Origin of the sequence: Chelatococcus daeguensis (genome assembly GCF_001887265.1) — a bacterium.
GTDB lineage: Bacteria > Pseudomonadota > Alphaproteobacteria > Rhizobiales > Beijerinckiaceae > Chelatococcus_A > Chelatococcus_A sambhunathii.
Genome location: NZ_CP018095.1, coordinates 3306065 through 3419057, shown reverse-complemented (window position 1 = coordinate 3419057; position 112993 = coordinate 3306065). Strand labels below are relative to the sequence as shown.

The window sequence follows — 112993 nt, the reverse complement described above, 5'->3', positions numbered from 1 at the left end:
CGGTGGCGTCGTAAATGCTGGCCTACGCGCTGCGACGCATTCTCCTCATGGTGCCGACGCTGTTCGGCATCATGCTCGTCTCCTTCGTCATCGTGCAGTTCGCACCGGGCGGCCCGGTGGAGCGGGTGCTCGCACAGATCCAGGGCACCGACGCCGGCGCCACGGCCCGCTTCGCAGGCGGCGGCGCGGGGGATGCCGGCCAGTCGCGCTATCGCGGCGCGCAGGGGCTCGACCCGGCCTTCATCAAGGAGCTCGAGCGGCAGTTCGGCTTCGACAAGCCGGCGCCCGAGCGCTTCGCCAAGATGATGGTGGACTACGCCACCTTCGACTTCGGCCGCAGCTACTTCCGCGACATCGCCGTCGTCGACCTTATCGCCGAAAAGCTGCCCGTGTCGATCTCGCTCGGGCTGTGGATGATGCTGATCTCCTATGCCATTTCGATTCCGCTCGGCATCGCCAAGGCGGTGCGCGACGGCGAGCGCTTCGACACCTGGACCTCGGCCGTCGTCGTCGTCGGCTATGCCATCCCGAGCTTTCTCTTCGCCATCCTGCTCATCGTGCTCTTTGCCGGTGGCTCCTTCTGGCAGCTCTTCCCGCTCAGGGGGCTGACCTCGGACAACTGGCGCGACTTGTCGCTCATGGCCAAGGTCGGCGACTATCTGTGGCACATCGCGCTGCCAGTGCTGGCGCTCACGCTCGGCGCCTTCGCGACGACGACGCTGCTGACCAAGAACTCCTTTCTCGAGGAGATCCGCAAGCACTACGTGCTGACGGCGCGGATGAAGGGCCTGTCGGAGCGGCAAGTGCTCTACGGGCACGTCTTCCGCAACGCCATGCTGATCGTGGTCTCGGGCTTTCCGGGCGCTTTCATCGGTGCCTTCTTCACCGGCTCGCTGCTGATCGAGACCATCTTCTCGCTCGACGGACTGGGGCTCCTGTCCTTCGAGGCCATCGTCAACCGCGACTATCCCGTCGTCTTCGCCAATCTTTACATCTTTGCCCTCATCGGCCTTCTCGTGAATCTCCTCTCCGACCTCACCTACATGTGGATCGATCCGCGCATCGATTTCGAGACGCGCGAGGTGTGACGTGGCCGAGACCTCGACCCTCACGAAGCCCGAGAAGACGGCCAAGCTCGCCCCGCCGCTGCCGCGCCGAGGGGTTTTGCGCCTGTCGCCGATCAACGCCCGTCGTCTCGCCAATTTCCGGGCGAACCGGCGCGGCCACTGGTCGTTCTGGATCTTTCTGGCGCTCTTCGTTCTCAGCCTTTTCGCCGAGTTCATCGCCAATGACCGGCCGATTCTCGTCTCCTACAAGGGCGAGTTCCTGATGCCGGTGCTCATCGACTATCCGGAGGAGAAGTTCGGCGGCTTCCTCGCCGTCACCGACTACCGCGACCCTGCCATCGCCTCAGAGATTGCCGAGAACGGCTGGTCCCTGTGGCCGCCGATCCGCTTCTCCTACAACACGCACAACCGCAACCTGCCGGTGCCGGCGCCCTCGCCGCCGACGTGGCTGCTCAGCGACGCCGAGTGCCGCCCCTCCGCCGAGCGTGTCGGCGGCAGCACCTGCGCCGACATCGAATGGAATTGGCTCGGCACCGACGACCAGGGTCGCGACGTCGTGGCGCGGCTCATCTACGGCTTCCGCATCTCCGTCCTCTTCGGCCTGACCCTGACTGTCGTCTCCTCGCTGATCGGCGTCGCGGCGGGCGCGGTGCAGGGTTATTTCGGCGGCTGGATCGACCTCCTCTTCCAGCGGCTGATCGAAATCTGGACGGCGATCCCGGCGCTCTATCTCCTCATCATCATCTCGGCCGTCATCACGCCGGGCTTCTTCGTGCTGCTCGGCATCCTGCTGCTGTTCTCGTGGGTGGCGCTCGTCGGCGTGGTGCGGGCCGAATTCTTGCGTGCGCGCAATTTCGAATATGTGCGCGCCGCCCGGGCACTCGGCCTGCCGAACGGGACCATCATGCTGCGCCACCTCCTGCCGAATGCCATGGTGGCGACGCTGACCTTCCTGCCCTTCATCCTCAACGGCTCGATCACGACACTGACGTCGCTCGACTTCCTCGGCTTCGGCCTGCCGCCGGGCTCGCCGTCACTCGGGGAACTGCTGGCGCAGGGCAAGAACCACCTCGAGGCGCCGTGGCTCGGCCTCACCGGCTTCTTCGTCATCGCCATCATGCTGTCGCTGCTGATCTTCGTCGGCGAAGCGGTGCGCGATGCCTTCGACCCGCGAAAGACCTTCGGTTGAGCCATGACTGCCCCCCTCCTCTCCGTCCAGGACCTGTCCGTCGCCTTCCGCCAGGCGGAGCAGGAGACGCTTGCCGTCGACCGCGTGTCCTTCGACGTCGCGCCGGGCGAGACGGTGGCCATCGTCGGGGAATCCGGCTCGGGCAAGACGGTGACGGCCCTGTCGGTGCTGAAGCTGCTGCCCTATCCGGCCGCGCGTCATCCGTCCGGGCAGGTGCTGTTCAAGGGGCGGGACCTCATCGCGGCGAGCGAGGCGGAGATGCGGGCCGTGCGCGGCAATGACATCACCATGGTCTTCCAGGAGCCGATGACCTCGCTCAATCCGCTCCACACCATCGAGCGGCAGATCGGCGAGATCCTCAGGCTGCACCGCGGCATGAGCGGGCAAGCCGCCCGCGCCCGCACGCTCGAGCTGCTCGAGCTCGTCGGCATCGCGTCGGCCGGCGAGCGGCTCGAAGCCTATCCGCACCAGCTCTCGGGCGGCCAGCGCCAGCGCGTCATGATCGCCATGGCGCTCGCCAACGAGCCGGACCTGCTCATCGCCGACGAGCCGACGACGGCGCTCGATGTCACGGTGCAGGCGCAGATCCTCGCCCTGCTCGCCGAACTCAAGGCACGGCTCGGCATGGCGCTGCTCTTCATCACCCATGATCTCGGCATCGTGCGCCGTATCGCCGACCGGGTCTGCGTGATGACGGAGGGGCGTATCGTCGAGACCGGCCCGGTGGAAGCGGTCTTCACGCGGCCGCAGCACGCCTATACGCGCAAGTTGCTCGCAGCCGAGCCGAAGGGCGAGCCGCGGCCGGTGGCCAAGACGGCGCCCGTCGTCGTCGAGGCCGGGCCGCTCAGGGTGTGGTTTCCCATCAAGAAAGGGCTGCTCAGGCGAACGGTCGGCCACGTCAAGGCGGTCGACGGCATCTCGCTGTCCATCCGCGCCGGCGAGACGCTCGGCGTCGTCGGCGAATCGGGCTCCGGCAAGACGACGCTCGGGCTTGCGCTCCTCAGGCTCATCGCCAGCCAGGGGCCCGTGGTCTTCCTCGGCCGGAACATCGACGGCCTCAGGCAGAAGGAGATTCGACCGCTGCGCAAGGACCTGCAGGTGGTCTTCCAGGATCCCTACGGGTCGCTGAGCCCGCGTCTGTCCGTCGCCGAGATCGTGGGTGAGGGGCTCGACGTGCAGAAGCCGGGCCTGTCCTACGATGAGCGGCGCGAGATCGTTGCCCGTGCGCTCGCCGATGTCGGGCTCGACCCGGTGGCGATGGACCGCTACCCGCACGAGTTCTCCGGCGGCCAGCGCCAGCGCATCGCCATCGCGCGCACCATGGCGCTCGACCCGAAGTTCGTCGTGCTCGACGAGCCGACCTCGGCGCTCGACATGTCGGTGCAGGCGCAGATCGTCGATCTGCTGCGCAAGCTGCAGGCCGAGCGGGACCTCGCCTACATGTTCATCTCGCACGACCTCAAGGTGGTGCGGGCGCTCGCCAATGCGCTCATCGTGATGAAGGACGGTGTCGTCGTGGAAGAGGGGCCGGCGGAGACGATCTTCGCGGCTCCGAAGCACGAATACACGCGCAGGCTCTTCGCCGCGGCCTTCGCGCGAGCCGCAGAGGCGACCTGAAACAATCTGCAAAGTTAAATGACTTCGCAGGCTGCCGGGCGCACCTTACAACCGGCCTCCCACACATTCCTCTGAGACCCGACGCCATGCCACGCGCCCTGCTTATCGTGCTCGATTCGGTCGGCGCCGGCGGCGCCCCCGATGCCGCGGCCTTCGGCGACGAGGGGGCCAACACGCTCGGCCATATCGCCGCGGCCTGTGCCTCGGGCGAGGCGGACAGGCAGGGCCTGCGCCGGGGGCCGCTCGCGATCCCCAACCTCGCCCGCCTCGGGCTCTCGCAGGCCTGCGAATTGTCGACCGGGCGCCCGCTCGCCGGCGTGGCGCGGCCGGACGAGCCGGCGGGGCAGTGGGGCGTCGCGCGCGAGACCTCCATCGGCAAGGACACTCCCTCCGGCCACTGGGAGATCGCGGGGCGGCCGGTACCCTTCGCCTGGGGCTACTTCCCGAACACGCGCCCCGCCTTCCCGCCGGAGCTCGTGGCGAAGATCGTCGCGGCGGCGAAGCTGCCCGGTATCCTCGGCGACAGGCATGCTTCCGGCACCGCCATCATCGAGGAGCTCGGCGCCGAGCACGTAGCGAGCGGCAAGCCGATCCTCTACACCTCCGTCGATTCCGTGCTGCAGATCGCCGCGCATGAGGAGACCTTCGGCCTCGAGCGGCTCTACGAGCTGTGCCGCATCGTCCGCCCCTTGGTCGACCCGCTCAGGATCGGCCGCGTCATCGCTCGGCCGTTCGTCGGCACGCCGGACGGTGGCTTCACCCGCACTGGCAACCGCAAGGATTTTGCCATTCCCCCGCCGGAAGGAACAATTCTCGACCGGCTCGACGATGCCGGCCGCGCCGTCGTCACGGTGGGCAAGATCGGCGACATCTTTGCCCATCGGCACACGGGGCGGGAGATCAAGCCGCACGGCAACGACGCCGTGCTGACGGCGACCCTCGAAGCCTTCCGCACGCTGCCGGACGGTGGCCTCGTATTCTCCAATCTCGTCGATTTCGACACCGAGTACGGCCACCGCCGGGATGTGGCCGGCTATGCTGCCGCCATCGAGGCCTTCGACCGGCGCGTGCCGGAGATCGAGGCCCTGCTCGGACCTGCGGATATTGCCGTCGTCACCGCCGATCACGGCAACGACCCGACCTGGCGCGGCACCGATCATACCCGCGAGCAGGTGCCGGTGCTTGCCTTCGGTCCGGCCGTCGCGCCGGGGTCGATCGGCCTCAGGACAACCTTCGCCGATATCGGCGAGACGCTCGCCGCCCATCTCGGCTTGCCAGGTTCGGGGCCTGGCAGGCCGTGGTCCTTCATCTGATATCTGCCGCTAGCGGCCGTCGCGCCCGAGGCTCGCCATGCGCGCGAGCCAGAGCCGGCGCTTCTCCTCGTTGGCCGTGCCGACGCCGCCGAACAGGCTGCGGCGGATCGGCCCCAGGCCGACGAAGGAAAGGATGTTGCGCTCGAGGCCGCGCAGGCCGTGGGCACCGTACCACCAGCGGTAGACGAAGGCCGGCATGCCCATCGTCACGACGATGCGGACGGAACGGCCGGTGAGCAGCTTCTCGGGCACCCCGCCGTCGTTGTAGCGAAAGGCGGTGCCGGGGCGCAGCACCTGCTCGAGGAAAGCCTTGGCAAGGGCCGGCAATGTCCCGAGCCAGAGGGGGAAGACGAGGACGACGTGGTCCGCCCAGGCGAGTGCCTCGCCCGCCTCAGCAAGGCCTTCCGGCATCAGCCCGAGCTCGAAATCGTTCTGCGTGCGCAGGAACGGCACGTCGAGCCGGGCGATATCGACCTCCTTCACGCTATGGCCGCCGGCGCGGGCGCCTTCCGCATAGGCGGCCGCCAGGGCGCGGCACAGGCGGGCGGGATCATTGTCGGGGTGGCCCTGGAGAATGGTGATCTTACGCATGCACTCATCCCATCGAGAACAGGCGCTATGTTCGGCGCAGGCGACGCCGTTTGGTTTGATGCAGGTCACACGCGCACCATTTGCGCTGCGAGTTGACGCCATCGCCGCGGTGCAGCAAGCTCCCTCCGGTCGAGACCCTTCGAGCCCTCCAGCCTTTTCGGCGAGGGCTCGTTCTCTTCGGGGCACAGGCCATGACGACGCCGAATCGGTCGAGCCATATCCGTCTCACCTCCCATCCCGAGCCCGAGACGCCTGCGCGCTTTCCCATCCGCTGGGGCGCGGACACGCCCGCGGAGCGGGGGCCGGTGATCGGCACCGTCACCAATCCGGGCCTGCGCAATGTCATCGGCGCGCATGGTGGTGCCTATGCGCTCTACCGCGCGCTCGCTGTCTCGTCCGGCGCGCTCAACCCGCTGGTGCGGCCCGACCTCACCAACACCGATCCCGTTGTCGCCATCGGGCCGCATCCGCAATGGAGCGAGCCCGGCCGCATCGTCTCGCTCGATCCCTTCGGCCACATGGTGGCGAGCGCCTTTGCTCGCGATGTGGCGGAGGGGGCTGACATCCGGCCCTCCATCGCCGTCACCCGGGCGCGGCTCAACCTGCCCGAGATCCTCGCCGCCATCGCCGGCCACCGCCTCGCGGCCGACGGCACCATCCTGCACGCCTCCGGCGACATCGCCGTCACCAAGATTGCCATCGATCCGGTTTGGCACCTGCCGGGGGTCGCCGAGCGCTTCGGCACGAGCGAACAGAAGCTGCGGCGCACGCTGTTCGAGCAGACGGGTGGCATGTTCCCGGAGCTCGTGACGCGGCCGGACCTGCACGTCTTCCTGCCGCCCATCGGGGGTACCACGGTCTATATCGTCGGGGAGGTCGCGGCGCTGACCGACGAGAAGCGCACCATCGCTTGCCGGGTGCACGACGAGTGCAACGGCTCCGACGTCTTCGGCTCCGACATCTGCACCTGCCGCCCCTATCTGGTGCACGGCATCGAGGAATGCGTGCGCGAAGCGCAGAAGGGCGGCGCCGGCGTCATCGTCTACAACCGCAAGGAGGGGCGGGCGCTCGGCGAGGTCACGAAGTTCCTCGTCTACAACGCCCGCAAGCGCCAGGAGGGCGGCGACCAGGCGGCCACCTATTTCGAGCGCACGGAATGCGTTGCCGGCGTGCAGGACGCACGCTTCCAGCAGCTGATGCCGGATGTGCTGCACTGGCTCGGCATCCGCCGCATCGACCGGTTCGTCTCCATGTCCAACATGAAGTACGACGCCATCACCGGCTCGGGCATCGAGATCGGAGAGCGGGTGCCGATCCCGGACGAACTCGTGCCGCCCGATGCGCAGGTGGAACTCGCGGCCAAGAAGGCGGCCGGCTACTATACGCCGGAGACGCCGCCGGACGAGGCCGCGCTCAAGGCGACGGTCGGCCGCGACCTCGATCGCTATTGAGGGACTGGCGGGTGATGACGGAATTGTCGGTGCGTACGAGCGAGGCCGGGGGCGTTTCGCCCGATGCGGTCAGGGCGCTGCTGTCGGCGCGGGCGGTGCGCGAGCGGGCTCGCACCATGCTCGGCCTCGCTGAGGACGGACGCCTCCTCCACTGCGCCGTCGATATGGACCGGCTGCCCCTCGTGGCGGATTATGTCGTCGACACGATCCGGGCCAATTACCCGACGCTCGCCATCCCCTTCCACGCCCGCTGGCGGCATTTCGCGGCGGGCGGCCATGACCGCTGGGGGGCGCTCGCGGCGCGAACGCGCTGGCCGGATGCCGCCGGCAAGGCCCGGGCCGCCTTCGACCTCGCCATCCTCAGCGTACTCCTCGACGCCGGCGCGGGTCCCGTCTGGCGCTACCGGGAGGACGAGACGGGGGAGGCCTATGGCCGCTCCGAGGGCCTCGCGGTCGCCTCGCTGCGCATGTTCGAGGCGGGGCTCTTCTCCTTCTGCGCCGAAGATCCGCTGCGTGCCGACGCCAAGCGGCTGCGCGAGGTGACCGCGCGCGACCTCGCCACCGGCTTCAAGGCGAGCGAGCAGAACGCGCTCGTCGGGCTCGAGGGCCGGGCCGCGCTGCTCTACGGCCTCGGCACGGTGGCTGCGGCCAAGCCCGAGGTCTTCGCCCGCGCCGACGGGCCGCGCCCCGGCGGGCTGTTCGATGCCCTGGTGGCCGAGGGCGCTGGCGGCGAGGTGCCGGCGGAGCTGATCCTGCACATGCTGCTCGCCCATCTGTCCGCGGTCTGGCCGGCGCGGCTCACCATCGCCGGCATCGAACTCGGCGACACGTGGATGCACCCGCTGATGCCGGGCGAGGGGGGCACGGCCGGCCTCGTACCCTTCCACAAGCTGTCGCAATGGCTGGCCTATTCGCTCATCGAGCCGCTGGAGGAGGCGGGGCTTGTCGTCACCGGCATCGATGGGCTCACGGGCCTGCCGGAATATCGCAACGGCGGCCTCCTCATCGACCTCGGCGCGATTCGCCTGAAGGATCCGGAGGATCTGGCGCGCACCCACGAGGTGTCCTCGCCGCTGGTCGTCGAGTGGCGGGCGCTGACGGTGGCCCTGCTCGACGCGGTGGCTCGCCTCGTGCGCGAACGGCTCGGCTGCGACGAGCGGGCGATGCCGCTTGCCCGCGTGCTCGAGGGCGGCACCTGGGCGGCCGGCCGCCGCATCGCGCGCGAGACTCGCGGCGACGGTTCTCCACCGCTTTCCATCGCCAGCGACGGCACGGTGTTCTGATTCCGCCTTCCCGCGGTGGCGCGCCGGTGCTTATTGTCGGGCAAGCGGCGCAGAACCGCACGTGTCAACCATCCAGAGGCCGGGGCCGATCCATGGAAGGCGTTACCGTCGTCGACCATCCGCTGGTGCAGCACAAGCTGACGCTGATGCGCGACAAGTCGCGCTCCACCAAGGGCTTTCGCCAGCTGCTGAACGAGATCGGCATGCTGCTGTGCTACGAGGTAACGCGCGATCTGCCGCTCGAGGACGTCGACATCGAAACGCCACTGATGCCGATGCGCGCGCCGATGCTGGCGGGCAAGAAACTCGTCTTCGCGCCCATCCTGCGCGCCGGCGTCGGATTCCTCGACGGCATGCTCGATCTCGTGCCCTCCGCGCGTGTCGCTCACATTGGTCTCTACCGCGATCCCGAGACGCTGACGGCCGTCGAATATTACTTCAAGGCCCCGGCCAATCTCGCCGAGCGTCTCGTCATCGTCATGGACCCGATGCTGGCGACGGCCAATTCCGCCGTGGCCGCCATCGACCGGTTGAAGGAGCGCGGTGCCAAGGAGATGCGTTTCGTCTGTCTGCTGGCCGCTCCGGAGGGTATCGAGAAGCTGCGCGGCGAGCATCCCGACGTGCCGATCTGGACCGCGGCCATCGACGAGCATCTGAACGACCACGGCTACATCATGCCGGGCCTCGGCGACGCCGGTGACCGCATGTACGGCACCAAGTGACTGCAGCCATGATCGTCGTCTTCGGTTCGCTCAACGCCGATCTCGTCACGCGCGTAGGGCACATTCCGGCGCCGGGCGAGACCGTGATCGGTCCCGGTTATGCCGTGCACCCCGGGGGAAAGGGTGCCAACCAGGCGCTCGCCGCCGCCCGGGCGGGCGCGCGGGTGATCATGGCCGGGGCGGTCGGGCATGACGGGCTCGCCAAGGCGGCGCTCGGCCTCCTCTCCGCCGAGGGTGTCGATCTCTCCCTTGTCGCGCGTCTCGATGAGCCGACGGGCGCTGCCTTCATCACGGTGGATGCGGCGGGCGAGAACGCCATCGTCGTCGCGGCCGGCGCCAATGGCCATGCACGCGCCGAGACGCTCGCCGGGATTGCCTGGGAGGACGGAGCGATCCTGCTCCTGCAACGCGAGGTGCCGGAAGCCGAGTGCATCGCCGCCGCGCGCATCGCCAAGGCTCATGGCGCGCGCGTCATGCTCAACCTCGCCCCGGCAGGACGGCCGGACCCGGAACTCGTGGCCCTCCTCGACATCCTTGTCATGAACGAGCACGAGGCGCGGGTCATGGCCGACGCCCTTGGCATCGCGGAAGGCAACCCGGATGCCATCGCCCGCGTGATCGACGCCCGCCACGGCATCGCGGCCATCGTGACGCTCGGAGCCGAAGGGCTCGTCGCCTGGACGGGCGGGGTGCGCCGGGCCGTGCCGGCGCCGCCCGTCGCGGTGGTCGACACGACGGCGGCGGGCGATACGTTCTGCGGCGCTTTCGCCGCAGCGCTCGCCGGTGGCTACGGCTTCACCGGAGCCTTGCAACGTGGCGTTGCCGCCGGCAGCCTCGCCTGCACGAAGGCCGGCGCGCAGCCGAGCATTCCGGACAAGGCGGCGATCGAGGCGCTGGTGGCGGGGCAGTTCGTTTGAGGATGTGAGGCCGGCGGCTTCCATGGGCTGTCATGCCCCCGCTTGTCGCGGGCATCCGCGCCGCGCCGAACATCGCGCAACGCAAGGGCGTGGATGGCCGGGACGCGCCGGCCATGACGGAGCGGCGGAAACGCAAAGAGACCCCCGATGGGCCGGTGCACCGCTTATCGAACGGTGCCCTATTCCGCCGCCCTGACGGGGCTGGCAATGGCCGGGCGCGGCTGCTCGGCATCGTCGAACTCGAGGGCGTCGATGCGCTCGCCGCGCTTGACGATCTTGTCGGTCGAGATGCGGATCTGGCCCACATCCTCCTGGGCCTGGCGGAAGTGGGTATCGAGCCTTTCCACTCGGTCGCTCAGGCGCTTCACGTCGTCGAGCAGACGCCGCACCTCCACCTGGATCTTCTGCGCCTCCTCGCGCATGCGTGCGTCGCGCACCAACGTCTGCATCACTTGGATGGCGAGCGCCAGGAGCGAGGGAGAGACGACCACGACGCGCGCACGGTGTGCGCGCTGCACCACGTCGTCGAAATATTCGTGCAGGTCGGCATAGATGGCCTCGGACGGCACGAAGAGCAGCGCCATGTCCTGCGTCTCGCCGGGGATGAGGTATTTCTCGGCGATGTCGCGCACGTGGGTCGCGACATCCGCCTTCACGCGCTGGCCGGCCTGCCGACGCGCCTCCTCGCTTTTGGCTTCGCGAAAGGCCGAAAAGCCCTCGAGCGGGAACTTGGCGTCGATGACGAGCGGATGGTCGCCCGGCAGGTGCACGAGGCAGTCCGGCCGCGTACGGTTCGACAGCGTCGCCTGGAAGGTATAGGCACCCGCCGGCAGGCCGTCGCGGATGATCGCCTCCATCCGTCCCTGGCCGTAGGCGCCGCGCGCCTGCTTGTTGGCCAGGATGTCCTTGAGGCCGACCACCTCGCCGGTGAGATCGGTGAGGTTCTTCTGCGCGGCGTCGATGACGGCGAGGCGCTCGTTGAGGCGGGCGATGTTCTCGCTCGTCTGGCGGGCCGTCGTCTCCAGCCCCTGGCCGACCCGGTGCTGCAGGCCGTCGAGCCGCTCGCTCAAGAGGCGCGCGAGATCCGCCTGGCGGGTGCCGAAGATCTCGGCCATCGTCTGCATGCGACCCTGCATCTCCGCCTGCAGGCGCGTCATCTCCGCCACCTTGTCGTCGAACTCGCGCGCACGTTCCGCCGCGGCGGCCGCCTCCAGCGAGCGCTCGCGCCCCGCTCGGGCGGTGCTGCGGGCGAGCAGCGCGAGCAGCAGGATGACGGCGAGCGCGAAGCCGAGCGCCACCTGGGCATAGGTGAAGGCGTGAGCGCCGATGGTGAGGGCGATGTCGTTCATGCACCCAACGCTAGCCGATTCGTGCGCCCGATGCGAACGAAAGCGGAACACGTTGACCGGCGCGACGGGAATGATTATGTCGCCTGTGTTCCAACCCAGCGTGTGCCATGACCATCCGTCGCATCATCGTCATTCCCGATCCCCGCCTGAAGCAGCCGTCCGCACCCGTCGAGGCGGTCACGGACGAGATCCGCCAGTTGGCCGACGACATGCTGGAGACGATGTATGACGCGCCGGGTATCGGCCTCGCGGCCGTGCAGATCGGCGTCATGAAGCGCATCCTCGTGCTCGACGTCTCGCGCGAGGGCGAGGACAAGCGCCCGATGGTGTTCATCAACCCGCAGATCGTGTGGTCCTCGGAAGAGACGAGCACCTACGAGGAAGGCTGCCTTTCCATCCCCGAATATTATGAGGAGGTGGAGCGGCCGGCGCGCGTGCGGGTTCGCTATGTCGACCTGGACGGCAAGGCGCAGGAGATCGAGGCGGACGGGCTGCTCGCCACCTGCCTGCAGCACGAGATCGACCATCTCGACGGGATCCTCTTCCTCGATCACCTGTCGAAGCTCAAGCGCGACCGCGTGATGAAGAAGTTCTCCAAGGTGGCCCGGCGCGAGGCGGCAGGGTAATCAGCACCATTGCCCGTCATGCCCGCCCCAGCCGCGGGCATCGACGCCTCATTGCGCAACGTTGAGGGCGTGGATGGCCGAGACGCCACCGGCCATGACGGGTGGAAGGCGGGCCATCGCGTAGATCCTGTTTCTGTCGGCAACGGCGGCTTTCGGCTGTGAGCGGCAGCAGAGTGCGGCGGCCGCGGAGCATGGGGCTTGCCCTTGCCTGCCGCAGGCGTTTAGGGAAGGGCGCTTGCGGCGCCGCTCGCCGCCCCACATCCGGCAGGTGCCATGTCGCTGCGCATCGTTTTCATGGGCACGCCCGATTTCGCCGTGCCGACGCTCGCCGAAATCGTCGGCCAGGGCCACGAAGTCGTCGCCGTCTACACCCGCGCGCCGGCCAGGGCCGGGCGCGGCATGGGCGAGAAGCGCTCGCCGGTGCACGAGATGGCCGAGCGTTTCGCCATCCCCGTCTATACGCCCAGGAGTCTGCGCGGCCCGGAGGAACAGGAGACCTTGCGTTCGCTGGCGGCCGATGTCGCGGTGGTCGTCGCCTATGGCCTCATCCTGCCCGTGCCGGTGCTGGAGGCGCCGAGGCTCGGCTGCCTCAACCTGCATGCCTCGCTGCTACCGCGCTGGCGTGGCGCCGCTCCCATCCAGCGCGCCGTGATGGCAGGCGATGCCGAGACTGGTGTTGCCGTCATGAAGATGGAGGAGGGGCTCGATACCGGGCCTGTCGCGATGGTGGAGCGGATCGCCATCGCTCCGGACATGACGGCCGGTGAGCTGCACGACCGACTTGCCGTGCTCGGCGCCGACCTGATGGTGCGCGCGCTCGCGGCGCTTTCACGCGATGCGCTCTCCTTCGTGCCGCAGGCCGCTGAGGGTGTCGCCTATGCCGCCAAGATCACCAACGAGGAGGCGCGCATCGACTGGTCGCGTCCGGCCGGCGAGGTGCACAACCTGGTGCGCGGCCTGTCGCCCTTTCCCGGCGCCTTTCTCATGGTCGACCTCGGCAAGGGGGCCGAGCGCGTGAAGGTGCTGCGCACGCGCCGCGCTGACGGCGCCGGGCCGCCGGGCACATTGCTTGCGGGCGGGCTTGTCGTCGCCTGCGGCGAGGGCGCCGTCGAGCTTCTGCAGGTGCAGCGCGCCGGGCGCGACGTGACGAGCGGCGAGGAGTTTCTGCGTGGCGCCCGTCTCGCGCCAGGCACCGTACTGGCGTGATCATGCCGCGCTACAGGCTCATCGTCGAATATGACGGCAGTCCCTATGTCGGCTGGCAGTGGCAGGAGACGGGGCGCTCCGTGCAGCAGGCGCTGGAAGAGGCGCTCGCCCGCTTCTGCGGCGAAAGCCCGCGTGTGCAATGCGCCGGGCGCACCGATGCCGGCGTGCATGCCATCGGCCAGGTGGTGCATTTCGACCTCTCCCGGCCGTGGCGCACGGATACGCTGCGCGATGCGACGAATGCGCATCTGAAGCTCATGGGCGATGCGGCGGCGGTGCTCCTTGCCGCCGAGGTGCCGGCGGATTTCGATGCCCGCCGCTCCGCCGTGAAGCGGCACTATCTCTACCGCATCCTCAACCGACGGCCGCAGCCGGTGCTCGATGCGCGCCTCGTCTGGCATGTGCCCGGGCCGCTCGACGCTGCGGCGATGCACGAGGCGGCGCAGCACCTCGTCGGCCGACACGATTTCACGACCTTTCGTGCCGCGGAATGTCAGGCATCCGGTCCCGTGCGCACGCTTGACCGGCTCGATGTCAGCCGCCTCGGCGACGAGATCCGCATCGAGGCCTCGGCGCGCTCCTTTCTGCACCACCAGGTGCGCTCGATGGTCGGCACGCTGGAGCGCGTGGGTGCTGGCAAGTGGCGGCCGGAGGACGTGCGCCGCGCCCTTCAGGCGCGCAACCGCAAGGCGTGCGGGCCGATGGCGCCGGCGTGCGGGCTGTATCTCGTCGGCGTCGATTACTGATCGTCAGCCGACGAAAGTGCGCACCAGCACGAAGGTGGCGATGTCCATGGCGACGATGAAGCCGGCAAGGCCCGCGGAGATGCCGAGCGCGATCCGGGCGAGGACCCAGCGGAAATAGAAGACGATGAAGCCGAAGGCGAGGGCGTAGAACACGGCCAGGCCCGCCGTGGCGAGGCCCAGCACATGCAGCGCCGGCGGTAGGGCGAGCAGGAGAAGGGCCGCCACGTTCGACCAGTTGTAGGCGACGATATAGCCGACATAGCGCCGCTCGAGCCCCATGAGCCGCACGAAGCCGAGCATCAGCAGCGGAAAGAGCAGCCAGGCCGAGGCGATGACGAGCGCCTGGGCGAACAGGATGTCGGGCATGTCGAAGAGCCCGCCGTCGTGCATCCAGTCCGGGCCGGAGCGGGTGAAGCGGGCGGCGGCGACGCCGACGACGAAGGCTGGCGCGGCGAGCGCCATGGCGAGGAACGAATGCCAGAAGCCGGTGAAGCTGACGTCGAAGGTTTCGAGCGCGCCCTTGCTGCGGTTCAGGACCTGCCAGCAGCCGCGTAGCGAGCGGGCTACCTCGTCGGCCGTGATGAGCATGTCAGCCTCGGATGTTGCGTTGCATATAATACGAAAGTCGTAGGCCTTTTGTCTAGAGGTGGCGCGTCCCGCTCAGCCGTCATGCCCGCGACAGGCGCGGCCATGACAACAGGGAAGCGTCGCGCTTTGCCGCTTCACGTCTGGTGGCGAGCCGGGGCAAGAGCCAAGCGACAGGTGCCCGAATGTTGCTCGCGAAGGCTGCATGAGGCCTTTCTTAACCGCGCGCACGGGTCGTGCTTGCCCGCCGATCGCCCGGCCGAAATAATACGGAACCGAAACGATCCGGCCCCCTTGCGTTCCATGCCCGTCGAACTGCGGCCCCTCGAAGCTCTCACCCTCTGGCATCGCGTCACACTCGATCTCGTGCGCGAGGACGGGCAGGATCTGTCGCATGACCTCTCCGCGCGGCAGCTTGCCATTTTGCTCACGATCTATCTGGAGCCGCCGCCGCACACGGTGCGCGGGCTCGCCGGCAAGCTCGGCGTGACGAAGCCGGTCATCACACGCGCGCTCGACACAATGGGCCGGCTGGATCTCGTCGCCCGCCGCAGGGATGATGCGGACCGCCGCAATGTCGTGATACAGCGGACGGTGAAGGGCGCGCTCGCCGTGGAGCGGCTGGGCGACCTCATCGTCGCGCATGGCAGGGTGCTGCCGCGATAGAGGGATACACGGAAATGATGCTGACCGATCCGCGCACAACCCCCGCCCGACCCGACCTCGCGGCCGATTTCCTCGCGGGCACGGTGGTGGCCACGCGCTACGTCAGGGCGCGGGAGCAGCGCATCGTCGCGGCGAGCGCGCCGCTCCGGCGGGAGCCGCGGCCCGATGCGCTGCTCGACACCGAGGCGCTCGCCGGCGAGGCCGTGCGCGTCTTCGAGGAGGAGGAGGGCTGGGCCTGGGCGCAACTCGCCGGCGACGGCTATGTCGGCTACCTGCCGGTGTCGGCGCTCGGCGCCTTCGAGCCCGCGCCGACGCATCGGGTGGCCGTGCTGCGTACCTTCGTCTACCCCGGCCCGTCCATCAAGCTGCCGCCGGTTGGGGCGCTATCGCTCATGGCGGGCGTGACGGTGAGCGGTTTCGAGGGCGATTTCGCGCGGCTTGCCGATGGCAGCGCCATCTTCGCGCGGCACCTCGCCTTCGTCGGCCCGCCGCTTGCCGATGATTTCGTCACCATCGCCGAGCGCTTCGTCGGCGTGCCCTATCTGTGGGGCGGCAAGACCAGCCTGGGCATCGACTGTTCGGGCCTCGTGCAGCTCGCGCTCTCGGCTGCCGCCGTCGAGGCGCCGCGCGACAGCGACCTGCAGGAGCGGACGCTCGGCTCGCCACTGCCTATCACCGAGGAGTTCACGGGGCTCAGGCGCGGCGACCTCGTGTTCTGGAAGGGGCATGTCGGCATCATGGTCGACAGCGCCAACCTGCTGCACGCCAACGGCCATCACATGGCGACGGTGATCGAGCCGCTCGCCGTCGCAACGGCGCGGATCGAAGCCGCCGGCGCCGGGCCGGTGACCAGCATCAAGCGGCTCTAACGCTCAATATCCCCGCTGCCGGTCGACGAGGTGCTCGAGCGGCTCGCCGGCCTCGAAGCGCGCGATCTGGCGGGCGACGAGGCGGATGATGCTGTCCGGATCGCTCATGGCGGCGTTGTGCGGCGTCACGATCACGCTCGGGTGGTCCCAGAAGCGGGAGCTGTCGGGTAGCGGCTCGGTCTCGAACACGTCGAGCGAGGCCGCCATGAGCGTGCCGTCGTCGAGCGCCCGGAGGATGTCCTCCTCGACCTGCAGCCCGCCGCGACCGGCATTGACGAAGACCGGGCCACCGAGGCGCCCGCCGCGGGCGAGGCCCTTGAACAGGGCGTAGTTGGCGATGCCGTGCGTCTCCGGCGTGAGCGGCAGGAGAAGGACGAGGATGTCGGTGCGGGCGAGGAAGGCGGCGCGCTCCGCCTCGCCGGTGAAGACCTGGAGCCCCGGACAGTCCTTGGGCGTGCGGCTCCAGCCCGCGACGTCGAAGCCCATGACGGCGAGCTTGCGGGCGGCATCCTGCCCGAGGACGCCGAGCCCCATGACACCGACCCTGACGTCGCGCGCGGCCGGCTGGTGGCGGTCGTCCTCCCACATATGCGCGCGCTGCTGCGCGTCGTAGCGGCGCTGCTGGCGCAGGTGCATCAGGCAGTGCAGGACGACATATTCGCTCATGCGGTTGGTGAGGTCGTCGTCGACGACACGCGTGATCGGCACGTCCGGCAGGTCGGGATCGCCCATCAGGTGGTCGACGCCGGCGCCGAGGGAGAATATCGCCTCCAGGTTCGGCAGGCCGCGAAAGGCGCCGGGCGGGTGCTTCCAGGCCACGGCATAGGTAACCGCCGCGGGGTCGTAGGCATCGCCGAGGCGCACGACGCGCCGGCCCGGCAGCAGCCGCTCCAGCCGCTCGACCCAGGAATCGACGTGCCAGCCCGTGAGGGCGACGAGAATGGTCATGCCACACGCTCCGCCATGCGCTCGAGGATGATGCCGCGCCCGGCCGGCTTGTCCTGCCCGATCACGTAGGCCCGGCGCAGCGTGGCCTCGGCCGCATCGGCCGCGCCTTCGCCACGGGCGTGCACGATGGCGAGCGGCCGGCCGGGACCCACCTCGTCGCCGGGGCCGGCAAGGTCGGTGAGGCCAACGGCATGGTCGATCGCATCCTCGGCGCGGGTGCGGCCGCCGCCGAGCGCGATGACCGCGATGCCGACGGCGCGCGTGTCGACCGACGTGACGAAGCCGGTGCGATGCGCATGGACGGCGCGCACCACCGGCGCGCGGGCGAGGTGGCGCTCGCTCGCCTCGACGAAATCCGTCGGCCCGCCGAGCGCCGCGACCATCATGCCGAACCGTTCGGCCGCCCGGCCGCTGGCGATGGCCTCTTCCATGCGCACACGGCCGTCGCCAATGCTCGCCACGATGCGACCGAGGAAGAGCATCTCGGCACCGAGCCGCATGGTCACCTCGTGAAAGCGCGGTTCGCGCCGGCGGCCGGTGAGATAGTCGACCGCATAGGCGACCTCGACCGCATTGCCCGCCGCGCTCGCGAGCGGCGCGTCCATGTCTGTGAGAAGCGCGCTCGTCGGCAGGCCGGCGCGGTTCGCCACGGTCACGAGGCTTTTCGCCAGCGACTGCGCCTCCTCGAGGCTCGCCATGAAGGCGCCGGAGCCCACCTTGACGTCCATGACGAGGCCTTCGAGCCCGGCGGCGAGCTTCTTCGACAGGATCGAGGCGGTGATGAGCGGGATCGACTCGACCGTCGCCGTGACGTCGCGGATGGCGTAGAGCCGCTTGTCGGCGGGGGCGAGGTCGCCCGTCTGGCCGATGATGGCGCAGCCGACGTTGCGCGTGACGGCGCGGAAGGTGCCGGCATCGGGCTGCGAGACATAGCCGGGGATGGCATCGAGCTTGTCGAGCGTGCCGCCGGTATGGCCGAGGCCGCGGCCGGAGATCATCGGCACGTAGCCGCCGCAAGCGGCGACGGCGGGCGCGAGGGCGAGGCTCACCGTGTCGCCGACGCCGCCGGTCGAATGCTTGTCGAGCACCGGGCCGGGCAGGTCCCACTGCAGCACCTCGCCCGAGCGCATCATGGCCTCGGTCAGCGCCACCCGCTCGTCGAGGCCCATGCCGCGGAAGAAGACGGCCATGGCGAAGGCCGCCGCCTGGCCCTCGGTGACCCGCCCACGGGTCAGACCCTCGATGAGGAAGAAGATCTCCTCCTCGGTGAGCGCCGCTCCGTCGCGCTTCTTGCGGATGATTTCCTGCGGCAGAAAGCCCATGCGCGCCTCGTCGGGAATGCGCCGTGCCGGCGCCTGAATCGTGCCGCCGCAGGGTGCCCGCGCCGCGCCGGCTTGTCCATGCCGGTGGATCACGTCAGGACGGCATGAAATACCGGCTGAGCACCGTCTCGTAGATGGCGGTGAGCGCCTCGATGTCGCTGACGCGGGCGCATTCGTCGACCTGGTGCATGGTTTCGCCCACGAGGCCGTATTCGATCACCGGGCAATGGTCCTTAATGAAGCGCGCGTCGGACGTGCCGCCCGTGGTCGACAGCGCCGGCCGCCGGCCGGTATGGGCCTCGACCGCATCCTGCACGAGGGTGACGAAATCGCCGGGCTCGGTCACGAAGGCAGTGGCGTTGGTGGGCGCGAAAGCGACCTCGTAGCGCACGGCATTGCCGGCCGCCGCGGCGAGGCGGCGCTCGATCTCGGCGGCGAGCGTTGCGGGCAGCCACGTGTCGTTGAAGCGGATGTTGAAGGTCGCCCGCGCCTCGGCCGGGATGACGTTGGAGGCGGGATTGCCCACGTCGAAGGTCGTCATCTCGAGGTTCGACGGCGCGAAATGCGCGGTGCCGGCATCGAGCGGCTCGGCGAGCAGCGCCGAGATGAGGCGCACCATGCCGTGGACAGGGTTGTCGGCGAGGTGCGGATAGGCGACGTGGCCCTGCCGGCCGTGCACCGTCAGGTGGCCGGTCAGCGAGCCGCGCCGGCCGATCTTGATCATATCGCCGAGATGCTTCGGGTTCGTCGGTTCGCCGAGGATGCAGTGGTCGAAGCGCTCGCCCCTCGCCTTGGCCCATTCGAGCAGCTTGACGGTGCCGTTGACGGCCGGGCCTTCCTCGTCGCCCGTCAGCAGGAAGCCGATGGAGCCGCCGAAGCCGGGATTGGCCATCACGAAACGGATGGCGGCCGCGAGCATGGCGGCGACGCCGCCCTTCATGTCGCAGGCGCCGCGGCCGTAGAGGACACCGTCCTCGATGGTGCCGGAGAAGGGATCGTGGCGCCAGCGTCCGGCGTCGCCGGGCGGCACCACGTCGGTGTGGCCGGCGAAGAGGAGATAGGGCGCACCCGTGCCGCAGCGCGCATAGAGGTTCTCGACATCCGGCGTGCCGGGCGTCGAGAAGGTGACGCGCTCGGTCGCAAAGCCCGCCTCGGCGAGCACCTTCTCGCAGAAGGCGAGCGCCCCGGCCTCGTCAGGCGTGACGGAGGGGCAGCGGATCAGCGCCTCGGCGAGGGCGACGGGGTCGGCTGAGGTCATGGGGAGCCTCGGATAGGCGGCTTTACGGCGTCATGGCCGGGCTTGTCCCGGCCACGACGTCCAAATGACGATCGACGAGCCTCAGTCCCGGAGAAGCTCGTTGATGCTGGTCTTGGCCCGTGTCTGGGCGTCGACGCGCTTGACGATGACGGCGCAGTAGAGCGAGGGGCCGGGCGTGCCGTCGGGCAGCGGCTTGCCGGGCAGGTTGCCGGGCACGACGACGGAATAGGGCGGCACGCGGCCGACGAAGACCTCGCCCGTGGCGCGATCGATGATCTTGGTCGAGGCGCTGATGAAGACGCCCATGGACAGCACCGAACCCTCGCCCACGATGACGCCCTCGACGACCTCCGAGCGGGCGCCGATGAAGCAGTCATCCTCGATGATGACCGGATTCGCCTGCAGGGGCTCCAGGACGCCGCCGATGCCGACGCCGCCGGACAGGTGCACGTTCTTGCCGATCTGCGCACAGGAGCCGACCGTGACCCAGGTGTCGACCATGGTGCCCTCGTCTACATAGGCGCCGAGATTGACGAAGGAGGGCATCAGTACGACGCCCGGCGCGACATGGGCGCCGCGGCGCACCACGCAACCGGGCACGGCGCGGAAGCCGGCGGCCTTGAACGCGGTCTCATCCCAGCCGTCGAACTTCGAGGGCACCTTGTCCCACCAGGTGGCCTTGCCCGGCCCGCCAGGGATGACCGCCATGTCGTTGAGGCGGAAGGAGAGGAGCACCGCCTTCTTGAGCCACTGGTTGACCTGCCAGGCGCCGTCCACCTTCTCGGCGACGCGCGCCTTGCCGGAATCGAGCAGCGCGAGCGCCGTCTCCACCGCCTCGCGCACGGGGCCGCGCGTCGCGGGCGAGATGCCGGCCCGCTCTTCCCAGGCGGTGTCGATGGTGGTGGCGAGATCGGCGTGCGTCATGGCTGTTCCTTGGCTCTTCCTCAGCGGCATTCGTCGAGGCTTTGTGGCAGCGGTGCTGCCGGTGTCAAGTCGCGGGGGAGGGCCGCCCCGCGACGTGGCAGGTCGATCCTCCCCCGCCTATTCGGCAGGCACGTAGATCTCGGCGCCCTTGTCCTTGAACTCCTGCGCCTTCTGCTCGAGGCCGACCATGCGTTCGGCTTCGGCCCTCAGGTCCTGCGTGATCTTCATAGAGCAGAATTTCGGGCCGCACATGGAGCAGAAATGCGCCACCTTGTGCGCGTCCTTGGGCAGGGTCTCGTCGTGAAAGGCGCGCGCCGTGTCCGGGTCGAGCGAGAGGTTGAACTGGTCCTCCCAGCGGAACTCGAAGCGCGCTCGCGACAAGGCGTCGTCGCGCAGCTTGGCCGAGGGATGGCCCTTGGCGAGGTCGGCCGCATGCGCCGCGATGCGGTAGGTGATGACGCCGGTCTTCACGTCGTCGCGGTTGGGCAGGCCAAGATGCTCCTTGGGCGTGACGTAGCAGAGCATCGCTGTGCCGAACCAGCCGATCATCGCCGCGCCGATGGCCGAGGTGATGTGGTCGTAGCCGGGGGCAATGTCCGTCGTCAGCGGGCCGAGGGTGTAGAACGGCGCCTCGCCGCAATGGGCGAGCTGCTTGTCCATGTTCACTTTGATCTTGTGCATCGGCACGTGGCCGGGGCCCTCGATCATCACCTGGCAACCCTTGTCCCAGGCGATCTTGGTGAGTTCGCCGAGCGTCTCCAGCTCCGCGAACTGGGCCGCGTCGTTGGCGTCGGCGATGGAGCCGGGGCGCAGGCCGTCGCCGAGCGAGAAGGAGACGTCATACTTGCGCATGATGTCGCAGATCTCGTCGAAGCGCTCGTAGAGGAAGCTCTCCTTGTGGTGCGCGAGGCACCAGCGCGCCATGATCGAGCCGCCGCGCGAGACGATGCCGGTGACGCGCCTGGCCGTCAGCGGCACGTAGGCGAGGCGCACGCCGGCGTGAATGGTGAAATAGTCGACGCCCTGCTCCGCCTGCTCGATGAGCGTGTCCTTGAAGACCTCCCAGTCGAGCTTCTCGGGCTCGCCATTCACCTTCTCCAGCGCCTGGTAGATCGGCACGGTGCCGATCGGCACCGGCGCATTGCGCATGATCCAGGAGCGGATGTTGTGGATGTTGCGGCCGGTGGAAAGATCCATCACCGTGTCGGCGCCCCAGCGGATGGCCCAGACGAGTTTCTCCACCTCTTCCGCCGCCGAGGAGGTGACGGCCGAATTGCCGATGTTGGCGTTGATCTTCACCAGGAAGTTGCGGCCGATGATGGTCGGTTCGAGTTCCGGGTGGTTGATGTTGGCGGGGATGATGGCGCGCCCGCGCGCGATCTCCTGGCGCACGAATTCGGGCGTGATAAAGGGCGGAATCGCGGCGCCGAAAGCCTCGCCGTCGGCGCACCGCTCCTCGGCGCCGGCGAGCATGGCGGCGCGGCCAAGGTTCTCGCGGTGGGCGACGTAGACCATCTCCTCCGTGATGATGCCGGCGCGCGCGAATTCGAGCTGTGTCACCGGCTCGCCCGGCTTGCCCGCGAGCACCTCGCGGCGGGCGGGGCAGTGCGGCACAAGCTTGTCGGCCGAGACGTTGCCGTTGTCCTCCGGCTTGACGGCACGGGCCTCGACCCTGGCGAAGCCGCGCTTCGCAATCCAGTCGCCGCGCACCGGGGCGAGACCAGCGGCAAGATCAATCACCGCCTCGGGATCGGTGTAGGGGCCGGAGGTGTCGTAGGTGCGGAACGGTTCCTCGCCGGAGGTCGGCGCAAGCGCGATCTCGCGGAAGGGCACGCGGATGTCGGGGCGGCCTTCGGGACTGGTGTAGATCTTCCGCGAGCCGGCGATGGGGCCGGTGGTGACGGCGTCCGGAGTTGCAGCTGCCGTCTTGGCGGTCGCGGGCTTGGTATGCACTGTCATGTGGATCTCCTCCTCGCTCGACAAGGAGACCCGGGCATCAGCGATTTGTTTGGGATTGGCGTCGATCGCGCGTTTCCGTCCCTTCGCCGGCATGACCCGGATCAGGTCCTAAGGGTCACCGCGTTGTCTGGACGTTTCGCGCCCGTCGCCGGCGGTATCTCAGCCCCCTAGCGGGGCCCCCCTCGGAACATGGGGCGAGAGTCTTGGGCTTTTGGCGCTCTTTGTCAACGAGGCATCTGAGGGAAACAACGGCTACTCCTCGTCGGTGGTTCGACTTGCCATACGATGTAAAACGCGATTGAGAATCTGAGCGATTTCCTGCATTCCCATGCGCTGAGCTAGGGGGATAAGAATCAAAAGCTCAAGTACAAGTAATGCTATAGGCCCGCCAAAGTTCGGCATGACGGAGAAAAATACCACATTTAGCAGGAGTGCAAGGCAGACAATTCCAACAAACCGATCCTCGCGACGGGCGTCGCGTTCATATGCTAGCTGTTTCTGAAGTTCTTCAATTTGCTGATCTTGTTTTGTGGGTTCCGTCGAAGCGAGAACGTCGAAGCTCTTTTGCCTTGGGGTTCCCTCATCGGCTGCCATTATTCAGCTTCCGATATTCGTTCAGAATGTCGTCATTTGAGATAATTATATGTCGTACGCCGGGCACATAATTAGTATCCCACGCGCCTCCAGGGCGATGTGTGGCACTCACTAACCTTCCTGGGCCTGCTTTTCCGAGCTTTTCATAAGCTTCATCAAGTATTTCTCTTTCCGGTCCCGCGCCTAGGTCAGCAACGCCGTGGAAGATATTCTCCACCGGGTCAGCGCCAAATATCTTCGCCTTGTGGTAAAGATCTGGATGAACAGGACCATAATCCCAGGCCTCGAAGTGCCCTGGGACCAGAGGCTCTCCGCCCGTTCGCCCAAGGTAAAACATGTGGGCGAGATACAGGATTTTTTGTAGCTCTAGGCCGTAAACCCATAAACGGCTCTGGGTTCCCTGACGGTGGCAATTGTGATTCAAGCTCCTTTTCGGGAGCTTTGCGATGGGCCGCTACGATCTGACGGATTTCGAATGGGAGGCGATCCGGCCTCACCTTCCCAACAAGTCGCGGGGCGTGCCTCGCGTGGATGACCGGCGGGTGCTCAATGGCATCTTCTGGTGCCTGCGCTCCGGCGCGCCGTGGGCGGACATGCCGGCGCGCTACGGGCCGCCGACCACGATCTACAACCGCTTCAACCGATGGCGGAAGGCGGGCGTCTGGGATCGGCTCATGGACGCGATCACAAGGGCTTACGATGGTGACGTGCAGATGATCGACACCTCTGTCGTCCGCGTCCACCAGCACGGGGCGACGGCAAAAAGGGGGGTGTCGATCGATGTCTGGGTCGCTCCCGAGGCGGGCTCACGACCAAGCTCCACGCGCTCGTCGACAGCCGAGGCAGGCCGATCCTCCTCAAGCTCACGGCAGGCCAAGCCAGCGACCTCGCGAGTGCCAAAGACCTGATCGGGCATCTCGCGCCGGGCTCAATGCTGCTGGCCGACAAGGGATACGACGCCAACGACCTGCGCGCTGCCGTCGCCGAGCGGAACGCATGGGCGAACATCCCGCCCAAGCGCAACCGCAAGGACCCGATCTGCTTCTCCAGGCACCTCTACAAGGCGCGCAACCTCGTCGAGCGCTTCTTCAACAAGATCAAACACTTCCGCCGTATCGCCACCCGCTTCGACAAGACCGCGGAAAACTTCCTCGCCGCCGTGAAGCTCGCGTCCATCCGCATCTGGCTACGCGGTTATGAGTCTACGGCCTAAGTTTGATAACGTCCAGCTGGACTGTTGTGCTAGCCGCTTTGCGGCTGAGAGGACAGGCACTGTCATATCAACCTCTTGAAGCGGGTGTGAAAGCTTTGTTGAAAGCGAAAACACCGAAAGCTACTATAGCAGATCGTCCGGCTACTTCATTCTGCAGCTTTCTGTCCACGACCTACGGTCAATATAGTGTGCCATGAGATTGATTGCAAAAGGCCGGGGCCAGCCCGGCCTTTTTGGGGGGAATCGATTCCGCCCGCTCAGAGCCCGAGCTTCTTCTTGCGCTGTGCGAGCGTCCTCAGGCGCAGGGCGTTGAGCTTGATGAAGCCGGCGGCGTCGCGGTGGTCGTAGGCGACGGCGCCTTCCTCGAAGGTCACGAGCTCCTGGTCGTAGAGCGAATAGGGGCTGTCGCGGCCGACGAGGTGGACGCCGCCCTTGTAGAGCTTGAGGCGCACCTGACCCGTCACGAATTCCTGGCTCTTGTCGACGAGGGCCTGCAGCATCTCGCGCTCGGGCGAGAACCAGAAGCCGTTATAGACGAGCTCGGCATATTTCGGCATCAGCTCATCCTTGAGGTGTGCGGCGCCGCGGTCGAGCGTGATCGACTCGATGCCGCGGTGTGCGACGTAAAGGATCGTGCCGCCGGGCGTCTCGTACATGCCGCGGCTCTTCATGCCGACGAAGCGGTTCTCTACGAGGTCGAGGCGGCCGATGCCGTTGGCGCGACCGAGCTCATTGAGCTTCGCGAGCAGGGTCGCCGGCGACATCTTCACGCCGTCGACGGCGACGGGGTCGCCCTTTTCGAAATCGATGCTGATGTAAGTCGGCGTGTCGGGCGCGGCCTCGGGGTCGATGGTGCGCGAGTAGACATAGTCCGGCACCTCCTGCGCCGGGTCCTCCAGTACCTTGCCCTCGGAGGAGGCGTGCAGGAGGTTGGCGTCGACCGAGAAGGGCGCTTCGCCGCGCTTGTCCTTGGCGATCGGAATCTGGTTCTGCTCGGCGAATTCGAGGAGCTTGGTGCGCGAGGTCAGGTCCCACTCGCGCCAGGGGGCGATGACGGTGACGTCGGGCTTGAGGGCGTAGTAACCGAGTTCGAAGCGCACCTGGTCGTTGCCCTTGCCGGTGGCGCCGTGGGCGACCGCATCGGCGCCGACCTTCTCGGCGATCTCGATCTGTTTCTTGGCGATGAGCGGACGGGCGATCGAGGTGCCGAGGAGATAGAGGCCCTCGTACTGGGCATTGGCGCGGAACATCGGGAAGACGTAGTCGCGCACGAATTCCTCGCGCAGGTCCTCGATGAAGATGTTCTCCGGCTTGATGCCGAGGAGCAGGGCCTTCTGGCGCGCGGGCTCCAGCTCCTCGCCCTGGCCGAGGTCGGCCGTGAAGGTGACGACCTCGCAGCCGTAGGTCGTCTGCAGCCACTTGAGGATGATGGAGGTGTCGAGGCCGCCGGAATAGGCGAGGACGACCTTCTTCACGCGCTTGTCGGACATGATCGGGAACTCGTGAGGCTCGTGTGAGCGGCCGCTGCCGCCATGAAGCAGTGAAAGCGGGCGGACTATAGTGAGGCTGCGGCCGGGTGCAAGCCGTGGATAGCGGGGACGGAGAGCGGTGGCGCGTGCATGCCACGCGAAAGCCGCGATTATGGGTGAGGGAACGTCGCTTCCCCGCCCCGCCTCCTCCAGCGTTTCGAGTTCTCAGTGCCGCAACGTCCCGTCCTCGACTTCTGGTATGACTTCGCCTCGACCTATTCCTATCTCGCCGCCATGCGCATCGAGCCACTCGCCGAGGCGGCGGGCGTCGAGCTAAGGTGGCGGCCCTTCCTGCTCGGGCCGATCTTCGCCAGCCACGGCTGGACATCCTCGCCCTTCAACCTCTATCCGAGCAAGGGGCGCTACATGTGGCGGGACGTGGCGCGAGAGGCCGCTCAGCTCGGCCTGTCGCTGACGCGACCCGACCCCTTCCCGCAGAACAGCCTGATAGTGGCGCGGCTCGCCATCGCGCTGCGCGAGAAGGGGCTGGCGCCGGCCTTCACGCGCGCCGTCTTCGCCGCCCAGTTCGGCGAGGGGCGCTCGATCTCGGAAATGGCCGTCATCAGCGATATCCTGCGCGACCTCGACGTCGATGTCGCGTCTACCGTTTCGTCTGCGCAGGGCGATGCGGTGAAGGCACGGCTCAGGGCCGAGACGGAGGAGGCGCGCACGCGCGGCATCTTCGGTGCGCCGACCTTCCTCACCGCCGACGGCGAGATGTTCTGGGGCAACGACCGGCTGGAAAGGGCGCTTGCCTGGGCGGCGGGCGAGCGCCCCATGGGGCTTCTCTAGGGCGCGGCGACGCCGCTTTGCCGGCTGCGGGGGTTGCGTCGGCGCGGCGGCGCGATTATGTTGCGGCCATCCTGACATCCAGAATGGTTCGGATGGAACCGTGACGGAGTGGGCCCCGGCGGGTCCGCTCTTTTTCGTTCTGGACGTCGGCATCTTTTGCTGCGCGCCTCTTCCGGGGCCGCGCCACCGGCTGGAGGACGCCGTATCATGGAGCTCGACGAGGCCCGCATCATCGAGGAGACGGGCGTTGCCGCGCGCGTCGCCGCGATCGTCGCGCCCGTGCTCGGGGATCTCGGCTATAGACTCGTGCGCGTCAAGGTGACGGGCCAGAACGGCTGCACCGTGCAGATCATGGCCGAGCGGCCGGATGGCACGATGACGGTGGATGACTGCGAGGCGGTGAGCCGCGGGGTCTCGCCGGTGCTCGACCTCGAGGATCCGATCGAGCGCGCCTATCACCTCGAGATCTCCTCGCCCGGCATTGACCGGCCGCTGGTGCGCGCCTCCGATTTCGAGCGCTGGAGCGGCCACGAGGCCAAGGTGGAAACCAGCCTGCCGGTTTCGGGCCGCAAGCGTTTTCGTGGTATTCTTCTTGGGTTGGCCGACGGCGGCGTCAGGCTGCGGCGCAGCGACGCAAGGCCGGATGAGGAGCCCGAGGTGACGCTCGCCCTCGCCGATATCGCGGAGGCGCGGCTCGTCCTCACAGACGCCCTGATCACCGAGGCGCTGCGTCGCGGCAAGGCTGCCCAGACGGGCGACGATGCCGGCGAGGATGCGGGCGACGGCACAGGGGACGCAACCCACTAGCCGCAGCGGGGCTGCGGCAGCGCATTTCATCCTGCCGGCCGGGCGGTATGCCGGGCGGCGGGGCATCAGGAGGAGGAGTGACGGACATGGCCGTCAGCGCCAACAGGCTCGAGCTTTTGCAGATCGCGGACGCGGTTGCCCGGGAAAAGGTGATCGATCGCACCATCGTGCTCGCGGCGATGGAGGATGCGATCGCCAAGGCGGCGCGCTCGCGTTACGGGGCCGAGACGGACATCCACGCCGAGATCAACCCGCGCACGGGAGAGCTCAGGCTGGCGCGCCACCTCCAGGTGGTCGAGGATGTGGAGGACATGGCGACGCAGATCAGCCTCGACGATGCCCGTCGCCACAATCCGGCCGCCCAGGTCGGCGACGTGATCGCCGACACGCTGCCGCCCTTCGACTTCGGCCGCATCGCCGCCCAGTCGGCCAAGCAGGTCATCGTGCAGAAGGTGCGCGAGGCGGAGCGCGACCGGCAGTACGAGGAGTACAAGGACCGCATCGGCGAGATCGTCAACGGCACCGTCAAGCGCGCCGAATACGGCAACGTCATCGTCGACCTCGGCCGGGGCGAGGCCATCGTGCGCCGCGATGAGCTGATCCCGCGCGAGACCTTCCGCCCCGGCGACCGCATCCGCGCCTATCTCTACGATGTGCGCCGCGAGACGCGCGGGCCGCAGATCTTCCTCTCGCGCACGCATCCGCAGTTCATGGCGAAGCTCTTCGCCCAGGAGGTGCCGGAGATCTACGACGGCATCGTCGAGGTGAGGGCCGTGGCGCGCGATCCGGGCTCGCGCGCCAAGATCGCGGTCATCTCGCGCGACAGCTCCATTGACCCCGTCGGCGCCTGCGTCGGCATGCGCGGCTCGCGCGTGCAGGCCGTGGTGCAGGAGCTGCAGGGCGAGAAGATCGACATCATCCCCTGGTCGCAGGACGCGGCGACCTTCATCGTCAACGCGCTGCAGCCAGCCGAGGTGGTGAAGGTGGTGCTCGACGAGGATTCCGAGCGTATCGAGGTCGTGGTGCCGGACGAGCAGCTGTCGCTCGCCATCGGCCGGCGCGGCCAGAACGTGCGCCTCGCCTCCCAACTCACCGGCTGGGACATCGACATCCTCACCGAGGCCGAGGAATCGGAGCGCCGTCAGAAAGAATTCGTCGAGCGCACCAAGCTGTTCATGGAAGCGCTCGACGTCGACGAGGTCGTTGGCCAACTGCTCGCTTCGGAAGGTTTCAGCTCGGTCGAGGAGATCGCTTATGTCGAGCTGCCTGAGCTTTCGACCATCGAGGGCTTCGACGAGGAGACCGCGCAGGAGATCCAGACCCGTGCCGAGGAATATCTCGCCAGGCTCGAGGCCGAGCTCGACGCCCGGCGCCGGGAGCTCGGCGTCGCCGACGAGTTGCGCGAGATCGACGGCGTGACGACGGCGATGCTGGTCGCCTTCGGCGAGAACGGCATCAAGTCGATCGAGGATCTGGCCGGCTGCGCCACGGATGAACTCGCCGGCTGGACCGAGCGCAACGGCTCCGAGACGACTCGCCACAAGGGCATCCTCGATGACTTCGAGGTCTCGCGCCAGCAGGCCGAGGACATGATCATGGCCGCGCGTGTCAAGGCGGGCTGGATCGAGCCCCCGGCCGAGGATGAGGCAGAAGGTGAGGCCGACGGCAGCGGCTCGCCGGTGCAGGAACAGGAAGGCTGACGCGAGGTATCCTGCGGGTGCCGGCGGGGATTCCCGCCGGCCGCTTGAGGAGTTGGACGTGCCGCGCAGCAAGGACGAAGGGCCGCACCGGCGCTGCATTGTGACGCGGGCCGAGCGCGATCCGGACGAGATGATCCGCTTCGTCGCGGCGCCGGACGGCATGATCGTGCCCGATTTGCGCCGCAAATTGCCTGGGCGGGGCGTATGGGTCGGTGCCAGTCGTGCGCTGGTCGAGGAAGCTGTTCGCCGCAAGGCCTTCACCAGGGGGCTCAAGGCTCAGGTGACGGTGCCCCAGACGCTGGCGGGCGACGTGGAGGGGCTCCTGCAGCGTGACAGCGTGCAGGCGCTCGCCCTGGCCAACAAGGCGGGTCTCGTGGTCGCCGGCTTCGGCAAGGTGGAGGAGGCGGCGGCGGCCGGACGCGTCAAGGCCATCATCCATGCCGCGGAGGCGGCGGCCGATGGGCGGCGCAAGATCGCGCAGGCGCTTTTCCGGGGGCTCGGCGAGCGCGCCGCAGAGGTCGACGTGGTCGAAGTTTTTGCTGGCCACGATTTGGATTTGGCATTGGGGCGCTCTCATGTGATACATGCTGCCCTGATTGCCGGGCCGGGCAGCGAGGGATTTCTTGCGCGGTGGCGCCGGCTGGCGCGCTACCGCAATGGAGAAGGCGGCACGCCGCCCGGGGAGGAAGCCCCGGGCGCGCCGCGCGAACGAGATTTGGACAAACACGAAGGCGCAGGATTCGAGCCGAATGAGTGACACGAAAAACCCGACCGACAAGACGCTGAGCGTGACGCCGTCCAAGACGCTCACGCTGAAGCGCCCCGTCGAACAGGGCGTGGTGCGCCAGAGCTTTTCCCACGGCCGCTCGAAGGCGGTCGTGGTCGAGAAGGTGAAGCGTCGCGTCATCGGGCCCGGTGGCGACCAGCCGGCGCCGGCTCAACCGCAGGCGGCGCCCGCCGCGCCGGCCCCACGCCCGGCTCAGCCGCAGGGCGGCCGGCCGGCGCAGGGGCGCGGTCCGGGGGGGCAGCGTCCGTCCGGCGTCGTGCTGCGTTCCCTCACCGACGACGAGCGCGATGCGCGCCTGCAGGCCCTGCAGGACGCCAAGCGTCGCGAGATCGAGGATCGCCAGCGCGCCGAGGAAGAGGCGCGCCGCCGCGCCGAGCGTGAGGAGCAGGAGCGTCGCGAGCGCGAGGCCGCCGAGGCGCGCAAGCGTGAGGAAGACGAGCGGCGCCGTCTCGACGAGGAGCGCAAGCGTAAGGCTGAGGACGAGGCACGCCGCCGGCTCGGGACGGACGAGCGCCCGGCTGCCGCTGAGGCGCCGCGCGCCGCCGTCCCGCGCGGCGAGATGCGTCTGGCGACCCAGGCCGAGGCGCCGCGCCGTCCCGCCGGGACGTCTGCCGGTCGGGCCGGCGCCGAGGACGATGGCGAGAGCCGCGCCCCGCGCCGGGCACCCGGTGCCGCGCCGCGTCCGACCCCGGCGCCCGCTCCCAAGCCGAGCCGTGCCGGAGGCGAGGAGCGGCGCCGCGGCCGCCTGACGGTGACCGCCGCGTTGACGGGTGGCGACGAGGAGCGCACCCACTCGGCCGCCGCCTTCCGCCGCCGCCTGCAGCGCATGAAGGGTCACGGCCACAACGAGCCGAAGGAGAAGATCAGCCGCGAGGTCGTCCTTCCAGAGACGATCACCATCCAGGAACTCGCCAATCGCATGTCGGAGCGGGGCGTGGACGTCATCCGCCTGCTGATGAAGCAGGGGCAGATGATGAAGATCACGGACGTGATCGATGCCGACACCGCGCAGCTCATCGCCGAAGAGATGGGTCACACGGTCAAGCGCGTCTCCGAAGCGGATGTCGAGGAGGGTCTCTTCGACGAGCCGGACGCGGAGGGCACGCTCCTGCCGCGCCCCCCGGTCGTCACCATCATGGGCCACGTCGATCACGGCAAGACGTCGCTGCTCGACGCAATTCGCCACGCCAATGTGGTGGCGGGCGAGGCCGGCGGCATCACCCAGCACATCGGCGCCTATCAGGTGACCTCGCCGCTGGGCGGCAAGATCACCTTTATCGACACGCCCGGCCACGCGGCCTTCACCGCCATGCGCGCCCGCGGTGCCAAGGTGACGGACATCGTGGTGCTCGTGGTCGCTGCCGATGATGGTGTCATGCCGCAGACGGTCGAGGCCATCAACCATGCCAAGGCGGCCGGCGTGCCGCTGATCGTGGCGATCAACAAGATCGACAAGCCCGACGCCAATCCCCAGCGCGTGCGCACGGAGCTGCTGCAGCACGAGGTGGTGGTGGAATCGATGGGCGGCGAGACGCTCGAGTTCGAGGTGTCGGCCAAGGCCGGCACCAATCTCGACAAGCTGCTCGAGGGACTGCAGTTGCAGGCCGAGATCCTCGACCTCAAGGCCAATCCGGAACGCGCGGCCGAAGGCACCGTCATCGAGGCGAAGCTCGATCGCGGCCGCGGCCCCGTCGCCACCGTGCTCGTGCAGCGCGGCACGCTCAAGGTCGGCGATATCGTCGTCGCCGGCGCCGAGTGGGGCAAAGTGCGCGCGCTTGTCGCCGACAATGGCGAGCAGCTCAAGGAGGCCGGTCCGTCCATGCCGGCCGAGGTGCTCGGCTTCAATGGCACGCCCGAGGCCGGCGATCGCGTGGCGGTGGTCGAATCCGAGGCCCGTGCCCGCGAGATCACCGGCTACCGCGAGCGCCTGAAGCGCGATCGCCTTGCGGCGCGCGGCGCCAGCCAGGCCCGCTCGCTCGCCGACATGATGCGCGACCTCAAGGAAGGCGCCGGCCGCAAGGAGTTCCCGCTCGTCGTCAAGGGCGACGTGCAGGGATCGATTGAGGCCATCGTCGGCGCCCTCGAGAAGATCGGCAACGAGGAGGTGCAGGCACGCGTCATTCATGCGGGCGTCGGCGGCATCACCGAGAGCGACGTGACGCTGGCGGAGGCCTCGGGCGCGGCCGTCATCGGCTTCAACGTGCGTGCACACAAGGAAGCACGCGAGGCTTCCGACCGCCTCGGCATCGAGATTCGCTACTACAACATCATCTACGACCTCGTGGATGACGTGAAGCAGGCGATGTCGGGCATGCTGGCGCCGACGCTGCGCGAGCACATGCTGGGCAATGCGCAGATCCTCGAGATCTTCAACATCACGAAGGTCGGCAAGATCGCGGGCTGCCGCGTCACCGACGGCGTCGTGCAGCGCGGGGCCAACGTGCGCCTCATCCGCGACAATGTCGTCATCCACGAGGGCAAGCTCAGCCAGCTCAAGCGCTTCAAGGACGACGCCAAAGAAGTCCTTGCCGGCCAGGAATGCGGCATGGCCTTCGAGAACTACCAGGACATGCGCGCGGGCGACGTCATCGAGTGCTATCGCGTCGAGGAAATCAAGCGCACGCTGTGAGGGCTGCATAGAAGGCAGGTCCGCCGGGCAGGGCAGAGGCTCTTCCCGGCGGATATTGGCGCGCGACCTGCGGCCCCTTCTTCGGCCGCGGTGCGGGCGTGTTGTTGCAACCGGCCGCGAGGCTGCAGGACCCGGTCCGATCCCGGGGAGAAGACATGGCCAAATCACGTTTCGACACGGGCGCCGGCCCGTCCCAGCGGCAACTGCGGGTCGGCGAGGCGGTGCGCCACGCGATCGCCGAGATCCTCGCGCGCGGCGAGGTAATGGACGAGGTGATCGCCTCGCACGTCATCACCGTGCCCGAGGTGCGGATGAGTCCGGACCTCAAGCTGGCGACGGTTTTCGTCATGCCACTCGGCGGGCAGGACGCGGAGCCGGTGCTCGCTGCGCTCGAGCGCAACCGCCGCTTCCTGCGCGGTGAATTGGCACGCCGCATCAACCTCAAGTTCGCGCCCGACGTGCGCTTTCGTCTCGACGAGAGCTTCGACGAGGCGCGGCGGATCGACACGCTCCTGCAGAGCGACAAGGTCCGACGCGACATCGCCCGCCCCCAAGGGGCGGACGACAATGACGACGACGAAGCCTGACGGGCATGGATCACCTCTCGATGAGCCAGGACAAGGAACGGCCGGGCGGCGGCGTCGCGCCGGGCACCGGGGAAGGCGGCCCTCAGCCGCGCGAGGGCCAGCGTGGACCGCGGCCACCGCGGCCAAAGAAGCGCGATGTGCACGGATGGGTGGTGCTCGACAAGCCGGTCGGCATGACCTCGACCCACGCGGTTGCCATCATCAAGCGCATCTTCAACGCCAAGAAGGCCGGCCATGCCGGCACGCTCGATCCGCTCGCCTCCGGGCTCCTGCCCGTGGCACTGGGCGAGGCGACGAAGACCGTGCCTTTCGTCATGGACGGGCGCAAGGCCTATGCCTTCACCGTCAGCTGGGGCGCGGAGACGGACACCGACGACGCCGAGGGCACGGTGGTGGCGACGAGCGAGGCGCGGCCCGACCGCGCCGCCATCGAGGCGCTGCTGCCGCGTTTCACGGGCACCGTCATGCAGGTGCCGCCGCGTTTCTCCGCCATCAAGATCGACGGCGAGCGGGCCTACGACCTTGCCCGCGACGGCGAGGTGGTGGAACTGCAGGCCCGCCCGGTGCAGATCGACCGCCTGAGCCTCGTTGCGCATGACGGGCAGTCGAGCGTCTTCGCCGCCGAATGCGGCAAGGGCACATATGTCAGGGCCATCGCCCGCGATCTCGGCCGGGCGCTCGGCTGCCTCGGCCATGTCGCGACGCTCCGGCGCACGCGCGTCGGCCCTTTCGAGGAGGCCGACGGCATCTCCATCGACGCCCTGCGCGAGCTCGAGGGGCTCGACGATGCGGCCCGGGCCGAGAAGGGTCTGAGGCCCGTGGCTGTCGGACTTGGGGGCCTGCCGCAGGTCACGGTCACACGCTCGGACGCCGGCCGGCTGATGCGCGGCCAGTCCGTGCTCTTGCGCGGGCGCGATGCGCCGCTCGACGAGGGCTGTGTCGCCGTCTTCGCCCACGGAGCGCTGATCGCGCTGGGGGATCTGGAGCACGGGGAGCTGCATCCGCGGCGCATCTTCAACCTGCCGCAGGCGCGCTGACGGCCGCTCTGGCCTTGGCGCGCCAATGGGTATATAGAGACCGCTTCGCGTGGGGCATGTCTTCGCGCGCAGCATGCCGACCGCGCTGGACGACATCCCGGCCCGGCCGGCGGCAAACCGCCTCCCGCGAGAGCGGCGGCGGCATGGATGACATCAAGCGAAAGGATGAACCGATGTCGATCACGGCCGAGCGCAAGCAGGCGCTTCTCAAGGAATATGCCCGCGAGGCGAACGATACGGGCTCCCCGGAAGTGCAGGTTGCGATCCTCACGGAGCGCATCGTCAACCTGACGGAGCATTTCAAGGTCCACGCCAAGGACAATCATTCCCGGCGTGGCCTTCTCAAGCTCGTGTCGCAGCGTCGTTCGCTGCTCGACTACCTGAAGAAGAAGGATGAGGGCCGCTACCGCACCCTTATCGAGCGTCTCGGCCTTCGTCGCTGAGACTTCTGCCCGGAGCGTCCGCGCTCCGGGCATTTTGCCAGGTGCCGCATCATGCGATGCGGCCGAAGACTGGTGTGGCGCTCCCGGGGCGCAGCACCTCGAGCTGGAAGGGCCGTTGCATGTCGATGCAACCCTTCGGCTCTGCGTCAGGTCCTTCCATGGGGAGGGGCCGCGAACCGGCCAGGCTGACGACCATGGCAGGATCGCCAGACGCTTCCCGCCGTTCGCGCCCTTCAGGGCCGGCGGGGCGGGCAGCCTCTCGCCGTCTTGCTCATGGCGTCGACCACATGGCCCGACCATGAGAGAAAAGACATGTTCGATATCCAACGCGTGGAACTGGACTGGGCCGGCAAGAAGCTGACCCTCGAGACCGGCCGCGTCGCCCGCCAGGCCGACGGCGCCGTGCTCGCGACCTATGGCGAGACCACCGTGCTCGCCACCGTGGTGGCGGCGAAGGAGCCCAAGCCCGGCGTCGACTTCATGCCGCTCACCGTCAACTACCAGGAAAAGGCCTATGCAGCGGGCCGCATCCCGGGCGGCTACTTCAAGCGCGAGGGCCGGCCGAGCGAGCGCGAGACGCTGATCTCGCGCCTCATCGACCGGCCGATCCGCCCGCTCTTCGTCGACGGCTGGCGCTGCGACACCCAGGTCATCATCACGGTGCTGAGCCATGACCTCGAGAACGATCCCGACATCGTCTCGATGGTGGCAGCCTCGGCGGCGCTGACCCTTTCGGGCGTGCCCTTCATGGGCCCCGTGGGCGCGGCGCGTGTCGCCTATATCGGGGGCGAGTACAAGGTCAACCCGACCTCCGCCGAGATGGAAGGTTCCGACCTCGACCTCGTCGTTGCTGGCACGGCCGATGCGGTGCTGATGGTGGAGTCGGAAGCCAAGGAACTGCCGGAAGACGTGATGCTGGGTGCCGTCATGCACGGCCACGCCCATTTCCAGCCGGTGATCGACGCCATCATCCGCCTTGCGGAGAAGGCCGCGAAGGAGCCGCGCAACCTCGAGGCGGCGGACGTCTCGGATGTGGAAAAGGCCGTGCTCGAGATCGCCGAGGCGGACCTGCGCGCTGCCTACCAGATCGTCGAAAAGCAGGACCGCTACGCCGCGGTGGACGCCGCCAAGGCCAAGGTCATGGCCGCGCTTTGCCCCGAAGAGGGCGAGGCCCGTTTCGAGGCCGAAAAGGTCAAGGCCGTCTTCAAGGAGGTTCAGGCCAAGATCGTGCGCTGGAACATTCTCGATACCGGCACGCGCATCGACGGCCGCGACGTCACGACCGTGCGCCAGATCGTTGCCCAGGCCGGCTTCCTGCCGCGCGCGCACGGCTCGGCGCTGTTCACTCGCGGGGAGACGCAGGCCCTGGTGGTCGCGACGCTCGGCACGGGCGATGACGAGCAGTTCATCGACTCGCTGGAAGGCACCTATAAGGAAACCTTCCTGCTGCACTACAACTTCCCGCCCTATTCCGTGGGCGAAACGGGCCGCATCGGTTCGCCCGGGCGTCGCGAGATCGGCCACGGCAAGCTCGCTTGGCGCGCCATCCACCCGATGCTGCCGCCGCATCACGAGTTCCCCTACACCATCCGCGTGGTCTCCGAGATCACCGAGTCGAACGGCTCCTCGTCGATGGCGACGGTGTGCGGCGCCTCGCTGTCGCTGATGGACGCGGGCGTTCCGCTGCGCCGTCCGGTGGCCGGCATCGCCATGGGTCTGATCCTGGAGGGCGAGCGCTATGCGGTGCTGTCGGACATCCTCGGCGACGAGGACCACCTCGGCGACATGGACTTCAAGGTGGCCGGCACCGACCAGGGCGTGACCGCGCTGCAGATGGACATCAAGATCGCCGGCATCACCGAGGAGATCATGCGCGTCGCCCTCGACCAGGCGAAGGCCGGGCGCATGCACATCCTCGGCGAGATGGGCAAGGCGCTCTCGGGCGCCCGCGCCGAGCTCGGCCAGTACGCTCCGCGCATCGAGACCATCAAGATCCCGCAGGACAAGATCCGCGAGGTCATCGGCTCGGGCGGCAAGGTCATCCGCGAGATCGTGGAGAAGACCGGCGCCAAGGTCGACATCTCCGACGACGGCACCGTCAAGGTCGCCTCGTCCGACCTCAAGTCGATCACCGCGGCGATCAACTGGATCAAGGGCATCGCGGCCGAGCCGGAAGTCGGCGTCATCTACGAGGGTACGGTGGTAAAGACCACGGACTTCGGCGCCTTCGTCAACTTCTTCGGCTCGCGCGACGGCCTCGTCCACATCTCGCAGCTCGCGCCGCAGCGCGTGCAGAAGGTGACGGACGTCGTCAAGGAAGGCCAGAAGGTCAAGGTCAAGCTGCTCGGCTTCGACGAGCGCGGCAAGGTGCGCCTGTCGATGAAGGTCGTCGACCAGGAGACGGGCGAGGACCTCGAGGCCAAGGGTAAGTCCGACGCCGAGACGGCGGCTGAGTAACGATCGGCCAGGGTCCGGACAGACCTGTGCTGTCCGGCCCTGCGGGAAGCGCTTCTATCGGCCTCACCGATGCTCGTCGCGGCCGCGGCGCCTGTGCCTGTCGCTCCAGGCTGCAGGGCGTCGATGCCTGCAGCCAGCGCGGGCATGATGGCGGAGACGACGCGGCTGACAGAAAGCCGCCGGAGTGATCCGGCGGCTTTCTCCTTTGCGGCAAGCTTCCGACCCCGGCTACTGGCTCGACCAGATGATGCGAGCCATCCAGGCGATGTCACCAAGGGGAAGAGCGCGGTCCTCGTGCTCGGGGTTGAGCGAGCGCAGCTCCACCGTGCGGGCGGTGCGGCGCTTCAGCTCCTTGGCCATGAACTCGCCATCGGTCGTCTTGACGACGACCCGGTCACCGCGTCGGACGCTCGATGTCGGCGATACGATGATGACGTCACCGTCACGGTAGAGCGGCAGCATCGAATCGCCGGAGATTTCCAGCGCATAGACCTTCTCGTCGATGCCGTCGGGAAAGGACACCTCGTCCCAGCCGGAGCCGACGGGGAAGCCACCGTCGTCGAAGAAGCCGCCGCGTCCGGCCTGGGCGAAGCCGATGAGCGGAATTGTACGGTGAGGCACCTGTTCCTGATGGCGGACGACCGACAGGAAGTCGTCGATCGTCGCGCCAGTCGCATCCAACACCTTGGCGATCGATTCCGTCGAGGGCCAGCGCGGCCGTCCGTCCGCTCCGGTACGCTTGGAGCGGTTGAAGGCCGTCGGGTCGAGTCCGGCCTTGCGCGCAAGGCCCGAGGCGCTGAGGCCGTGCCGGGACGCCAGGGCGTCGATCGCGTTCCAGATCGCTTCGTGCGACAGCATGCCCACCTCCCGCTCCTTGGGAATGGCGCATCGCGCAGCGGGGGCACCGCCACGTTAGGATGACAATCTAACTATAGGACTTATTGCCCCGTTTGTCTCGTGCGAATTCTTGACGCAAGAGCCCCTGAATGGAGGGGCCTGCGCATTGATCTTCGCAGCGCGAGCCCCTACAGCGGGTGGGCACTCGCGGGAGCATGGCGGTGGCGTTGGTATACAAGATCTGTCCGCGGCAGATGTGGGCCGAAGCGGAGGCTGCCGGTGTGTTTTCCGGCGCTCCCGTCGATGTCGCGGACGGCTTCATTCACTTCTCGACGGCCGCGCAGATGCGCGAGACGGCGGCGAAGCACTTCGCCGGCCAGAATGACCTCGTGCTGGTAGCCATCGAGGCAGCGGCCCTTGGTGAGGCGCTGCGCTGGGAGCCATCGCGCGGCGGGGACCTCTTTCCGCATCTCTACGGGCCGCTTGCCCTTTCGGCGGTCCGCTCGGTCAGGCCGCTGCCGCTCGGCGCGGATGGGCTCCATCAGTTTCCGGACGACCCGTAAATGTTCTCGCTCCTCGCATCCTTGGCGCGGCCGGCGCTGCTCGCCCTCGATCCGGAACTCGGCCATCGCCTGGCGATCCGGGCGCTCTCGATGGCTTCGGCCGCGACGCCCGAGCCCGACGCGCCGGCGCTGAGCGTGAGGGCCTTTGGGCTCGAATTTCCCAATCCCGTTGGCCTGGCGGCGGGCTTCGACAAGAACGCCGAGGCGATCGAGGGGGCGCTCGGCCTCGGCTTCGGCTTCGTCGAGGTGGGCACGATGACGCCGCGTCCGCAGCCGGGCAACAGTCGGCCGCGGTTGTTCCGCCTGGTGCGGGACGAGGCGGTCATCAACCGGCTCGGTTTCAACAACGAGGGCCACGCGGCCGGGGTTGCGCGGCTTCGCCGCCGTGGCGGACGGCCCGGCGTCGTCGGCGTCAACATCGGGGCGAACAAGGATACCGAGGACCGGATCAGCGACTATGTTGCCGGCATCCGTGCCTTCGCGCCGCATGCCGCCTATTTCACCGTCAACATCTCCTCGCCGAACACGCCCGGCCTGCGCGACCTGCAACATGCCGCAGCTCTCGATGACCTCATCGCCCGTGTGCTCGACATGCGGGATGCCGTGGCCGGCGAGCAGGGGCGACGGCCCGTCCTCATCAAGATTGCGCCGGACCTGACGCTGCCGGAGCTCGATGCCGTCGTCTCGGTGGCGCGCCGCCGCAGCATCGACGGGTTGATCGTATCCAACACCACGGTGACGCGCCCGCCCGGCCTCGTGGAGACGATGGTCGGCCAGGAGGCTGGGGGCCTGTCCGGCAAGCCGCTCTTTCCGCTCGCCACGGCGATGCTCGCGGCCACCTACCAGCGCGTTGAAGGAGCTTTCCCGCTCATTGGCGTCGGGGGCATCGATTCGGCGGAGACGGCCTGGACGAAGATCACTGCCGGTGCCACGCTGCTGCAACTCTACACGGCCCTCGTCTACAAGGGGCCCGGCCTCGTGCGCGACATCAAGGCAGGGCTGCGCGCGCGGCTGGCGCGCGAGAAACTAGACAGCCTGTCGGCTGTTGTCGGCCGAAACGCGGCCGACCTCGCCCTGAAGGCCTGAGCGGTTCAGCCAGCCACCGGAGGAGAGGGCCGCGCGGGCAAGGTGAGGGGAGGGAGCCCCTGGCCGATGCTGCGGCCACGACGCTGCTGGCGCCGACGAGCGCCGTTGCGAGACCGAGCGGTTGCGTCGTCACATGTGCCTGCGTGTTGGCGGCGCCAGCAACACCAAGTGTCGATGGGTGGCCTCGAACCGGCGCGCGGCGATGGCGGGAACGGCGCGGACTCCGCTCACGGCCGGCGCACCCCTAGCGGCGGCCGAACAGTCGCACGATCAGCCAGACCGGCACGACGATGATGGCGCCGTACAGCAGCCATTGGCCAACCTCATGGAGAGCGGCGAAGCCGCGGCCAACGACGCGGCGGATGAAGTCGACGATGCCGTCGATGAGGCCGAGCGGCGTGATGCCGAGGAAGGCCATGATGGCGCCGACGAGAACCGACAGGAAAATGAGCTTGATCAGGACCGACAGGGGCGAGCCGCCGAGAAAACGCTGAAGCGAGCCGTTCGCCATCGTCCAATCCCCTGTGTGCTGCGGCCGGCCCTTCGCTCTGGACCGGGCTGGCCTCGCATGGTTTCCTCGCATCGGCGCCTGCCGGCCGCCGCGCATGTCGCATGCAACGTGACATGGACGATCCCTTCCTCGCGCGCAAGGTCCCGATGCTCGATCCCCGCCTCTTCCATCCCGATGCCGTCGATGCCGAAACCGCCGCCCTCAACGCGGACATCCTCGCCCGACTCACCGGCGCGCCCGACCAGTGGAGCGCACCCGCGGCCGTGGTGCGCGAGAACCGCGCCAAGGGGCTCGGGCCCTTTCCGCCGCTGCCGAAGAGCCCGCGGGCGAAGGTCGTCACCATCGACGGGCCAAGCGGGCCGCTTCACCTGCGCGTCATCGCGCCCGAGACGCCGCGGGGCGTCTTCCTCCACATCCACGGCGGCGGGTGGATGCTGGGCGCGGCCGACGAGCAGGACCCCTTCCTCGAATTTTTCGCCGAGCGGCTCGGCTTCGCCGCCGTATCTGTCGACTATCGCCTCGCGCCCGAGCATCCCTACCCGGCCGGGCCGGACGATTGCGAGGCGGCGGCGCTGTGGCTGGTGCGCGAGGGGCGCGAGCGCTTCGGCACCGAGCGCTTCATCATCGGCGGCGATTCCGCCGGGGCGCACCTGTCGGTGGTGACGATGCTGCGCCTGAGGGAGCGGCACGGCCTCACGCCCTTTGCCGGCGCCAATCTCATCGCGGGCGTCTACGACCTCGCGCTGACGCCGAGCGTCCGGCGCTGGGGGGAGGAGAAGCTCATCCTCAACACGCGCGACATCTTCCTCTTCGTGCAAGGCTTCCTGCGCCGGGAGGGGGATGTGCGCGCTCCCGACGTCTCGCCGATCCATGCCGATCTTTCCGGCCTGCCGCCGGCGCTCTTCACCATCGGCACGCGCGATCCGCTCATCGACGATTCGCTCTTCATGGCAGGGCGCTGGGCGGCGGCCGGCAACCGCAGCGAACTCGCCGTCTGGCCGGGCGGCTGCCATGTCTTCACGCGCTTCGACATCGGCCTGACGCGCGAGGCGCTGGCGCGGATGGAAGGTTTTGTGGCGTCGCTCTAGATCAGGCCGCGCTCGGCGCGGGCACCTGCCCGGCGGCGGCGATCTTGGCCGCGGCGATCACCGCCTGCGTGCGGCTCTCGACGCCGAGCTTCTGCAGGATGGCCGAGACATGGGCCTTGACGGTCGCCTCGGACACGGAGAGCTCATAGGCGATCTGCTTGTTGAGCAGGCCCTCCGACAGCATCATCAGCACGCGCACCTGCTGCGGCGTGAGGCTGGCGAGGCGCTTGACGAGCTCGCCCGTCTCGCGGTCGACGGGGGCGGCGAGGTCGATGTCGGCCGGCGTCCAGTTGCCGCCGGCGAGCACGGTGCGGATGGCCGTGCGCATGTCTTCGGCGTCGAGCGCCTTGGGGATGAAGCCGGCGGCGCCGAAATCGATGCAGCGGCGGATGACCGAGGGTTCGTCGTTGGCCGAGACGATGACGACCGGGATGTCCGGATGCTGGGCGCGCAGGTACATCAGCCCGGAGAACCCCTGCACGCCGGGCATGGCGAGGTCGAGCAGCACGAGATCGGCGGAGGCGTCCGCATTGAGCGCGGCGCACATGTCGGCGAAGGAGCCGGCCTCGACGATGCTCGCGTCGGCGACCACCCCCGCCAGCGCCTGGCGCAAGGCGCCACGGAACAGCGGATGGTCGTCCGCTATGATGATGCGTGCTGCGGAATCGCTCACGGCCCACCCCATGCTCTGCCGTGCTATTTTTCGCCCCGGGGCGACGAGACGGCAAGCCCCGCGTTCGTCGGTCCCGCACCCGTCAGGCAAAATCCGCACAATCGCCGAACCTTGCGGGACTGAGCCGAGCACGAGTTTGCCATGAGCGGTGCGTCATGTCACACCAAGATACTGCGGACAATAGCGGGAGCGGGAGGCTCGGGGCATGATGGCTGGCGGCAGGCCGGTGGGTCAGGCGCAGCGCCTTCTGCTCGCGGCGGCGATGGCGTCCGTGATCGGGCTGATGTGGCTGCTCGAGCGGGTCGGCGTGCCCGAATCGCTCCTGACCCCCGTGCTGCTCAGCCTGCCGCTGATGCTGTTCCTCCTCGTCGGTCTGGGGGCGCGGACGATGAGCCTCGCCACCTTCGATGCCGCCGACCGCAGCCTGCCGGCGGCGGTGGCGACCCTCGCCCTGCCGGTCGTCGTGCTGGCACTCCTCGTGCTCGCCGGCAATGCACCCGCCCTGCGCTGGGGCGCCGTCGCCGGGCTCGTGCTGCATGCGGTCCTCGCTCCCTTCCTCCACGATGTCGCCGCCCCGACGCCCGCCGGCACCCTCGCCGGGCGCTTCGGCGCGCCGGCGCGCTGCGCCGTTGTCGTCGTCCTCATGCCCGTCACCTTCATCGCGCTCACCCTGATGCTGCAGGATGCGGCCGTCGTCCTCGCGCAATCGCTCGCCGTCGGCTATCCCGCCGCCTTGCGCCTTCTCTTCGTCCTCGCCGCGGTGGTCGCCATGGTGGGCGGGCTGAGGGCCGTCGCCGCGACGCTGGCCGTCCAGGGTGGGCTGGTGGCAGGCTTTGCCGGACTGCTGGCCGCGGCCCTTGCCGCGGCGTGGTGGCACACCTTCGCCGCAAGCCTGCGCTCGGGGATGGACACCGTGATGCCCTTTACCCGGGCGGGCGCGCCGCTTCTGACCTGGCTCGCGGCCGGGCCGGGGGAGGAGATCGTGCTGGCGCCCTTCCTCGTCGCGATGCTGGGCGTCGCGGCTTTGCCCATCGTGACCTGCCTTTCCGGGGCCCTGCCGGGCAGGGGCCTTGCCGGCCGCGTCTCGCTGCGGGCGGCGGTGGTGCTTGCGGCGGTCGTCCTCGTCGCCGACGCCGCCGCGGTCTATCTTCCGGGGGCGCTGCTCGAAGGCTCCTGGCTGCTCAGGCAGATGTCGGCCGTCGCGCATCTGTCGACGATGCTGGCGGGCGTCGCCGCCCTCGGTTTCCTTCTCGGCCTCATCCTGTCGCGCGACGTCTATCGGGTCAGCGCGCCGCGGGCCTCCACCGCCCGCAAGACCGTCATCGCGCGGCTCGCCGTGCTCGCGGCCTTGGGAGGCGCCGCGGCAGCCGGTCCGCTTGCGGGCAGCATTGCGCCAGCGGTCGCGGTGAACCTCATCCTCGGCGTTTCCGCCGGCACGCTCCTGCCGGCGCTTCTCTTCGCGCTGCTTCCCGGCGGGCGGGGCTGGGCGGTCGCGATCGCCATTCTCGGCGGTGCGGCGATCGTCGCCTCGACCGAGCTGCCCGCGCTGGCGCCGGCCCTCATCGCCGGCACGCCAGCGCTCGCCTGGCCTGCCGCGTGGCTCGGCTCGGCGGCGCCGCTGTGGGCGGCGGCCTGGACCGTCGCCGTGATGGCGCTGGGCCTCGCGCTGTCGCGCTGGCGGGGCGGCACCGCCGGTCAGGCGCTCGCATCGTCCTGAGCGGCGCCGATCGCCGTGACGAGCACCTCCCGCGCGTGCGGACGTTCGCGGTGCTCGATGAGATAGATGCCCTGCCAGGTGCCGAGCGCCAGCCGCCCCGAGACGACGGGCACGGCGAGCGAGGCGTCGGTCAGCATGGTGCGGATATGGGCCGGCATGTCGTCCGGCCCCTCGATGGCGTGCACATAGGCTCGGTTGCGCGGGGCGAGATGGTCGAGGGCCGTCGCGAGATCCGCGCGCACATCCGGATCGGCATTCTCCTGGATGGTCAGCGAGGCCGAGGTGTGCCGGCAGAAGACCGTGAGGAGCCCGTCGGCGATGCCGCTCGTCGCGAGCCACCGCCGGATGGCATGGGTGATATCGGTGAAGCCGGGCCCGCGCGTGCGCACCACGAGGCGCGCGCTCGCCTGGCGCGTCACGGGCCCGGCGCCGAGGGGCGTCGTCTCGATGGCATCGTGTTGCGTCATGTCTTCCCCGCCCTCGTCTTCATCGTTTCCCCGCGCGGCAGGAGGCCGGCGAGATAGTCGAGCCGGTCGGCCTCGCGCGGCGGCTTGTCCCAGCGGATGCGGCTGATGCGCGGAAAGCGCATGGCGACGCCGGACTTGTGGCGCGTCGACTGCTGGACGCCCTCGAAGGCGACCTCGAGCACGAGGCCGCGCTCGCCCGTGTGGACGACCTCGCGCACCGGGCCGAAGCGGTTGACCGTCTCCCGCCGCACGAAGCGGTCGAGTTCCTTCAGCTCCTCGTCGGTGAAGCCGAAATAGGCCTTGCCGACGGGCACGAGCTCCTCGCCCTCGGGCCCGCTGCGCCACAGGCCGAAGGTGTAGTCGGAATAATAGGACGAGCGCTTGCCGTGGCCACGCTGGGCATACATCAGCACCGCGTCGACGAGGTGCGGGTCGTGCTTCCACTTGTACCACAGGCCCTTGGGCCGGCCGGGGACATAGGGGCTGTCGCGGCGCTTGAGCATGACGCCCTCGACGGCCTCGGCATCGATGCCGGCGCCGGCTTCGCTTGGCCGGGCACGCGCCGCGACCAGTTCCTCCCAGCTAACGAAGGGTACTAGGGGGGAGAGGTCGACGCGCCCGCCCGCGAGCCGCGCGACGAGCGCCTCGAGCCGCCGGCGCCGCTCCGCGAAGGGCAGGGGGCGCAGATCCTCCTCGCCCTCGCCGAGCAGGTCATAGGCGCGGATATGGGCGGGGAATTCCTGCATCAGGCGCGGTGTGATCGCCTTGCGGTTGAGGCGCTGCTGCAGGACATTGAAGCTCTCGACGCGCCCCCCGCGCAGGACGAGAAGCTCACCGTCGAGCGCTCCGACGAAGGCGTCCTCCGCGATGAGGGCCTCGCACAGGTCGGGAAAGGAGCCGGTGATATCCTCGCCGGTGCGGGAATAAAGCCGGACGATGCGCCGGCCCTCCGGCGTCAGCTCGCGCACGGCCTCGATGCGGATGCCGTCCCATTTCCATTCGGCGCAGAATTCGGCCGGGTCGAGGCGCGAAAGCTCCTCCTCGTCGAGCGGGTGCGACAGCATCGGCGGGCGGAAGGGGGCGACCACAAGCCCCTCCGGCCGATCCGCACGACCTTCGAGCCAGGCGAAGAGCGGCTCGTAGGGCGGCGTCAGGCCGTGCCACAATTCCTCGACCGCATTGGGATCGACCCTGCCGAGCCCGGCGACGGCCGTCTTGGCGAGGCGAGCGGAGACGCCGATGCGCAGCGCCCCGGTGATGAGCTTGAGCAGCGCCCAGCGCCCGGTCTCGTCGAGCGCATCGAGCCAGCGCGCGAGAAGGCCGGGCAGTTCGGTCTTCGCCGCCATCGAGAGGCCCTCGACCACGTCGGCGAGGCGCGGCGGCGGGGCGTTGTGGCCAGTGCCCGCCTGCGATGGCGGCGGCCACATGAGAGCGACGGTTTCGGACAGGTCGCCGACATAGTCGTAGGAGAGGGCGAAGAGCACCGGATCGGTGCGCTCGGCAATGAGCGCGCGCACGAGACCGGGCTTGGCGTTGCGGAAGGAGAGCCCGCCCGTGAGGGCGGCGAGGGCATAGCCGCGCTCGGGATCCGGCGTCGTGCGGAAGAAGTCCTCCATCAGCCGCAGCTTGGCGTTGCGGCGCGGCTCGAAGGCGAGGCGGTCGAGCAACTCTGCGAAGTCGTTCATGCCGAGGGCTCCGCGACGGCTTCCGCCTCCGCCTCGTCGTCGCCGTAGCCGAGCATGTTGAGGGGACGTGCCGCGAGCCCCTCGCGCGTGCACCAGTGCACCAGCGCCTCCTCCTCGCCGTGCGTCACCCAGACCTCGCCGGCGCCGGTCTCGCGGATCGTGGCGCACAATTCGTCCCAGCCGGCATGGTCGGAGACGACGAGCGGCAGCTCGACGCCGCGCTGGCGGGCGCGAGCGCGCACCCGCATCCAGCCCGAGGCGAAGGCGGCGACCGGATCGGGGAAGCGCCGCGCCCACAGGTCCTGTAGGGCGCCCGGCGGGCACAGCACGACCGCGCCGCCGAGGCTCTCGCGGCTGCCGGGCTCGACCTTGCGCAGGTCGCCGAGGGCGATGCCGAGCTCGCCGTAGAGCTGCATCAGCCGCTCCATGGCGCCGTGCAGGTAGACGGGCCGGTCGTAGCCGCGCTGGCGCAGGAGGGCGATGAGCCGCTGCGCCTTGCCGAGAGGATAGGCGCCGAGGAGGTGCGCCCGCTCGGGAAAGAGCGTCAGGGAGTGCAGCAGCTTGTCGATCTCGCCGACGGCATCGGGATGACGGAAGACCGGCAGGCCGAAGGTCGCCTCCGTGATGAAGACGTCGCAGCGCACGGGCTCGAAGGGTGCGCAGGTGGGGTCGCCCACGCGCTTGTAGTCGCCGGAGATGACAATGCGCAGGCCGCTCGCCTCGATGAGGATCTGCGCCGAGCCGAGCACGTGACCCGCCGGCAGGAAGGTGACGCGCACGGGCCCGAGCGTCACCGCCTCGCCGTAGCGCACCGCCTGGGCGGTGCCGCAGAAGCCCTCGCCATAGCGCGCCGCCATGATGGCGAGCGTCTGCGCCGTCGCGAGCACGGCGCCGTGGCCGGCGCGGGCGTGGTCGGAATGACCGTGGGTGATCAGCGCGCGCGGCACCGGCCGCAGCGGGTCGATATGGACGTCCGCGAGGGGGCAATAGAGCCCGGCCGGAGTGAGCGAAAGAATGTCGCGCGCCTGCATGGACGCAAGATAGGTGCTTCCTCCGGACCGGTTAAGCCCGCGAGTCCCGGGTGCCGTCACTTTCGGCTTGACGAAGGCGACCGCCTGACGTTCTTTCCGCCGCCTCCAACCTCATGACCCCCACCCCCATGCGGCCCACGAAGCTGATGACCTCCGGCGACCTCCTCGTCGATCGACGCTACACCTTTGCCGAGAGCCTGATGCGGGAAAAGGACTGGGAGGCGGCCGCCGAACTCATCGGCGAGATTGTGCGCCTTGCGCCGCACTGGGCGCCGGCCTGGATCAGCCTCGGCGAAACGCTGGCGGCGCTCGGCCGGAAGGACGAGGCGCGCGATGCCTTCACGACGGCGCTCAGGTTGTCGCCTGAAGACGAGCTCGGTGCTGGGCTGCGCCTCGCCCGCCTCGGTGCGCTGCCCCCGACCGGCGCCATGTCGGCCGGCTATGTGCGGGCGCTCTTTGACGAGTATGCGGGGCATTTCGACCGTCATCTCGTCGAGAAGCTGGCCTATCGCGGCCCCGATCTCATCCTCGAGACGCTGTGTGGCATCTGCGGGGCGACCGGCCGGCCGCCTCATTTCCGCCTGGCGCTCGACCTCGGCTGCGGCACGGGGCTGATGGGCGAGGCCGTGCGTCCTTATGCCGTCACGCTTGCCGGCTGCGATATCGCCCCGCGCATGGTGGAGCGGGCGCGCCGGCGCGGCTGCTACGACCGGCTCGCGGTCGCCGAACTGACCGCGTTCCTCGACGGCGAGGCACCGGGCAGCGCCGACCTCGTGCTCGCGGCCGACGTGTTCATCTATGTCGGCGACCTCGCACCCGTTTTCGAAGCGACTGCCCGGGCGCTCGGCGACGGCGGTCTCTTCCTGTTCACCGTGCAGGACGTCGGCGACGCGCCGCTTGGCTTCGTGCTCGGCGAGGACATGCGCTTCGCCCACAGCACCGGCCATGTCGAGACGCTGCTCGCCGCGGTCGGGCTCGATGGCGTGGCGTGCGATCCCGCTGTCCTGCGCCATGACGGCGGCCGGCCGGTGCCTGGTTTCGTCGTCGCGGCGCAGAAGCCGGTCCGGCCCCTTTGACAGTGGGCGCGGGATGACGGATCGCGCACGAGGCGCTACCTCTTGGGGGTGACGCCGCATCTTCCGTCGCCCGCCGCGGCTGCTCTGCCGCCTGCCTTCTCCGCCTGGTTCGCCAGGCGCGGATGGCACGTGCGTGCGCACCAGCTCGATCTCCTCGCGAGCGCGCGGGCCGGGCGCTCGGCCCTGCTCGTTGCCCCGACGGGGGCCGGCAAGACGCTCGCCGGCTTCCTGCCGAGTCTGGTCGAGCTCGCGGAGGCGCCGGACCGGGCCGGCCTCCACACGCTCTACATCTCGCCGCTCAAGGCGCTCGCCGTCGACATCGCGCGCAACCTCGAGGCGCCGGTCACGGAGATGGGGCTGCCGGTCAAGGTCGAGACGCGCACCGGCGATACGCCGGCCCACAAGCGCGCGCGGCAGATCGAGCGCCCGCCGCATATCCTCCTCACCACGCCCGAGCAACTCGCGCTGCTCATCGCGCATCGCGAGGCCGAGGCGTTCTTCGCGGGCCTGCGGCGCATCGTGCTCGACGAACTGCACGCGCTCGTGACGTCGAAGCGGGGCGACCTCCTGTCGCTTGGCCTCGTGCGGCTGCTCGCGCTCGCGCCGCAGGTGACGACGGTCGGCCTCTCGGCGACGGTGCGCGAGCCGGAAGTGCTCGCCCGCTATCTCGTGCCGCAGCGCGAGGGGGTGGCTTCACCCGACATCATCACGGTGAAGGAGGGCGCGCGGCCGCATATCGGCATCCTCGAGAGCCGGCTCGCGCCGCCGCTTGCGGGCCACACGGCGCTGCATGCCATGGAGGAGATCTACCGGGCGATCCGGGAGCATCGCCTGTCGCTCGTCTTCGTCAACACGCGCATGCAGGCCGAGTTCGTCTTCCAGGAGCTGTGGCGGATGAACGACGATGGCCTCGCCATCGCGCTGCATCACGGCTCGCTCGACGCCGGCCAGCGCCGGCGCGTCGAAGCGGCGATGGCCGAAGGGCGGCTCAAGGCAGTGGTCTGCACCTCGACGCTCGACCTCGGCATCGACTGGGGCGACGTCGATCTCGTCATTAATGTCGGCGCGCCGAAGGGCGCGAGCCGGCTGATGCAGCGGATCGGCCGCGCCAACCATCGCCTCGACGAGCCGTCGAAGGCGTTCCTGGTGCCAGCCAATCGCTTTGAGGTGCTGGAATGCCGGGCCGCGCTCGACGCCGTTGCGGAGGCGGCGCAGGATACGCCGGACGCGCGCACCGGCGCCCTCGACGTACTCGCCCAGCACGTGCTGGGCCGGGCCTGCGCCGGGCCCTTCGATGCCGATGCGTTATACGAGGAGGTGCGCGGCGCTGCGCCCTATGCCGACCTGCCGCGCCGGGATTTCGACGATGTCCTCGCCTTCGTCGCCACCGGCGGCTATGCGCTGAGGAGCTACGAGCGCTTCGCGCGGATCGTCAAGGGTAAGGACGGGCTGTGGCGCGTCACCACCCCGCGCGTTGCCCAGCAGTATCGGCTCAACGTCGGGACCATCGTCGAAGAGCCGATGCTGCGCGTGCGCCTCGCCCGCCCGCGCCGGGCGGGCGGCATGACCGTCGTGCGCGGCGGGCGGGTGCTCGGCGAGGTGGAGGAATATTTCGCGGAGGGGCTGACGCCGGGCGACACCTTCGTCTTCGCCGGCGAGGTGCTGCGCTTCGAGGGCATCTATGAAAACGAGGTCACCGCCTCGCGCACGGCGGCGGGCACGGACCCGAAGGTGCCGTCCTATGCCGGCGGCAAGTTCCCGCTGTCGAGCTTCCTGGCGAGCCGCGTGCGCACGATGATCGCAAGCCCGGACGACTGGCACCGCCTGCCGAGGCCAGTGGCAAACTGGCTGAGGGCACAGAAGATGAAGTCGCGTCTGCCGCGGCCGGGGCAACTGCTCGTCGAGACCTTCCCGCGCGCCGGGCGCCACTATCTCGTCGCCTATCCCTTCGAGGGGCGGCTCGCGCATCAGACGCTCGGCATGTTGCTGACGCGGCGCCTGGAGCGGGCGCGCCTCAAGCCGCTCGGCTTCGTCGCCAACGACTACGGCCTCGCTACCTGGGGCATTGCCGACATCGGCCTCGCGGTCACACAGCAGCGCCTGTCGCTGGCCGATCTCTTCGCGCCGGACATGCTGGGCGACGACCTCGAGGACTGGCTGGCGGAATCGGCGCTGATGAAGCGCACCTTCCGCCATTGCGCGATCATCGCCGGCATGATCGAACGGCGCTTTCCTGGGCAGGAGAAGACCGGCCGCCAAGTCACCATGTCGACCGACCTCGTCTATGACGTGCTGCGCCGGCACGAGCCGGACCACGTCCTCCTGCGCGCGGCGCGCGCCGATGCCGCAACGGGGCTGCTCGACGTGCGCCGGCTCGGCGATATGCTGGTGCGCGTCGCGGGGCGAATCGTGCATGCGCCGCTCGATCATCTCTCGCCGCTATCGGTGGCGGTGATGCTCGAGATCGGCCGCGAGATGGTCTATGGCGAGGCCGCCGAGCACATGCTGGCGGAGGCCGAGGCGGCGATGATGGACGAGGCGATGCAGTGAACGCGATGGATGGCGAGACCGGCACAGCGGGCGCGGCGCAGGTTCTGCGCCTGGGGCGGCTCGATCTTGTCGCCGATCCCGCCGGTGCGCTCTTCGTCGCGGACCAGGGGCTGCTCGTCGTCGCCGACCTCCATCTCGAGAAGGCGTCATCCTTCGCCAGCCATGGCATCTTCCTGCCGCCGTACGACACGCGCGCCACGCTCGCCGCGGTGGCGCGCCTCGTCGCCCGCTATGCGCCTCGGGCCGTCGTCGCGCTCGGCGACAGCTTCCACGATGCGGATGCGCACGCGCGTCTCGATCCACGCGACCGCAAAGCGCTCGCCGCCCTGCAGCGCGGCCGCGACTGGCTGTGGGTGACAGGCAATCACGATCCGCGGATGCCGCGCACGGCTGGCGGCGAGAGCGCTGCGGAGCTGCGCCTCGCCGACGTGGTGCTGCGGCACGAGCCTGCCGAAGACGGCACGGCGGAGATCGTCGGGCACATGCATCCGGCGGCCAAGGTGCGGCTCACCGGCCGCTCCCTGCGTCGCCGCTGCTTCGCTGTGGGGGCGCGGCGCATCGTCATGCCGGCTTTCGGTGCTCTGACGGGCGGGCTCAACCTGCGCGATGCCGCCTTCCGGCCGCTCTTTCCCCAAGGCGTCACGGCCCACGTGCTCGGCCAACGGCTCTACGCCATCGGCTGGCCGCTGCTGCTGCCGGATTGAGCTTCGTCAGTCCCGCCGGAAGATGATCGTCGCGAGCCAGCCGAAGAGCACCGCCATGGCGACGACGCCGAGGCCGTAGAACATGGCGTGATCGTGGGCGAGGGTGACCGTCGCCTGTTCGAAGCCGGTTTTCACCACCTCGAAATTGGTGGTCTGCCGGGCGAGTTGCGCCCCGTCGACGAAGAGAGCCACCTCGACGTCGTAATTGCCGGTGGGGGCGACAGCGGGCAGAGTGATGGGCGCGCGGAAGATTGACGGCGTCAGGAAGGTGACGCCGCGCGGCTCCTCGGTGAACAGCCCCTGGTCGTTCTTGAGCCGCAGCAGGGCCTCCCGGAACGGCTCCTCGCTCGCCAGATGTTCCATGCCTGGCGTCGCGATCTGCATATCGAGGCCGAGCCGGTAGCGCGTGAGAAAAGCCCCGCCCGCGATCTCGTCGATCGGCCGCGACGAGAGAACGGCGAGATAAGTCGGAAGGTCGACGAAGCGGCGCTGCGATGTGTTGAGCCAGAGCGGCCCGACCCGCTCCTTCTCGCGCACGATGGTCGTGCGCCGGGGGCCGCGCACGGTGATGACGACGTCATACGGTGCGGCCCGTGCCACCGTGCGCTCATCACGTTCAATGGCGCCGAAGACAACGATGGACGAACCCGTGTAGGTGGACGTGATCGCGACCCTGTGTGTCGACAGGGACAGGATCAGTGTCTCGGCAGCCGCCGGCGCGAGCGATGCGCAGACCGCTGCGAGAGCGGCCGCGGCGAACAGCAGCCGGGGCATCGCCGTTCTTGCCCACCTCGTCGCCGTCATGGCCGTGCCCCCACGGTGACGAGCGAGAAGGGCTCCTGCGGTCTCACCACGAGATCGATGGCAAAGCGGATACCGACCCCGAGGACGAGAATGGCAAGGAGCAGGCGGAAGGACTCGCCCTTGAGATTCTGGCCGGCGCGGGCGCCGAATTGCGCTCCCATGACACCGCCGATGATGAGCAGCATCGCCAGCACCACGTCCACCGACTGGTTGGTGAAGGCGTGCAGCAGCGTCGCCGCCATCATCGTGAAGAGGATCTGGAAGAGGGATGTGCCGACCACCACGGCGGCGGGGATGCGGAAGAGATAAATGAGCGCAGGAACGAGAATGAAGCCGCCGCCAATGCCGAGCACCGCTCCGGCGAAGCCGATGAGTATGGCGAGCGTGACGATGGGGATGACGCTGCCATAAAGCTTGGAGCGGTGGAAACGCATCTTCCACGGTAGGCCGAGATACCACGGATGCTCGCCCGAGCGACGCGAGAGGGGGACGACGCCGCGGCGCGTCGCCCACATGGTCTTGAGGCTTTCGGCCAGCATCAGCGAGCCGATGATGCCGAAGAGCGTCACGTAGCTGACGACAATGACGAATTCGAGCTGGCCGAGGCGGCTCATCACGTTGAAGAACCACACCCCGAGCAGCGTGCCGACGAAGCCACCCGCGACCAGCACGCCGCCGAGCTTGAAGTCGAGCGCCTTGCGCCGCCAGTAGCCGAGCGCACCGGTGACCGAGGAAGCCGTGATCTGCGAGGCCTGGGTGGCGACCGCGATCGCCGGCGGGATGCCGAGGAAGATCAGAAGCGGCGTCATCAGGAAACCGCCGCCGACGCCGAACATGCCCGAGATGAAGCCCACCGCCGCGCCCATGGCGAGGAGGGTGAACATGTTGACGGACATTTCGGCGATGGGCAGGTAGATGTGCACGGCACGGTACTCGGACGCTCGGTCGAATGCGACAGCGGCCGCGGGCCGTCGGCACGCGGCTGCTTCGTCAGTCTAGGGAGCGTCCCTTAACGTGGGGTCAAAACCAAGGCATGACAGCCACGGTTATGCACAAGCCCGTGTGCCGTCCCGTCGCCACAGCCCGGAGGCTGCCGTGAGCGCGTACGGGCCGTCAGAGTTGTGACACCGTCCCGGGCGGTTTCGGCGCCCCCGGCGAGGGGGCAGCGGTGCTCAGCTCCCAGCCGCCCGCGGGCACTTCATTGGCGATGCGGTCGGGCACCTTGACCTGCCAGCGCGCGAAAGCCTCCTTGCCGATGGCCAGTTCGCTCGCCGTCAAGCTGCGGGCGAGTTCGTCCCGCTTGGCGGCCGCATCCTTGTCGCCGTCGCGGGCGAGGACCGACAGCCACGTATAGGAGGCGACGAGGTCGCGCTCGGTGCCGAGACCGCGCGCCAGGAGAACGGCGAGATTGAACTGGCTGTCGCGCACGCCGAACTCCGCTGCCTTGCGGAACCATTGCACGGCCGTCTCGTAATCCGGTTTGCCGGTGATGCCCTCGGCATAGAGCACGCCGAGATTGTGCATCGCCCGTGCATTGCCGGCCGCAGCCGCCTTCTCGTACCACATGCGCGCCGTGCCGACGTCGCGCGGGACGCCGATACCCTTTTCGTAGTGGCTGGCGATACGATATTGCGCCGGCACGAGACCGGCAGTCGCCGTCGCCTCGAACAGCCGGGCGGCTTGGGCCATGTCGCGCGGCACTCCGCGACCCTCCGCGAGGCGGCTGGCGACCTCGTAGACGGCGGCGGCGTCGCCCGCGGCCGCCGCCTTGCGCAACGGGGCGGGCAGGCCCTCCGCCGGCAGGTCGGCGACCTTGCTCGGCGGGATGGAAAGGGGGGCCCGTGGGCTCTCCTCGAGGCGCGAATTCCGGTCCGGGGCGGGGGCCGGCGAGGCGCTGTCAGGGACGGCCGGAACTACCGGTAGGGAACCCGTCGTCGCGGGGCCGCTGTCGGTGACGAACGGGTTCGCGGCGAAGGGGTTCAAGACGTCGGGGGAGGGAGCATCCGCCTGTACCGGTGGTGATGATCGCGCCTCGGCCTCCTCGCGGGCAGCGGGCGCCGTGGCGTCATGGGCCGCGGCGGGTTCCGCATCGCCAGCGGGGTGGGGCTTGCCGGCGAGGCCACCCAGCACCTGCGCCGCGCCGACGGCGATGACGATGGCGGCGAGACCGATCAGCAGGGGCTTGCGCCGGGCGGCGACGCCGTTCCTGAGCCGCGCGACCGGGGAGGCGACGGTCTGACGGCGCGTAGCCGCCGTCGGCCGCGGCTCGGCCCTGAGCGCGGGCGCGGAGTCGTCCTCGGACCGGGACAGGACCTCGACCTTGTTGGCGTGCAAGGCCGGATCGGGCAGCGCGGCGGCGGTCTCCGCCGCCGCAGCCTGCGCGGCCCGCCGGGCGGCCGCGATGAAGCTTGCTTTGACCGCCGCGGTGGGCGCCTCGTCGAAAGCCGGAGCAGCAGCCGCTGTCTCCTTCTCCGAAGGCACGGCCGTCAGGGTCGGCTGCGCCGCGAGAAACGCGGCGGATGGCGTGGCGGCATCGAGAGTAGGCGGCGGTGCCGGCCGATCGGTCTCGTCTTCCCGGCCGTGGGAAGGCTGGTTTGCCCTCAGCAAAGCGTCGAGGCTGGTGCGCAGGTCTTCGAACTCGGCCGAATCGGCCGGATCGTCGTCGGGCAGGCGCGGCAGGGTGCCCGGCGCCGGCCGCCCCTCGGCCATGTCTTCCTCCAGCAGGGCGAGGCGGTCGACGATCCGCTCCAGCGTCTGGTGCACGGCTTCCAGCGTATCTTGTGTCCTCAGGTCGGTGCTCGCCTGGGTCGTCCTCAGTGCGGCCAAGTCGCGTTTGAGCTGGCCGATCTCGGCGGGCATGGTCTCGTAGGCATCGGGAAGGGCGCTGCGGGCCGCTTCGGCGGCGCGGCGAGCTACCTGCTCGATGGCTTCGGCCGTGCCGTCCTGCAACTCGCGCATCTCCTCACGCAGCTGATGGCGCAGGTCGGCGAGGAGGTCGGCCATCGTCCTTTCGAGCGAGGACATGCCGTGCGCGATGCGCTCCCGCTCGGCGAGTGCCGGGGCCGCGCCCACCGCATCGATCCGCTCGGCCAGCTGACCGATCTGCCGTTCGAGTGCGTCGAGGCCAGCGCTATCGGTCTCGGTTGCGCGCACCTCCTCGATGCGTGCCGTCAAGGCGTGGATCATGCCCTCGATGCGCGCGAGATCGGGAGCCGGGCTCGGGCGCTCCAGGTGCTCGTTCAGACGGTCGAGCCGGGCGAGGACGTCGCCGATCGGCATCGCCGCCACTGGTCGCAGGGCCTCGTCGATCTTGCGCGACAGCGCCTCCAGGCGGGCGACAACGGCCTCCTGTTCGAGGCGGGGGGCGGCGTGGCCAGGCGTTCCGACCTCCCGTGCAATCGGCGTCTGGTTGCGGCGCGGCCGCTCGTCGAGCCGCCGGTTCATGGCGGCAAAGCGCTCGCCAAGGGTTGGGCTGTCGTCGAGTTCGCGCTGCCGACGACGGATCTCGGCGACGGCCGCCTCGAGCCGCCGACGGGCCGTTTGCTCCTCGGTTATCAGCGGGCCGACGGTCTCTTCTTCGCCAGCGTCGTTTCCCGCCCCGGCGGCGACGGCCTCAAGCCGGTCCCCGACGTCGTCGAGCGCGTCGCGGAGCGCGGCGGCGTCTTCGTACCAGCGCGAGACGGCAGCAGGTGTCCTGTCGGCAGTGAGATGCCGCTCGATGTCGTCGAGCCGCCGGCCGATGGCCAGAAGGGCCTTACCAATGGCGCCGGTCGTCTCGTCCTGCCGCTCGGCCATCGAGCGGGTGCTTTGCGCGACATGCGATTCAGTGCGCTCCATCCAGCGGGCAATCGAGTCGAGTGCGCTGGCCGTGCGTGCTGCGGCGCCCCGCGTCTCGGCGAGGGTGCGCTCACTGACGCGCGCCACGATCTCGTCGAGGCTCGGCATGTCGAGGCCGGCGCCAGCCTCGGGACGACGCGGGGCGGCGGCGGTTTGCATGCGTTCGCGGGCAAACCGGGCGAGCCGCTCGCTGACCTCGGCGAGCGAATCGTGTCCCGATGCGGCCACGCGGGTGTCGCCGTCGGCCGCCTGGTCGGCGATGACGGTGCTGAGCCATGCGCCGAGCGTCATTCCCGCCTTGCGCGCCGCCTCCTTGGCCGCATCCCGCGCCTGCGGGTCGATGCCCTTCACACTCCAGGGGGCGGTCTGTGCCATCGTGATCCCACTGCGCTGCCGCAGGCACGTCCTGCGCGATGCTGCCGGTGGGTCAAGTTCTCCTGATTATGGTAAAGAAGCCGTTAACCATAACAGACAGGATTGCGCGTACGGCCTGTCCGCGGGGCGCGTGGGGCGCCGGGAAGGCAGCGCAATGAAGGCGGCCCGACGCACGCCCTTTCGACAGGCGCCGATATGGTTTATATATGAACCATGATGTGCCCCGCCCCCGCTCTGCTGGCGGTTGCCGGGCGGGCGCAATGCGGGAGGAGCCACGGAATGCCGAGCTACAAGGCACCAGTCGAGAATGTCCGTTTCCTGCTCGAGGACGTCTTCGGGATCGAGCGCTACAACAATCTGCCGGGTTTCGCCGAGGCGAGCCCGGACCTGATCGCGGCCATTCTCCAGGAAGGCGCGAAGCTCTGCGAGGAGGTGCTACAGCCGCTCAACCGTACCGGGGATCTCGAAGGCTGCACCCGCCACGACGACGGGCGCGTGACGACGCCGAAGGGCTTCAAGGCGGCCTATGACGCCTTCGTCGAGGGCGGCTGGATCGGGCTCGCGGCCGATCCGGACTACGGCGGCCAGGGCCTGCCCTATACGCTCGCGGCGGTGATGAACGAATTCGCCTCCTCGGCCAACATGGCGCTCGCCATGTATCCGGGCCTGACCATGGGCGCCATCGCGGCGCTGATGACCCACGGCACAGAGGAACAGAAGAAGACCTATCTGCCCAAGATGATCGCCGGCGCCTGGTCCGGCACCATGAACCTCACCGAGCCGCATTGCGGCACCGACCTAGGGCTCATCAAGACAAAGGCCGTGCCGAACGGCGACGGCTCCTATGCCATCACCGGCACCAAGATCTTCATCTCGGCCGGCGAGCATGATCTCACCGAAAATATCGTCCACCTGGTGCTCGCCCGCATCGAGGGGGCGCCGGAGGGCACCAAGGGCATCTCGCTCTTCGTGGTGCCGAAGCGGCTCGTCAACGGCGACGGCTCGCTCGGCGCGGCGAATGGCGTGTCCTGCGGCTCCATCGAGCACAAGATGGGCATTCACGGCAACGCCACCTGCGTCATGAACTACGATGGGGCCAGGGGCTGGCTCGTCGGGACCGAGAACAAGGGCCTCAACGCCATGTTCGTGATGATGAACGAGGCGCGGCTCGGCGTCGCCATCCAGGGCCTCGCCCAGTCGGAGGTCGCCTACCAGAACGCCGTCGCCTATGCGCGCGAGCGCCTGCAGGGCCGCTCGCTCACCGGCGCCAAGGATCCGGACAAGCCGGCCGACCCCATCCTCGTCCACCCGGACGTGCGGCGGAACCTTCTCTCCATCCGTGCCTTCAACGAGGCGGCGCGGGCGCTCGTGCTATGGACGGCCCTGAAGAGCGACGTCGCGCATCGCTCTGGCGATGCGGCGGAGAAGCAGGCGGCGGACGACCAGCTCGGCCTGCTCACGCCGGTCCTCAAGGGCGTCCTCACCGATGTCGGTTTCGACAATGCGGTGAAGGCGCAGCAGATGTTCGGCGGCCACGGCTACATCGCCGAATGGGGCATGGAGCAGTTCGTGCGCGATGCCCGTATCGCCATGATCTACGAGGGTGCCAACGGCATCCAGGCGCTCGACCTCGTCGGCCGCAAGCTGCCGCGCGACGGCGGGCGGGCCGTCATGGCCTTCTTCAATGAGGTTGGCGGCTTCGTGAAGCAGCACGCCGGCGACGAGGCCATGGCGCCCTACGTGAAGCCGCTCGAGGCCGCGCTCGGCCACCTGCAGCAGGCGACCATGTGGTTCATGAACAACGCCATGGCCAAGCCGGACAATGCGGGCGCCGGGTCCTACGACTACATGCATCTCTTCGGGCTCGTGGCCCTCGGCTACATGTGGGCGCAGATCGCCAGGACTGCGCTCGCGAAGAAGGCGAACGGCGGCGATGCGGCGGACATGGAGGCGAAGCTGCTCGCCGGCCGCTTCTTCATGGAGCGGACGATGCCGGAGAGCGCCGTGCATCTTGCCCGGATCTCCTCCGGCGCCGACACGATGATGGCGATGCCGGCGGAGATGTTCTGAGTTCGGCCTCTCCCATCGCGGAGAGGCGCAGTGAGCCAAGCGAGCGGGGTGGGAAGGCCGGGCTCTGCCGGTCCCACCCCAAGCCCTGCTCCTCCCCAAGGGGAGGGGAGCCCAATGCCGGGAGGCCTTCATGCCTGACGCTTACATCTATGACCATTTGCGTACGCCGCGCGGCCGCGGCAAGGCGGACGGCGCGCTGCACCAGGTGACGACGCTGCAGCTCGCGACGACGGCGCTCAGGGCGCTGCGCGAGCGCAACGACCTCGACACGCGCCTCGTCGACGACGTGGTGCTCGGCTGCGTCGATCCCGTCGGCGAGGCGGGCGGCGACGTCGCCCGCGCGGCGGCGCTCAATGCCGATTACGGCCACCACGTGCCGGGCGTGCAGATCAACCGCTTCTGCGCCTCCGGCCTTGATGCGGTGAACTTCGCCGCGGCGCAGGTCATGTCCGGCCAGCACGACCTGGTGGTGGGCGGCGGCGTCGAATCCATGAGCCGCGTCGGTATCGGCGCCTCGGGCGGGGCCTGGCCGGTCGAGCCGGAGATCGCCGTGAAGTCCTATTTCATGCCGCAGGGCGTTTCGGCCGATCTCATCGCCACCAAATACGGCTTCACCCGCGACGATTGCGACGCCTATGCGGTGGAAAGCCAGAAGCGCGCTGCCAAGGCCTGGGAGAGGGGTTATTTCAAGAAGTCCGTCGCGCCGGTCACCGACGTCAACGGCATCGTCCTCCTCGACAAGGACGAGCACATGCGGCCGGGCACGGACATGCAGACGCTCGGCCAGCTCAAGCCCTCCTTCGTCCAGATGGCCGACATGGGCGGCTTTTCAGCCGTCGCCATCGATGCCCATCCCGAGGTCGAGGCGCTCGACCATGTGCACCACGCCGGCAATTCGTCCGGCATCGTCGATGGGGCAGCGGCCGTGCTCGTCGGTTCGCGCAAGGCGGGCCGCTCGGCCGGCCTGAAGCCGCGGGCGCGTATCCGCGCCTTCGCCAACATCGGCTCGGAGCCGGCGTTGATGCTCACCGGGCCGGTGGATGTGACGAAGAAGGTGTTGAAGCGTGCCGGCATGACCATTGCCGACATCGACCTCTTCGAGATCAACGAGGCCTTCGCCTCCGTCGTGTTGCGCTACATGCAGGCCTTTGCGCTCGATCCGGCCAAGGTCAATGTCAACGGCGGCGCCATCGCCATGGGCCACCCGCTCGGCGCCACGGGTGCCATGATCCTCGGCACGGTGCTCGACGAACTGGAGCGCACCGGCAAGGAGACTGCCCTGGTGACGCTGTGCATCGGCGCCGGCATGGGCACCGCCACCATCATCGAACGGGTGTGAGGACAAGATGAAGTTCGAGAACTTCCGCTTCGAGACCGACGCCGAGGGCATCGCGGTCGCGACCTGGGACATGCCCGGCCGCTCGATGAACGTCATCACGCCTCAGGTGATGGAGGAACTCGCCGCCATCATCGACACGGTGGCGGCCGATGCCGCCATCAAGGGCTGCATCATCACCTCCGGCAAGAAAGCGTTCTCCGGCGGCGCGGACCTGACCATGCTGCAAGGTCTCGGCGCCGAATATGCGAAGCTCGCGAGGACGAAAGGCGAAGAGGCGGCGATCGCCCATTTCTTTGCGGAATCGCGCAAGCTCTCGCAGCTCTATCGGCGGCTGGAGACTTGCGGCAAGCCGTTCGCGGCCGCGATCCACGGCGTGTGCCTGGGCGGCGCCTTTGAGCTCGCGCTCGCCTGCCACTTCCGCGTGGTCTCGGATGTCGACGCGACGCGGGTCGGCCTGCCGGAGGTCAAGGTCGGCCTCTTCCCCGGTGCCGGCGGCACGCAGCGCGTGGCGCGGCTGATGCAGACGGGCGATGCCCTGCAGATGCTCTTCAAGGGCGAGCAGATCCGCCCGCTGATGGCGCGCAACATGGGCCTCGTCCACGCCGTGGCGCCGCGCGACAAGATCGTCGAGACAGCCAAGGAATGGCTGCGTGCCGGCGGCAGCGCCGTTGCGCCGTGGGACGAGAAGGGCTTCAAGAACCCCTCCGGCCGCGTCTATTCGCCCGCCGGCATGCAGGTGTGGCCGGCGGCCAACGCCATCTACCGGCGCGAGACGCACGACAATTATCCGGCGGCGAAGGCGATCCTGCAGGCGGTCTACGAGGGCCTGCAACTGCCGATGGACCTCGCGCTCGAGGTGGAGAGCCGCTATTTCGCTAAGATCCTGCGCTCGAAGGAGGCGGCGGCGATGATCCGCACGCTCTTCGTCTCCATGCAGGAGCTCAACAAGGGTGCGCGTCGGCCGGCGGACGTGCCTCAGGCGAAGCTGCGCCGCGTCGGCGTCATAGGAGCCGGCTTCATGGGCGCAAGCATCGCCTATGTCACCGCGCTCGCCGGCATGGAGGTCGTGCTCATCGACCAGAGCGTGGAGGCCGCCGAGAGGGGCAAGGCCCATTCGCACAAGCTGATGACCGACCAGATCATGAAGGGGCGTGCCAAGACGGCCGACCGCGAGGCATTGCTCGCCCGCATCACGGCGAGCGACGACTACGGGCTCCTGAAGGACTGCGACCTCGTCATCGAGGCGGTATTCGAGGACCCGAAGGTCAAGGCCGAGGTCATCGCCAAGGCGGAGGCGGCGATGCGCCCGCGCGCCATCTTCGCCTCCAACACCTCGACCTTGCCCATTACTGGGCTTGCCGCCAATTCGGAGCGGCCGAAGCAGTTCGTCGGCATCCACTTCTTCTCGCCGGTCGAGAAGATGATGCTGGTGGAGGTCATCCTCGGCAAGAAGACGGGCGACCGGGCGCTCGCCGTGGCGCTCGACTACGTGCGCGCCATCAGGAAGACGCCCATCGTCGTCAACGATGCGCGCGGCTTTTACGCCAACCGCTGCGTCATGGCCTATGTGCGCGAGGGACACCAGATGCTCGTCGAGGGCGTGCCGCCGGCCATGATCGAAAACGTGGCGCGCATGGCAGGCATGCCCGTCGGCCCGCTGTCGCTCAACGACGAGGTGGCGCTCGATCTTGCGCTCAAGATCCTCAAGGCGACGAAGGCGCAGGTGGGGCCCGAGGCTATCGACCCGGCGCAGGAGCAGCTTCTCGTCGAGATGGTAGAGAAGCGCGGCCGCCTCGGCCGCAAGAACGGCAAGGGCTTCTACGACTATCCCGAAGGCGGCAAAAAGCGGCTGTGGCCCGGCCTTGCCGAGTTGCAGGAGACGAAGCTCGACCCCGACGCCATCGACATCGAGGAGCTGAAGCAGCGCTTCCTCGTGGCGCAGGCGCTGGAGGCGGCGCGGGCGGTCGAGGAGAAGGTCATCACCGATCCGCGCGAGGCGGACGTCGGCTCCATCCTCGGCTTCGGCTTCGCGCCGTTCACCGGCGGCACGCTGTCCTACATCGACGGCATGGGCGTCGCGGCCTTCGTCGATCTCGCCAAGTCACTGGCGAAGAAGCACGGTGAGCGCTTCAAACCCTGCCGCCTCCTGATGCGTATGGCCCGCGAGCGCACGAGCTTCTATGCGGCACCCGCCGAGAAGCCAGACCGGAAGAAGGCAGCGTAAGAGAAGGCGTCGTAGGCGTGTCATGCCGGGCGTGTTCCGGCCATCCACGCCTCGTCGTTGCTCAACCCGCAAAGGCGTCATGCCCGCGACAAGCGCGGGCATGACGCCGCGATGCAGGTGTCATAGCCCGGCGGCTATTTTCCATGAACCTCTGGTTGCGCCTTCTCTGGCTCCTCCTCGCGACGCCGTTCCGCGGCCGGCTCGCCGTGCCCGACGGCGTCTCGCGTCTGTGGTTTCACGTCGGGCTCCTTGATCTCGACACCAACGGCCACATGAACAACGGCCGCTATCTCACGCTCATGGATCTCGGGCGCATGGACCTCATCCTGCGCAGCGGGCTGTGGCGGGCGGTGCTCGCCAACAAATGGACGCCCGTATTGTCGGCGGCGAGCATCCGCTACCGGCGCGAGCTGCGGCTGTTCCGCCGCTTCCGGCTCGACAGCCGCATCGTTGCGTGGGGCGACAGCTGGTTCGTGATGGAGCAGCGCTTCATCGCGTGCAACCGCCGCGGCGAGGAGATGGTGGCGGCCGTCGCGCTGCTGCGCGGCGGGCTCTACGATCGCCGCGCCAAGGCCTTCGTGTCCGTGGCGCAGTTGCTTGCAACGGTGGGCGTCAATGCCGCCTCACCCGAACCGCCGGAGGAGGTCCGGGCCTTCCTCGCTGCGGAGGCGGCGATGAAACACACAGCCAGGGATGCGCCGAAGCGGGCTGGCACCGAGGCGCCGGGCGGCTAACCTGTCCCCTAATGGAATCGGGAGGCCCCGCCGCATGCGCCAGATCGATTATTATTTCTCGCTCGTCAGCCCCTGGGCCTATTTCGGCCACGCGCCCTTTCTCGCCACCGCTCAACGGCACGGATGCACCGTCACCTACAAGCCTGTCTTCCTCGGCGAGGTCTTTTCCGAGACGGGCGGGCTGCCGCTCGCCAGGCGCCATCCCGTGCGCCAGCGGTACCGGCTCGTCGAGCTGCAGCGCTGGCGCGAGAAGCGGGGCGTGCCGCTCAATCTCCAGCCGGCATTCTGGCCCTTCGAGGTGTCGCTCGCCGACCGCTGCGTCATCGCCCTGCAGGCGGCGGGCATCGATCCGGCCGCCTTCACCGCGCGCGCCTTCGCCGGTGTGTGGGCGCGAGACGAGAATCTTGCCGACGAGGCGGTGCTGGCGGCGATCGCGACGGAGGTCGGCGTCGATGCCGGGATGATGCTCGCGGGCGCCCACGGTGAGTCGGCCAAGGCCACCTATGCCGGCAACATTGCGGACGCCATCGCAGCGGAGGTCTTCGGTTCTCCGTCCTACGTCATCGACGGCGAGGTGTTCTGGGGTCAAGACCGGCTCGACCTTCTCGCCGACATGCTGGCGAGCGGGCGGCCGGCCTACTCGAGCGACGTCTGAGCCCTATTCCGCGGCGATCCTGAGCGCCTTCCAGCGCGTTAGCAGTGCGCGCAGGGCCGCCGGCTTCAGCGGCTTGTGCAGCACGTGGATGTCCTTGGCGGCGGCCTCGGCGCGCACGGAGGGCGAGCGGTCGGCGGTGAGCAGTACCGCCGGCAGCTCGCGCGCAAGCTTCCAGCGCAGGGCGACGATCGCCTCGATGCCGTCGCCCTCATCGAGGTGGTAGTCGGCGATGATGACGTCCGGCCGGGCTCCCTTGCGACGCAGCACGTCCTGGGCCTGCTTCAGGCCGGACGCGGCCAGGACGGTGCAACCCCAGCCGCCGAGCAGCACCTGCATACCCTGCGTGATCTGCTTTTCGTTGTCGATGGTAAGGACGACGAGGCCATCGAGCGGGGCGGCCGGCGCGGGCTCCACCTCGGTGGCGACCTGACCCGCCGGCAGGGCCGTGACGAGAGGGACCTCGACAGCGAAGACGGAGCCGCGGCCAGGGACCGAGCGCAGCGACAGCGGATGGTCAAGCACGCGGGCGATGCGCTCGACGATGGAGAGGCCGAGACCGAGGCCGCGCGCCTCGCGCGCGCCCTGTTCGAGCCGCAGGAACTCACGAAAGACGACCTTCTGTTTCGAGGCCGGTATACCAAGACCCGTATCCCACACCTCGATACGCAGCCTGTTGCCGCGCCGGCGGCAGCCGACGAGTACCTTGCCGGTCGGCGTATATTTGATGGCGTTGGAGATCAGGTTCTGCAGGAGGCGGCGCAGAAGCCGCCGATCGGTCCTGACCGTGCCCGAGGTATCGACGAAGGCAAGTTCAAGGCCCTTCTCGCGCGCCATCGGGCCGAACTCGCGCCGGAGGGCGCGGAACATGTCGTCCAGGCGGAAGAGCGACGGCTCGGCCTTGAGCGCGCCAGTGTCGAGGCGCGAGATGTCGAGAAGGGCGGTGAGGATCTCCTCCACCGCGTCGAGGGCGCCGTCGATGTTCTCGGCGAGCGCCGCGTCTCCGGACTTGCGGTCGCGCTCGACCAGCGAGGTGGCATAGAGGCGCGCCGCGTTGAGCGGCTGCAGGATATCGTGGCTGGCGGCGGCGAGGAAGCGGGTCTTGGAGGCATTGGCCTCGTCGGCAGCGGCCTTGGCGCCGCGCAACTCCTCATTGAGGCGCATGAGCTCTTCCGTCCGCTCGCGCACGCGCCGCTCCAGCGTCTCGTTGGCGCGCTCGAGCGCCTCCTCGGCGCCGACGGTTTCGGTAATGTCGGCGTAGGTAGTGACGAGGCCGCCGTCGGGCAGGTGGTTGGAGCGGATCTCGATGACCTTGCCGGAGGGATAGAGCCTCAGCCGGACCGGCTCGGTGTCGTTGACGAAGCTCTCGAGGCGCGCGGCGATGAGGTCATCGGGGTTGCCCTTGCCGTAGGAGCCGCGCTCGGCATTGAAGCGCACGATCTCCTCGAGACCGACGCCCACATGCACGAGTTCCTCCGGAAGGTCGTAGAGCTCGCGGAAGGCCCGGTTCCAGCACATCAGGCGCAGGTCCTTGTCGAGCACCGTGATGCCCTGGCGCGCGTGGTCGAGGGCATGCTGCAGCAGGTCGCGATTGTACTGGATGGCCGCCGAGGCGTCGTCGAGCAGCTTGAGAGCCGCCTTGGTGGAGACGTTGCGCCGGCGCAGCAGCAGCGACAGCACAAGGCGCGAGGAGGCCGCGCCGATGGCCGAGGCGAGCAAATGCTCGGCAAAGCGCAGGAGGTGGATGTCCGCCTCGGCGTTGCCGTTTGGAGTGACGCCACGGCTGGCGGCGAAACTCATGAAAGCAGCGTCCGTCCGTTCCGTGCCGAGATAGCGTCCGACGGTGGAGCGCAGGTCGTCGACGGTAACGGCCGAGCGGCGCAGGCGGAAGGCCTGGGCCATGGGGGCGCTGTCGCGGGCGATGAAGACGTTGGCCTGCAGCCGCTCCATGGGATTGGCCGGGCGCATGAGCGAGAAGCCGACATAGGCGGCGAGGTTCACGGCGAGGCTCCAGACGACGCCGTGTGTCAGCTGCGGCAGGTCGGTGCCGAGAAGGGCCGTGGGCTTCAGGGCGGCGAGCCCGAAGGGCCCGTTGCGGACGACGTCGTGCCAGAAACCCTCGCTGCCGGAGAGGCTCGGCAGCAGCAGCGTATAGGCCCAGATGGCAAAGCCGGCGGCGAGGCCGGCGCTCGCGCCGAGCGCTGTGCCGCGCCGCCAGATGAGGCCACCGAAGAAGGCCGGGCCGATCTGGGCCACCGCGGCGAAGGACAGGAGGCCGATGGCGGCAAGCGCCGCCTCGCCGGAGGCGCGATAATAGACATAGGCGAAGAGGATGACGGCGACGATGGCGATGCGCCGGACCATGACGACGAAGCGGCCGAGGTCGCCGGCATCCGTCCGTTCGTCCTCGCCGCGGCGGCCCCGCCGGCGCAGCACGAGGGGCATGACGAGATCGTTCGAGATCATGATGGCGAGCGCTACCGAATCGACGATGACCATGGCGGTGGCGGCCGAGAGGCCGCCGATGAAGGCGACGAGCGCCATCAGCACCGCGCCGTCGTGCAGCGGCAGGGCCAGAACCGTCATGTCGTAGTCGATGGAACCGCGCGGGAAGATCACCTCGCCGGCGAGCGCGATGGGAATGACGAAGAGGTTGATGAGCACGAGATAGAGCGGGAACATCCAGGCTGCACGCCGGATGTCGGCCGGATGCCGGTTCTCGACGATCATCATGTGGAACTGGCGCGGCAGCAGGATGGCGGCGCCGGCGGCGAGCAGCGTGAGCGTGAGGAAGCTCACCGGCTCGGACGTGCGCGCGACAATGCCGGGGTCGGCAGCCTCGCCCGCCCGCCGCCACAGGTCGCCGAGGCCGTCGAACATCCAGAAGGTGACGAAGAAACCGACGGCGAGGAAGGCGAATAGCTTGACGACACTCTCGAGCGAGATGGCGAGGACGAGGCCGTCGTGATGCTCCGTCGCATCGATCTGGCGCGTGCCGAAGGCGACGGCAAAGGCGGCGAGCACGCCGGCGACGAGGAGGGCGAGGTCGCCGAAGATCGAGCGGCCGAGCCCATGATCCTCCGTCGCCGCGAGGAAGACCTCGAGCGAGGACGACACCGCCTTGAGCTGCAGGGCGATGTAGGGCACGGCCCCGACTACCGCGATGACGGCGACAAGCGCGGCAACGCGGTCGCTCTTGCCGTAACGCGCGGCCACGAAGTCGGCGATCGAGGTGATGTTCTGCGCCTTGGCGAGTTGCACGATGCGTCCGACAAGGCGATGGCCGAGCCCTATGACGAGGATCGGCCCGACATAAATGGTGAGAAAATCGAGCCCTGAGCGCTCGGCGAGGCCGACCGAACCGAAGAAGGTCCAGCTCGTGCAATAGACGGCGAGGGCGAGCGCGTAGATGGTGGCGCGCATACGCCCGTCCATCACGCCTCGGGCGAAGGTGTCGCCCGCATGGGCGACGGCGAAGAGACCGCACAGATAGACGAGGGCTGCGAGAACGACCACCCAGCCGGCGAGCATGTCCGACAACGCCTCCAACGACACCCGGTCGCGCCGCGCGACCTTCAGGAAGCCTACCGCCGCCGCGCGGCGATGGCCATTGAACTAAAGCGCAGCCGCCAGGGTCGGCGACGAGGCGGCATGTGCAATTTGCCCGTGTATCGCCTCCGTGCTTGGAGTAACCTGCGGCGCGTCACGACACCACGTCGCTTTCGGCAGGGAGGGGCAGGATGCTGAAGGAATTCAGGGAATTCGCGCTCAAGGGCAATGTCGTCGACCTTGCCATAGGCGTCATCATCGGCGCGGCCTTCGGCGCGATCGTATCGTCGATGGTCGACGATATCATCATGCCGATCGTCGGCGCCATCACCGGCGGGCTCGATTTCTCCAACTACTTCCTGCCGCTTGCATCCGAGGTGACGGCCAATTCGCTGGAGGAGGCGCGGAGGCAGGGAGCAGTGCTCGCCTGGGGCAATTTTCTCACCATCGCGCTCAAGTTCGTCATCATTGCCTGGGTGCTCTTCATGGTCGTCAAGGCGATGAACCGGCTTAAGCGCCAGCAGGAGAAGGCGCCGGAGACGGCCCCCGAGCCGCCGGCGGACGTCAAGCTGCTCACCGAGATCCGCGACCTTCTCAGGAGCCGGAGTGTCTGAGAGCGCGTGCGGCGGCCGTCGCCCGCGCATCCTTCATGAAGTTTGATCGGTTCATCGCCACAATTCATGGCTCGTGGCTCTGCGATGGTGTAGGAGCGCGGCAGTCCAAACTGCCGGCGAGCATACCCTCGTGACTGATCTTTCCCTGTTGTCCAGCCTGCGTCGCGAAGCCCGCGAGGCCCCCGCCAGCGGCATCGTCGACGTCGTCAACCACGGCCGCACGCGCCCCGGCCTCATCCCCCTGTGGGTCGGCGAGGGCGACATGTCGACGCCGGCCTTCATCGCCGAGGCGGCGACACGCTCGCTCGTGGCGGGCGAGACCTTCTACACCTGGCAGCGCGGCATTCCGGAGCTGCGCGAGGCTCTCGCACGCTACATCTCGCGCCTCTACGGCAAGACCTATGAGGCTGAGCGCTTCTATGTCACCGGCTCCGGCATGCAGGCGCTGCAGATCGCCGTGCGCATGCTGGTCGGCAGCGGCGACGAGGTTGTCGTGCCGACGCCGGCCTGGCCGAATTTCGGGGCAGCCATCGGCATCGCCGGCGCGACGCCTGTCCCCGTGCCGATGCAGCTCAGCAATGCCGGCTGGACGCTGGATCTCGACCGGCTGGCGGGCGCAATCACACCGGCGACGCGGGTCATCTGCGTCAATTCCCCCGCCAACCCGACCGGCTGGACCGCGAGCCGCGAGGAACTCGCCGCCATCCTGGCGCTCGCACGCCGGCACGGCCTGTGGATCATCGCCGACGAGATCTACGGCCGCTTCGTCTATGACGGCTCGGAGCGCGCGCCGTCCTTCCGTGACGTGATGGATGCGGAAGACCGCATCGTCTTCGTGCAGACCTTCTCGAAGAACTGGGCGATGACCGGCTGGCGCGTCGGCTGGCTCGAGGCCCCGCCCGCCCTCGGCGACGTGATCGAGAATCTCATTCAATATGCGACCTCCGGCGTTGCCGTTTTCATCCAGCGCGCCTGCATCGCCGCGCTCGACCAGGGCGAGGGCTTCATCGCCCACCAGATCGCGCGGGCGAGGGCCGGGCGCGACATCGTCTGCCGGGGCCTTTCCGCGACGGGCCGCGTGCGCTTCGCGGAGCCGGCCGGGGCCTTCTATCTCTTCTTCAGCGTCGACGGCGAGGACGATACGCGCCGCCTCGCCATCCGCCTCGTCGACGAGGCGAATGTCGGCCTTGCGCCCGGCACGGCCTTCGGCGCCGGCGGCGAGCGCTTCCTGCGCCTGTGCTTCGCCCGCAAGGCGGAGGATCTCGAGGAGGCTGTCGCCCGCCTCGCCCGCGCGTTGACCTGAGCGTCCTTCGCCCCCGGCAGGGCCGCCCTGCGCCGGGCGCCCTTGGCGAAGCCGTTCGGGCGGTGCATTGAAGGGACATCGCCGAAGACAGGGAGACGGACGGGCGAATGCTGCGCGATCGCGAGACGGTGCGAAACGGCCTTCGGCAGGTTGGCCAGATCCTCGTTGCGGCGGCCGGCGGCTTCGTTTTCCATCTCCTCGACGTTCCGGCCGCCTGGCTGTCCGGCTCCGTCGTCGCGGTCGGACTGCTGTGCGCCGCCCGCCGCGCGGTGCCGATGGCGCCCGGCCTCGCCGATGCGGCCATGCTGCTCGCGGGCACCTCCATGGGGGCAGCCGCGACGCCGGAAGCGATGGCCGCCTTCGCCCGCTATCCGGCGAGCCTCATGCTGCTGGCGCTGAGCGTCGCGGCCGTCGTCATCACATCCGGCCTGTGGCTGGTGCGGCTGTCGCGGTGGAACCGGCTCGATGCGCTCCTCGCCTCCATGCCGGGTGCATTGTCCACCGTCATGGCCGTCGCGGCCGACAGGAACGCCAGCGTCGGCCCCATCGCGGTCGTCCAGTCCTTCCGCCTCGCCGTCCTCGTCGTCGTCCTGCCGAGCGTGCTCTTCGCGCTCGAGGGCGGGCAGGGCGGCATCGTCTTCGGCGGCGTGGCGATGAGCGCCCTGTCGCTCGGCGCGGTGCTCCTCCTCGGCTGGGGCGTCGGCGAGGTCCTGCGCCGGCTGCGCATGGCCGCGCCGCTGCTGCTCGGCGCCACGCTGGTCAGCGGCACGGCGCATGCGCTCTCCATCGTCGATGGGCTGATGCCGCCCAGCATCACCACCTTCGGCCTCGTGCTGCTCGGCTGTTTCATCGGTGCGCGCTTCCGCTCGGTCGACCGGCACGCGCTCGTCGCCAGCATGCCGGCCGCCTTCGCCTCCTTCGTCCTGTCCATCATCGTCGCCTCGGTCTTCGCCTTCGCGGCGGCGGGCCTTGCCCATGTGCCCTTCGGCACGGCACTGGTCGCCTTCGCGCCCGGCGGGCTCGAGGCGATGACGGTGCTCGCGCTCATCATGGGGCTTGATCCGATCTTCGTCGGGTCGCACCACCTCGCCCGCTTCCTCGGTATCGGCATCGCGCTGCCGATGATCGTCGGCTGGATGGGTCGCCGCCGGCGCGCGTGATCGCCCGCACACGGCGGGCCCCTTCATCGTCGTCCACCCGGATGCCGGTGCGGTCTCGCACAGGCGGCCTGGCACGGCGCGTGCTGAGCTTCCTCTCGATGTTTCATGAGGGGAGGTGCCGATGATGGGTTCTGCGTCAACTTCGGCCTACGAACGCAGCCGGCCGGCCGGCCGGCGCAAGCGGGTCCGCAAGGGCACGCTGGTCTGTTCCATCCTGCACCTGTGCGGCGAGACGAGACGGCGCATCGCCGACTATGATCCGCGCCTGTGGTCCGTCATTTCGGTCAAGGACGGGCATGCCCTTCCCGTGACAGCGCTCGAGGATGCCGACCTGTGTGCAGCGGCTCCGGACCTCGCGCTCGTGCTTGCTCATGCACGGCAGGCCGGCTTCCGCTACGTGGTTCTGAGCGAAGACGGCGCAGCGATTTCCGGCCTGCCGCTCTACCCGTCCTGATCCGTTCCGGGCGGGTAGCTGTGCCTGCCACCATCGGTGTCGCGGATGGTGAGCCGTTCTGTGTCAGGGGATGTCTCGATATAGGACGGGCCAATAGGCACCTTGCCATGGCCGCCGGGAATGTCGAGCACATAGGTGGGCTGGCACAGGCCCGACCAGCGTCCGCGCAGTGCGCGCATCAGGGCCTGTCCCTCGCCGATACCCGTCCGGAAATGGCTGGTGCCCGGGGCGAGATCGCCGTGGTGCAGGTAGTAGGGCTTGATGCGGTTCTCGACCAAACGGCGCATCAGGGCCCCGAGCACGGCGGGATTGTCGTTGACGCCCGCGAGCAGCACCGTCTGGCTGAGCAGCACGATGCCGGCATCCACCAGCCGGGCGAGGGCCCGGCATGCCTCATCACCCAGTTCGCGCGGGTGGTTGGCGTGGACGACGACATAGGTCGCCTTGCCCGACGCCTTGAGGGCTTCAACCAGCGCATCGTCGATGCGGCCGGGCTCCACCACGGGCACCCGGCTGTGGAAGCGCACCACCTTGACATGATCGATGCCCGCCAGCGCCTGCATCACCTCGCCCAGGCGGCGGGGTGAGGCGACGAGCGGGTCGCCGCCGGTCAGGATGACCTCCCAGATCGCCTCGGTGTCGCGGATATAGGCGAGGGCCGCGGCGAGCGCGTCGCCCGAGAGCGTGCCGTGGCCGGAGGGGCCCACCATCTCCCGGCGGAAGCAGAAGCGGCAATAGACCGGGCAGACGTGCACGAGCTTCAGGAGCACCCGGTCGGGATAGCGGTGGACGATGCCCTCGATGGGGCTATGGGCATCGTCGCCGATGGGATCGGCCCTCTCCTCGGGGCTTGTGACGAGCTCGGCTGCATCGGGCACGAACTGGCGGGCGATGGGATCGTCGGGGTCGTCCGCGTCGATCAGCCCCGCCACGGTCGGCGTGATGGAGACGGCATAGCGCGCGGCGACGGCCTCGAGCGCTTCGAGCTTCTCCGGGGGCGCAAGACCGGCGTCGACGAGTTGCCGGGCCCGCGTGAGCGGGCGCCTGAACGGAGCGGTCATGGCCGGCCCTCCTCTTCGCGCGGCATCGGTGTCCAGATGACGTCCTCGATGCGCCGAGCGCCGGCGAGCAGCATCACCAGCCGGTCGAAGCCGAGCGCGCAGCCGCTCGCTGCCGGCATCAGGGCAAGCGCGGCAAGGAACTCCTCGTCGATGGGGTAGCGTTCGCCGTAGATGCGTTCCTTCTCGGCCATGTCGGCCTCGAAGCGCCGGCGCTGCTCGTGTGGGTCCGTCAGCTCGCTGAAGGCATTGGCGAGCTCGACGCCGCAGGCATAGAGCTCGAAGCGCTCGGCGAGGCGCGGGTCATCCGGCTTGCGGCGGGCAAGGGCCGCCTCGCTTGCCGGATAGTCGGTGAGGAGGGTCGGCCGGCCGCAGCCGAGCCCGGGCTCGATGCGCTCGGACAGGATGCGGCTGAAGATGTCCGACCAGGTGTCGTCGGCGGCGGTGCGGATGCCACGCTCGCCGGCGAGCGTGGCGAGCCGGTCGCGGTCGTTGTCCGCCCCGTCCGGCCCGAGGGTCGGGGCAAGATCGATGTCGGCATGGCGCGCGAAGGCCTCGACGACGGTGAGTTCCTCCGGCTCGGCGAAGGGGTCCGCCTCGCGGCCGCGGAAGGCAAGGCGCGTGGCGCCCGCCGCCTCGGCGGCGCGCGGCAGGAGGCGGGCGCAGTCCGCCATCATGGCGCGATAGTCGGTTTCGGCCCTGTACCATTCGAGCATGGTGAACTCGGGATGGTGCAGGTCGCTGCGCTCGCGGTTGCGGAAGACGCGGGCGAAATCGAAGATCCGCGTCTCCCCCGCCGCCAGCAGCTTCTTGCAGCCGAATTCCGGCGAGGTGTGCAGGTAGAGCGGGCGCGGCGCGCCATCGGCGCCGAGAAGGGCGCTGGCGAAGGCGTGCAGGTGCGTCTCGTTGCCCGGTGAGACCTGCAGGATGCCGCTTTCGACCTCGGTGAAGCCCTCGTCGGCGAACAGGCGGCGCAGGGCCTCTTTCACGCGGCCGCGCGTGAGCAGCAGCGGCCGGCGATCGGCATGGAAATGGGGGCGCCACCAGGCGGTCGTGTCGAGCATGGCAGGACTTCTAGCGCGGCCGGGCGAGCGTGAGAAGCCGCGCGACGTGGGGGAAGCGAAAAGCGGTTCCCACTTTCCGCTCCGATGCTCTATGGTGCGCGCCGACGTTTCGCGGGCTGGTCGGATATTCGAACCGGGGCTGCCCAAGGACAAGCGACAACAGAGGTTACTTCAGTGAAGGTCATCGCCAGTTCCGTGCGCAAGGGCAACATTCTTGAGGTGGACGGTCAGCTCTACGTCGTCCTTTCGGCCGAGAGCTTCTTTCCCGGCAAGGGCACGCCGACCACGCAGATCGACATGCGCCGCCTGTCCGACGGCACCAAGACGAGCCAGCGCTACAAGACGACCGAGCAGGTCGAGCGCGCTTATGTCGAGGATCGCGAGCACACCTATCTCTATCAGGATGGCGACAACTACATCTTCATGAACCCCGAGACGTACGACCAGCTGCCCGTGCCGGCGGACGTCGTTGGCGATCAGGCCGTCTACTTGCAGGAGGGCATGGCCTGCATGATCTCCATCTACGAAGGCAATGCCGTTGCCATCGACCTGCCGCAGCGCGTGATACTCGAGGTCGTCGAGACGGAGCCGACGGTGAAGGGCCAGACCGCCTCGTCGTCCTACAAGCCGGCCATCCTGTCGAACGGCGTGCGCACCATGGTGCCCCCGCACATCGGCACCGGCACCCGCATCGTCATCATGACGGCGGACGGCTCCTACGTGGAACGCGCCAAGGACTGACGGGCGCGAGATGCAGCAAGCGAGCCTGCCGCCTCAGGCGGCGGGCACCGCCGGGCGCAAGCGCGGCAGCGACCAGGTATCGGTCGGCCGGCTGTGCCCGCGCAGCGTCATGATGCCCACATGGACGAGGCCGGACAGCGGGCCCGCATCGCCATCGCAGGCCTTCAGCGCCGCCGCCCGCGTCTCCGTGCTCAGCACGATGGCGGCATCGATTTCCTTGCTCAGGCTCTGCAGCCGGCTCGCCACGTTCACCGTGTCGCCGATGACGGTCACCGACCGTGTCGTCTCCGAGCCGATGTCGCCGAGCATCACCTCGCCCGTATGCAGGCCGATGCCCATGTCGAGCGGCGCCTCGCCGCGCGCGCGCCGCCGCTCGTTGATGCCGGCGAGCGCCTCCTGCATCTCGCGCGCGCAGGCGATCGCGCGCAGCGCATCGTCGGGCGATGGCTCGGGCATGCCGAACACTGCCATGAGGCCGTCGCCGAGATAGCGGTCAAGCGTCCCCTCGTGGCGGAAGACGATGTCCGTCATGCTGGCGTGGAAATCCCTGAGGAGGGCGATGGTCGCCTCGGGCCCCTCCGCCTCCGACAGGAGGGTGAAGTTGCGCAGGTCACAGAACAGGACGGTCGCCGGCTGGCGGTGTGGCTTCTCGAAGGGGCGGCCGAGTCGGGCGATGAGATCGACCATGTTGGGCGAGAAGTGCTTGGAAAGGTTGACCCGCTCGGCAATGGAGCGGCGGCTCTCCGTGATCGCGGCATAGAGCACGAGATGCGTCTCCACGATGGAGACGAGGTAGAGCTGCACGAGAAGCAGCGCCACGGTCTCCCGGCGCAGGCCCTGCTGCGCGGCGTAGATATTGTCCGCCACCACGGTCACGGCGATGAACGCGCCGGACAGGACGATGGCCGTGAAGGCGCGCGGCTTTGTGGTCAGTGCCGCTGCGGCGAGCGTCGGCCCGAACAGGAGCAGCATGGCCGCATTCTCGACATCGGGCGTGAAGTCGACAAGCCAGGCGGCGACGGCAGCGACGATCAGCGCCAGCCAGCAGGCGAGGCTGACGAGTGACGGCCGGCCGAACTCCTCGCGGCCGTTCCAGGCCATCAGCAGCGGCGTGACGAGCACGGTCCCGGCAAGGTCCGAGATGAACCAGGTCATGAAGCGCGGCGGCAGGTCGACGAGGCGCTCTGTGCCCGGGAAGGCGCCGGTCAGGTAGAGGACGAGAACGCCGATCAGGGCCGCGACGGCGGAGATGACGAGGCAGCCGGCAATGAGGAAGACGACCATGTCCCGCGTGCGGCCGAACATGTCGTCGGCACCGCCGGCCAGGCGGCAGGCATGGCGGGCGGCGAGGGCGCCGACGATCGTCGCCCCGACAAGGAGGAGCTCGGCGGCGAGGCGCAGCGGCTCCGCATAGGCGTTGGCGACCGTTGCCGCGCCGCCGATGGCCACCGGCAGGAGGCCGGCCGGCCCGTGCCGGAGGACGAGGAACAGTGCGATGCCGATGGCCGGCCAGACCGGCACGATGCCGTCGGCGCCGCCGGCGAACATCTGCGCGTAGTACGCCAGCACGAAATAGGCGAGCGACCAGGCCAGGACCCGCGCGATCGACAAGTGTTGCCTCCCCATTGCCTTCCCGCGGCAGGATAGAGCCCCCGGCGCACGGTGCAACGCCTGCGCCTTCGAGGGCGCCGGACAAAAAAGCCCCGGCCAGGGGCCGGGGCAAGGCTCGGGACGAAAAGACAGCGCTTACCAGCTCGGCAGGACGGCGCCCTTGAAGGTCTCCTCGACGAAGGCCTTCACCTCCGGTGAGTGGTACGATTCGAGCAGCGTCTTCACCCAGGGCTTGTCCTTGTCGGCACTGCGCACGGCGATCAGGTTGACATAGGGACCCTTGGCGTCCTCGCGCAGGATGGCATCCTGCGGCTTGAGGCCCGCCGAGACGGCATAGTTCGTGTTGACCGCCGCGGCGGCGACGTCGTCGAGCGAGCGCGGCGTCTGGGCGGCGTCGACCTCGAGGAACTTCAGCTTCTTCGGATTCTCGACGATGTCGGCGACGGTGGGCTTGAAGCCGACGCCGTCCTTCAGCTTGATGACGCCCTTGTCCTGCAGGAGGAGGAGCGAGCGCCCGCCGTTCGTCGGGTCGTTCTGGATGGCGATGGTGGCGCCGTCCGGCACCTCGTCCCACGACTTGTGCTTCTTCGAGTAGATGCCGAGCGGGAAGTTCACCGTGAGGCCGACGCTCTCGATCTTGAAGCCGCGGTCGGCCACCTGGTTGTCGAGATAGGGCTGGTTCTGGAACGAGTTGGCCTGCAGCTCGCCGGCGTCGAGCGCGGTGTTAGGCACGACATAGTCCGAGAACTCGATGATCTCGATGTCGAGGCCCTTCTTGGCGGCGACGGGCTTCACCGCCTCAAGGATCTGGGCGTGCGGGCCGGGCGTCACGCCGATCTTGATCGTCTCCGCCTGGGCGGAGGCCGCGCCGAGGCCGATGGCGGCGGCAAGGGCGGCGGTGAGAATGCGGATGGACATAAGGAATAACCCCCAGTGGTGTGGAACTGCGGAAACGAGATCAGGCGTGGCGCAGGCGCTTGTTGAGCCTGAGCGCCAGGCGATCACCGAGGCTCTGCACGCCCTGCACGAGGACGATGAGCACGATGACGACGGCGGCCATCACCTCGGGCATGAAGCGCTGGTAGCCGTAGCGGATGCCAAGGTCGCCCAGCCCGCCGCCGCCGACGACGCCGACGATGGCCGAGTAGCCGATGAGGCTGACGATGGCGAGGGTGAGGCCCAGCACGATGCCGGGCAGTGCCTCGGGCACGAGCACCTTGGCGACGATCTGCAGGGGCGAGGCACCCATGGCGCGGGCCGCCTCGATAAGCCCTTGGTCGACCTCGCGCACCGCCGCCTCGATCAGGCGGGCGATGAAGGGCGTCGCCGCCACCGTCAGCGGCACGATGGCCGCCGTGGTGCCGATTGAGGTGCCGGCGACGAGGCGCGTGAAGGGAATGATGGCGACGACGAGGATGATGAAGGGCGTCGAGCGCGTGGCGTTGACGATGAAGCCGAGCGCCCCGTTGAGCCACGGCGCCGACAGGAGTTCGCCGCGGCGGCTCGTGGCGAGGAAGACGCCGAGCGGCAGGCCGAAGAGCGTGCCGAGCGCCGTCGCGACGAGCACCATGTAGAGCGTATCGGCGGTCGCCTGCAGGATGAGGCGGGCGATTTCAGGCGACATGGCCGAGCACCTCCGTATCGAGATCGCGCTCCTTGAGGAAGGCGAGCGCCTTGTCGAGCGACGTGCCGTCGTTCGGCAGCCCGACGATGAGCGTGCCGAACGGACGGCCGGCAATGGAATCGACCGCGCCGCCGAGGATGTTGACGTCGATGCCGAGCTCGCGCGTCACCTGCGACAGCACGGGATGGGTGGCGAAGGGGCCGCGGAAGACGATGCGCACGACCACCTGTCCGCCGGGGATCGGCTCGTCCCGGATCTGGTCGGCGACGAAGGCCGGCAGCTCGCGGCCGGATTCGGCGGCGAGGAAGCTCCGCGTCGTCTCGTGCTGCGGCCGGGTGAACAGGTCGAAGACGTCGCCCTGTTCGACGATGCGGCCGGCGTCGAGCACCGCGACGCGCTGCGCGATCGCGCGGATCACCGCCATCTCGTGGGTGATGAGCAGGATGGTGAGGCCGAGCTCGCGGTTGATGGTGCCGAGGAGGTCGAGGATCGAGCGCGTCGTCTCGGGGTCGAGCGCGGAGGTCGCCTCGTCGGACAGGAGCACCTTGGGCTGCGTGGCGAGCGCGCGGGCGATGCCGACGCGCTGTTTCTGCCCGCCGGAGAGCTCGGCCGGATAGCGCCCGCGCTTGTCGGCGAGGCCGACGAGATCGAGCAGCGGCGTGACCCGCGCCTTGATCGTCGCGGCGTCGGTGCCCGCGATCTCGAGCGGCAGGGCGACGTTGTCGAAGACCGTGCGCGACGAAAGGAGGTTGAAGTGCTGGAACACCATCCCGATCGAGCGGCGCACGGAGCGCAGCGCGCCCTCGCCGAGCCCGGCAACGTCCGTGCCGTCGACGATGACGCGCCCGGCGGTGGGCTTCTCGAGCCCGTTGACGAGGCGGATCAGCGTCGACTTGCCGGCGCCGGAGCGGCCGATGACGCCGACGACGGAGCTGCGAGGCACGGCAAGGTCGATGCCGGCGAGCGCATGTACGGCGGCCGAACTCTTGCGCGCCGGGAAGGACTTGGCGACCCCCTCGAAGCGGATGATGGCATCTTCCGTCTCGTCGCTCGCGGGGATCGCTGCGTCGGCGGTGATGGGGGCATGGGCGTTCACGGTCATTCTCTTTTCCGGGGGCGTGCGGTAGCCTTGCCGCCTTATGCCGTCATTCGGCCGCGGGCGCGAGCCCCCCGTTGATCATCCTTCAGCGCGAGGCGGGCGGCGCGCTGGGCCGTCCACGGGTCGGCGAAGATGCGGCCGTTGAGCGGCGCGTAGGCCCGCGCCGTGGCGTGAAAGCGGAACCGCTCCCCCTCGCGCGCCAGGATGCCGGCCGCCTCGCCGCCCACCTCGATGATGTAGGCGTGGAACATGGCGTTCTCCCGGGGCGTGGTGCATGCGAGCGGCGGGACCGCAGCCCCTCTCCCAACGTTGCGCGGAGAGGGACGGTCCGGCTCGGCGAGGATCGCCCGGCCTCACCAGGCCGGCAGCACCGCGCCCTTGAAGCGCTCGGCGAGGAAGTCGGCCACCTCCTTGGACTGGTAGGCGGCGACCAGCTTGGCGACGAAGGGCTTGTCCTTGTCGGCGGCGCGCACGGCGACGAAATTGCCGTAAGGATTGTCGGTCCGGCTCTCCTGCACCAGCGCGTCGTCGGTGGGGTTCAAGCCGGCGCCGAGCGCGTAGTTGGTGTTGATGACCGCGCCGTCGAGGTCCGGCAGCTGCTTCGGCAGGAGGGCGGCGTCGGTCTCGACGAAGCTCACCTTCTTCGGGTTCTCGGCGATGTCGAGCGGCGTCGCCGTCAGGCCCGTGCCGTCCTTGAGCTTGATGAGGCCGTTGCCGGCGAGGAGGTGCAGCGCACGGCCGCCGTTGCTCGGATCGTTGGGGATGCCGATCTTGGCGCCCTCGGGCAGGGCCGCGAAGTCCTTGTGCTTTGCGGAATAGAAGCCGATCGGCTCGACGATAGTGTAGCCGACCGGCACGATCTTGTAGCCGCGGGCGGCGATCTGTGCATCTAGATAGGGCTTGTGCTGGAAGGCGTTGGCGTCGATGTCGCCGCGGTCGAGCGCCTCGTTGGGCAGCGTGTAGTCCGAGAAGGCGATGATCTCGATGGTCAGGCCGTCCTTGGCCGCGACCTTCCTGGCGACCTCCGCGATCTCCTCCTCGTCGCCGCCGATGACGCCGAGCTTGATGGTCTCGGCGGCGGCGAGGGCCGTGGAGCCAAGGAGGAGGCCGGCTGCGACGAGCGCCCCGAAGGCGCGGCGGTCGAGAGCGAAACGGATCATGATGTCCTCGTGCGTTGTCCGTGCCGGTCCCGCCAAGCCGGCGAGGCACCCGGAATGTCACGGATGAGCGGATCGGCTGAGAAGGCGCGATTCCGGCTGATGAAAGAAAGGTAGCTTCAGAAAACGGCCGCACCGGGCCGGCTGCGGAAGGGTCCGTCAGCCCATCATGGCGCGACAACACATTCGCCGGCGGGGCCGGGGTGTCGCTTCGTCATGGAACTTCGCCAGAGGCCTCATCGTCATCTCCGATCCTCGAGCCACGAAGACCGTTCGTGGCGCTTTAGCGTTTGGTGACGCGGCGCAAGCTGCATGGGTCAAATCACCGCGGTGCGGCCGCACGGGCAGCCGACACGGGGCGCACTATCGATCCGGCCAACCGGCCTGTCAATCGAAAAATTCCGCTAAACCGGACGATTCGTGCCTTTCTAAGAAACATACTACTCATCTCTGACGTAAAATTGTCCTATTCACATACAGTGCAAAGAATTGTACGATCGGGCAAATATCAGACTGGGATGTGGAATATCGTGCTCACGCCCGAACAGCTCTCGTTGCTCCGCCATGCGGTCATCATCCTCGGTGCCTGGCTCGTCTTCCTGCTGCTCGCCTATGGGGCGCCGCGGCCGGGCGGCGATGGTCCTGCCGCCATGCGCCTCGGCGCGGCGGGCGCGGCTCCGACGACCTCGCAGTGGGATAAATAACAAGTTAGATTTGTATTTTTAATCCAATTTTCGCGTGGTATTGTGTTTAAAGATCAAATTCACGCAAAAGAACGGTGAATTCGTGGGCGGCCTGCGCTACTTCCCGATCTCCTACGATGTCGGCGACCGGCTGGTCGTGATTGTCGGCGGTGGAGACGAGGCTTTTGCCAAGCTGCGGCTGCTCGGACGGTCGCAGGCGCGGCTGCGGCTCGTCGCGCCGGCACTGGAACAGGCCCTTGCGGCGTTCGTCGAAACGAACGGCATCGATCACCGCGCCCGCACTCTCGCTGCCGACGATCTCGCTGAGGCGGCGCTCGTCTTCATCGGCACGGGAGACGAGGGCGAGGATGCGCGCCTCGCCGCGCGTGCCCGCGCCGCCGGCGTGCCCGTCAATGTGGTCGACCGGCCGCACCTGTCGGATTTCGCCGTGCCGGCCATCGTCGACCGCGCTCCCGTGGCCGTCGCCATCTCAACGGACGGGCTCGCGCCGGTTCTCGCCCAGCGGATCCGCGCTGCCGTCGAAGCGATGCTGGCGCCGGAATTCGGCCGGCTGGGCGAGCTTGCCCGCGCGTTGCGCGCGGCCGTGACGGCGGCCATTCCCACCAACAGCGCGCGCCTCAGGTTCTGGAATCGCCTGTTCGACGGCCCGGCGGGGCGCCTCGCGCTCGCCGGCGATCTCGGTGCGGCGCGCCGGGCCGCGCTCAGCGCCCTGTCCGCCGGCGCTGCAGAAGACGGCGTCGTCTGGCTCATCGGCGCCGGCCCCGGTTCGTCCGATCTGCTGACCCTCCGGGCGCAGCGCTTGCTGCTCGAGGCCGACGTCATCGTCCATGACGGGCTCGTGCCGCAGGAGGTGGTCGACATGGGGCGGCGCGACGCCGAACGCATCGCTGTCGGAAAGGCCAAGGGGCGACATTCCGTTTCTCAGTCGGACATTGATGCTCTCATGGTGCGCCTCGCCCGACAGGGCAAGCGCGTGGCGCGCCTCAAGGCGGGCGATCCGCTCGTCTTCGGCCGGGCCGGCGAGGAGCTCGCCGCGCTCAGAGCCGCCGGCATCCGCGCCGAGGTGGTACCCGGCGTCACCGCCGCGCTCGCGGCCGCCGCCGATGCGCAGGTCTCGCTGACGCTGCGCGGCGTCGCCTCCTCGCTCACCTTCGCCACCGGCCACGGCGCCGAGGGCGGCGAGCCGGCCGGCTGGCCGGCCATCGCCGCTGCCGGCGGCACCGTCGCCGTCTACATGGGACGCACGGTGGCTGAGGAGACGCAGGCGCGCTTCATCGCCGCCGGCGTCGCGCCGGATACGCCGGTGGTCGCCGTGGAAAACGCCGGGCGGATGACGCGCCGGCTGTTCGCCGGCACGCTCGCCGACCTGCCGGCGCTCTCTGCGCGGGCCGATGTCGACGGTCCCGTTCTCATTCTCGTCGGCCCCACGCTCGCCCATAGCGAACTCAAGGGGGCCGAACCCATCGCCGAACCGATCCCCCGCAGGCAGCCGGCGCTCGCCGGCGCCGCCTGAAGGAGCGCCTGATGAAGAAGGATGCCAAGGGCGCCGGTCCCAAGGTCGTGACCGCCAATGCCCTCGACAGCGGCCTCGTGGTCTTCCGCACGGTGGACGGGCGCTGGTCCACCGACATCGCCGAAGCCGAGGTGGCCGAGACGAAGGAGGCAGCCGAGGCCCTGCTCGCCCAGGGCGAGGCGGACAGCGCCCGCAATCTCGTGGTCGACGTCTATCTCGTTGCCATGACCGAGAGCGACGACGGTCGGCTCGTGCCGGTGCTGCTGCGCGAGGCCATCCGCGCCGCGCGGCGCCCCACCATCGTCATGCCGGGCGAAGATCCGTCCGTCATCGCCGCCTGAACCTGCGCATCCGGAGACGACAGTCCCATGTACCGCTACGACGAATTCGACCGGCAGTTCGTGGCCGAGCGCGTGGAGGAATTCCGTGACCAGGTGGCGCGCCGCCTCTCGGGCGAGCTGACGGAAGACGAGTTCAAGCCGCTCCGGCTGATGAACGGCGTCTATCTGCAGTTGCACGCCTACATGCTGCGCATCGCCATTCCCTACGGCACGCTGAATTCCCGCAAGCTCCGGCGCCTCGCCCATATCGCGCGGCGCTACGACCGCGGCTTCGGCCATTTCACGACGCGCCAGAACCTGCAGTTCAACTGGATCAAGCTCGAGGAGGTGCCGGACATCCTCAAGGAGCTCGCGGAGGTCGAGATGCATGCCATCCAGACCTCGGGCAACTGCATCCGCAACGTCTCGGCGGACCATTTCGCCGGCGCGGCCGCGGACGAGATCGCCGATCCGCGCGTCTACGCCGAGATCCTCCGGCAGTGGTCGTCGCTGCACCCGGAGTTCACCTTCCTGCCGCGCAAGTTCAAGATCGCCGTCGTGGCGGCGGAGGCGGACCGCGCCGCCATCCAGGTGCACGACATCGGCCTGCAGGTGAAGCGGAACGAGGCCGGCGAGACCGGCTTTGCCGTCTGGGTCGGCGGTGGCCTCGGTCGCACGCCGATGATCGGCCGCAAGGTGCGCGACTTCCTGCCCGAGGCGGAACTGCTCAGCTATTGCGAGGCGATCCTGCGCGTCTACAACATGCACGGCCGGCGCGACAACAAGTACAAGGCGCGTCTCAAGATCCTCGTGCACGAGACGGGCGTCGACGAGATCGCGCGCGATATCGAGGCCGAATACGAGGACATCCGCGCCCGCGGCGCCCTGACGATGCCGCAGGAGGAGATCGCGCGCATCCGCGCCTATTTCGCGCCGCCGGCCTTCGCGGAGCTGCCCGCACGCTCCTCCGCCTTCGAGGCGGCCAAAGCCGACAGCCGCAGCTTCGCCCATTTCGTCGAGCGCAACGTGGCTCCGCACAGGGTGCCGGGCTACGGCATCGTCACCATTTCGCTGAAGGCCATCGGTGCCCCGCCCGGGGATGCGACGGCGGAGCAGATGGAACTGATCGCCGACCTCGCGGAGCGCTACAGCTTCGACGAGGTGCGCGTCAGCCACGAGCAGAACCTCGTGCTGCCGCACGTCAGGCTCGACGACATCCCGGCCGTCCACGCGGCGCTCGCCGAGGCCGACCTTGCGACGCCGAACGCCGGGCTCGTCACCGACATCATCGCCTGCCCCGGGCTCGACTACTGCTCGCTGGCGAACGCCCGCTCCATTCCCGTCGCGCAGCGCATCGCGGAGCGCTTCGCCGACATCGAGCGGCAGAAGGAGATTGGCGAGCTCAAGATCAAAATCTCCGGCTGCATCAACGCCTGCGGCCATCACCACGTCGGCCACATCGGCATCCTCGGCGTCGACCGCAAGGGCGAGGAGTTCTACCAGATCACGCTCGGCGGCTCGGGCGACGAGACCTGCTCGATCGGCGAGATCGTCGGCAAGGGGTTCTCGTCGGACGAGGTCGTCGGCGCGGTGGAAACCATCGTCGAGACCTATCTCAGGCTGCGCGAAGGGCCGCAGGAGACCTTCCTCTCCGCCTTCCGCAGGCTCGGCGAAGCGCCGTTCCGGGAGGCGCTCTATGCCGACGCTTGAGGAGTTGACGCCCGGCAGCGCCGCGCCTGCGCTCGCTGCACGGGCGAGCGAACTCGAGGCCGCTCATGGCGACCTCGGCGCGCTCGCCATCATGCGCCTCGCCATCCGCAAGCTCTTTCCCGGGAGCATCACGCTCGTGTCGAGTTTCGGCGCCGAATCGGCGGTACTGCTGCACATGGCCGCGACCATCGACCGCGACCTGCCAGTGACCTTCGTCGATACCGGCCGGCTGTTCCCGGAGACGCTCGCCTATCGCGACGAACTCGTCGATCTGCTCGGCCTCACCGATGTGCGCACCGTCGGGCCCGATGCTGCGGCGACGGAGCGGCTCGACCCCTATGGCGCCATGTTCGCCATCGACGCCGATGAGTGCTGCCGGCTGCGCAAGGTCGAGCCTCTGGCGCGCGCGATCGCGCCGTTCGAGGCCTGGATCACGGGCCGTAAGCGCTACCAGGCCGCGACGCGAACGGCGATGCCGGTTTTCGAGGCCGATGCGACGCATATCAAGGTCACGCCACTCGCCGCGTGGGGCATGGAGGAGGTGCGCGCCTATCTCCGCGCGCATGACCTGCCGGTCCATCCGCTCGTCAGCCGCGGCTATCCTTCGATCGGCTGCGCGCCCTGCACCACGCCGGTTGTGGCTGGCGAGGACCCGCGCGCCGGGCGCTGGCGCGGTTCGGCCAAGATCGAATGCGGCATCCACGTCTCCAGGGCGGGTGTCGAGAGGAGGAGCGCCTGATGGCTCTCTACAGGAACGGTTCCTTCGTCGCGGACGATCCCTGGCGCATCCTCGGCGCGGACGAGGCCTTGCCGGCCGAGGGGCCGGTGGCGCTGCCCAAGGCGCGCTTCATCGCCGAGCGTGACGGGCTCGCCGGGCGCAATGCGCCGCTCGGCGTCGTCATCGAGGCGGGGGAGGGGCTCGACGGGCTGGAGGACGACATCAACCGCCTGTCGCTCGTCGTCCTGACCTTCCCGAAGTACACCGACGGGCGCAACTATTCGACGGCGCGCATCCTGCGTGAGCGCTTCGGCTATCGCGGCGAATTGCGGGCCATCGGCAACGTGCTGCGCGACCAGCTACGCTTCATGCTGCGCTGTGGCTTCGATGCGCTCGAGATCACGCACGAGGGCACGATTGCGGCGCTTCGCGACGGCCGCATCAACCTCGTCTCCCTGCACTATCAGCCCGCGAGCCGCGACGAGGCTGCCCCGCCCACTGCCGGCGGGCATCCCTGGCGCCGCAGCTCCGCCGGCCGTCTCTGATTTCGCGAAGGACGCCAACGACCATGTATCGCTCCGACGCCGCCGCTCTCTCCATCCTCGAACCGGCCCGGGCCGAGGCGGCCCACGCCGGCCTCACGCCGCATCTTGCCCGCCTCGAGGCGGAGGCGATCCATATCATGCGGGAGGTGGCGGCCGAGTTCCGCAATCCGGTGATGCTCTATTCCATCGGCAAGGACTCGTCGGTGATGCTGCACATCGCCCGCAAAGCCTTCTTCCCGGGCAAGCCGCCATTTCCGCTCCTGCATGTGGACACGACGTGGAAGTTCCGCGAGATGATCGCCTTCCGCGACCAGACGGCGCGTGAGCTCGGCTGGGAGCTTATCGTCCACATCAATCCGGAGGGCAAGGCGCGTGGTATCGACCCGTTCCGCTCCGGCTCGTCCCTGCACACCCAGGTCATGAAGACGGAAAGCCTGAAGCAGGCGCTCGATAAGTATGGCTTCGACGCCGCCTTCGGCGGGGCGCGCCGCGACGAGGAGAAGAGCCGCGCCAAGGAGCGCATCTTCTCCCACCGCAACGCGCAGCACGGCTGGGAGCCGCGCAGCCAGCGGCCGGAGCTGTGGAACCTCTTCAACACCCGCATCAACCCGGGCGAGTCGATGCGCGTCTTTCCCCTGTCCAACTGGACCGAGCGGGACGTGTGGCACTACATCCTCGCCGAGAAAATCCCCGTCGTGCCGCTCTATTTCGCCAAGGAGCGGCCGGTGGTCGAGCGCGACGGCGCACTCATCATGGTCGACGACGAGCGCATGCCGCTCAACCCTGGCGAAAAGCCCCAAATGCGGAAGGTCCGGTTCCGCACGCTCGGCTGCTATCCGCTCACCGGTGCCGTCGAATCCGATGCCGAGACGCTGGAGGCCATCGTCGACGAGCTGATGGCGTCGCGCGCCTCGGAACGGCAGGGCCGGGTCATCGACCGGGACGACAAGGCCTCCATGGAGCGCAAGAAGCGCGAGGGGTATTTCTGATGAACGCCGTCGCAACGCTCGCCCGCCCCGCCCCCTTGCCGGCTGCGCCCGCGCGCGGCCTCCTGCGTTTCCTTACCTGCGGTTCGGTGGACGACGGCAAGTCGACGCTGATCGGCCGTCTGCTCCACGAAACGGGCGCCATCTTCGAGGACCAGTTCGCGGCGCTCGAGAAGGACTCGCGCCGCCACGGCACGACGGGCGGCGACATCGACTTCGCCCTGCTCGTCGATGGACTCGAGGCCGAGCGCGAGCAGGGCATCACCATCGATGTCGCCTATCGTTATTTCTCGACGCCGCGCCGCTCCTTCATTGTCGCCGATACGCCCGGCCACGAACAGTACACCCGCAACATGGCAACCGGCGCCTCGAACGCCGAGCTTGCCATCATCCTCATCGATGCGCGCAAGGGCGTCCTGACGCAGACGAAGCGCCACAGCGTCATCGCGGCGCTCACCGGCATCCGGCACGTCATCCTCGCCGTCAACAAGATCGACCTTGTCGGTTTCGACGAGAAGCGCTTCGACGCCATCGTCGCCGACTACGCGGCCTTCGCCGGCAAGCTCGGCTTTGCGTCCATCGTGCCGATCCCGGTCTCGGCACGCTTCGGCGACAATTTCGCCGCGCCGAGCGCCAACACCCCCTGGTACAACGGGCCGACGCTTGTCGGCCACCTCGAGGAGGTGGAGGTCGAGGCGGCGCGCACGGACGGGCCGCTGCGCTTTCCCGTGCAGTGGGTCAACCGACCCAATCTCGACTTCCGCGGCTTCTCGGGCACGCTCGCCGGCGGCGTCGTGCGCGTCGGCGACGAGGTGGTGGCCTCCTCCTCCGGCAAAACGAGCCGCGTGACGCGCATTGTCACGTTCGACGGCGACCGGGAGACGGCCCGTGCCGGCGATGCCGTGACGCTGGTGCTCGCCGATGAGATCGACGCCCCGCGCGGCGAGGTGCTGGCCGACCCGAAGGCGCGGCCGGCGGTCGCCTCCCGCCTCGCCGCCCGGCTCGTGTGGATGAGCGAGGACACGCTCGCGCCGGGCCGGTCCTATCTCATGAGGCTCGGGACGCGCACCGTGCCGGCCACCGTCCGGACGATCCGCAGCGCCATCGATGTCGAGACCTTCGACGCGCGCGAGGCGGGCAGTCTCGCCCTCAACGGCATCGGTGTCGTCGAGATCGACACCGTGGCTCCGGTGGTTTTCGACCCCTATGACGAGAACCGCGCCACGGGCGCCTTCATCCTCATCGACCGCTTCACCAATGCGACGGTCGCGGCGGGCATGGCGGTCGAGGCCCTCGGGGCGACGAACGTGCACCGCCATGGCTTCGATGTGGATCGGGCGGCGCGCGCGGGGCTCAAGCACCAGCGCTCGCTCGCCGTCTGGTTCACCGGCCTGCCGGGCTCCGGCAAGTCGACCATCGCCAATCTGGTGGAGCGCAAGCTGCACGCCCTCGGTCGCCATACGACGGTGCTCGACGGTGACGACCTGCGCCAGGGGCTCAACGCCGATCTTGGTTTCGACCTTGCGAGCCGCGCCGAGAACGTGCGACGGGCCGGCGAGGTGGCGCGGCTGATGCTGGATGCGGGCCTCGTCGTTCTCTGCGCCTTCGTCTCGCCCGTGCGGGCGGATCGGGAGCGGCTGCGCGAGCGCTTCGCGCCGGGCGAGTTCGTCGAGGTCTTCGTCGACACGCCGGCGGAGGTCTGCGCCGCGCGCGATCCCAAGGGGCTGTATGCGAAGGCGCAGGACGGAAAGATCGCGACGTTCACTGGCGTCGGCCAGGGCTACGAGCCACCGCTATCGCCGGACCTCGTGCTCGACGCGGCCGCGGCCGATGCCGAGGCACTCGCCGAGCGGGTCGTCGCCTTCATCGAGCCGCGTATCTCGGGCGCGAGCCTGACGGCGGAGGATTCGGCGGCGCTGTGAGCGTCGCCGGCCCGCGGAAACGGCCTCACGCCGTCTGGCGCGCGACCGGCTTCTTCTCCTCATCCGGCCGGTCGGGCTCGGGCTGCGGAGCTGCCATGATCGCGTCGGCCAGCTGGTCGATGCGCTGCAGCAGCGAGGCATCATCGTCCACTTCAGCCGGCAGCTTGCGAATGTCGCGTTGCAGGCGGTTGAGTTCCCGCTGCAGGCGGGCCCGGTCGGCGCGGGCCTGCTGCAACGCCCCTTCGAGCGACAGTTTCTCGGCGCGCATCAGTTCGACCTCCTCTTCCAAGGCGCGGACAGTCGACCGCCCCCTCTCGTCAGCCGCTGCCGCCTCGGCCCGGAGCTTAGCGATGAGATCGTGCGCATGGGCCAGATCCGCATCGCGCTCGGCGACGACGTTCTCGCGCCGCGAGGCGGCGGCCGATGCCTCGGTCAGGCGCGCGGCATAATCGACCTCGCTCGCCTCCAGCACCTCGATGCGTGTCGCCTGCTCGCGGCGCATCTCGTCGAGCGAGCGGATGCGGGCCGACAGCACCTCCTCATGCGTGCGTGCGCTCTCGAGCAGTTGGTCGCGCTCGGCAAGGCCGGCCTGCGCGGCGGCGAGATCGGCCCGCGTGGCGGCGAGTGTTTGCTCGAGATCGGCGATACGATCGCTATGGTTGGCGAGCTGTGTTTCGAGGCCCGCCACGGCGATGCGTTTCGTATCGATGTCGATCAGCGCATCCTTGTGGGCCGCATCGAGCGCGCGGTAGGCCTCGTCGCGGGCGCCGAGCCTGTCGGTCGTCTCCTTGAGAGCCGCCTCGAGCCGCGCCGCTTCCTCGCGCGTCGCCTCCAGCGTGGCGAGGGTTTCCGCGAGGCGGCTTTCGAGATCGGCGATGGTGGCGGCGAGGGTCGCGCCTTCATCCTCGAGCTGCTTCAGTTCCGCCGTTCGCCGGCCGATGTCCGCGAGCGCCGACGCATGCCGGTTCCGCGCCCGTTCGAGCTGTTGCTCGAGACGGCGCAGCGCCACGGCGAACTCGGCCCGCAGGTGGTCCTTCTCGGCCGTCAGCTCCGCGATCGACAGGGGAAACTGTGCTTCGAGTCGCCGGCGGATCAGGCGCTCGGCCCGGCGGTTTACGGCGGGAAGCACGACGACCGCCAGGAGCGTGGCCGCGAGGAACCCGAGCGCGAAGATCATCAGCGCTTCGATCACGGCCCCGCTTCCCCTTCACGCCCGTTGCGACCGGCCCGCCCCGAGGCCGGCTTTTCCTGAAAATGGCACGCCTCTGCCGCTCTTTCCAGTCAGGCCTCCGTCGAGCGAACCGCTGCGGCTGGACGCTCAGAAGGGATTCCACGTCGCTTCGGGCGTGAACTTCAGGTAGCCGAGGTTGAGGCCGAGGCGGGCGCCGACGCCGGTGCGGATCGGGACAATGGTGATGCCGTTGGCATTCAATGCCGTCATGCCGAAGCCGGCGACCAGATAGGCCGAGCCGTTGACGCCGGCAAAGCGCTGGAACAGCGCGTTCACCGTCGGCAGATTGTAGACGAGCATCATGGTGCGCGCGCCGTCTCCGCCGAAGTCGAAGCCCACCGAGGGGCCCTGCCAGAACACGCGCTGATCGCCGGCATTGCGGGTGTAGAGCACGCCCTCGCCGTAGCGCAGGCCGCCGACGAAGGCGCCCGACGCCTCCTGGCCGACGATGTAGCCATTGGGCTCGCCCCAGCGGCGTACGGCTTCCTCGATCGTCAGCGCGAGCCCGCGCGAGACGTTGCCGAAGGCCTTGTGGCCCGATTGGACGAGTTCCTGGGGCGAGAACGTGTCCTGCCGTGCCGGCGCGCCCTGGGCGAGTGCGACACCGGGCGCCACGAGAAGGAGTGCCGCGACGATCGTCATGGCGGCACGCCAGGCCGCTTTCCAGCTGGCTCGCATCAGCAATACTCCATTCACTTAAGCCCGCCCGCTTCCCATCATGGCGCACAAATCGTTAACGAGATTGCTAAACGGAGGCGAAAGGCCGTTCGTTTCCCGCAAGGATCGCTCCGGCAGCCCTTCTGCGAGGTATTGTGGCAGCGAATCGCGAACGATACGCTCTGCGCCAAAAATGTCGGTGCGAAGGCAGCGCGCTCAGGGCCTGCGGCCTGCTGCGGCGATCGGTGCGGCGTCGCGGGCAAGTGCCGGGTCGCCCCAGGCGATGAAAGGGCCGTTGGCGAAGCCGCCCGTCGTGTTGCCGTAGGTAAGGCGCACGCCGTCCGGCGTCGTCACGAGGCCACCTGCCGCGCTGACGAGCGCATCGCCCGCGGCGACGTCCCACTGCATGGTACGTCCGAAGCGGGGGTAGACGTCCGCCTCGCCCGCGGCGATGAGACAGAACTTGAGGGCCGAGGAAGCGCTGCGCCGCTCGCGCGGGGCAAGGGCGGCGAGGAAACGGTCCGTTTCCGGATCGCCGTGGCGGGCGCTGGCCAGCGCCGTCAACCCCTCGCGCGAGGCTGGCCGGGTGCGGATAGGGCGCAGATTATGTCGCGCTGGCGGTGGGCCGCCGGCAGGCGCGGTTGTCGCGTAGGCTGCTGCGCCGCCAATCCAGAAACGGCCGTCCGCGGGCGTATGGATGACGCCGGCGATCGGGCGGCCCGCGACGACGGCAGCGATGTTAACCGTGAATTCCGATCCGCCGGCCACGAAATCGCGCGTGCCGTCGAGCGGATCGACGAGGAAGAAGGCCTGCCCCTCGCCCAGAGGCGCCGCAGCATCGGCGCTCTCCTCCGAGATCACGCTCACGTGCGGGAAGGCGCGGGCAAGCGCGCCCGAGATGAAGGTCTCCGCTGCGATGTCGGCGTCCGAGCAGGGGCTGCCGTCGTCCTTGGTGCGGGTGGCGAAACCCTGGGCACGGCTTTCGAGGATCCGCGCGCCGGCACCGTGGGCAATGGCGGCGAGGGTCAAGGCGAGGGCGTCGGCGTCGGCAGGGAAGGACGGCATCAGAGGCGCTGGGTCATGGCGAACAGGGGCGGTTGTGCGCAAAATGGCAACGAATTGCAAGCTGCGCACGGGGCGCTCTTCTAGGTCTTGTCGGGGCTTCCGGCCCCGCGCGAAGCAGTGTATCACCGAAAATCGTTCGCGCCCCGTTCCGGGGTGCATCCACCTCGCGTTAGCCCCTTTCGCGGAGCCGCCATGACCGCCGCCGTTACGCTCGATGCGCTCGATCTCGCCGCTCTCCTGTGCAGCCGCGTGTGCCACGACGTCATCAGCCCGGTGGGCGCCATCGTCAACGGGCTTGAAGTGCTCGAGGACGAGAACGATGCGGCGATGCAGGAATTCGCGCTCGACCTCATCAAGAAGAGCGCCCGGCAAGCCTCGGCCCGGTTGCAGTTCGCGCGCCTTGCCTTCGGCGCGGCCGGCTCCGCCGGAGCCTCGATCGATCTCGGCGACGCGGAGAACGTCGCCAAGGGCTTCATCCAGGACGACAAGGTCGCGCTCATCTGGAACGTGCCGCGCCTGCTCCTGCCGAAGAACAAGGTCAAGCTGCTGCTCAACCTCATTCTCCTCGCCACCAACGCGATCCCGCGCGGCGGCTCTATCACGGTCGACGCCGAGGTGGACGGCGACGATGCGCGCTTCACCATCGCCGCCAAGGGCGTGAGTGCGCGCATTCCGACCCATGCGGAGCAGTTGCTCGCGGGCAAGGCGGAAGGCGGCAGCGTCGATGCGCATGCGATCCAGCCGTTCTACACCGGGCTCGTGGCGCGGGCGGCGGGCATGGACGCGCGCTTCTCGCTTGTGGACGACACCGTGCTGATCAAGGCCGGCCCGGCTGGTGACTGAGCACCTGCGCGTCATCCGTGCAGGATGGCGCGGGATTTCAACCTAACTTAAACTCTTAGCCCTGACACTGCCCCTCGGATCGCAGAGGCGTGGGCGGCCGCCATTGGCCGCGCGCGCGCTTTTCGGGTGTGCGTCATGGATGAACTGCTGCGCGAGTTCCTGACGGAGACGAGCGAGTATCTCGACACCGTCGACATGGAACTCGTGCGCTTCGAGCGCAACCCAAACGACAGCGCCATCCTCCGCAACATCTTCCGCCTCGTTCACACCATCAAAGGCACCTGCGGCTTCCTGGGCCTGCCGCGGCTCGAGGCGCTCGCCCACGCCGCAGAAACGCTGATGGGGCGCTTCCGCGACGGCGAGCAGGCGGTCACGAGCCGCGATGTCACGCTGATCCTGGCGACGATCGACCGGATCAAGCACATCATCACCGAGCTCGAGCGCACCTCGGTCGAGCCGCCGGGTCGCGACGACGACCTCATCCTTCCCCTCGAGCGCTCCAGCGGCGGTCCCGGGCGGCGCGGCATCGATCCTGCCATCCTCGTCGCCTTCGACGAGCCGGATGTGCAGCCCCCCGGTGAGGGGAGCTCCGCGCCGTCGCAGCAGGGCGCGGTCGCCGCCGAAAGCGCGGATGCCGCGGGCGGCCGGCAGCAGACCATCCGCGTGGCGGTGAACACGCTCGAGCATTTGATGACCATGGTCTCGGAACTCGTCCTGACGCGCAATCAACTGCTCGATATCGCCCGCCGGCATGAGGACAACACCTTCAATGTGCCGCTGCAGCGCCTGTCGCACGTAACGGCGGAGCTGCAGGAAAGCGTCATGAAGACCCGCATGCAGCCCATCGGTACGGCCTGGCAGAAGATGCCGCGGCTCGTGCGCGACCTCTCGGCCGAGCTCGGCAAGCCGATCGATCTCGTCATGCGCGGCGCCGACACCGAGCTCGACCGTCAGGTGCTCGACATCATCAAGGATCCGCTGACGCACATGGTGCGCAACGCTGCGGACCACGGGCTCGAGAGTCCTGCCGAGCGGCGGGCGCTGGGCAAGCCGGAGCGCGGCACCATTCGCCTCGACGCCTATCACGAAGGCGGAACCATCACGATCGAGATCGCCGACGACGGACGCGGCCTCGACCTTCCAGCCATCAAGGCCAAGGCGATCGCCCGTGGGCTCGCGCCGGCTGCCGAGGTGGAGCGCATGAGCGAGGCGCAGGCCGCCAAGTTCATCTTCCATCCCGGCTTCTCGACGGCCGAAGCGGTGACTGCGGTGTCGGGGCGTGGCGTCGGCATGGATGTCGTCAAGACCAACATCGAACTCATCGGCGGCGTCATCGACATTCATTCCGAGCCCGGACGCGGCACGATCTTCACTGTGAAGATCCCGCTCACACTGGCCATCATCGCGGCGCTCATCGTCAGCGTCGGCGACCAGCGCTTTGCCATTCCCCAGATGGCTGTGCTCGAGCTGGTGCGCGTGCGGCCCGGTGCCGAGCAACGAGTCGAGACGGTCAACGGCGCGCCCGTGCTCAGGTTGCGCGAGCGGCTATTGCCGGTGATGTCCCTTGCGCGCCTCCTCGGCCGCGCCGGTACGAAAGAGGATGACGATGGCTTCATCGTCGTCATCCAGGTCGGGCGGCAGCGCTTCGGGCTGCTCGTCGAAGGCGTCTTCCATACCGAGGAGATCGTGGTCAAGCCGATGTCGCGCAAGCTACGGCATCTGCAGGTGTTCTCCGGCAACACCATCCTGGGTGACGGGGCCGTGGTCCTCATCATCGATCCCAACGGCGTGTCGCGCATGCTCGGCGCGCAGGGGGGCGATGCGGCGGCCTTTGCCGATGCCCTGGCGGACATGGAGGAGACGCGGGAGGAGGAGGTCGAGGCCACGGCGCTGCTCGTCTTCCGCGCCGGCGGGCCCGGGCAGAAAGCGGTGCAACTCTCCCTCGTCACGCGGCTCGAAGAGATCGATGCGACGAGGATCGAGTGGATCGGCGACCGCCCCTTCGTTCAGTACCGTGGCCGCCTAATGCCACTCGTTACAGCCAGCGAGCGGCTGGTGATCCGCAAGGAGGGGATGCAGCCGATCCTCGTCTTCTCCGATGCCGAGCGGGCCATGGGGCTGATCGTCGACGAGATCGTCGACATCGTGGACGAGCGGCTTGCCATCGATCCGGTACCGCAGCGTCCGGACCTCGTCGGTTCGGCCGTGGTGCGTGGGCAGGCGACGGAACTCCTCAATATCGCACATTTCCTGCCGCTCGCGCACGAAGACTGGCTGCGCCGGGCGGCGCTGCCCAATGCCCCGGTGCGCACCGTTCTGCTCGTCGACGATTCCGACTTCTTCCGCGGCATGCTGGCCCCGGTTCTCAAGGCGGCCGGCTATCGCCTGGTGCTTGCCAGCAGCGTCGACGAGGCGCTCGAGGTGCTTGCCTCGCAACGTGTCATCGATGTGGTGGTGAGCGACATAGAAATGCCCGGAAAAACGGGCTTCGATCTCATCGAGAGCATGCGGATCGACCAGCGCACGCGGCATCTGCCGGTGATCGCTCTGTCGTCCTATATCAGCCCGGCCATCGTCGAGCGGGCGAGGCGCTACAGCGGGGTGGAATTCGTGGCGAAGTTCGACCGCGGCGGCCTGCTTGCGGCGCTGGCGGCGACCGTCGATGGTTATGGAGCGGCGGCATGAGCGCGATCGATCCCGCCATCAGCGCCAGCGCCGTCGACGATGGCATCCAGTATGTCACGGTGACGGTTGGCGAGCAGCTATTCGGCATTCCGATCGACCGGGTGCGCGATGTGTTCGTCGTCGGTGGGCTGACGCCCGTCCCGCTCGCGCCGCCCGAGATCCGGGGGCTCGTGAACCTCAGGGGCCGCGTCGTCACAGCCGTGTGCATGCGCCGCCGCTTGGGTCTGCCGGCACGTGAGGAGGGGGCGGGGGGGACCGTGATGGCCGTCGGCCTGGAACAGGGCGATGAGAGCTTTGGCCTGATCGTCGACGGGGTGGGTGAGGTGTTGCGCGTGCCGGCCGAGACGCGCGAGCCCAGACCGCCCCATCTCGGCGGCCGCTGGGCATCCCTGGCGTCGCACATCCACAGGCTGGACGACCGCCTACTCGTCGTGCTCGATGTGGATGCGGTGCTTGCCTTCGATGGGGAGGGAGGGGCCAGTTGATCTTTGTCCCCTATGCCGCCCTGGCCGAATATGATCGAGCGTTGACTGGGAGTCTCGCAGCATGAAGCATTGTCTTGTCGTCGACGACTCGGCGGTCATTCGCAAGGTGGCGCGCCGCATCCTCGAGGCGCTCGCCTTCGAGGTGAGTGAGGCCGAAGATGGGGCCCAGGCCCTCGCCCGATGCCAGCAGGCCATGCCCGAGGCCGTGCTGCTCGACTGGAACATGCCCGTGATGGACGGCTACGAGTTCCTCAAGGCGTTGCGCCAGTTGCCCGGTGGTGATCGTCCGAAGGTCATCTTTTGCACTACAGAGAACGACGTCGCCCATATCGCCAAGGCCCTGCAAGCCGGTGCCGACGAATACATCATGAAGCCCTTCGACAAGGACATCGTGGAAGCGAAGTTTCAGGAAGTCGGGCTGGTCTAAGGCGCTGCGCAAGGGCGGCAGGGCCGGCTGTGGCCGATCCGCGCCAGAGGCATCGGCGGGGGCGGTATCGTGATACGGGTCATGGTCGTCGACGATTCGGCCGTTGCGCGCGCCCTTGCGCTGCGCTGGCTGAGCGAGGAGCCGGGCATCGACGTGGTGGCCGAGGCCGAGACCGGCCGCGTCGCGCTGGCCCTTGTCGCGCGCGCCGACCCTGACGTCATCGTGCTCGACCTCGACATGCCGGACATGGACGGTTTGACCGCCCTGCCTGAGCTGCTCGCGGCGAGGCCCGGCGTCGCCGTTCTCGTTGTCTCGACGCTCACGCGACGCAATGCGGAGATCTCGCTGCACTGCTTGGCGCGCGGCGCGGCGGATTACGTGCAGAAGCCCTCTTCGCGTGGGGATGCGGAGGCGCTTGTTGCCTTTCGCAACGAACTCGTCGAGAAGATCCGGGCGATCGCAGGGCGTGGGGCGAATCCGGATGCCGCTGCCGGGCCTCCGCGCCTTGCCGCGTCCCGTTCCGTTGCCACGAGGCCGGCTTGTCTTGTTGTGGGCGCCTCGACCGGCGGCCCGCGGGCGATGATGCGCCTGATCGGCCAGTTGCCGGCATCTGTCCTCGCGCGCCTGCCGGTTGTCGTGGTGCAGCACATGCCGCCGATTTTCACGGCTGTTTTTGCAGAGCACCTCGCCGCCATCGCAGGCTGCGAGGTGCGCGAAGCGCGCGACGGCGAGGCTGTGCGGCCAGGCGTGATCCATGTCGCGCCCGGCGGGCTGCACACGGGGCTCGTCCGGCGGGGAGCCGACGTTCTCCTTCACGTCCATGATGGCCCGCCGACCAACGTCTGCCGGCCGTCCGTCAATGTCCTGTTCGAGGCGGCGGCCGCCGTCTACGGTGGCGCGGCGCTCGCCATCGTGCTCACGGGCATGGGCCGGGACGGGCTTGTCGGGGCGCGCAGCCTCGCGGCCGCCGGCGCGCCCATCGTGGTGCAGGACGAGGTTACCAGCATTGTCTGGGGTATGCCGGGTGCGATCGCGCGCGAAGGGCTGGCGCACGCCATTCTGCCGCTCGACCGCATCGCGCCGGCGATTTGCGGTTTCATGGAGGGGGGCGCCGATGACTGACGCCGATTTCGATTACCTGTGCACATTCATCCGCGCCCGCTCGGGCCTCGCGCTGACGCCCGAAAAACGCTATCTCCTCGAAAGCCGCCTGCAGCCGCTCGGTCGCACGCGGGGCTTCGAGACGCTGGAGGCGCTGGTGAGGGCGCTGCGGGCCGGCGGCGATGCGGACCTCGAGCGGGCCGTCGTCGAGGCGATGACGACCAACGAGACCTTCTTCTTCCGCGACAAGACGCCCTTCGACACGTTGCGCAACGACGTCCTGCCCCGGCTTCTGGAGGCGCGGGCCAGCACACGGATGCTGCGCATCTGGTGCGCCGCGGCCTCCACCGGACAGGAGCCCTATTCGCTCGCCATGATGCTCGATCAGATGGGCGAACGGCTCGCCGGCTGGCGCATCGAGATCCTGGCGACGGACCTTTCCACCCAAGCGCTTGAGCGAGCCCGCGCCGGGCTCTACAGCCAGTTCGAGGTGCAGCGCGGCCTGCCCGTCCAGCTCCTGCTGCGCTATTTCACGCAAGCGGGCGATCAATGGCAGATCGCGCCAGAGTTGCGTGGGCGCATCACCTTCCGGCCGTTCAACCTGATGCGTGACTTCGCGCCACTGGGCACGTTCGACGTCGTGTTCTGCCGCAACGTCTTGCTGTATTTCGACATGGCGATGAAGGCGGACATCCTGGCGCGGATCGGGCGGCAGATTGCGCCGGACGGCTGCCTGTTCCTCGGCGCGGCCGAGACGGTGATCGGCCTCGGCGAGGAGGTGGAGATGCATCCCACCCTGCGCGGCGTCTACGTGCCGCGGCGGCGCGGCGCGACCCGGGCCGCGTGAACGGGGCAGCCGGCAGGGGCCATCGTCGCTGCCGGCCTCCATGGTGAGAGGTGGACAAGAAAAAAGCCCCGCGATGCGGGGCTTTCTGTCGTGGCGCCTCTTGCCGGTTGGGAGGCGGCCTCAGGCGGAGATGCGCTCCTCGATCTCGCCGGGCTCGCGCAGCACATAGCCGCGGCCCCAGACGGTCTCGATGTAGTTCTTGCCGCTCGAGGCATTGGCGAGCTTCTTGCGCAGCTTGCAGATGAAGACGTCGATGATCTTGAGCTCCGGCTCGTCCATGCCGCCGTAGAGATGGTTGAGGAACATCTCCTTGGTCAGCGTGGTGCCCTTGCGCAGGGAGAGGAGCTCCAGCATCTGGTACTCCTTGCCGGTGAGATGCACGCGGTTGCCTGCCACCTCCACCGTCTTGGTGTCCAGGTTCACCACGAGGTCGCCGGTCGTGATGACCGACTGGGCGTGGCCCTTGGAGCGGCGCACGATGGCGTGGATGCGCGCGACGAGTTCATCCTTGTGGAAGGGCTTGGTCAGGTAGTCGTCGGCGCCGAAGCCGAGACCCTTGACCTTGTCCTCGATACCCGCAAGGCCGGACAGGATCAGGATCGGCGTCTTGACCTTGGCGACACGCAGGCTCCGCAGCACTTCGTAGCCGGACATGTCCGGCAGGTTGAGGTCGAGGAGAATGATGTCGTAGTCGTAGAGCTTGCCGAGATCCACGCCCTCCTCGCCGAGATCGGTCGTGTAGACGTTGAAATTCTCGGACTTGAGCATGAGCTCGATGCTTTGCGCGGTGGCGCTGTCGTCTTCGATGAGCAATACGCGCATGTCAGGTCCCCAACCTCGCCCCGAGGCCCGCGCTGGCGGTGTCCCGGCTTTCCGACGCTGCCCGCGTTACGCCGCGGTGCTGGCGTCCGATCTTCCCACTCGTTCCGACTCGCGACGCTACGCCCAAATGGTTAACAAAAACTGATTCCCTCTTGCAAGAACCTCTCGTCGAAACATGTGAAAGTCGACGTAAAAGATTGAATCGCAGTCGGTTTCCAGTCTCTACACAGTTAACGCAACGCATGAGGAAATCGGCGCAAGTGATTCATGTGACTCGCTTGCTCCGACACGGCAGGCCGCGCTGCCGGCAGAGCCGACGTAGCCGCAGTCTTAACGACCTCGGTAAATGAAAGGTTGACGGGCCCATCCTCGCCACAGGAGGGGGTCCATCCTCGCCCCCCGTTGGATAACTCGCGCACTTGCGGACGCTCCCGCAGGGGTTCTCCGGGTTGCGCTGTTGCAGGAATGTCGCAACGGCGATGTCATCGCCGTCGCCACGGCGGCGAATGCCGGAGAGTAAGGAAGAACTAACCTCCGTCGGCGATGGTTCGACAGGTCAGCGGCCTTTTTGCGGCGGCTGTGCCCCCGTCTTTGGCGGCTTGTCGAGGAGTAGTACAAGCGATGAAGTCGCGGAACACGCTTATTCGCCTGAAGCGCTTCCATGTGGAGGAGAAGCGCCGCAGGGTCCACCAGATCGAGACCATGTCGGCCGAGTTCACGCGCATGGCCGACGAACTGGCACGCGAGATTGCAGCCGAGGAAGCGCGGGCCGGCATCACCGATCCGGCTCATTTCGCCTATCCGACCTATGCGAAGGCGGCGGCGCAGCGGCGCGACAACCTGGTGCGCTCGGCCGAGGAACTGCGTGGTCAGCTCGACGACGCCCGGGCCGAACTCGACGAGGCTCTGGAGGAACTGCGCAAGGTCGAACTGCTCGACGATCGCGAGGCGGTTCGCGATTCCAACCGCGAGATCGTCGCCCACGCCTGAACGCGCCGGCGGTTCAGCGCGGCGGCGCGATCAGCGGAACGTGTGGCGCAGCCTCTGGCGGCAGCAGGCCGGCGAGACGCGGGTCTTCCATGACCTCGACGGCCCGCTTGTAGGGACGAAACCCCATCCGGACATAAAAGGGCAGGGCGCCGGGGTGGTCGAGATGGCAGGTGTGCACCATCAGCCGTCGGATCGGCCGAGACCACGCCCGGGCGAGGGCAAGCTGCATCAGCGCTTGCCCGGCGCCGCGGCCCACGGCTGCTTCCACGAGCCCGAAATAGACGATCTCGGCCTCGTCGCCGCCACGGAAGTCGAGCTCCAGCAGGCCGGCGTCCTCGCCGGCGAGCACGACGGCATAGGCCTCGACGTCCGGATCGGCGAGGATCCGTGCCACCTCCGGGATCGGCATTGCTAGGCGGCTGACCCACAGCCACGGTCCGCCGACGGTCCTGAACAGACCAAGATAATGCTCGACATCCGGTGCATCGAGCCTCAGCAGGGACAAATCGACGCTGCCCATCCTGCCGACCGCCGGCGGCGCGGTCATCTCGAGGTAGGTGACGACCGTGGCGAGCTTGCCGGCGGGAATGTCGGTATAGCCGTCGCAAAGCATGGCCGGCGCTTCTCCTGATCCTGATCGGGCCCTTTTGCCGCAGCCCCTGGAGTCAGTGGCGGGAGCCTGCCCCAGCCCTTGCACGACAAGGTGCCCTGGCGTCAAGAAAGCCTTGCGGGCGCGCCCCCGGTCGGGCACAGATGCCGGCAGGGATTGGCGAAGAGTGCACCCCGCGGTGCATCCGGGACTGCACTGCGGAAGCATTTGGCAGCAGGGGCGAAGCTCAAGGATCGATGAAGAAGAAGCTCGAGTATGTCTGGCCGGTCATCGGCCTTGCTGCGGTCGTCTTTTCCGTCTGGCTCCTTTACCGGGAGCTGAAGGACATTTCTGCCAGCGAGGTGCTCGACAGCATCGCCGCCATCCAGCCGAAGCAGTGGCTGCTCGCCGGCCTGTCCACTATCATCGCCTATGGTGCGCTGGCCTGGTACGACCGCATAGCGCTCCTGCATCTTGGCAAGAAGCTATCCTGGGCTGTCATCTCGCTCGTCTCCTTCACGACTTACGCGCTGTCGCACAACATCGGCGCCTCGGTGCTGTCAGGCGCCATGGTGCGCCTCAGGGCCTATGGCACCATGGGGCTCAGCCTCGCCGAGGTCGGTGTACTCGTCGCTCTGTGCTCCTTCACCTTCGGTCTCGGCAGTGTCCTGCTCGGCGGGCTCGTGCTCGTCGGTGAGCCGGAGATCGTCAACCGGCTCGTCGAGGACGCGCCCATATGGTTGTCGCGGCTCGCTGGCATAGCCATGCTCGCCTTCGTTGCGCTCTACGTGCTCGGGTCGTGGCGTGAGTTCAAGCCGCTGAAGATCGGCAATTTCGCCATCTACTATCCGCGGCTCAACATCACGCTGCGCCAGCTGTTCGCGGCTCCGCTCGAGCTGCTCGGCGCCGCCGGCATCATCTATTTTGCGCTGCCGGAAGCCGGCAACCCGGGCTATTTCGTCGTCCTCGGCGTCTTCCTCGCCTCCTTTTCGGCGGCGCTCATCTCGCACGCACCCGGCGGCCTCGGGGTGCTCGAATTCGTCTTCCTCAAGGCGATGCCGGACATGGATCCGGCGGACGTGCTCGCGGCGCTGCTCGTCTTCCGGCTGTTCTACCTGCTGATCCCGCTCGCCTTCTCGATCGTCGTCGTGGTGCTGTTCGAGCGCTCGCGCATCGCCCGCACGCTCAAGGAGCGGGTCACGGCGAAGGTCGGCACCGGCAAGGCCGGCGCGTCGCGTTCGGGAGACGGCGCGTCCTGATGCCGGCGCTGCACACGCGCCTGCGCCGGCTCGCCTTCGGTCTCGGTACCGTCACCGGTCTTGCGCGCCGCGGCTATTTCATCCCCGACCGGCACGCCCGCGAGGCACGCTCCGCACCCTATGCCGCGCTCGAACCTTTGTTCGCGGCCGCCGAGCCGGCGATGGAGGCGACGCTCGCGGCGATCGACGCGGTGGCGGCGGAGCTTTCCGCCATTCCGGCCGAGGGAGCGGGGCTGCGGTGGCGGCAGATGTGGTTTCCCCGGCTCGACGCGGCGGCGGCCTATGCCATCGTGCGCCGCGAGAAGCCGACGCGCATCGTCGAGATCGGCTCCGGCCATTCCACCCGCTTCATGGCCCGTGCCGTCGCGGACGGCGGCCTCGCGACCGCGATCACCTGCATCGATCCGGCGCCGCGCGCCGACATCACAGCCCTTACCGTGACGCACCGGCCGGTCGTGGTCGAGGATGTGGAGAGCGACGATTTTCCGCCATTGGCGGCGGGCGACGTCCTGTTCATCGATTCGAGCCACATCGCCATGCCGGGCAACGACGTCGACCGGCTGTTCCTCGACATCCTGCCGGGGCTGCCGGCCGGCGTCCTCGTGCATGTGCACGACATCTTCCTGCCCGACGCCTATCCGCAGGCGTGGGGCTGGCGCGGCTACAACGAGCAGATGCTCGTCGCAGCCCTGTTACAGGGCGGCGGCTATGACATCGTCTTCACGAGCCACTACGCCGCAACCCGCCTCGAAGGGGCGGTTGCGGCGAGCGCCGCAGGCATGCTGCCGCTGGTGGACGGTGCCTTCGAGACGAGCCTGTGGCTGCGCAAGCGCTGAGGAATCCGCTGGTTCAGGCGGGAGCGTTGCGCGCGATGCCGCTGCCGGCCTCCGGCACGGCAAAGCCGGCGGCCGTGTAATCGGCGAGCTTGTTGCGCAAGGTGCGGATCGAGATGCCCAGCATGCGCGCGGCATGGGTTCGGTTGCCGCCGCAGTGGACGAGCGTCGCGAGGATCAGTTCCCGCTCGACGACGGCCATGGGCTGGCCGACGAGCGCAAGCGCGGCGGGGAGGGTGGGCGGGAACTCCCGTGGGGTCGCATCGCTCATCGGGCCGCACCGGCATCGCATGCCGTCATCAGCGAAGGTCCGACAACGAACCGGCCATGTGCCCGATAGGCCCATGCCTGCCGATATGCCCATCCCTGCCGAAGCGACCCTGCGTGCCGTGAGGGCTTCATTCCCATACCACCGTCTCCGTGCGTGATGGCGCGAGCCGCAAGCCCCCGCCGCTGTGCGTGCGGATGTTTTCGCGCTTATGGTTAGGGAGCGGTTAAACGGCTCGCGACAATTGTCGTGTCCGGATGGCAAACGGTCACCGAGGGCGCCTGCCGTTGCTTCGGAAGCGGAAACGCCGACCCCTGGGCCGGCGTTTCCTTGTCTTTCCGAGGTTGCGTCCGGGACCGCACCACCCGGGGGAGACGGTTCACTGTCTGTAGTGCTGGATGCGCGTCGTCCGCAGGCCGGCGAGGCCGTGCTGGTCGATGGATTGCTGCCAGCTCAGGAACTCCTCCACCGTCAGCGTGTAGCGCTGGCAAGCCTCGTCGAGGCTCAGCAGGCCACCGCGTACGGCGGCGACGACCTCCGCCTTGCGCCGGATGACCCAGCGCTTGGTGGACGACGGCGGCAGGTCGGCAATCGTCAATGGACTGCCGTCGGGCCCGATGACGTATTTCACCCTCGGGCGTTGGGGTTCGGTCATGATACGCTCACACTAACTCGACTGACCAACGTCGAGAGGGAGCTTAGACCTGCGTGATTTAAGATTTGCCTAAAGCAAAGGCTGCAACGCTTCCCGGCCGATGAAGCCGTCACGACGCTGCGAAGGCGGCAGGAATTGCCCGGTCCTGGCGGAGCGAGACGTCCGCCGCCGCAAAGCCGACACACGGCGCGCCTAAGGGGAACACCGGGTTTTACTGCGCTTGTCGGGCATTATATGTATGCCCAAGCCAGCTGCACCCCCGCATTGCCGGGCGGGGAGGAGAGGATGAGCCATGCTCAACAGCCTTGATCTCGCCAAGCCACCCGCCGAGACGCGCGTGGTCGTCGCCATGTCGGGCGGGGTCGATTCCTCCGTCGTCGCCGCGATGATGAAGCGCGACGGCTACGATGTCATCGGCATCACCTTGCAGCTTTACGACCACGGCGCCGCAGTCCACCGCCGGGGGGCCTGCTGCGCCGGCCAGGACATTCACGATGCGCGCCGGGTGGCCGAGCGGCTCGGCATCGCCCATTACGTGCTCGATTACGAATCGCGCTTCCGTGACGCCGTGATCGAGCGTTTCGCCGAGAGCTATCTCGCCGGCGAGACACCGATCCCCTGCGTTGAGTGCAACCGGTCGGTGAAATTCGCCGATCTTCTGGAGACGGCGCGCGACCTCGGCGCCGACGTGCTGGCGACCGGCCATTACGTGGCCAGCCGCCTTCTGGCGAACGGCCGCCGCGGCCTCTTCCGCGCCGCCGACCCGGACCGTGACCAGAGCTACTTCCTCTATGCGACGACAGCCGCGCAGCTCGATTTCCTGCGGTTTCCGCTCGGGGACATGGCAAAGACCGAAACGCGGGCGCTCGCCCACGAATTCGGCCTCACGGTGGCCGACAAGGCCGACAGCCAAGACATCTGCTTCGTGCCCAACGGGCGCTATACCGACATCATCGAGCGGCTGAAGCCCGGCGCCGTGGCGCCCGGCGACATCGTGCACGTGGACGGCCGGGTGCTCGGCCGGCACGAGGGCATCATCCACTACACCGTCGGCCAGCGGCGCGGCCTCGGCCTGTCGGTCGGCGAGCCGCTATTCGTCCTCAAGCTCGATGCGGAGAAGGGCCGGGTCATCGTCGGTCCGCGCGAGATGCTCGGCACCGAGAGCATCAGGCTGCGCGACGTCAACTGGCTTGGCCCGGTGGCGCTCGACGCGCTGCCGCCCGAGGGCCTGGAGGTGGCCGTGCGGGTGCGCTCCACGCGCCAGCCCTGCCCGGCCTTCCTGCGACGCGATGCGGAAGGTGTGGAGATCGTGCTGGCCAGCGCCGAGGAGGGTGTTGCACCCGGTCAAGCCTGTGTCATCTACGATGGTGTAGATGGGCGGGCGCAGGTGCTGGGCGGCGGCACCATCCGCGCCACGCGCCCGATGCCGATGCGTGAAGCGCTCGGGGAGGGAGCGGCGGCCTGACGCGGACGGTTCGACGAGGGGGACGATGGCAGCGGCCGACATCCGGGGGCCTGATACGGCCTCGATGCGCAAGGCCTACGCGCGATGGGCGCCGGTCTACGATGTGGTCTACGACAAGCTGACGGCGCCGGCGCGCCAGCGGGCGGTTGCGGCTGCGCTCGCCTGCGGCACGCACATCCTCGAGGTGGGCGTGGGCACCGGCCTGTCGCTCGAGGCTTATCCGACGAGCGCGCGGGTGACCGGCGTCGACCTGTCCGAACACATGCTGCGGCGGGCGCAGCAGAAGGTCGACCGGCTCGGCCTTCGCCAGGTCGAGGCGCTCGCGGTGATGGACGCCTGCCGCCTCGGCTTCCCGGACGGGACCTTCGATGCCGTGGTCTCGCAGTTCGTCATCACCCTCGTGCCCGATCCCGAGGCCGCGCTCGACGAATTCGCGCGGGTGCTGCGGCCGGGCGGCGAAATCGTCCTCGCCAATCATTTCGGTGCTGCCGGCGGCGCGCTCGCCAGCCTCGAGGAGGCGGTGGCGCCGCTCGCCAGCAAGGTGGGCTGGAGCTCGGCCTTCAAGGCGGAGCGCATCGCTCGCTGGGCGCGCTCGCGCGGGGTGGCCGAAGTCGTCTCGCTCGAGTCGGTCTTCCCCGGCGGCTTCTTCAAGGTCATGCAACTGCGCAAGTTTGCCTGACCATCGGGGAAGGCGAGACACCGCGGGTCTCTCCCGGCGGGCAATCCAAGGGCGCACCGCCTGCTGCACAATACGTGGAAAGCGCGCGAGCTTCCTTGACAGCCGCCGCGCCACCTCCTTATATCCCGCCGCACGGTGTCAGGCGCCGTGCCCGAACGGGGCGGAGTAGCTCAGCTGGTTAGAGCAGCGGAATCATAATCCGCGTGTCGGGGGTTCGAGTCCCTCCTCCGCTACCACATCTGCGGTGTCCGTCCCGGGCACCAGGCTAACAGACAGACCATACCGAAGACATGGGCGACAACCTCGTGCCGAACGGGTTGTCGATGAAATATCCGAAGCCGTAGCCCACGAAGCTTGCGAGCCCAGTGCCTTCATAGGCTGCGGCTGTAGCGAATGGCCGCGCAGCATTCGCACTTGCGGGCGCTGAAACCCTCCGCCTGGGTCCTCGGCGCTTTCAACGGTCCGCACCCGCCGCCGTCCGCACGCGCTGACAAGTCGCGTTCAGTACGCTCTTGCGCGATCAAAAAATATCGCTACGAATCCGAACGTGAAAATTTCTGATCACGCGCCGGTTGCGCCGGCAAGGTGAAACGATCCCGGATGGCCACGGCTTTCGACGAACCCTCCATCGCGCAGCGCATTGCCCGCGCCGTTCTGTCGCCGTCGCATCGCCGGATCGCCGACTATGTCCTCGACCACCCGCTGCGGGTCGCGGCCATGCCCATCGATGAACTGGCGTCGATCGTTGGCGTGTCGGTGGCCACCGCCAACCGCTTCGCCCGCGCTCTCGGCTTCGACGGCTATGCGCAGTTCCGCACCGCGCTGGTGCTCGGCTTCGAGACGGCGCTGGCGCCTGTGGAGAAGCTGCGCGGAAAGCCGGAGAAGCCCGCGAGCGCCGCCGATATCCTGGCGGCAACGCTCTCGGAGACGGCCCATAATATCGACAGGACGCGGCAGGGCCTGGATACGGAGGCCTGCAAGCGCGCGGTCGCTGCCATTCTTGGCGCCCGGCGCGTCTTCATCCTCGGCCTTGGCAGCAGCGTCTGGCTCGCCGGTCTTCTCCTGCGCAAGCTCGAACTCTTCTGCGATCAGGTACAACTGCTCGCCAGTATGGAGGGCTCTTCGCACGCGGCCCGCATCCTGCACCGGGTCAAGCCGGGTGACCTCGTCATTGCCATCGCCTTCCCGCGCTATCTGTCGGACACCTTGCTGCTGACCCGGCGCGCACGGGAGGCGGGCGCCGACGTGCTGGCCCTGACCGAGAGCCCCGGCTCGCCGCTCGCCTCGCTCGCCACGATCGCGCTTTTCGCCCACGGCGAGAGCCAGTTCTTCGCCAATTGCGAGGCGAGTTCGCTGGCTCTGATCGAGGCCCTGAGCAGCGCCGTCGCCCACGCCTCCGGCCGATCCGTGGAGGCGGCGGCCGAACTGGCGGAGGCCGTGCTGCCCTGGCTGCACGGCAACCATGCGGGGGCGCTGAGGCCATCGAGCGCGTGGGACAGGCAGGCGCCGTCGCCCTCTACGCCCCGGCGGGGCCCGAAACCACGCCAGGGCCGCTGACCGTGCGCGGCGGCCCCCTTGCCACCTTCGCCATTCCTCCGGCCCTTGCCGGCTAATCAACTTCGTGAGCGAACCCGCCCCGCCATGACGTCCCCCGCGATCCTGACCGCTCCCGCGCCGGACCCGACGCTTCACCTTTCGGAGAACCGGGTCCTTGCCGTCGATGGCCTGTCGGTGAGCTTCTCGACCTTCGAGCGGACGGTCTCGGCCGTGCGCGATGTCTCCTTCCACGTCGACCGCGGCGAGACGCTTGCCATCGTCGGCGAGTCCGGATCGGGCAAGTCGGTGACCTCGCTTGCCATGATGCGCCTCGTCGAGCATGGCGGCGGGCGCATCGATGCCGGGTGCATGCTCTTCCGCCGCCGCTCCGGCGCGGTGCTCGACCTCGCGACGGCGGGGCCGAGGACGATGCGCGCCATCCGCGGCGCCGATATCGCCATGATCTTCCAGGAGCCGATGACCTCGCTCAACCCGGTTTTCACCGCCGGGGAACAGATTGCCGAATCGATCCGCGTGCATCAGGGCAAGGGCATGGCGGAAGCCCGCGCCGAGGCGCTGCGCATGCTCGATCTCGTGCGCATACCGGAAGCGCGCAGCGTGCTCGACCGCTACCCGCACCAGCTCTCGGGCGGCATGCGGCAGCGCGTCATGATCGCCATGGCGCTGTCCTGCAAGCCTTCCCTCCTCATTGCCGATGAGCCGACGACGGCTCTCGACGTCACCATCCAAGCGCAGATCCTGCAGCTGATCCGTGCACTGCAGGACGAGATGCACATGGGCGTGGTGTTCATCACCCACGACATGGGCGTGGTCGCCGAGGTCGCCGACCGCGTGCTCGTCATGTGTCGCGGCGAGAAGGTGGAGGAGGGCGCCTCCGCCGGGTTGTTTGCGGCACCGCGGCACCGTTACACGCGCGCGCTCCTCTCCGCCGTGCCGAGGCTTGGCGCCATGGCCGGCACCGACCTGCCGCGCGAGTTCGCGCTTTTGCGCATGGACGACGAGGCGCCCGTCAAGGAGGCTGCCCCGCAGGCGACGGTGAAGCCGGACGCGGCGCCGATCCTGCGTGTCAGGGATCTCGTTACCCGGTTCGAAATCCGCGGCGGCCTCTTCAACCGCGTCACGCGTCGTGTGCATGCGGTCGAGAAGGCGAGCTTCGATCTCTATCCCGGCGAAACCCTGTCGCTCGTCGGCGAGTCGGGCTGCGGCAAGTCCACCACCGGTCGCTCGCTGCTGCGCCTCGTCGAGAGCCAGAGCGGCGCCATCGAGTTCGACGGCCGCAACATCCGTGAATTGCCGCCGAGCGCCTTCCGCGACTTGCGGCGCAACATCCAGTTCATCTTCCAGGATCCGTTCGCCTCGCTCGATCCGCGGCTCACCGTTGGCTATTCCATCATGGAGCCGCTCTTGGTGCACGGTGTCGCGAAAGGGGAGGCGGCGCGCCAGCGCGTGCACTGGCTGCTCGAGCGGGTCGGCCTCACGCCGGCCCATGCCCAGCGCTATCCACACGAGTTCTCCGGCGGCCAGCGCCAGCGCATCGCCATCGCCCGCGCGCTCGCTCTCAACCCCAAGGTGGTCATCGCGGACGAGGCGGTCTCGGCCCTCGACGTGTCGATCCAGGCGCAGATCGTCAATCTCCTGCTCGAACTGCAGCGCGATCTCGGTATGGCCTATCTGTTCATCTCGCACGACATGGCCGTCGTCGAGCGCGTCAGCCACCGCGTGGCGGTGATGTATCTCGGCCAGATCGTCGAGATCGGCCCGCGCCGCGCCATCTTCGAGAACCCACAACATCCCTATACGCGCAAGCTGATGGCCGCGGTCCCCGTCGCCGATCCGGCGCGCCGGCACCTGCGCCGCGAGCTGGTGACGGACGAATTGCCGAGCCCGGTGCGCGCGTTGGGCGACGAGCCGACGGTCGAGCCTCTTGTCGAGGTCGGCCCCGGCCATTTCGTCGCCCGTCACCCGATCGGCGCCTTCGGCCGATGACTGCCCCTCTTGATCGCTTCACTGCAACGGGAGCCGTTCCAATGAAAAGTCCACTTCCACGAGGTTTGACAATTGCGTCCGGCCTTCTGGCCCTCGTGCTCGGCACCGCGCCAGCACTCGCCGCCAAGGATGTCGTGCTCGCCATCGGTGGCCAGCCGGAGACACTCGACCCCTACAACACCAACACGACTCTGACCACCGCCGTCACCAAGTCGTTCTACCAAGGCCTGTTCGAGTTCGATAAGGACCTCAAGGTGCGGCCGGTGCTGGCCGAGAGCTATACAGTTTCGGATGACGGCCTCGTCTACACCTTCAAGCTGCGTGAGGGAGTCAAGTTCCACGATGGCACGGATTTCAACGCCGAGGCCGTCAAGGTTTCACTTGAGCGGGTGCTCAATCCCGAGAACAAGCTCGCCCGCTACAACCAGTTCAACCGCATCGACAAGGTCGAGGTCGTCTCGCCCTACGTCGTCAAGATCACGCTGAAGGACGCTTTCGGACCGTTCATCAACTCGCTCGCCCACGCTTCGGCGGCCATCATCTCGCCGGCGGCCCTCGCGAAATACGGGAACAAGGATATCGCCTTCCACCCGGTCGGCACTGGCCCCTTCGTCTTCGAGGACTGGAAGCAGACCGATTACGTCAAGGTGAAGAAGTTCGACGGCTACTGGAAGAAGGATTTCCCCAAGGTCGATTCCATCACCTGGAAGCCGGTGCTGGAGAACAACACCCGTGCCGCCATGCTGCAGACGGGCGAGGCCGATTTTGCCTTCCCGCTGCCCTATGAGCAGACAGCCGCCCTGCAGGCGAACGACAAACTGGACGTGATCATCGGCCCGTCGATCATCGAGCGCTACGTCAGTTTCAACACGCTGCAGAAGCCCTTCGACGACATCCGCGTGCGTCAGGCGATCAATTACGCCATCAACAAGGAGGCCCTTGCCAAGGTTGCCTTCAACGGCTTCGCCTCGCCGGCCGAGGGCATCGTGCCGGAGGGCGTGCTCTATGCCCACAAGATGAAGCCCTGGCCCTATGACCCGGCCAAGGCCCGCGAGCTTCTGAAGGAGGCGGGCTATCCCAACGGCTTCGAGTCGATCCTCTGGAGCGCCTACACCACCACGACGGCGCAGAAGGCCATCCAGTTCCTGCAGCAGCAACTGGCCCAGGTCGGCATCAAGGTGCAGATCCAGGCGCTCGAGCCCGGCCAGCGCACCGAGTGGGTGCAGTCATGGCCCGATCCCAAGACGGCGAAGGTGCGCATGTACTACGCCGGCTGGTCGTCCTCGACGGGTGAGGCTGACTGGGCGCTGAGGCCGCTGCTGTCCACCGAGGCCTGGCCGCCGAAGCTCAACAACACCGCCTATTACAGCAACGAGGAAGTGGACGCCTATATCGCCAAGGCCCTGCGCTCGGTGAAGGACGAGGAGAAGGCGGAGCTCTACAGGAAGGCACAAGAGCAGATCTTCAAGGACGCGCCCTGGGCGCCGCTGGTGACGGAAAAAAACCTCTACGCCACCTCCAAGCGTCTCTCCGGCGTCTACGTCATGCCTGACGGCAATATCGAGGCAAGCGAGATCGCCGTTTCGGAGTAAGAGCGGGAACCCTTTTCCCGCACGCAAGTCGGGCATGCCCAACTTGCGCAAGAATATTGCGGATCTCGGGAAAACCCGAGATCCGATGCGGGGGAGAAGGACGCCGCCCGCTTGCAACGCGTCCCGTAGCTTGTCCAGCCAGGTCGATCCGGAGCCATGCTGCACTATTTCCTCAAACGGCTGCTGGGGCTCATCCCCACCCTCCTGATCGTCTCGGTGCTCGTGTTCTTCTTCGTGCACATGCTGCCGGGCGACCCGGCGCGGCTCGTCGCCGGGCAGGATGCGGACGAGCAGACGCTCGCCCTCGTGCGCAGCGAACTCGGCCTCGACAAGCCGCTGCCGCAGCAGTTCGTCAGCTATTTCACCCACCTCTTCGAGGGCGACTTCGGGCGCTCCATCCGCACGCGCCGGCCGGTCTCCACCGAGATCGCCGAGCGCTTCATGCCGACGCTGCTCCTGACGCTCACCAGCATGGTCTGGGCCGTTGTCTTCGGCATGGCGATCGGCATCGCCTCGGCCGTCTTTCGCAACCGCTGGCCAGACCGGCTCGGCATGACATTGGCGGTCTCCGGCATCTCCTTCCCCGCTTTCGCGCTCGGCATGCTGCTCATGCAAATCTTTTCCGTCGGGCTCGGCTGGCTGCCCACCGTCGGCGCCGACAGCTGGAAGCACTACATCCTGCCGTCGCTGACGCTCGGCGCAGCGGTCGCGGCCGTCATGGCGCGCTTCACGCGAGCCTCCTTCGTCGACGTGCTGCACGAGGATTTCGTCCGCACCGCGCGGGCCAAGGGTCTCAACGAGCGTATCGTCATCCTGAAGCACTGCCTGCGCAACGCGCTCATTCCGGTCGTGACCATGATGGGCCTCCAATTCGGCTTCCTGTTGGGCGGTTCCATCGTCGTCGAGGCCGTGTTCAACTGGCCGGGCGTCGGCCGTCTCCTCGTCGATGCCGTGGCGCAGCGCGACTATCCGGTCATTCAGGCGCTGGTGCTGATGTTCTCGCTCGAATTCATCCTCATCAATCTCGTCGTGGATCTGCTCTACGGCGTCATCAACCCCACCATCCGCTACAGCTGAGCCGGCCATGACCGATACCGCGACCGAGCTCGTCTCTCCCGCCTCCGGCACCACGGGCGAGGCCGTACGCACGCCCCTAAGGGAATTCTGGCGCCGTTTTCGCCGCCAACCGGTGGCGCTCGCAGCGCTCACCTTCGTGGTGCTGCTCACGCTACTGGCCGTGCTGGCGCCGTGGATCGTGCCGTTCGACCCGGAGAACTACTTCGATTACGACCAGCTCAATGCTGGCCCGTCGTGGTCGCACTGGCTCGGCGTCGACCCGCTCGGGCGCGACATCTTCAGCCGCATCGTGATGGGGGCCCGCATCTCGCTTGCCACCGGCCTTGCCTCTGTGGCGCTCGGCGGGCTCGTCGGCACGACGCTCGGCCTCCTCGCCGGCTATTACGAGGGCTGGTGGGACCGCATCGTCATGCGCATCTGCGACGTGCTCTTCGCCTTCCCCGGCATTCTTCTCGCCCTCGGCATCGTTGCCATTCTCGGCGGTTCGCTTTTCAACGTGGTCGTCGCCGTCTCCGTCTTCTCCGTGCCGGCCTTTGCCCGCCTCGTGCGCGGCAATACGCTGGTCCTGAAGCGCATGACCTACGTCGAGGCGGTTCGCAGCATCGGCGCTTCCGACTGGACCATCCTCGTGCGCCACATCCTGCCGGGCACCGTCTCCTCCATCGTGGTCTATTTCACGATGCGCCTCGGCACCTCGATCATCACGGCCGCGAGCCTCTCCTTCCTCGGTCTCGGCGCCCAGCCGCCGACGCCGGAATGGGGCGCGATGCTCAATGACGCGCGCGCCGACATGGTCAACGCGCCGCATGTGGCGCTCTTCCCGAGCCTTGCCATCTTCTTCACGGTGCTCGCCTTCAACCTGCTCGGCGACGGGCTGCGCGACGCGCTCGACCCGAAGATCGACCGCAAATGAGCATCATGTCCGTCCGGGATGCCACCCCGCCGCATGTCGGCACGCTCACAGCCGGCCCGCGCAACGCGATCACCGACGTTGCCGGCGTCAGCGTCGGCCATGCGACGCTCGCCGACGGTTCCGTGCAGACCGGCGTCACGGTGGTGCGTCCGCACGCGGGGGACCTCTACCGCGACCGGGTGCCGGCGGCGGCGAGCGTGATCAACGGCTTCGGCAAGAGCATCGGCCTCGTGCAGGTGGAGGAACTCGGCGTCATCGAGACGCCGATCGCGCTCACCAACACCTTCTCGGTCGCCGCCGTGGCCGAGGCGCAGATCCGCCAGACGATCGCGGCCAATCCGCAATGCGGGCGGCGCCTGCCGACGGTCAATCCGCTCGTCTTCGAGTGCAACGACGGCTACCTCAACGACATTCAGGCCATGGCGGTCGGAGATCTGCATTACCGCGGCGCCTGCGCCGCCGCCGGCCCGGATGTCGCGGAAGGGGCGGTCGGCGCCGGGCGCGGCATGGCGAGCTTCGGCGTCAAGGGCGGCATCGGCACGGCCTCGCGCCGCGCCGAGGTGGCGAACGGCCGCGTTTTCACCGTCGGCGCGCTGGTGTTGGCGAATTTCGGCCGGGCGGCGCAGCTCATACTCGCTGGCCGGGCCATCGGACCCGTGCTCGCGGAGCGGCTCGCCGCCACGAGGGAAGACGCCGCCGGAGGGGAGGGCGAGGCACAGGAGAAAGGCTCGATCATCCTCCTCATCGCCACCGACGCGCCGCTCGACACACGCCAGCTGCGACGACTCTCGCTGCGCAGCGCCGCCGGCCTCGCGCGGACCGGCTCCGTCTTCGGCCACGGCAGCGGCGACATAGCGCTCGCCTTTTCCACCGCCTATACGCTGCCGCAGGAGGCGGCTCGCCCCATGCCGGCCATCGCCATGCTGAATGATGCGCTCATCGATCCACTGTTCCAGGCTGTCGCCGACAGCACCGAGCAGGCCATCATCCATGCGCTTTGGCGGGCCGAGACGGTCACCGGCCGTGACGGCCACCGGCGGCAGGCGCTGCTCGAGGTGATGCCCGATCTTCCCTCCCTCCTTTCGGAGCGCACCCCATGAAGGTTCTCATCTCCGTCGACATCGAGGGCGTTGCTGGCGTCTACCACCCCGAGCAGACGCGCGCCGGCAACGGCGAATACGAGCGGGCCCGCCTGCTGATGGCGGAAGAGGCGAATGCGGCCGTGGCCGGGGCCTTCGAGGCCGGTGCGCGCGAGGTCATCGTCAACGATTCCCACGGCGGTTTTCGCAACATGCCGGCCGAGCGGCTCGACGCGCGCGCCCGGGTCGTGCAGGGCAAGCCGCGCTATCTCAGCATGGTTGCGGGCGTCGAGGAGGGGGTGAATGCCGTCTGCCTCATCGGCTATCACTCGCGGGCCCATGGTCGCGGCATCCTCGCCCACACCATCAACAGCTTCGCCTTCGCCCGCATCGCATTCAACGGGCTGGAACTCGGCGAGGCCGGCATCTACGGCGCGCTTGCCGGCGAATATGGCGCGCCCGTCGTCATGGCGAGCGGCGATGACGTCTTCATCGACGAGAACCGCGAGCTGTTCCCGCACACCGTCTTCGTCGAGACCAAGCGCGCCACCGGCTGCAACAGCGGCATCAGCCTCTCGCCGGAGCGGGCGCGTGCGGCGATCCGCGCCGGCGTGAAGGAGGCGCTCGTCTGCCCGCCGGCGCCGCCGTTCCGTTTGCCCGGTCCCATTACGGCGCACATCCGCACGCAGACGCCCGCGCTTGCCGATCTCTTCTGTCAGTGGCCGACGCTGAGCCGCCTGTCCGGCGACGAGATCGGCTTCGAGGCGCCAACCGTCGAGGCAGCGGTGCGTATCGTCAATTCGCTCTCGGCGATGTCGACCATGCTGCGC

103 protein-coding genes, 1 tRNA gene and 1 riboswitch (2 of these 105 cut by a window edge) are annotated in these 112993 nt (G+C 68.5%); of the genes, 68 read left to right on the top strand and 36 right to left on the bottom strand.

Features of this window, described 5'->3' with window-relative positions; genetic code table 11:
• The 5 genes from BOQ54_RS16205 to BOQ54_RS16185 all read left to right on the top strand — a co-directional run.
• Nucleotides 1–14 carry the final stretch of a DUF4260 domain-containing protein gene (locus tag BOQ54_RS16205; protein ID WP_245280580.1) on the top strand. It extends 385 nt beyond the left edge of the window, so the window shows 14 of its 399 coding nt (coding positions 386–399); its start codon lies beyond the left edge, outside the window; it ends in the stop codon at nt 12–14.
• On the top strand, nt 15–1088 hold the full coding sequence (locus BOQ54_RS16200; RefSeq protein WP_055460175.1) for a microcin C ABC transporter permease YejB: 1074 nt from the start codon (nt 15–17) through the stop codon (nt 1086–1088). It begins immediately after the preceding gene.
• Nucleotide 1089: 1 nt separating this feature from the next.
• A complete protein-coding gene (locus tag BOQ54_RS16195) occupies nt 1090–2256 on the top strand; it encodes an ABC transporter permease (RefSeq protein ID WP_055460176.1) in 1167 nt (388 codons plus the stop codon).
• 3 nt (nt 2257–2259) lie between these two features.
• The gene (locus BOQ54_RS16190; RefSeq protein ID WP_055460177.1) at nt 2260–3873 is read left to right on the top strand and encodes an ABC transporter ATP-binding protein; all 1614 of its coding nucleotides are present in this window, start codon (nt 2260–2262) and stop codon (nt 3871–3873) included.
• Between the two features lie 86 nt (nt 3874–3959).
• Entirely contained in the window at nt 3960–5186 is a 1227-nt protein-coding gene (locus BOQ54_RS16185) for a phosphopentomutase (protein WP_071924291.1), read from the top strand.
• 9 nt (nt 5187–5195) lie between these two features.
• Here BOQ54_RS16185 and BOQ54_RS16180 read toward each other — a convergent pair whose 3' ends face one another.
• Nucleotides 5196–5777: an NAD(P)H-dependent oxidoreductase gene (locus BOQ54_RS16180; RefSeq protein ID WP_071924290.1), complete on the bottom strand. Its 582-nt coding sequence runs from the start codon at nt 5775–5777 to the stop codon at nt 5196–5198.
• A gap of 191 nt (nt 5778–5968) precedes the next feature.
• Between BOQ54_RS16180 and BOQ54_RS16175 the strand changes: the two genes are divergently transcribed.
• From BOQ54_RS16175 to BOQ54_RS16160, 4 genes are all read left to right on the top strand, one after another.
• The gene (locus BOQ54_RS16175) at nt 5969–7228 is read left to right on the top strand and encodes a GTP cyclohydrolase II (RefSeq protein WP_055460180.1); all 1260 of its coding nucleotides are present in this window, start codon (nt 5969–5971) and stop codon (nt 7226–7228) included.
• 14 nt (nt 7229–7242) lie between these two features.
• Nucleotides 7243–8511, top strand: coding sequence for a URC4/urg3 family protein (locus BOQ54_RS16170; RefSeq protein WP_071924289.1), 1269 nt, complete (start codon nt 7243–7245; stop codon nt 8509–8511).
• Nucleotides 8512–8603: 92 nt separating this feature from the next.
• Nucleotides 8604–9233: a uracil phosphoribosyltransferase gene (upp, locus tag BOQ54_RS16165; RefSeq protein ID WP_055460182.1), complete on the top strand. Its 630-nt coding sequence runs from the start codon at nt 8604–8606 to the stop codon at nt 9231–9233.
• Nucleotides 9234–9241: 8 nt separating this feature from the next.
• A complete protein-coding gene (locus tag BOQ54_RS16160) occupies nt 9242–10150 on the top strand; it encodes a ribokinase (RefSeq protein ID WP_055460183.1) in 909 nt (302 codons plus the stop codon).
• Between the two features lie 179 nt (nt 10151–10329).
• On the opposite strand, the gene BOQ54_RS16155 is transcribed toward BOQ54_RS16160, so the two are convergent.
• A complete protein-coding gene (locus BOQ54_RS16155) occupies nt 10330–11499 on the bottom strand; it encodes a DNA recombination protein RmuC (protein WP_055460184.1) in 1170 nt (389 codons plus the stop codon).
• Between the two features lie 107 nt (nt 11500–11606).
• Here BOQ54_RS16155 and BOQ54_RS16150 point away from each other — a divergent pair, with 107 nt between their 5' ends.
• The 3 genes from BOQ54_RS16150 (at nt 11607) to truA (ending at nt 14077) form a co-directional block, all read left to right on the top strand.
• Nucleotides 11607–12125 (top strand): peptide deformylase, encoded by a 519-nt coding sequence (locus BOQ54_RS16150; RefSeq protein ID WP_055460185.1) that lies wholly within the window; start codon nt 11607–11609, stop codon nt 12123–12125.
• A gap of 273 nt (nt 12126–12398) precedes the next feature.
• Nucleotides 12399–13331, top strand: coding sequence for a methionyl-tRNA formyltransferase (fmt, locus tag BOQ54_RS16145; RefSeq protein WP_063185354.1), 933 nt, complete (start codon nt 12399–12401; stop codon nt 13329–13331).
• A gap of 2 nt (nt 13332–13333) precedes the next feature.
• A complete protein-coding gene (gene truA / locus BOQ54_RS16140) occupies nt 13334–14077 on the top strand; it encodes a tRNA pseudouridine(38-40) synthase TruA (protein ID WP_055460262.1) in 744 nt (247 codons plus the stop codon).
• 3 nt (nt 14078–14080) lie between these two features.
• Here the strand turns inward: truA and BOQ54_RS16135 are convergent, their stop codons facing one another.
• A complete protein-coding gene (locus tag BOQ54_RS16135; RefSeq protein WP_055460187.1) occupies nt 14081–14665 on the bottom strand; it encodes a hypothetical protein in 585 nt (194 codons plus the stop codon).
• Between the two features lie 300 nt (nt 14666–14965).
• Between BOQ54_RS16135 and BOQ54_RS16130 the strand changes: the two genes are divergently transcribed.
• Both BOQ54_RS16130 and BOQ54_RS16125 read left to right on the top strand, forming a co-directional pair.
• Nucleotides 14966–15328: a MarR family winged helix-turn-helix transcriptional regulator gene (locus BOQ54_RS16130; RefSeq protein WP_055460188.1), complete on the top strand. Its 363-nt coding sequence runs from the start codon at nt 14966–14968 to the stop codon at nt 15326–15328.
• A gap of 14 nt (nt 15329–15342) precedes the next feature.
• On the top strand, nt 15343–16197 hold the full coding sequence (locus tag BOQ54_RS16125) for a C40 family peptidase (RefSeq protein ID WP_071924288.1): 855 nt from the start codon (nt 15343–15345) through the stop codon (nt 16195–16197).
• 3 nt (nt 16198–16200) lie between these two features.
• Here BOQ54_RS16125 and BOQ54_RS16120 read toward each other — a convergent pair whose 3' ends face one another.
• From BOQ54_RS16120 to BOQ54_RS16095, 7 genes are all read right to left on the bottom strand, one after another.
• On the bottom strand, nt 16201–17145 hold the full coding sequence (locus tag BOQ54_RS16120) for a 2-hydroxyacid dehydrogenase (RefSeq protein WP_071924287.1): 945 nt from the start codon (nt 17143–17145) through the stop codon (nt 16201–16203).
• Nucleotides 17142–18467, bottom strand: coding sequence for a thymidine phosphorylase (deoA, locus tag BOQ54_RS16115; protein WP_063185458.1), 1326 nt, complete (start codon nt 18465–18467; stop codon nt 17142–17144). Before deoA ends, BOQ54_RS16120 begins: the two co-directional genes overlap by 4 nt.
• A 94-nt stretch (nt 18468–18561) precedes the next feature.
• Nucleotides 18562–19725, bottom strand: coding sequence for a succinyl-diaminopimelate desuccinylase (gene dapE, locus BOQ54_RS16110; protein WP_071924286.1), 1164 nt, complete (start codon nt 19723–19725; stop codon nt 18562–18564).
• 81 nt (nt 19726–19806) lie between these two features.
• A complete protein-coding gene (gene dapD, locus BOQ54_RS16105; RefSeq protein ID WP_071924285.1) occupies nt 19807–20649 on the bottom strand; it encodes a 2,3,4,5-tetrahydropyridine-2,6-dicarboxylate N-succinyltransferase in 843 nt (280 codons plus the stop codon).
• 117 nt (nt 20650–20766) lie between these two features.
• Nucleotides 20767–22608 carry a phosphomethylpyrimidine synthase ThiC gene (gene thiC / locus BOQ54_RS16100; RefSeq protein WP_055460264.1) on the bottom strand — a complete coding sequence of 614 codons (1842 nt, stop codon included), beginning with the start codon at nt 22606–22608 and terminating at the stop codon, nt 20767–20769.
• Between the two features lie 61 nt (nt 22609–22669).
• Nucleotides 22670–22801: riboswitch (TPP riboswitch) on the bottom strand.
• A gap of 59 nt (nt 22802–22860) precedes the next feature.
• Nucleotides 22861–23202, bottom strand: a complete 342-nt coding sequence (locus tag BOQ54_RS19855; RefSeq protein ID WP_141659699.1) for a hypothetical protein — start codon at nt 23200–23202, stop codon at nt 22861–22863.
• The gene (locus BOQ54_RS16095) at nt 23189–23626 is read right to left on the bottom strand and encodes a Panacea domain-containing protein (protein ID WP_145979787.1); all 438 of its coding nucleotides are present in this window, start codon (nt 23624–23626) and stop codon (nt 23189–23191) included. The genes BOQ54_RS19855 and BOQ54_RS16095 overlap by 14 nt, the downstream gene beginning before the upstream one ends.
• A gap of 22 nt (nt 23627–23648) precedes the next feature.
• Here BOQ54_RS16095 and BOQ54_RS19550 point away from each other — a divergent pair.
• Nucleotides 23649–24415 (top strand): IS5 family transposase gene (locus BOQ54_RS19550; RefSeq protein WP_145979701.1). Its coding sequence is split into 2 segments (ribosomal slippage): nt 23649–23973 and nt 23973–24415, totalling 768 coding nucleotides; the frame shifts between segments, so codons are not numbered across the junction.
• A 257-nt stretch (nt 24416–24672) separates the two neighbouring features.
• Here the strand turns inward: BOQ54_RS19550 and BOQ54_RS16080 are convergent.
• Nucleotides 24673–25905 carry an argininosuccinate synthase gene (locus BOQ54_RS16080; RefSeq protein ID WP_071924283.1) on the bottom strand — a complete coding sequence of 411 codons (1233 nt, stop codon included), beginning with the start codon at nt 25903–25905 and terminating at the stop codon, nt 24673–24675.
• A 207-nt stretch (nt 25906–26112) separates the two neighbouring features.
• Between BOQ54_RS16080 and BOQ54_RS16075 the strand changes: the two genes are divergently transcribed.
• The 9 genes from BOQ54_RS16075 to pnp all read left to right on the top strand — a co-directional run bounded on the left by BOQ54_RS16075 (nt 26113) and on the right by pnp (nt 37183).
• Complete coding sequence (locus BOQ54_RS16075; RefSeq protein ID WP_055460194.1) at nt 26113–26736, top strand: 2-hydroxychromene-2-carboxylate isomerase; 624 nt, start codon at nt 26113–26115, stop codon at nt 26734–26736.
• 207 nt (nt 26737–26943) lie between these two features.
• Entirely contained in the window at nt 26944–27543 is a 600-nt protein-coding gene (gene rimP, locus BOQ54_RS16070; protein ID WP_055460195.1) for a ribosome maturation factor RimP, read from the top strand.
• A gap of 86 nt (nt 27544–27629) precedes the next feature.
• Nucleotides 27630–29243, top strand: a complete 1614-nt coding sequence (gene nusA / locus BOQ54_RS16065; protein ID WP_055460196.1) for a transcription termination factor NusA — start codon at nt 27630–27632, stop codon at nt 29241–29243.
• Nucleotides 29244–29295: 52 nt separating this feature from the next.
• Nucleotides 29296–30000: an RNA-binding protein gene (locus tag BOQ54_RS16060; protein WP_071924282.1), complete on the top strand. Its 705-nt coding sequence runs from the start codon at nt 29296–29298 to the stop codon at nt 29998–30000.
• Entirely contained in the window at nt 29993–32659 is a 2667-nt protein-coding gene (gene infB, locus BOQ54_RS16055; protein WP_055460198.1) for a translation initiation factor IF-2, read from the top strand. The genes BOQ54_RS16060 and infB overlap by 8 nt, the downstream gene beginning before the upstream one ends.
• A gap of 155 nt (nt 32660–32814) precedes the next feature.
• The gene (rbfA, locus tag BOQ54_RS16050) at nt 32815–33246 is read left to right on the top strand and encodes a 30S ribosome-binding factor RbfA (protein ID WP_063185378.1); all 432 of its coding nucleotides are present in this window, start codon (nt 32815–32817) and stop codon (nt 33244–33246) included.
• 5 nt (nt 33247–33251) lie between these two features.
• Nucleotides 33252–34283, top strand: a complete 1032-nt coding sequence (truB, locus tag BOQ54_RS16045) for a tRNA pseudouridine(55) synthase TruB (protein ID WP_082464862.1) — start codon at nt 33252–33254, stop codon at nt 34281–34283.
• Nucleotides 34284–34456: 173 nt separating this feature from the next.
• On the top strand, nt 34457–34726 hold the full coding sequence (rpsO, locus tag BOQ54_RS16040; RefSeq protein WP_055460266.1) for a 30S ribosomal protein S15: 270 nt from the start codon (nt 34457–34459) through the stop codon (nt 34724–34726).
• Between the two features lie 312 nt (nt 34727–35038).
• The gene (pnp, locus tag BOQ54_RS16035; protein ID WP_055460200.1) at nt 35039–37183 is read left to right on the top strand and encodes a polyribonucleotide nucleotidyltransferase; all 2145 of its coding nucleotides are present in this window, start codon (nt 35039–35041) and stop codon (nt 37181–37183) included.
• A 228-nt stretch (nt 37184–37411) separates the two neighbouring features.
• On the opposite strand, the gene BOQ54_RS16030 is transcribed toward pnp, so the two are convergent.
• The gene (locus BOQ54_RS16030) at nt 37412–38041 is read right to left on the bottom strand and encodes a S24 family peptidase (RefSeq protein ID WP_055460267.1); all 630 of its coding nucleotides are present in this window, start codon (nt 38039–38041) and stop codon (nt 37412–37414) included.
• Between the two features lie 200 nt (nt 38042–38241).
• On the opposite strand from BOQ54_RS16030, the gene BOQ54_RS16025 reads away from it, so the two are divergent.
• Together BOQ54_RS16025 and BOQ54_RS16020 are read left to right on the top strand one after the other, a co-directional pair.
• Entirely contained in the window at nt 38242–38583 is a 342-nt protein-coding gene (locus tag BOQ54_RS16025) for a DUF952 domain-containing protein (RefSeq protein WP_055460201.1), read from the top strand.
• Nucleotides 38584–39669 (top strand): quinone-dependent dihydroorotate dehydrogenase, encoded by a 1086-nt coding sequence (locus BOQ54_RS16020; protein WP_055460202.1) that lies wholly within the window; start codon nt 38584–38586, stop codon nt 39667–39669.
• Nucleotides 39670–39913: 244 nt separating this feature from the next.
• On the opposite strand, the gene BOQ54_RS16015 is transcribed toward BOQ54_RS16020, so the two are convergent.
• Entirely contained in the window at nt 39914–40180 is a 267-nt protein-coding gene (locus BOQ54_RS16015) for a DUF6460 domain-containing protein (protein ID WP_019402564.1), read from the bottom strand.
• A 146-nt stretch (nt 40181–40326) separates the two neighbouring features.
• On the opposite strand from BOQ54_RS16015, the gene BOQ54_RS16010 reads away from it, so the two are divergent.
• Complete coding sequence (locus BOQ54_RS16010) at nt 40327–41268, top strand: alpha/beta hydrolase (RefSeq protein WP_063185462.1); 942 nt, start codon at nt 40327–40329, stop codon at nt 41266–41268.
• A 1-nt stretch (nt 41269) separates the two neighbouring features.
• Here BOQ54_RS16010 and BOQ54_RS16005 read toward each other — a convergent pair whose 3' ends face one another.
• A complete protein-coding gene (locus BOQ54_RS16005; protein ID WP_019402562.1) occupies nt 41270–41953 on the bottom strand; it encodes a response regulator in 684 nt (227 codons plus the stop codon).
• Between the two features lie 196 nt (nt 41954–42149).
• On the opposite strand from BOQ54_RS16005, the gene BOQ54_RS16000 reads away from it, so the two are divergent.
• Nucleotides 42150–43658 carry a hypothetical protein gene (locus tag BOQ54_RS16000; RefSeq protein ID WP_145979786.1) on the top strand — a complete coding sequence of 503 codons (1509 nt, stop codon included), beginning with the start codon at nt 42150–42152 and terminating at the stop codon, nt 43656–43658.
• Here BOQ54_RS16000 and BOQ54_RS15995 read toward each other — a convergent pair.
• From BOQ54_RS15995 to BOQ54_RS15985, 3 genes are read right to left on the bottom strand one after another with little or no spacing between them, the layout of a single operon-like run.
• A complete protein-coding gene (locus BOQ54_RS15995) occupies nt 43637–44125 on the bottom strand; it encodes a secondary thiamine-phosphate synthase enzyme YjbQ (RefSeq protein WP_071924280.1) in 489 nt (162 codons plus the stop codon). The genes BOQ54_RS16000 and BOQ54_RS15995 overlap by 22 nt on opposite strands.
• Entirely contained in the window at nt 44122–45810 is a 1689-nt protein-coding gene (locus BOQ54_RS15990; RefSeq protein ID WP_071924279.1) for a cisplatin damage response ATP-dependent DNA ligase, read from the bottom strand. The genes BOQ54_RS15995 and BOQ54_RS15990 overlap by 4 nt, the downstream gene beginning before the upstream one ends.
• Nucleotides 45807–46841, bottom strand: a complete 1035-nt coding sequence (locus BOQ54_RS15985; RefSeq protein WP_071924278.1) for a ligase-associated DNA damage response exonuclease — start codon at nt 46839–46841, stop codon at nt 45807–45809. Before BOQ54_RS15985 ends, BOQ54_RS15990 begins: the two co-directional genes overlap by 4 nt.
• Before the next feature lie 128 nt (nt 46842–46969).
• Between BOQ54_RS15985 and BOQ54_RS15980 the strand changes: the two genes are divergently transcribed.
• From BOQ54_RS15980 to pdeM, 3 genes are read left to right on the top strand one after another with little or no spacing between them, the layout of a single operon-like run.
• The gene (locus tag BOQ54_RS15980; RefSeq protein WP_063185391.1) at nt 46970–47917 is read left to right on the top strand and encodes a methyltransferase; all 948 of its coding nucleotides are present in this window, start codon (nt 46970–46972) and stop codon (nt 47915–47917) included.
• A 48-nt stretch (nt 47918–47965) separates the two neighbouring features.
• On the top strand, nt 47966–50467 hold the full coding sequence (locus BOQ54_RS15975) for a ligase-associated DNA damage response DEXH box helicase (RefSeq protein ID WP_071924277.1): 2502 nt from the start codon (nt 47966–47968) through the stop codon (nt 50465–50467).
• Nucleotides 50468–50472: 5 nt separating this feature from the next.
• Entirely contained in the window at nt 50473–51171 is a 699-nt protein-coding gene (gene pdeM, locus BOQ54_RS15970) for a ligase-associated DNA damage response endonuclease PdeM (protein WP_055460209.1), read from the top strand.
• Nucleotides 51172–51177: 6 nt separating this feature from the next.
• Here pdeM and BOQ54_RS15965 read toward each other — a convergent pair whose 3' ends face one another.
• The 3 genes from BOQ54_RS15965 to BOQ54_RS15955 form a co-directional block, all read right to left on the bottom strand.
• A complete protein-coding gene (locus tag BOQ54_RS15965) occupies nt 51178–51975 on the bottom strand; it encodes a TIGR02186 family protein (protein WP_071924276.1) in 798 nt (265 codons plus the stop codon).
• Complete coding sequence (locus BOQ54_RS15960; RefSeq protein WP_055460211.1) at nt 51972–52898, bottom strand: sulfite exporter TauE/SafE family protein; 927 nt, start codon at nt 52896–52898, stop codon at nt 51972–51974. Before BOQ54_RS15960 ends, BOQ54_RS15965 begins: the two co-directional genes overlap by 4 nt.
• Nucleotides 52899–53088: 190 nt before the next feature.
• Nucleotides 53089–56187: an SEL1-like repeat protein gene (locus tag BOQ54_RS15955; protein WP_145979785.1), complete on the bottom strand. Its 3099-nt coding sequence runs from the start codon at nt 56185–56187 to the stop codon at nt 53089–53091.
• 279 nt (nt 56188–56466) lie between these two features.
• Here BOQ54_RS15955 and BOQ54_RS15950 point away from each other — a divergent pair, with 279 nt between their 5' ends.
• The 5 genes from BOQ54_RS15950 (at nt 56467) to BOQ54_RS15930 (ending at nt 63209) form a co-directional block, all read left to right on the top strand.
• Complete coding sequence (locus BOQ54_RS15950; protein WP_071924274.1) at nt 56467–58257, top strand: acyl-CoA dehydrogenase C-terminal domain-containing protein; 1791 nt, start codon at nt 56467–56469, stop codon at nt 58255–58257.
• Nucleotides 58258–58387: 130 nt separating this feature from the next.
• Nucleotides 58388–59596, top strand: coding sequence for an acetyl-CoA C-acetyltransferase (locus BOQ54_RS15945; protein ID WP_055460214.1), 1209 nt, complete (start codon nt 58388–58390; stop codon nt 59594–59596).
• Nucleotides 59597–59603: 7 nt separating this feature from the next.
• Nucleotides 59604–61820 carry a 3-hydroxyacyl-CoA dehydrogenase NAD-binding domain-containing protein gene (locus tag BOQ54_RS15940; protein ID WP_071924273.1) on the top strand — a complete coding sequence of 739 codons (2217 nt, stop codon included), beginning with the start codon at nt 59604–59606 and terminating at the stop codon, nt 61818–61820.
• A gap of 143 nt (nt 61821–61963) precedes the next feature.
• The gene (locus tag BOQ54_RS15935; RefSeq protein WP_071924272.1) at nt 61964–62554 is read left to right on the top strand and encodes a thioesterase family protein; all 591 of its coding nucleotides are present in this window, start codon (nt 61964–61966) and stop codon (nt 62552–62554) included.
• Between the two features lie 34 nt (nt 62555–62588).
• Nucleotides 62589–63209, top strand: coding sequence for a 2-hydroxychromene-2-carboxylate isomerase (locus tag BOQ54_RS15930; protein ID WP_055460217.1), 621 nt, complete (start codon nt 62589–62591; stop codon nt 63207–63209).
• A gap of 3 nt (nt 63210–63212) precedes the next feature.
• Here the strand turns inward: BOQ54_RS15930 and BOQ54_RS15925 are convergent, their stop codons facing one another.
• Nucleotides 63213–66737: a hybrid sensor histidine kinase/response regulator gene (locus BOQ54_RS15925; RefSeq protein ID WP_071924271.1), complete on the bottom strand. Its 3525-nt coding sequence runs from the start codon at nt 66735–66737 to the stop codon at nt 63213–63215.
• A 209-nt stretch (nt 66738–66946) separates the two neighbouring features.
• Between BOQ54_RS15925 and mscL the strand changes: the two genes are divergently transcribed.
• The 4 genes from mscL to BOQ54_RS15905 all read left to right on the top strand — a co-directional run bounded on the left by mscL (nt 66947) and on the right by BOQ54_RS15905 (nt 70286).
• Entirely contained in the window at nt 66947–67369 is a 423-nt protein-coding gene (mscL, locus tag BOQ54_RS15920) for a large conductance mechanosensitive channel protein MscL (protein ID WP_019400206.1), read from the top strand.
• 130 nt (nt 67370–67499) lie between these two features.
• Nucleotides 67500–68672: a pyridoxal phosphate-dependent aminotransferase gene (locus tag BOQ54_RS15915; RefSeq protein ID WP_071924270.1), complete on the top strand. Its 1173-nt coding sequence runs from the start codon at nt 67500–67502 to the stop codon at nt 68670–68672.
• Between the two features lie 107 nt (nt 68673–68779).
• Nucleotides 68780–69832: an AbrB family transcriptional regulator gene (locus tag BOQ54_RS15910; RefSeq protein ID WP_055460220.1), complete on the top strand. Its 1053-nt coding sequence runs from the start codon at nt 68780–68782 to the stop codon at nt 69830–69832.
• A gap of 121 nt (nt 69833–69953) precedes the next feature.
• On the top strand, nt 69954–70286 hold the full coding sequence (locus BOQ54_RS15905) for a hypothetical protein (protein ID WP_055460221.1): 333 nt from the start codon (nt 69954–69956) through the stop codon (nt 70284–70286).
• Here BOQ54_RS15905 and BOQ54_RS15900 read toward each other — a convergent pair.
• Together BOQ54_RS15900 and epmA are read right to left on the bottom strand one after the other, a co-directional pair.
• Nucleotides 70274–71347 (bottom strand): lysine-2,3-aminomutase-like protein, encoded by a 1074-nt coding sequence (locus BOQ54_RS15900; protein ID WP_071924269.1) that lies wholly within the window; start codon nt 71345–71347, stop codon nt 70274–70276. The genes BOQ54_RS15905 and BOQ54_RS15900 overlap by 13 nt on opposite strands.
• Complete coding sequence (epmA, locus tag BOQ54_RS15895) at nt 71344–72408, bottom strand: EF-P lysine aminoacylase EpmA (protein ID WP_071924268.1); 1065 nt, start codon at nt 72406–72408, stop codon at nt 71344–71346. Before epmA ends, BOQ54_RS15900 begins: the two co-directional genes overlap by 4 nt.
• A gap of 174 nt (nt 72409–72582) precedes the next feature.
• On the opposite strand from epmA, the gene efp reads away from it, so the two are divergent.
• Complete coding sequence (gene efp, locus BOQ54_RS15890; RefSeq protein ID WP_055460224.1) at nt 72583–73149, top strand: elongation factor P; 567 nt, start codon at nt 72583–72585, stop codon at nt 73147–73149.
• Between the two features lie 33 nt (nt 73150–73182).
• Here the strand turns inward: efp and BOQ54_RS15885 are convergent, their stop codons facing one another.
• From BOQ54_RS15885 to BOQ54_RS15860, 6 genes are all read right to left on the bottom strand, one after another.
• Complete coding sequence (locus BOQ54_RS15885; RefSeq protein ID WP_071924267.1) at nt 73183–74760, bottom strand: adenylate/guanylate cyclase domain-containing protein; 1578 nt, start codon at nt 74758–74760, stop codon at nt 73183–73185.
• A gap of 135 nt (nt 74761–74895) precedes the next feature.
• Entirely contained in the window at nt 74896–75678 is a 783-nt protein-coding gene (locus BOQ54_RS15880) for a MetQ/NlpA family ABC transporter substrate-binding protein (RefSeq protein WP_071924266.1), read from the bottom strand.
• A gap of 40 nt (nt 75679–75718) precedes the next feature.
• Entirely contained in the window at nt 75719–76384 is a 666-nt protein-coding gene (locus BOQ54_RS15875) for a methionine ABC transporter permease (RefSeq protein ID WP_019400215.1), read from the bottom strand.
• On the bottom strand, nt 76374–77486 hold the full coding sequence (locus BOQ54_RS15870; RefSeq protein ID WP_071924265.1) for a methionine ABC transporter ATP-binding protein: 1113 nt from the start codon (nt 77484–77486) through the stop codon (nt 76374–76376). The genes BOQ54_RS15875 and BOQ54_RS15870 overlap by 11 nt, the downstream gene beginning before the upstream one ends.
• A 35-nt stretch (nt 77487–77521) precedes the next feature.
• On the bottom strand, nt 77522–77734 hold the full coding sequence (locus BOQ54_RS15865; protein ID WP_055460229.1) for a hypothetical protein: 213 nt from the start codon (nt 77732–77734) through the stop codon (nt 77522–77524).
• Nucleotides 77735–77836: 102 nt separating this feature from the next.
• Nucleotides 77837–78643 carry a MetQ/NlpA family ABC transporter substrate-binding protein gene (locus BOQ54_RS15860; protein WP_055460230.1) on the bottom strand — a complete coding sequence of 269 codons (807 nt, stop codon included), beginning with the start codon at nt 78641–78643 and terminating at the stop codon, nt 77837–77839.
• A gap of 527 nt (nt 78644–79170) precedes the next feature.
• Here BOQ54_RS15860 and BOQ54_RS20085 point away from each other — a divergent pair.
• From BOQ54_RS20085 to cysN, 8 genes are all read left to right on the top strand, one after another.
• Entirely contained in the window at nt 79171–79344 is a 174-nt protein-coding gene (locus BOQ54_RS20085) for a hypothetical protein (RefSeq protein ID WP_157672579.1), read from the top strand.
• Nucleotides 79345–79426: 82 nt separating this feature from the next.
• Nucleotides 79427–80857 (top strand): siroheme synthase CysG, encoded by a 1431-nt coding sequence (gene cysG, locus BOQ54_RS15850; RefSeq protein WP_071924264.1) that lies wholly within the window; start codon nt 79427–79429, stop codon nt 80855–80857.
• Nucleotides 80858–80868: 11 nt separating this feature from the next.
• A complete protein-coding gene (locus BOQ54_RS15845; RefSeq protein ID WP_055460233.1) occupies nt 80869–81198 on the top strand; it encodes a DUF2849 domain-containing protein in 330 nt (109 codons plus the stop codon).
• 27 nt (nt 81199–81225) lie between these two features.
• Nucleotides 81226–82887: a nitrite/sulfite reductase gene (locus tag BOQ54_RS15840; protein WP_071924263.1), complete on the top strand. Its 1662-nt coding sequence runs from the start codon at nt 81226–81228 to the stop codon at nt 82885–82887.
• Nucleotides 82874–83626 carry a phosphoadenylyl-sulfate reductase gene (locus tag BOQ54_RS15835; protein WP_055460235.1) on the top strand — a complete coding sequence of 251 codons (753 nt, stop codon included), beginning with the start codon at nt 82874–82876 and terminating at the stop codon, nt 83624–83626. Before BOQ54_RS15840 ends, BOQ54_RS15835 begins: the two co-directional genes overlap by 14 nt.
• A complete protein-coding gene (locus tag BOQ54_RS15830) occupies nt 83626–84150 on the top strand; it encodes a DUF934 domain-containing protein (protein ID WP_055460236.1) in 525 nt (174 codons plus the stop codon). The genes BOQ54_RS15835 and BOQ54_RS15830 overlap by 1 nt, the downstream gene beginning before the upstream one ends.
• Nucleotides 84151–84173: 23 nt before the next feature.
• On the top strand, nt 84174–85139 hold the full coding sequence (gene cysD / locus BOQ54_RS15825) for a sulfate adenylyltransferase subunit CysD (protein WP_245280582.1): 966 nt from the start codon (nt 84174–84176) through the stop codon (nt 85137–85139).
• On the top strand, nt 85139–87058 hold the full coding sequence (gene cysN / locus BOQ54_RS15820) for a sulfate adenylyltransferase subunit CysN (RefSeq protein WP_071924262.1): 1920 nt from the start codon (nt 85139–85141) through the stop codon (nt 87056–87058). The genes cysD and cysN overlap by 1 nt, the downstream gene beginning before the upstream one ends.
• A gap of 25 nt (nt 87059–87083) precedes the next feature.
• On the opposite strand, the gene BOQ54_RS15815 is transcribed toward cysN, so the two are convergent.
• From BOQ54_RS15815 to BOQ54_RS15805, 3 genes are all read right to left on the bottom strand, one after another.
• The gene (locus BOQ54_RS15815; protein WP_055460238.1) at nt 87084–88250 is read right to left on the bottom strand and encodes a hypothetical protein; all 1167 of its coding nucleotides are present in this window, start codon (nt 88248–88250) and stop codon (nt 87084–87086) included.
• 126 nt (nt 88251–88376) lie between these two features.
• The gene (locus BOQ54_RS15810) at nt 88377–88967 is read right to left on the bottom strand and encodes a DUF1134 domain-containing protein (RefSeq protein WP_082464864.1); all 591 of its coding nucleotides are present in this window, start codon (nt 88965–88967) and stop codon (nt 88377–88379) included.
• Nucleotides 88968–89162: 195 nt separating this feature from the next.
• A complete protein-coding gene (locus tag BOQ54_RS15805; RefSeq protein WP_071924261.1) occupies nt 89163–90011 on the bottom strand; it encodes a 3'(2'),5'-bisphosphate nucleotidase CysQ family protein in 849 nt (282 codons plus the stop codon).
• 192 nt (nt 90012–90203) lie between these two features.
• On the opposite strand from BOQ54_RS15805, the gene chpT reads away from it, so the two are divergent.
• From chpT to BOQ54_RS15775, 6 genes are all read left to right on the top strand, one after another.
• The gene (gene chpT / locus BOQ54_RS15800) at nt 90204–90854 is read left to right on the top strand and encodes a histidine phosphotransferase ChpT (protein WP_063185443.1); all 651 of its coding nucleotides are present in this window, start codon (nt 90204–90206) and stop codon (nt 90852–90854) included.
• Between the two features lie 135 nt (nt 90855–90989).
• Entirely contained in the window at nt 90990–93539 is a 2550-nt protein-coding gene (locus tag BOQ54_RS15795) for a hybrid sensor histidine kinase/response regulator (RefSeq protein WP_071924260.1), read from the top strand.
• Nucleotides 93536–94024, top strand: coding sequence for a chemotaxis protein CheW (locus tag BOQ54_RS15790; RefSeq protein WP_055460242.1), 489 nt, complete (start codon nt 93536–93538; stop codon nt 94022–94024). The genes BOQ54_RS15795 and BOQ54_RS15790 overlap by 4 nt, the downstream gene beginning before the upstream one ends.
• 61 nt (nt 94025–94085) lie before the next feature.
• A complete protein-coding gene (locus BOQ54_RS15785) occupies nt 94086–94451 on the top strand; it encodes a response regulator (RefSeq protein ID WP_055460243.1) in 366 nt (121 codons plus the stop codon).
• 81 nt (nt 94452–94532) lie between these two features.
• On the top strand, nt 94533–95573 hold the full coding sequence (gene cheB, locus BOQ54_RS15780; RefSeq protein WP_071924259.1) for a chemotaxis-specific protein-glutamate methyltransferase CheB: 1041 nt from the start codon (nt 94533–94535) through the stop codon (nt 95571–95573).
• Entirely contained in the window at nt 95566–96399 is an 834-nt protein-coding gene (locus BOQ54_RS15775; RefSeq protein ID WP_055460245.1) for a CheR family methyltransferase, read from the top strand. Before cheB ends, BOQ54_RS15775 begins: the two co-directional genes overlap by 8 nt.
• A 120-nt stretch (nt 96400–96519) precedes the next feature.
• Here BOQ54_RS15775 and ctrA read toward each other — a convergent pair whose 3' ends face one another.
• Entirely contained in the window at nt 96520–97221 is a 702-nt protein-coding gene (ctrA, locus tag BOQ54_RS15770; RefSeq protein ID WP_019401585.1) for a response regulator transcription factor CtrA, read from the bottom strand.
• A gap of 621 nt (nt 97222–97842) precedes the next feature.
• Between ctrA and BOQ54_RS15765 the strand changes: the two genes are divergently transcribed.
• Nucleotides 97843–98211 carry a flagellar export protein FliJ gene (locus BOQ54_RS15765; RefSeq protein WP_055460246.1) on the top strand — a complete coding sequence of 123 codons (369 nt, stop codon included), beginning with the start codon at nt 97843–97845 and terminating at the stop codon, nt 98209–98211.
• Between the two features lie 13 nt (nt 98212–98224).
• Here the strand turns inward: BOQ54_RS15765 and BOQ54_RS15760 are convergent, their stop codons facing one another.
• Nucleotides 98225–98824 (bottom strand): GNAT family N-acetyltransferase, encoded by a 600-nt coding sequence (locus BOQ54_RS15760; RefSeq protein WP_071924258.1) that lies wholly within the window; start codon nt 98822–98824, stop codon nt 98225–98227.
• Between the two features lie 233 nt (nt 98825–99057).
• Between BOQ54_RS15760 and BOQ54_RS15755 the strand changes: the two genes are divergently transcribed.
• Both BOQ54_RS15755 and BOQ54_RS15750 read left to right on the top strand, forming a co-directional pair.
• On the top strand, nt 99058–100059 hold the full coding sequence (locus BOQ54_RS15755; protein WP_055460248.1) for a lysylphosphatidylglycerol synthase domain-containing protein: 1002 nt from the start codon (nt 99058–99060) through the stop codon (nt 100057–100059).
• The gene (locus BOQ54_RS15750) at nt 100059–100895 is read left to right on the top strand and encodes a class I SAM-dependent methyltransferase (RefSeq protein WP_071924257.1); all 837 of its coding nucleotides are present in this window, start codon (nt 100059–100061) and stop codon (nt 100893–100895) included. The genes BOQ54_RS15755 and BOQ54_RS15750 overlap by 1 nt, the downstream gene beginning before the upstream one ends.
• 13 nt (nt 100896–100908) lie before the next feature.
• Here the strand turns inward: BOQ54_RS15750 and BOQ54_RS15745 are convergent, their stop codons facing one another.
• Nucleotides 100909–101163, bottom strand: a complete 255-nt coding sequence (locus BOQ54_RS15745) for a helix-turn-helix domain-containing protein (protein ID WP_071924256.1) — start codon at nt 101161–101163, stop codon at nt 100909–100911.
• 376 nt (nt 101164–101539) lie between these two features.
• Complete coding sequence (locus tag BOQ54_RS15740) at nt 101540–101815, bottom strand: DUF1153 domain-containing protein (protein ID WP_026015031.1); 276 nt, start codon at nt 101813–101815, stop codon at nt 101540–101542.
• A gap of 292 nt (nt 101816–102107) precedes the next feature.
• Here BOQ54_RS15740 and mnmA point away from each other — a divergent pair, with 292 nt between their 5' ends.
• The 10 genes from mnmA to BOQ54_RS15690 all read left to right on the top strand — a co-directional run.
• Nucleotides 102108–103280, top strand: coding sequence for a tRNA 2-thiouridine(34) synthase MnmA (gene mnmA, locus BOQ54_RS15735; protein WP_055460251.1), 1173 nt, complete (start codon nt 102108–102110; stop codon nt 103278–103280).
• A 25-nt stretch (nt 103281–103305) separates the two neighbouring features.
• Entirely contained in the window at nt 103306–103959 is a 654-nt protein-coding gene (locus tag BOQ54_RS15730) for a class I SAM-dependent methyltransferase (RefSeq protein ID WP_071924255.1), read from the top strand.
• 159 nt (nt 103960–104118) lie between these two features.
• A tRNA-Met gene (locus BOQ54_RS15725) sits at nt 104119–104195 on the top strand.
• A 364-nt stretch (nt 104196–104559) separates the two neighbouring features.
• Nucleotides 104560–105516 carry a MurR/RpiR family transcriptional regulator gene (locus tag BOQ54_RS15720; RefSeq protein ID WP_063187142.1) on the top strand — a complete coding sequence of 319 codons (957 nt, stop codon included), beginning with the start codon at nt 104560–104562 and terminating at the stop codon, nt 105514–105516.
• Nucleotides 105517–105600: 84 nt separating this feature from the next.
• Complete coding sequence (locus BOQ54_RS15715) at nt 105601–107502, top strand: dipeptide ABC transporter ATP-binding protein (RefSeq protein ID WP_071924254.1); 1902 nt, start codon at nt 105601–105603, stop codon at nt 107500–107502.
• A gap of 65 nt (nt 107503–107567) precedes the next feature.
• Nucleotides 107568–109094, top strand: coding sequence for a glutathione ABC transporter substrate-binding protein GsiB (gsiB, locus tag BOQ54_RS15710; protein ID WP_245280597.1), 1527 nt, complete (start codon nt 107568–107570; stop codon nt 109092–109094).
• Between the two features lie 156 nt (nt 109095–109250).
• Nucleotides 109251–110171: a glutathione ABC transporter permease GsiC gene (gene gsiC, locus BOQ54_RS15705; protein WP_055460425.1), complete on the top strand. Its 921-nt coding sequence runs from the start codon at nt 109251–109253 to the stop codon at nt 110169–110171.
• A gap of 7 nt (nt 110172–110178) precedes the next feature.
• Nucleotides 110179–111084 carry a glutathione ABC transporter permease GsiD gene (gsiD, locus tag BOQ54_RS15700; protein ID WP_071924253.1) on the top strand — a complete coding sequence of 302 codons (906 nt, stop codon included), beginning with the start codon at nt 110179–110181 and terminating at the stop codon, nt 111082–111084.
• A 5-nt stretch (nt 111085–111089) separates the two neighbouring features.
• Nucleotides 111090–112184 carry a P1 family peptidase gene (locus BOQ54_RS15695; protein ID WP_055460509.1) on the top strand — a complete coding sequence of 365 codons (1095 nt, stop codon included), beginning with the start codon at nt 111090–111092 and terminating at the stop codon, nt 112182–112184.
• Nucleotides 112181–112993, top strand: the 5' portion of a protein-coding gene (locus BOQ54_RS15690) for a M55 family metallopeptidase (RefSeq protein WP_055460427.1). The gene runs 3 nt beyond the window's last position; only the first 813 of its 816 coding nucleotides appear in the window; its start codon is at nt 112181–112183; its stop codon lies off the right edge, out of view. Before BOQ54_RS15695 ends, BOQ54_RS15690 begins: the two co-directional genes overlap by 4 nt.

Excerpts from the sequence above, each read along its gene's own strand:
- BOQ54_RS19855 (WP_141659699.1), bottom strand. The coding sequence starts at position 23,202 with ATGGCAGCCGATGAGGGAACCCCAAGGCAAAAGAGCTTCGACGTTCTC.
- BOQ54_RS16150 (WP_055460185.1), top strand. The coding sequence starts at position 11,607 with ATGACCATCCGTCGCATCATCGTCATTCCCGATCCCCGCCTGAAGCAG.
- epmA (WP_071924268.1), bottom strand. The coding sequence starts at position 72,408 with ATGCTCGACACGACCGCCTGGTGGCGCCCCCATTTCCATGCCGATCGC.
- BOQ54_RS15925 (WP_071924271.1), bottom strand. The coding sequence starts at position 66,737 with ATGCTCGCCGGCTGGGTGGTCGTTCTCGCAGCCCTCGTCTATCTGTGC.
- rpsO (WP_055460266.1), top strand. The coding sequence starts at position 34,457 with ATGTCGATCACGGCCGAGCGCAAGCAGGCGCTTCTCAAGGAATATGCC.
- BOQ54_RS15950 (WP_071924274.1), top strand. The coding sequence starts at position 56,467 with ATGCCGAGCTACAAGGCACCAGTCGAGAATGTCCGTTTCCTGCTCGAG.
- BOQ54_RS15930 (WP_055460217.1), top strand. The coding sequence starts at position 62,589 with ATGCGCCAGATCGATTATTATTTCTCGCTCGTCAGCCCCTGGGCCTAT.
- fmt (WP_063185354.1), top strand. The coding sequence starts at position 12,399 with ATGTCGCTGCGCATCGTTTTCATGGGCACGCCCGATTTCGCCGTGCCG.
- BOQ54_RS15995 (WP_071924280.1), bottom strand. The coding sequence starts at position 44,125 with ATGACGCAACACGATGCCATCGAGACGACGCCCCTCGGCGCCGGGCCC.
- BOQ54_RS16135 (WP_055460187.1), bottom strand. The coding sequence starts at position 14,665 with ATGCTCATCACGGCCGACGAGGTAGCCCGCTCGCTACGCGGCTGCTGG.
- BOQ54_RS15835 (WP_055460235.1), top strand. The coding sequence starts at position 82,874 with ATGCCGACGCTTGAGGAGTTGACGCCCGGCAGCGCCGCGCCTGCGCTC.
- BOQ54_RS15795 (WP_071924260.1), top strand. The coding sequence starts at position 90,990 with ATGGATGAACTGCTGCGCGAGTTCCTGACGGAGACGAGCGAGTATCTC.
- rbfA (WP_063185378.1), top strand. The coding sequence starts at position 32,815 with ATGGCCAAATCACGTTTCGACACGGGCGCCGGCCCGTCCCAGCGGCAA.
- BOQ54_RS16180 (WP_071924290.1), bottom strand. The coding sequence starts at position 5,777 with ATGCGTAAGATCACCATTCTCCAGGGCCACCCCGACAATGATCCCGCC.
- dapD (WP_071924285.1), bottom strand. The coding sequence starts at position 20,649 with ATGACGCACGCCGATCTCGCCACCACCATCGACACCGCCTGGGAAGAG.
- pdeM (WP_055460209.1), top strand. The coding sequence starts at position 50,473 with ATGGATGGCGAGACCGGCACAGCGGGCGCGGCGCAGGTTCTGCGCCTG.
- BOQ54_RS15865 (WP_055460229.1), bottom strand. The coding sequence starts at position 77,734 with ATGTTCCACGCCTACATCATCGAGGTGGGCGGCGAGGCGGCCGGCATC.
- pnp (WP_055460200.1), top strand. The coding sequence starts at position 35,039 with ATGTTCGATATCCAACGCGTGGAACTGGACTGGGCCGGCAAGAAGCTG.
- ctrA (WP_019401585.1), bottom strand. The coding sequence starts at position 97,221 with ATGCGCGTATTGCTCATCGAAGACGACAGCGCCACCGCGCAAAGCATC.
- BOQ54_RS16155 (WP_055460184.1), bottom strand. The coding sequence starts at position 11,499 with ATGAACGACATCGCCCTCACCATCGGCGCTCACGCCTTCACCTATGCC.
- BOQ54_RS15870 (WP_071924265.1), bottom strand. The coding sequence starts at position 77,486 with ATGACCGTGAACGCCCATGCCCCCATCACCGCCGACGCAGCGATCCCC.
- cysN (WP_071924262.1), top strand. The coding sequence starts at position 85,139 with ATGAACGCCGTCGCAACGCTCGCCCGCCCCGCCCCCTTGCCGGCTGCG.
- upp (WP_055460182.1), top strand. The coding sequence starts at position 8,604 with ATGGAAGGCGTTACCGTCGTCGACCATCCGCTGGTGCAGCACAAGCTG.
- BOQ54_RS15810 (WP_082464864.1), bottom strand. The coding sequence starts at position 88,967 with ATGCGAGCCAGCTGGAAAGCGGCCTGGCGTGCCGCCATGACGATCGTC.
- BOQ54_RS15945 (WP_055460214.1), top strand. The coding sequence starts at position 58,388 with ATGCCTGACGCTTACATCTATGACCATTTGCGTACGCCGCGCGGCCGC.
- gsiD (WP_071924253.1), top strand. The coding sequence starts at position 110,179 with ATGACCGATACCGCGACCGAGCTCGTCTCTCCCGCCTCCGGCACCACG.
- BOQ54_RS16010 (WP_063185462.1), top strand. The coding sequence starts at position 40,327 with ATGCTCGATCCCCGCCTCTTCCATCCCGATGCCGTCGATGCCGAAACC.
- BOQ54_RS16170 (WP_071924289.1), top strand. The coding sequence starts at position 7,243 with ATGACGGAATTGTCGGTGCGTACGAGCGAGGCCGGGGGCGTTTCGCCC.
- BOQ54_RS15695 (WP_055460509.1), top strand. The coding sequence starts at position 111,090 with ATGTCCGTCCGGGATGCCACCCCGCCGCATGTCGGCACGCTCACAGCC.
- BOQ54_RS15955 (WP_145979785.1), bottom strand. The coding sequence starts at position 56,187 with ATGGCACAGACCGCCCCCTGGAGTGTGAAGGGCATCGACCCGCAGGCG.
- truA (WP_055460262.1), top strand. The coding sequence starts at position 13,334 with ATGCCGCGCTACAGGCTCATCGTCGAATATGACGGCAGTCCCTATGTC.
- BOQ54_RS15875 (WP_019400215.1), bottom strand. The coding sequence starts at position 76,384 with ATGTCGCCTGAAATCGCCCGCCTCATCCTGCAGGCGACCGCCGATACG.
- BOQ54_RS16120 (WP_071924287.1), bottom strand. The coding sequence starts at position 17,145 with ATGACCATTCTCGTCGCCCTCACGGGCTGGCACGTCGATTCCTGGGTC.
- BOQ54_RS16080 (WP_071924283.1), bottom strand. The coding sequence starts at position 25,905 with ATGTCCGACAAGCGCGTGAAGAAGGTCGTCCTCGCCTATTCCGGCGGC.
- BOQ54_RS15745 (WP_071924256.1), bottom strand. The coding sequence starts at position 101,163 with ATGAGCGATGCGACCCCACGGGAGTTCCCGCCCACCCTCCCCGCCGCG.
- BOQ54_RS15760 (WP_071924258.1), bottom strand. The coding sequence starts at position 98,824 with ATGCTTTGCGACGGCTATACCGACATTCCCGCCGGCAAGCTCGCCACG.
- truB (WP_082464862.1), top strand. The coding sequence starts at position 33,252 with ATGGATCACCTCTCGATGAGCCAGGACAAGGAACGGCCGGGCGGCGGC.
- BOQ54_RS15965 (WP_071924276.1), bottom strand. The coding sequence starts at position 51,975 with ATGACGGCGACGAGGTGGGCAAGAACGGCGATGCCCCGGCTGCTGTTC.
- deoA (WP_063185458.1), bottom strand. The coding sequence starts at position 18,467 with ATGGGCTTTCTGCCGCAGGAAATCATCCGCAAGAAGCGCGACGGAGCG.
- nusA (WP_055460196.1), top strand. The coding sequence starts at position 27,630 with ATGGCCGTCAGCGCCAACAGGCTCGAGCTTTTGCAGATCGCGGACGCG.
- gsiC (WP_055460425.1), top strand. The coding sequence starts at position 109,251 with ATGCTGCACTATTTCCTCAAACGGCTGCTGGGGCTCATCCCCACCCTC.
- thiC (WP_055460264.1), bottom strand. The coding sequence starts at position 22,608 with ATGACAGTGCATACCAAGCCCGCGACCGCCAAGACGGCAGCTGCAACT.
- rimP (WP_055460195.1), top strand. The coding sequence starts at position 26,944 with ATGGAGCTCGACGAGGCCCGCATCATCGAGGAGACGGGCGTTGCCGCG.
- BOQ54_RS15940 (WP_071924273.1), top strand. The coding sequence starts at position 59,604 with ATGAAGTTCGAGAACTTCCGCTTCGAGACCGACGCCGAGGGCATCGCG.
- BOQ54_RS15860 (WP_055460230.1), bottom strand. The coding sequence starts at position 78,643 with ATGATCCGTTTCGCTCTCGACCGCCGCGCCTTCGGGGCGCTCGTCGCA.
- BOQ54_RS16185 (WP_071924291.1), top strand. The coding sequence starts at position 3,960 with ATGCCACGCGCCCTGCTTATCGTGCTCGATTCGGTCGGCGCCGGCGGC.
- BOQ54_RS15935 (WP_071924272.1), top strand. The coding sequence starts at position 61,964 with ATGAACCTCTGGTTGCGCCTTCTCTGGCTCCTCCTCGCGACGCCGTTC.
- dapE (WP_071924286.1), bottom strand. The coding sequence starts at position 19,725 with ATGACCTCAGCCGACCCCGTCGCCCTCGCCGAGGCGCTGATCCGCTGC.
- BOQ54_RS15910 (WP_055460220.1), top strand. The coding sequence starts at position 68,780 with ATGCTGCGCGATCGCGAGACGGTGCGAAACGGCCTTCGGCAGGTTGGC.
- BOQ54_RS15720 (WP_063187142.1), top strand. The coding sequence starts at position 104,560 with ATGGCCACGGCTTTCGACGAACCCTCCATCGCGCAGCGCATTGCCCGC.
- BOQ54_RS16005 (WP_019402562.1), bottom strand. The coding sequence starts at position 41,953 with ATGGGGTGGGCCGTGAGCGATTCCGCAGCACGCATCATCATAGCGGAC.
- BOQ54_RS16130 (WP_055460188.1), top strand. The coding sequence starts at position 14,966 with ATGCCCGTCGAACTGCGGCCCCTCGAAGCTCTCACCCTCTGGCATCGC.
- BOQ54_RS15985 (WP_071924278.1), bottom strand. The coding sequence starts at position 46,841 with ATGCAGGCGCGCGACATTCTTTCGCTCACTCCGGCCGGGCTCTATTGC.
- BOQ54_RS15765 (WP_055460246.1), top strand. The coding sequence starts at position 97,843 with ATGAAGTCGCGGAACACGCTTATTCGCCTGAAGCGCTTCCATGTGGAG.
- BOQ54_RS15830 (WP_055460236.1), top strand. The coding sequence starts at position 83,626 with ATGGCTCTCTACAGGAACGGTTCCTTCGTCGCGGACGATCCCTGGCGC.
- BOQ54_RS15900 (WP_071924269.1), bottom strand. The coding sequence starts at position 71,347 with ATGACCGCTCCGTTCAGGCGCCCGCTCACGCGGGCCCGGCAACTCGTC.
- BOQ54_RS15905 (WP_055460221.1), top strand. The coding sequence starts at position 69,954 with ATGATGGGTTCTGCGTCAACTTCGGCCTACGAACGCAGCCGGCCGGCC.
- BOQ54_RS15880 (WP_071924266.1), bottom strand. The coding sequence starts at position 75,678 with ATGTCCATCCGCATTCTCACCGCCGCCCTTGCCGCCGCCATCGGCCTC.
- infB (WP_055460198.1), top strand. The coding sequence starts at position 29,993 with ATGAGTGACACGAAAAACCCGACCGACAAGACGCTGAGCGTGACGCCG.
- BOQ54_RS16125 (WP_071924288.1), top strand. The coding sequence starts at position 15,343 with ATGATGCTGACCGATCCGCGCACAACCCCCGCCCGACCCGACCTCGCG.
- BOQ54_RS15740 (WP_026015031.1), bottom strand. The coding sequence starts at position 101,815 with ATGACCGAACCCCAACGCCCGAGGGTGAAATACGTCATCGGGCCCGAC.
- BOQ54_RS16160 (WP_055460183.1), top strand. The coding sequence starts at position 9,242 with ATGATCGTCGTCTTCGGTTCGCTCAACGCCGATCTCGTCACGCGCGTA.
- BOQ54_RS16175 (WP_055460180.1), top strand. The coding sequence starts at position 5,969 with ATGACGACGCCGAATCGGTCGAGCCATATCCGTCTCACCTCCCATCCC.
- mscL (WP_019400206.1), top strand. The coding sequence starts at position 66,947 with ATGCTGAAGGAATTCAGGGAATTCGCGCTCAAGGGCAATGTCGTCGAC.
- BOQ54_RS15845 (WP_055460233.1), top strand. The coding sequence starts at position 80,869 with ATGAAGAAGGATGCCAAGGGCGCCGGTCCCAAGGTCGTGACCGCCAAT.
- BOQ54_RS15805 (WP_071924261.1), bottom strand. The coding sequence starts at position 90,011 with ATGCCGTCCTTCCCTGCCGACGCCGACGCCCTCGCCTTGACCCTCGCC.
- BOQ54_RS16015 (WP_019402564.1), bottom strand. The coding sequence starts at position 40,180 with ATGGCGAACGGCTCGCTTCAGCGTTTTCTCGGCGGCTCGCCCCTGTCG.
- BOQ54_RS15755 (WP_055460248.1), top strand. The coding sequence starts at position 99,058 with ATGAAGAAGAAGCTCGAGTATGTCTGGCCGGTCATCGGCCTTGCTGCG.
- cysD (WP_245280582.1), top strand. The coding sequence starts at position 84,174 with ATGTATCGCTCCGACGCCGCCGCTCTCTCCATCCTCGAACCGGCCCGG.
- cheB (WP_071924259.1), top strand. The coding sequence starts at position 94,533 with ATGGTCGTCGACGATTCGGCCGTTGCGCGCGCCCTTGCGCTGCGCTGG.
- chpT (WP_063185443.1), top strand. The coding sequence starts at position 90,204 with ATGACCGCCGCCGTTACGCTCGATGCGCTCGATCTCGCCGCTCTCCTG.
- BOQ54_RS16200 (WP_055460175.1), top strand. The coding sequence starts at position 15 with ATGCTGGCCTACGCGCTGCGACGCATTCTCCTCATGGTGCCGACGCTG.
- BOQ54_RS15775 (WP_055460245.1), top strand. The coding sequence starts at position 95,566 with ATGACTGACGCCGATTTCGATTACCTGTGCACATTCATCCGCGCCCGC.
- BOQ54_RS16190 (WP_055460177.1), top strand. The coding sequence starts at position 2,260 with ATGACTGCCCCCCTCCTCTCCGTCCAGGACCTGTCCGTCGCCTTCCGC.
- BOQ54_RS16020 (WP_055460202.1), top strand. The coding sequence starts at position 38,584 with ATGTTCTCGCTCCTCGCATCCTTGGCGCGGCCGGCGCTGCTCGCCCTC.
- BOQ54_RS15980 (WP_063185391.1), top strand. The coding sequence starts at position 46,970 with ATGCGGCCCACGAAGCTGATGACCTCCGGCGACCTCCTCGTCGATCGA.
- BOQ54_RS16030 (WP_055460267.1), bottom strand. The coding sequence starts at position 38,041 with ATGCTGTCGCACGAAGCGATCTGGAACGCGATCGACGCCCTGGCGTCC.
- mnmA (WP_055460251.1), top strand. The coding sequence starts at position 102,108 with ATGCTCAACAGCCTTGATCTCGCCAAGCCACCCGCCGAGACGCGCGTG.
- BOQ54_RS16000 (WP_145979786.1), top strand. The coding sequence starts at position 42,150 with ATGGCTGGCGGCAGGCCGGTGGGTCAGGCGCAGCGCCTTCTGCTCGCG.
- BOQ54_RS15790 (WP_055460242.1), top strand. The coding sequence starts at position 93,536 with ATGAGCGCGATCGATCCCGCCATCAGCGCCAGCGCCGTCGACGATGGC.
- BOQ54_RS15715 (WP_071924254.1), top strand. The coding sequence starts at position 105,601 with ATGACGTCCCCCGCGATCCTGACCGCTCCCGCGCCGGACCCGACGCTT.
- BOQ54_RS15730 (WP_071924255.1), top strand. The coding sequence starts at position 103,306 with ATGGCAGCGGCCGACATCCGGGGGCCTGATACGGCCTCGATGCGCAAG.
- BOQ54_RS15785 (WP_055460243.1), top strand. The coding sequence starts at position 94,086 with ATGAAGCATTGTCTTGTCGTCGACGACTCGGCGGTCATTCGCAAGGTG.
- BOQ54_RS15840 (WP_071924263.1), top strand. The coding sequence starts at position 81,226 with ATGTACCGCTACGACGAATTCGACCGGCAGTTCGTGGCCGAGCGCGTG.
- BOQ54_RS15990 (WP_071924279.1), bottom strand. The coding sequence starts at position 45,810 with ATGAACGACTTCGCAGAGTTGCTCGACCGCCTCGCCTTCGAGCCGCGC.
- BOQ54_RS15750 (WP_071924257.1), top strand. The coding sequence starts at position 100,059 with ATGCCGGCGCTGCACACGCGCCTGCGCCGGCTCGCCTTCGGTCTCGGT.